The 115343-nt window shown below is 69.8% G+C and carries 100 protein-coding genes, 1 other RNA gene, 3 pseudogenes and 1 other annotated feature (2 of these 105 cut by a window edge); of the genes and pseudogenes, 60 read left to right on the top strand and 44 right to left on the bottom strand.

Features of this window, described 5'->3' with window-relative positions; genetic code table 11:
* Both OF380_RS13795 and OF380_RS13800 read left to right on the top strand, forming a co-directional pair.
* Positions 1-636, top strand: the end of a protein-coding gene (locus tag OF380_RS13795; protein ID WP_264044953.1) for a sensor histidine kinase. Its footprint begins 789 nt before the window's first position; only the last 636 of its 1425 coding nucleotides appear in the window; its start codon lies beyond the left edge, outside the window; its stop codon occupies positions 634-636.
* Between the two features lie 3 nt (positions 637-639).
* Positions 640-3555, top strand: coding sequence for a bifunctional [glutamine synthetase] adenylyltransferase/[glutamine synthetase]-adenylyl-L-tyrosine phosphorylase (locus tag OF380_RS13800; RefSeq protein WP_264044955.1), 2916 nt, complete (start codon positions 640-642; stop codon positions 3553-3555).
* Between the two features lie 120 nt (positions 3556-3675).
* On the opposite strand, the gene OF380_RS13805 is transcribed toward OF380_RS13800, so the two are convergent.
* Complete coding sequence (locus OF380_RS13805; RefSeq protein WP_264044957.1) at positions 3676-6060, bottom strand: PAS domain-containing sensor histidine kinase; 2385 nt, start codon at positions 6058-6060, stop codon at positions 3676-3678.
* 195 nt (positions 6061-6255) lie between these two features.
* Positions 6256-8889, bottom strand: a complete 2634-nt coding sequence (pepN, locus tag OF380_RS13810; RefSeq protein ID WP_264044959.1) for an aminopeptidase N — start codon at positions 8887-8889, stop codon at positions 6256-6258.
* Between the two features lie 132 nt (positions 8890-9021).
* Between pepN and gloA the strand changes: the two genes are divergently transcribed.
* Complete coding sequence (gene gloA / locus OF380_RS13815; protein WP_264044961.1) at positions 9022-9462, top strand: lactoylglutathione lyase; 441 nt, start codon at positions 9022-9024, stop codon at positions 9460-9462.
* Positions 9463-9514: 52 nt separating this feature from the next.
* Here gloA and OF380_RS13820 read toward each other — a convergent pair whose 3' ends face one another.
* Positions 9515-9688, bottom strand: coding sequence for a hypothetical protein (locus tag OF380_RS13820; protein ID WP_264044963.1), 174 nt, complete (start codon positions 9686-9688; stop codon positions 9515-9517).
* A gap of 199 nt (positions 9689-9887) precedes the next feature.
* Between OF380_RS13820 and rnpB the strand changes: the two genes are divergently transcribed.
* From rnpB to OF380_RS13865, 9 genes are all read left to right on the top strand, one after another.
* Positions 9888-10299: RNase P RNA component class A (gene rnpB, locus OF380_RS13825), an RNA gene on the top strand.
* 362 nt (positions 10300-10661) lie between these two features.
* Positions 10662-11720 carry a 16S rRNA (cytosine(1402)-N(4))-methyltransferase RsmH gene (gene rsmH / locus OF380_RS13830; RefSeq protein WP_264044965.1) on the top strand — a complete coding sequence of 353 codons (1059 nt, stop codon included), beginning with the start codon at positions 10662-10664 and terminating at the stop codon, positions 11718-11720.
* Positions 11717-12145: a cell division protein FtsL gene (gene ftsL / locus OF380_RS13835; RefSeq protein WP_264044967.1), complete on the top strand. Its 429-nt coding sequence runs from the start codon at positions 11717-11719 to the stop codon at positions 12143-12145. Before rsmH ends, ftsL begins: the two co-directional genes overlap by 4 nt.
* Before the next feature lie 89 nt (positions 12146-12234).
* Positions 12235-14064: a peptidoglycan D,D-transpeptidase FtsI family protein gene (locus OF380_RS13840; protein ID WP_264051325.1), complete on the top strand. Its 1830-nt coding sequence runs from the start codon at positions 12235-12237 to the stop codon at positions 14062-14064.
* Positions 14061-15539 carry a UDP-N-acetylmuramoyl-L-alanyl-D-glutamate--2,6-diaminopimelate ligase gene (locus tag OF380_RS13845; RefSeq protein ID WP_264044969.1) on the top strand — a complete coding sequence of 493 codons (1479 nt, stop codon included), beginning with the start codon at positions 14061-14063 and terminating at the stop codon, positions 15537-15539. Before OF380_RS13840 ends, OF380_RS13845 begins: the two co-directional genes overlap by 4 nt.
* A complete protein-coding gene (locus OF380_RS13850) occupies positions 15536-17023 on the top strand; it encodes a UDP-N-acetylmuramoylalanyl-D-glutamyl-2,6-diaminopimelate--D-alanyl-D-alanine ligase (protein ID WP_264044971.1) in 1488 nt (495 codons plus the stop codon). The genes OF380_RS13845 and OF380_RS13850 overlap by 4 nt, the downstream gene beginning before the upstream one ends.
* A gap of 85 nt (positions 17024-17108) precedes the next feature.
* Positions 17109-18194, top strand: coding sequence for a phospho-N-acetylmuramoyl-pentapeptide-transferase (gene mraY, locus OF380_RS13855; protein WP_264044973.1), 1086 nt, complete (start codon positions 17109-17111; stop codon positions 18192-18194).
* Positions 18195-18204: 10 nt separating this feature from the next.
* Entirely contained in the window at positions 18205-19566 is a 1362-nt protein-coding gene (gene murD, locus OF380_RS13860; RefSeq protein WP_264044975.1) for a UDP-N-acetylmuramoyl-L-alanine--D-glutamate ligase, read from the top strand.
* Positions 19567-19663: 97 nt separating this feature from the next.
* Positions 19664-20917, top strand: coding sequence for an O-antigen ligase family protein (locus OF380_RS13865; RefSeq protein ID WP_264044978.1), 1254 nt, complete (start codon positions 19664-19666; stop codon positions 20915-20917).
* 16 nt (positions 20918-20933) lie between these two features.
* Here OF380_RS13865 and OF380_RS13870 read toward each other — a convergent pair whose 3' ends face one another.
* The 3 genes from OF380_RS13870 to maiA all read right to left on the bottom strand — a co-directional run bounded on the left by OF380_RS13870 (position 20934) and on the right by maiA (position 23416).
* Positions 20934-21278 (bottom strand): hypothetical protein, encoded by a 345-nt coding sequence (locus OF380_RS13870; RefSeq protein ID WP_264051326.1) that lies wholly within the window; start codon positions 21276-21278, stop codon positions 20934-20936.
* A gap of 25 nt (positions 21279-21303) precedes the next feature.
* Positions 21304-22635 (bottom strand): NAD(P)/FAD-dependent oxidoreductase, encoded by a 1332-nt coding sequence (locus OF380_RS13875; RefSeq protein WP_264044980.1) that lies wholly within the window; start codon positions 22633-22635, stop codon positions 21304-21306.
* 136 nt (positions 22636-22771) lie between these two features.
* Complete coding sequence (gene maiA / locus OF380_RS13880; protein WP_264051327.1) at positions 22772-23416, bottom strand: maleylacetoacetate isomerase; 645 nt, start codon at positions 23414-23416, stop codon at positions 22772-22774.
* 195 nt (positions 23417-23611) lie between these two features.
* On the opposite strand from maiA, the gene dgcN reads away from it, so the two are divergent.
* On the top strand, positions 23612-24643 hold the full coding sequence (dgcN, locus tag OF380_RS13885) for an N-acetyltransferase DgcN (protein ID WP_264044982.1): 1032 nt from the start codon (positions 23612-23614) through the stop codon (positions 24641-24643).
* On the top strand, positions 24640-25626 hold the full coding sequence (gene dgcA, locus OF380_RS13890; protein ID WP_264044983.1) for an N-acetyl-D-Glu racemase DgcA: 987 nt from the start codon (positions 24640-24642) through the stop codon (positions 25624-25626). Before dgcN ends, dgcA begins: the two co-directional genes overlap by 4 nt.
* Before the next feature lie 123 nt (positions 25627-25749).
* Here the strand turns inward: dgcA and cydB are convergent, their stop codons facing one another.
* Positions 25750-26796, bottom strand: coding sequence for a cytochrome d ubiquinol oxidase subunit II (gene cydB, locus OF380_RS13895; RefSeq protein WP_264044985.1), 1047 nt, complete (start codon positions 26794-26796; stop codon positions 25750-25752).
* Between the two features lie 122 nt (positions 26797-26918).
* Positions 26919-27257 carry a hypothetical protein gene (locus OF380_RS13900; protein ID WP_264044987.1) on the bottom strand — a complete coding sequence of 113 codons (339 nt, stop codon included), beginning with the start codon at positions 27255-27257 and terminating at the stop codon, positions 26919-26921.
* Between the two features lie 335 nt (positions 27258-27592).
* Between OF380_RS13900 and OF380_RS13905 the strand changes: the two genes are divergently transcribed.
* The 3 genes from OF380_RS13905 to OF380_RS13915 all read left to right on the top strand — a co-directional run bounded on the left by OF380_RS13905 (position 27593) and on the right by OF380_RS13915 (position 30719).
* A complete protein-coding gene (locus tag OF380_RS13905) occupies positions 27593-29518 on the top strand; it encodes a sensor histidine kinase (RefSeq protein WP_264044989.1) in 1926 nt (641 codons plus the stop codon).
* A 66-nt stretch (positions 29519-29584) separates the two neighbouring features.
* A complete protein-coding gene (locus OF380_RS13910) occupies positions 29585-30319 on the top strand; it encodes a peptidoglycan-binding domain-containing protein (RefSeq protein ID WP_264044990.1) in 735 nt (244 codons plus the stop codon).
* Between the two features lie 58 nt (positions 30320-30377).
* The gene (locus OF380_RS13915; protein ID WP_264044992.1) at positions 30378-30719 is read left to right on the top strand and encodes a DUF1491 family protein; all 342 of its coding nucleotides are present in this window, start codon (positions 30378-30380) and stop codon (positions 30717-30719) included.
* Between the two features lie 7 nt (positions 30720-30726).
* Here OF380_RS13915 and OF380_RS13920 read toward each other — a convergent pair whose 3' ends face one another.
* The 4 genes from OF380_RS13920 to OF380_RS13935 all read right to left on the bottom strand — a co-directional run bounded on the left by OF380_RS13920 (position 30727) and on the right by OF380_RS13935 (position 36706).
* A complete protein-coding gene (locus OF380_RS13920) occupies positions 30727-31845 on the bottom strand; it encodes a DUF2336 domain-containing protein (protein ID WP_264044994.1) in 1119 nt (372 codons plus the stop codon).
* A 179-nt stretch (positions 31846-32024) separates the two neighbouring features.
* The gene (locus tag OF380_RS13925) at positions 32025-33653 is read right to left on the bottom strand and encodes a heme biosynthesis protein HemY (RefSeq protein ID WP_264044996.1); all 1629 of its coding nucleotides are present in this window, start codon (positions 33651-33653) and stop codon (positions 32025-32027) included.
* Between the two features lie 138 nt (positions 33654-33791).
* Positions 33792-35846: a COG4223 family protein gene (locus OF380_RS13930; protein ID WP_264044998.1), complete on the bottom strand. Its 2055-nt coding sequence runs from the start codon at positions 35844-35846 to the stop codon at positions 33792-33794.
* Positions 35847-35995: 149 nt separating this feature from the next.
* Positions 35996-36706 carry a uroporphyrinogen-III synthase gene (locus OF380_RS13935; RefSeq protein WP_264045001.1) on the bottom strand — a complete coding sequence of 237 codons (711 nt, stop codon included), beginning with the start codon at positions 36704-36706 and terminating at the stop codon, positions 35996-35998.
* Positions 36707-36867: 161 nt separating this feature from the next.
* Between OF380_RS13935 and tsaD the strand changes: the two genes are divergently transcribed.
* The 5 genes from tsaD to OF380_RS13960 are packed head-to-tail and all read left to right on the top strand — an operon-like array spanning position 36868 to position 40718.
* Positions 36868-37911, top strand: coding sequence for a tRNA (adenosine(37)-N6)-threonylcarbamoyltransferase complex transferase subunit TsaD (tsaD, locus tag OF380_RS13940; RefSeq protein ID WP_264045003.1), 1044 nt, complete (start codon positions 36868-36870; stop codon positions 37909-37911).
* Positions 37904-38791, top strand: coding sequence for a GNAT family N-acetyltransferase (locus OF380_RS13945; RefSeq protein ID WP_264045004.1), 888 nt, complete (start codon positions 37904-37906; stop codon positions 38789-38791). Before tsaD ends, OF380_RS13945 begins: the two co-directional genes overlap by 8 nt.
* Positions 38788-39789 carry an NAD(P)H-dependent glycerol-3-phosphate dehydrogenase gene (locus tag OF380_RS13950; RefSeq protein ID WP_264045005.1) on the top strand — a complete coding sequence of 334 codons (1002 nt, stop codon included), beginning with the start codon at positions 38788-38790 and terminating at the stop codon, positions 39787-39789. Before OF380_RS13945 ends, OF380_RS13950 begins: the two co-directional genes overlap by 4 nt.
* Complete coding sequence (locus OF380_RS13955; protein WP_264045006.1) at positions 39786-40250, top strand: opioid growth factor receptor-related protein; 465 nt, start codon at positions 39786-39788, stop codon at positions 40248-40250. Before OF380_RS13950 ends, OF380_RS13955 begins: the two co-directional genes overlap by 4 nt.
* A gap of 48 nt (positions 40251-40298) precedes the next feature.
* The gene (locus OF380_RS13960; RefSeq protein ID WP_264045008.1) at positions 40299-40718 is read left to right on the top strand and encodes an EVE domain-containing protein; all 420 of its coding nucleotides are present in this window, start codon (positions 40299-40301) and stop codon (positions 40716-40718) included.
* A 29-nt stretch (positions 40719-40747) separates the two neighbouring features.
* Here OF380_RS13960 and OF380_RS13965 read toward each other — a convergent pair whose 3' ends face one another.
* Both OF380_RS13965 and OF380_RS13970 read right to left on the bottom strand, forming a co-directional pair.
* Positions 40748-41407: a response regulator gene (locus tag OF380_RS13965; RefSeq protein WP_264045009.1), complete on the bottom strand. Its 660-nt coding sequence runs from the start codon at positions 41405-41407 to the stop codon at positions 40748-40750.
* A complete protein-coding gene (locus tag OF380_RS13970; protein ID WP_264045011.1) occupies positions 41404-42870 on the bottom strand; it encodes an ATP-binding protein in 1467 nt (488 codons plus the stop codon). Before OF380_RS13970 ends, OF380_RS13965 begins: the two co-directional genes overlap by 4 nt.
* Before the next feature lie 114 nt (positions 42871-42984).
* Between OF380_RS13970 and OF380_RS13975 the strand changes: the two genes are divergently transcribed.
* On the top strand, positions 42985-43890 hold the full coding sequence (locus tag OF380_RS13975; RefSeq protein WP_264045013.1) for a DUF6925 family protein: 906 nt from the start codon (positions 42985-42987) through the stop codon (positions 43888-43890).
* A gap of 242 nt (positions 43891-44132) precedes the next feature.
* Positions 44133-45065, top strand: a complete 933-nt coding sequence (locus OF380_RS13980; RefSeq protein ID WP_264045015.1) for a hypothetical protein — start codon at positions 44133-44135, stop codon at positions 45063-45065.
* Between the two features lie 33 nt (positions 45066-45098).
* On the opposite strand, the gene OF380_RS13985 is transcribed toward OF380_RS13980, so the two are convergent.
* On the bottom strand, positions 45099-46814 hold the full coding sequence (locus tag OF380_RS13985) for a DEAD/DEAH box helicase (protein ID WP_264045017.1): 1716 nt from the start codon (positions 46812-46814) through the stop codon (positions 45099-45101).
* Positions 46815-47119: 305 nt separating this feature from the next.
* Here OF380_RS13985 and OF380_RS13990 point away from each other — a divergent pair, with 305 nt between their 5' ends.
* The gene (locus tag OF380_RS13990; RefSeq protein ID WP_264045018.1) at positions 47120-48241 is read left to right on the top strand and encodes a calcium:proton antiporter; all 1122 of its coding nucleotides are present in this window, start codon (positions 47120-47122) and stop codon (positions 48239-48241) included.
* Complete coding sequence (locus OF380_RS13995) at positions 48241-49326, top strand: NAD(P)/FAD-dependent oxidoreductase (protein ID WP_264045020.1); 1086 nt, start codon at positions 48241-48243, stop codon at positions 49324-49326. The genes OF380_RS13990 and OF380_RS13995 overlap by 1 nt, the downstream gene beginning before the upstream one ends.
* Here OF380_RS13995 and OF380_RS14000 read toward each other — a convergent pair whose 3' ends face one another.
* From OF380_RS14000 to OF380_RS28790, 3 genes are all read right to left on the bottom strand, one after another.
* A complete protein-coding gene (locus OF380_RS14000) occupies positions 49327-50049 on the bottom strand; it encodes an FAD-binding oxidoreductase (protein ID WP_264045022.1) in 723 nt (240 codons plus the stop codon).
* On the bottom strand, positions 50042-50647 hold the full coding sequence (locus OF380_RS14005; protein ID WP_264045024.1) for a sulfite oxidase-like oxidoreductase: 606 nt from the start codon (positions 50645-50647) through the stop codon (positions 50042-50044). The genes OF380_RS14000 and OF380_RS14005 overlap by 8 nt, the downstream gene beginning before the upstream one ends.
* A 75-nt stretch (positions 50648-50722) precedes the next feature.
* Positions 50723-50998, bottom strand: coding sequence for a YqaE/Pmp3 family membrane protein (locus OF380_RS28790; RefSeq protein WP_404810455.1), 276 nt, complete (start codon positions 50996-50998; stop codon positions 50723-50725).
* Between OF380_RS28790 and OF380_RS14015 the strand changes: the two genes are divergently transcribed.
* A complete protein-coding gene (locus OF380_RS14015) occupies positions 50997-51740 on the top strand; it encodes a hypothetical protein (RefSeq protein WP_264045026.1) in 744 nt (247 codons plus the stop codon). The two genes, OF380_RS28790 and OF380_RS14015, sit on opposite strands and share 2 nt — an antisense overlap.
* A 50-nt stretch (positions 51741-51790) precedes the next feature.
* On the opposite strand, the gene OF380_RS14020 is transcribed toward OF380_RS14015, so the two are convergent.
* The 5 genes from OF380_RS14020 to OF380_RS14040 form a co-directional block, all read right to left on the bottom strand.
* Positions 51791-53149 carry a DUF4167 domain-containing protein gene (locus OF380_RS14020; protein WP_264045028.1) on the bottom strand — a complete coding sequence of 453 codons (1359 nt, stop codon included), beginning with the start codon at positions 53147-53149 and terminating at the stop codon, positions 51791-51793.
* A gap of 438 nt (positions 53150-53587) precedes the next feature.
* Entirely contained in the window at positions 53588-54481 is an 894-nt protein-coding gene (prmC, locus tag OF380_RS14025) for a peptide chain release factor N(5)-glutamine methyltransferase (protein ID WP_264045030.1), read from the bottom strand.
* A 29-nt stretch (positions 54482-54510) separates the two neighbouring features.
* Positions 54511-55596 carry a peptide chain release factor 1 gene (prfA, locus tag OF380_RS14030; RefSeq protein WP_264045032.1) on the bottom strand — a complete coding sequence of 362 codons (1086 nt, stop codon included), beginning with the start codon at positions 55594-55596 and terminating at the stop codon, positions 54511-54513.
* Positions 55597-55675: 79 nt separating this feature from the next.
* Positions 55676-57940 (bottom strand): phosphoenolpyruvate--protein phosphotransferase, encoded by a 2265-nt coding sequence (ptsP, locus tag OF380_RS14035; RefSeq protein WP_264045034.1) that lies wholly within the window; start codon positions 57938-57940, stop codon positions 55676-55678.
* A gap of 81 nt (positions 57941-58021) precedes the next feature.
* Positions 58022-59257: an aspartate kinase gene (locus tag OF380_RS14040; RefSeq protein ID WP_264045036.1), complete on the bottom strand. Its 1236-nt coding sequence runs from the start codon at positions 59255-59257 to the stop codon at positions 58022-58024.
* A gap of 201 nt (positions 59258-59458) precedes the next feature.
* Between OF380_RS14040 and ubiG the strand changes: the two genes are divergently transcribed.
* The 3 genes from ubiG to OF380_RS14055 all read left to right on the top strand — a co-directional run bounded on the left by ubiG (position 59459) and on the right by OF380_RS14055 (position 61860).
* Entirely contained in the window at positions 59459-60205 is a 747-nt protein-coding gene (gene ubiG / locus OF380_RS14045; RefSeq protein ID WP_264045038.1) for a bifunctional 2-polyprenyl-6-hydroxyphenol methylase/3-demethylubiquinol 3-O-methyltransferase UbiG, read from the top strand.
* A gap of 49 nt (positions 60206-60254) precedes the next feature.
* A complete protein-coding gene (locus tag OF380_RS14050; RefSeq protein ID WP_264045039.1) occupies positions 60255-60815 on the top strand; it encodes a YbhB/YbcL family Raf kinase inhibitor-like protein in 561 nt (186 codons plus the stop codon).
* Between the two features lie 70 nt (positions 60816-60885).
* Positions 60886-61860: an NADPH:quinone oxidoreductase family protein gene (locus tag OF380_RS14055; protein WP_264045040.1), complete on the top strand. Its 975-nt coding sequence runs from the start codon at positions 60886-60888 to the stop codon at positions 61858-61860.
* 203 nt (positions 61861-62063) lie between these two features.
* Here the strand turns inward: OF380_RS14055 and OF380_RS14060 are convergent, their stop codons facing one another.
* From OF380_RS14060 to OF380_RS14070, 3 genes are all read right to left on the bottom strand, one after another.
* On the bottom strand, positions 62064-63077 hold the full coding sequence (locus tag OF380_RS14060) for an adenosine kinase (RefSeq protein WP_264045042.1): 1014 nt from the start codon (positions 63075-63077) through the stop codon (positions 62064-62066).
* Between the two features lie 143 nt (positions 63078-63220).
* Positions 63221-63481 (bottom strand): hypothetical protein, encoded by a 261-nt coding sequence (locus OF380_RS14065; protein WP_264051329.1) that lies wholly within the window; start codon positions 63479-63481, stop codon positions 63221-63223.
* Positions 63482-63627: 146 nt separating this feature from the next.
* Positions 63628-64521: a protein-methionine-sulfoxide reductase heme-binding subunit MsrQ gene (locus OF380_RS14070; RefSeq protein ID WP_264045043.1), complete on the bottom strand. Its 894-nt coding sequence runs from the start codon at positions 64519-64521 to the stop codon at positions 63628-63630.
* A 228-nt stretch (positions 64522-64749) separates the two neighbouring features.
* Between OF380_RS14070 and ligA the strand changes: the two genes are divergently transcribed.
* Both ligA and OF380_RS14080 read left to right on the top strand, forming a co-directional pair.
* The gene (ligA, locus tag OF380_RS14075; RefSeq protein WP_264045044.1) at positions 64750-67215 is read left to right on the top strand and encodes an NAD-dependent DNA ligase LigA; all 2466 of its coding nucleotides are present in this window, start codon (positions 64750-64752) and stop codon (positions 67213-67215) included.
* A gap of 70 nt (positions 67216-67285) precedes the next feature.
* Complete coding sequence (locus tag OF380_RS14080) at positions 67286-68161, top strand: 3'-5' exonuclease (protein ID WP_264045045.1); 876 nt, start codon at positions 67286-67288, stop codon at positions 68159-68161.
* A gap of 37 nt (positions 68162-68198) precedes the next feature.
* Here OF380_RS14080 and bioB read toward each other — a convergent pair whose 3' ends face one another.
* A complete protein-coding gene (gene bioB, locus OF380_RS14085) occupies positions 68199-69224 on the bottom strand; it encodes a biotin synthase BioB (RefSeq protein WP_264045046.1) in 1026 nt (341 codons plus the stop codon).
* A gap of 46 nt (positions 69225-69270) precedes the next feature.
* Positions 69271-70155, bottom strand: coding sequence for a fumarylacetoacetate hydrolase family protein (locus OF380_RS14090; protein WP_264045048.1), 885 nt, complete (start codon positions 70153-70155; stop codon positions 69271-69273).
* A 463-nt stretch (positions 70156-70618) separates the two neighbouring features.
* Here OF380_RS14090 and OF380_RS14095 point away from each other — a divergent pair, with 463 nt between their 5' ends.
* Positions 70619-71956: an OmpP1/FadL family transporter gene (locus OF380_RS14095; RefSeq protein WP_404810456.1), complete on the top strand. Its 1338-nt coding sequence runs from the start codon at positions 70619-70621 to the stop codon at positions 71954-71956.
* Between the two features lie 12 nt (positions 71957-71968).
* Here the strand turns inward: OF380_RS14095 and OF380_RS14100 are convergent, their stop codons facing one another.
* From OF380_RS14100 to OF380_RS14110, 3 genes are read right to left on the bottom strand one after another with little or no spacing between them, the layout of a single operon-like run.
* Positions 71969-72172: an N-acetyltransferase gene (locus tag OF380_RS14100; RefSeq protein ID WP_264045050.1), complete on the bottom strand. Its 204-nt coding sequence runs from the start codon at positions 72170-72172 to the stop codon at positions 71969-71971.
* Between the two features lie 3 nt (positions 72173-72175).
* Positions 72176-72376 (bottom strand): hypothetical protein, encoded by a 201-nt coding sequence (locus OF380_RS14105; RefSeq protein ID WP_264045054.1) that lies wholly within the window; start codon positions 72374-72376, stop codon positions 72176-72178.
* Between the two features lie 46 nt (positions 72377-72422).
* Positions 72423-74228 carry a PHA/PHB synthase family protein gene (locus OF380_RS14110; protein ID WP_264045056.1) on the bottom strand — a complete coding sequence of 602 codons (1806 nt, stop codon included), beginning with the start codon at positions 74226-74228 and terminating at the stop codon, positions 72423-72425.
* Positions 74229-74372: 144 nt separating this feature from the next.
* Here OF380_RS14110 and OF380_RS14115 point away from each other — a divergent pair, with 144 nt between their 5' ends.
* The 4 genes from OF380_RS14115 to OF380_RS14130 all read left to right on the top strand — a co-directional run bounded on the left by OF380_RS14115 (position 74373) and on the right by OF380_RS14130 (position 77077).
* Positions 74373-74699, top strand: coding sequence for a hypothetical protein (locus OF380_RS14115; protein WP_264045058.1), 327 nt, complete (start codon positions 74373-74375; stop codon positions 74697-74699).
* Positions 74700-74959: 260 nt separating this feature from the next.
* On the top strand, positions 74960-76192 hold the full coding sequence (locus tag OF380_RS14120) for an LL-diaminopimelate aminotransferase (protein WP_264045060.1): 1233 nt from the start codon (positions 74960-74962) through the stop codon (positions 76190-76192).
* Positions 76193-76383: 191 nt separating this feature from the next.
* Positions 76384-76596 carry a hypothetical protein gene (locus OF380_RS14125; protein WP_264045062.1) on the top strand — a complete coding sequence of 71 codons (213 nt, stop codon included), beginning with the start codon at positions 76384-76386 and terminating at the stop codon, positions 76594-76596.
* A gap of 151 nt (positions 76597-76747) precedes the next feature.
* Positions 76748-77077, top strand: a complete 330-nt coding sequence (locus OF380_RS14130; RefSeq protein ID WP_264045063.1) for a hypothetical protein — start codon at positions 76748-76750, stop codon at positions 77075-77077.
* A gap of 53 nt (positions 77078-77130) precedes the next feature.
* Here the strand turns inward: OF380_RS14130 and OF380_RS14135 are convergent, their stop codons facing one another.
* Positions 77131-77517 carry a ribosomal maturation YjgA family protein gene (locus OF380_RS14135; protein WP_404810457.1) on the bottom strand — a complete coding sequence of 129 codons (387 nt, stop codon included), beginning with the start codon at positions 77515-77517 and terminating at the stop codon, positions 77131-77133.
* A gap of 108 nt (positions 77518-77625) precedes the next feature.
* On the opposite strand from OF380_RS14135, the gene prfB reads away from it, so the two are divergent.
* Positions 77626-78754 (top strand): peptide chain release factor 2 gene (prfB, locus tag OF380_RS14140; RefSeq protein ID WP_264045066.1). Its coding sequence is split into 2 segments (ribosomal slippage): positions 77626-77694 and positions 77696-78754, totalling 1128 coding nucleotides; the frame shifts between segments, so codons are not numbered across the junction.
* Positions 78755-78779: 25 nt separating this feature from the next.
* On the opposite strand, the gene OF380_RS14145 is transcribed toward prfB, so the two are convergent.
* Together OF380_RS14145 and OF380_RS14150 are read right to left on the bottom strand one after the other, a co-directional pair.
* Positions 78780-79994 (bottom strand): M23 family metallopeptidase, encoded by a 1215-nt coding sequence (locus OF380_RS14145; protein ID WP_264045069.1) that lies wholly within the window; start codon positions 79992-79994, stop codon positions 78780-78782.
* A gap of 95 nt (positions 79995-80089) precedes the next feature.
* Entirely contained in the window at positions 80090-80557 is a 468-nt protein-coding gene (locus OF380_RS14150) for a peroxiredoxin (protein WP_264051332.1), read from the bottom strand.
* Between the two features lie 157 nt (positions 80558-80714).
* Between OF380_RS14150 and OF380_RS14155 the strand changes: the two genes are divergently transcribed.
* A complete protein-coding gene (locus OF380_RS14155) occupies positions 80715-84161 on the top strand; it encodes a DUF3971 domain-containing protein (RefSeq protein WP_264045071.1) in 3447 nt (1148 codons plus the stop codon).
* A gap of 48 nt (positions 84162-84209) precedes the next feature.
* On the opposite strand, the gene OF380_RS14160 is transcribed toward OF380_RS14155, so the two are convergent.
* Entirely contained in the window at positions 84210-85091 is an 882-nt protein-coding gene (locus OF380_RS14160; protein WP_264045072.1) for an aldo/keto reductase family oxidoreductase, read from the bottom strand.
* A 96-nt stretch (positions 85092-85187) separates the two neighbouring features.
* On the opposite strand from OF380_RS14160, the gene OF380_RS14165 reads away from it, so the two are divergent.
* A complete protein-coding gene (locus OF380_RS14165; protein WP_264045073.1) occupies positions 85188-86093 on the top strand; it encodes a LysR family transcriptional regulator in 906 nt (301 codons plus the stop codon).
* A gap of 24 nt (positions 86094-86117) precedes the next feature.
* On the opposite strand, the gene tyrS is transcribed toward OF380_RS14165, so the two are convergent.
* Complete coding sequence (gene tyrS, locus OF380_RS14170) at positions 86118-87401, bottom strand: tyrosine--tRNA ligase (protein WP_264045075.1); 1284 nt, start codon at positions 87399-87401, stop codon at positions 86118-86120.
* Positions 87402-87535: 134 nt separating this feature from the next.
* Here tyrS and OF380_RS14175 point away from each other — a divergent pair, with 134 nt between their 5' ends.
* The 3 genes from OF380_RS14175 (at position 87536) to ribB (ending at position 90999) form a co-directional block, all read left to right on the top strand.
* Positions 87536-88675, top strand: coding sequence for an anhydro-N-acetylmuramic acid kinase (locus tag OF380_RS14175; RefSeq protein ID WP_264045077.1), 1140 nt, complete (start codon positions 87536-87538; stop codon positions 88673-88675).
* A 94-nt stretch (positions 88676-88769) separates the two neighbouring features.
* Entirely contained in the window at positions 88770-89873 is a 1104-nt protein-coding gene (aroC, locus tag OF380_RS14180; protein WP_264045078.1) for a chorismate synthase, read from the top strand.
* A 49-nt stretch (positions 89874-89922) separates the two neighbouring features.
* Positions 89923-90999, top strand: a complete 1077-nt coding sequence (gene ribB, locus OF380_RS14185) for a 3,4-dihydroxy-2-butanone-4-phosphate synthase (RefSeq protein ID WP_264045080.1) — start codon at positions 89923-89925, stop codon at positions 90997-90999.
* Between the two features lie 155 nt (positions 91000-91154).
* Here the strand turns inward: ribB and OF380_RS14190 are convergent, their stop codons facing one another.
* Entirely contained in the window at positions 91155-92084 is a 930-nt protein-coding gene (locus OF380_RS14190; RefSeq protein WP_264045082.1) for a histone deacetylase family protein, read from the bottom strand.
* Between the two features lie 322 nt (positions 92085-92406).
* On the opposite strand from OF380_RS14190, the gene panD reads away from it, so the two are divergent.
* The 7 genes from panD (at position 92407) to OF380_RS14225 (ending at position 97633) form a co-directional block, all read left to right on the top strand.
* Positions 92407-92829, top strand: coding sequence for an aspartate 1-decarboxylase (gene panD, locus OF380_RS14195; RefSeq protein WP_264045084.1), 423 nt, complete (start codon positions 92407-92409; stop codon positions 92827-92829).
* A 184-nt stretch (positions 92830-93013) separates the two neighbouring features.
* Positions 93014-93448, top strand: coding sequence for a hypothetical protein (locus tag OF380_RS14200; protein WP_264045086.1), 435 nt, complete (start codon positions 93014-93016; stop codon positions 93446-93448).
* A gap of 218 nt (positions 93449-93666) precedes the next feature.
* Positions 93667-95670, top strand: coding sequence for an acetyl-CoA carboxylase biotin carboxylase subunit (locus OF380_RS14205; protein WP_264045088.1), 2004 nt, complete (start codon positions 93667-93669; stop codon positions 95668-95670).
* Positions 95671-95676: 6 nt separating this feature from the next.
* Positions 95677-96138: a gamma-glutamylcyclotransferase family protein gene (locus OF380_RS14210; protein WP_264045090.1), complete on the top strand. Its 462-nt coding sequence runs from the start codon at positions 95677-95679 to the stop codon at positions 96136-96138.
* Positions 96135-96416 carry an acylphosphatase gene (locus OF380_RS14215; protein ID WP_264045092.1) on the top strand — a complete coding sequence of 94 codons (282 nt, stop codon included), beginning with the start codon at positions 96135-96137 and terminating at the stop codon, positions 96414-96416. Before OF380_RS14210 ends, OF380_RS14215 begins: the two co-directional genes overlap by 4 nt.
* A 93-nt stretch (positions 96417-96509) precedes the next feature.
* The gene (locus tag OF380_RS14220; RefSeq protein ID WP_264045094.1) at positions 96510-97232 is read left to right on the top strand and encodes a DUF599 domain-containing protein; all 723 of its coding nucleotides are present in this window, start codon (positions 96510-96512) and stop codon (positions 97230-97232) included.
* Between the two features lie 140 nt (positions 97233-97372).
* On the top strand, positions 97373-97633 hold the full coding sequence (locus OF380_RS14225) for a DUF3253 domain-containing protein (RefSeq protein ID WP_264051333.1): 261 nt from the start codon (positions 97373-97375) through the stop codon (positions 97631-97633).
* Here the strand turns inward: OF380_RS14225 and OF380_RS14230 are convergent.
* Positions 97591-98424, bottom strand: a complete 834-nt coding sequence (locus tag OF380_RS14230; RefSeq protein WP_264051334.1) for a YdcF family protein — start codon at positions 98422-98424, stop codon at positions 97591-97593. The two genes, OF380_RS14225 and OF380_RS14230, sit on opposite strands and share 43 nt — an antisense overlap.
* A 206-nt stretch (positions 98425-98630) precedes the next feature.
* On the opposite strand from OF380_RS14230, the gene OF380_RS14235 reads away from it, so the two are divergent.
* Positions 98631-98897 (top strand): DUF6894 family protein, encoded by a 267-nt coding sequence (locus OF380_RS14235; RefSeq protein WP_264045096.1) that lies wholly within the window; start codon positions 98631-98633, stop codon positions 98895-98897.
* A gap of 110 nt (positions 98898-99007) precedes the next feature.
* On the opposite strand, the gene OF380_RS14240 is transcribed toward OF380_RS14235, so the two are convergent.
* From OF380_RS14240 to OF380_RS14250, 3 genes are all read right to left on the bottom strand, one after another.
* Positions 99008-100126, bottom strand: coding sequence for a calcium-binding protein (locus OF380_RS14240; protein WP_264045098.1), 1119 nt, complete (start codon positions 100124-100126; stop codon positions 99008-99010).
* Between the two features lie 1501 nt (positions 100127-101627).
* Positions 101628-101810: a transposase gene (locus tag OF380_RS28795; RefSeq protein ID WP_404810458.1), complete on the bottom strand. Its 183-nt coding sequence runs from the start codon at positions 101808-101810 to the stop codon at positions 101628-101630.
* A gap of 456 nt (positions 101811-102266) precedes the next feature.
* Positions 102267-102425 (bottom strand): hypothetical protein, encoded by a 159-nt coding sequence (locus tag OF380_RS14250; RefSeq protein WP_264045100.1) that lies wholly within the window; start codon positions 102423-102425, stop codon positions 102267-102269.
* A gap of 131 nt (positions 102426-102556) precedes the next feature.
* Between OF380_RS14250 and OF380_RS14255 the strand changes: the two are divergent.
* The 4 genes and pseudogenes from OF380_RS14255 to OF380_RS14265 all read left to right on the top strand — a co-directional run bounded on the left by OF380_RS14255 (position 102557) and on the right by OF380_RS14265 (position 105990).
* A pseudogene (locus OF380_RS14255) lies at positions 102557-103660 on the top strand (IS3 family transposase).
* A gap of 369 nt (positions 103661-104029) precedes the next feature.
* Entirely contained in the window at positions 104030-104413 is a 384-nt protein-coding gene (locus tag OF380_RS14260; RefSeq protein ID WP_449817390.1) for an IS1/IS1595 family N-terminal zinc-binding domain-containing protein, read from the top strand.
* On the top strand, positions 104338-104649 hold the full coding sequence (locus OF380_RS28800) for an IS1 family transposase (protein WP_404810459.1): 312 nt from the start codon (positions 104338-104340) through the stop codon (positions 104647-104649). Before OF380_RS14260 ends, OF380_RS28800 begins: the two co-directional genes overlap by 76 nt.
* Positions 104650-104895: 246 nt before the next feature.
* Positions 104896-105990, top strand: a complete 1095-nt coding sequence (locus OF380_RS14265; RefSeq protein WP_404810460.1) for a PQQ-dependent sugar dehydrogenase — start codon at positions 104896-104898, stop codon at positions 105988-105990.
* Positions 105991-106107: 117 nt separating this feature from the next.
* Here the strand turns inward: OF380_RS14265 and OF380_RS14270 are convergent, their stop codons facing one another.
* Complete coding sequence (locus tag OF380_RS14270; RefSeq protein WP_264045104.1) at positions 106108-106473, bottom strand: hypothetical protein; 366 nt, start codon at positions 106471-106473, stop codon at positions 106108-106110.
* 186 nt (positions 106474-106659) lie between these two features.
* Here OF380_RS14270 and OF380_RS14275 point away from each other — a divergent pair, with 186 nt between their 5' ends.
* Positions 106660-107097 (top strand): hypothetical protein, encoded by a 438-nt coding sequence (locus OF380_RS14275; protein ID WP_264045106.1) that lies wholly within the window; start codon positions 106660-106662, stop codon positions 107095-107097.
* Between the two features lie 228 nt (positions 107098-107325).
* Positions 107326-108078, top strand: a complete 753-nt coding sequence (locus tag OF380_RS14280) for an IS6 family transposase (RefSeq protein WP_264045108.1) — start codon at positions 107326-107328, stop codon at positions 108076-108078.
* A 43-nt stretch (positions 108079-108121) separates the two neighbouring features.
* Here OF380_RS14280 and OF380_RS14285 read toward each other — a convergent pair.
* A pseudogene (locus OF380_RS14285) lies at positions 108122-109194 on the bottom strand (IS630 family transposase).
* A 299-nt stretch (positions 109195-109493) separates the two neighbouring features.
* Between OF380_RS14285 and OF380_RS14290 the strand changes: the two are divergent.
* On the top strand, positions 109494-111053 hold the full coding sequence (locus OF380_RS14290) for a lipopolysaccharide biosynthesis protein (protein WP_264045110.1): 1560 nt from the start codon (positions 109494-109496) through the stop codon (positions 111051-111053).
* Positions 111054-111374: 321 nt separating this feature from the next.
* Here the strand turns inward: OF380_RS14290 and OF380_RS14295 are convergent, their stop codons facing one another.
* The gene (locus OF380_RS14295; protein ID WP_264045112.1) at positions 111375-111719 is read right to left on the bottom strand and encodes a transposase; all 345 of its coding nucleotides are present in this window, start codon (positions 111717-111719) and stop codon (positions 111375-111377) included.
* A gap of 219 nt (positions 111720-111938) precedes the next feature.
* Here OF380_RS14295 and OF380_RS14300 point away from each other — a divergent pair.
* A pseudogene (locus OF380_RS14300) lies at positions 111939-113166 on the top strand (IS3 family transposase).
* Positions 112219-112335, top strand: a sequence feature (AL1L pseudoknot). Its footprint overlaps the pseudogene before it by 117 nt.
* A 986-nt stretch (positions 113167-114152) precedes the next feature.
* A protein-coding gene (locus tag OF380_RS14305) for an Ig-like domain-containing protein (protein ID WP_264045114.1) crosses the window boundary here: on the top strand, positions 114153-115343 show its 5' end (the start). It continues 1227 nt past the right edge of the window; only the first 1191 of its 2418 coding nucleotides appear in the window; it begins with the start codon at positions 114153-114155; its stop codon lies off the right edge, out of view.

The following is a 115343-nucleotide window of genomic DNA, read 5'->3' on the forward strand; positions in this document are numbered from 1 at the left end:
CTGCGCAACCGGGCCGAGGAGGCCCTGCGCAGCGCCGAATCGCCCGAGGCGCTGCGGGCGGCCCTGGAGGGCGTGATCGAGGAGAGCGACGGCCTGATCCGGGTGTTCAACGCGCTCCTGATGATCGCGCGCCTGGAGGGGGCCGAGGCGCGGGCGGATTTCCAGGTCTTCGATGCCGGGCCGGTGGTGCAGGCGGTGGCCGAGCTCTACGAGCCCCTCGCCTCCGAGCAGGGCTTGAGCCTGACGGTGGCCCTCGCGGGTGGCCCGCTGACGATGCGGGGCAACCGCGAACTGGTGGGGCAGGCCCTCGCGAACCTCCTCGACAACGCGGTGAAGTATGGGGGGGCGCGGGGCGTGATCGCGGTGGAGGCCGCGCGCGTCGGCGGGAGCCTCCGGCTGAGCGTCTCCGATCCTGGCCCCGGGATTCCCCCGGAGGCGCGGACGCGGGTGCTCGACCGGTTCGTCCGGCTGGAGGAGGCGCGCTCCCGGCCCGGTTTCGGCCTGGGGCTGAGCCTCGTCGACGCCGTGGTGCGCCTGCACCGGGGCACCCTGTCGCTCGAAGACCGGAGTTCGGACGCGTCTGCCTCCGGGCTCGCCGTCGTGATAACCCTGCCGGCAGAGGAATCGGGGGAGTAGGTCATGGCGCAGGGCGGTACGGGCACCGGCAGCCTTCGCGCGCGGCTGAGCGCGGCGCCGGTCCTGTCCGACCCGGAGGGAGCGCGGGCCCGGCTCGACGCGGTCGCGCCCCTCCTGGGCCCCGCCGGACTGGACCCGGCGGTGCAGACCCTGCTCCTCGGGATCGCGGATCATTCCGCCTTCCTCTGGCCGTTGATCGCGCGGGCGCCGGAGCGCCTGGCCGCCCTGCTCGAGGCGGAGCCGGAGGCGGCGCATGCGGACATCGTCGCCCGGCAGCGCGCGGCGGGCCGGGAGGCCGACCACGCGCAGGTGGCGACGGTCCTGCGCCGCAACCGCGACGCGCACGCGCTGCTGGTGGCGCTGGCCGATATCGGCGGGCTCTGGCCGCTGGAGACCGTGACGGCGGCGCTATCCGACTTCGCCGATGCCTCCGTGCGCGCCGCCACCGACGCCATGCTGCTGCAGGCGGCCGCGGCGGGGCGCTTCCTCCCGCGCGACCCGTCGGATCCGCAGGTGGAATCCGGCCTCGTGGTGCTGGCCCTCGGCAAGCACGGCGCGGGCGAACTGAATTACTCCAGCGACATCGACCTCGTGGTGTTCTTCGATCCCGAAACGGCGCCCCTGAAGGCGGACCTGCCCGCCACGCCGTTCTTCACCAAGCTGGCGCAGGGCATCGCCCGGCTCCTGCAGGAGCGCACCGCCGACGGCTACGTCCACCGGGTCGATTACCGCCTGCGGCCGGACCCGGGCTCGACCCCGGCCGCGCTGTCGCTGAACGCGGCCTACGTCTACTACGAGAACCTCGGCCAGAACTGGGAGCGCGCGGCCTACATCAAGGCGCGCGCCGTCGCGGGCGATATCCCGGCCGGGGAGCAGTTCCTCGCCAACCTGCGGCCCTTCATCTGGCGCAAGTACTTCGATTTCGCCTCCATCGCCGACGTGCATGCGATGAAGCGCCAGATCCACGCCGTGCGCGGGCACGACACCCTCGCGGTGGCCGGGCACGACATCAAGCTCGGGCGCGGCGGCATCCGCGAGATCGAGTTCTTCGTCCAGACCCAGCAGCTCGTCTTCGGCGGGCGCCGGCCGGAGCTGCGCGGGCGCCGCACCGTTGCGATGCTCGACGGCCTGACGCGCGACGGCTGGATCGACGCGACCGCCCGCGACGAGCTCACGGAGGCCTATGCGTTCCTGCGCACCGTCGAGCATCGCCTGCAGATGGTGCGCGACGAGCAGACCCAGCGCCTGCCGGTCGAATCCGAGGAGCTCGAACGCTTCGCGCACTTCGCCGGCTTCGAGACGCGCGCGGCCTTCGAGGCGGCCCTGCTCCACCATGCCCGGCGGGTGCAGGGCCATTACGCCCTGCTGTTCGAGGCCGAGCCCGACCTCTCCTCGGACGTGGGCGACCTCGTCTTCAGCGGCACCGGTGACGATCCGGCGACGCTCGCCACCCTGCGCACCCTCGGGTTCCGCGAGCCGGAGCGGGCGGTGGAGACCGTGCGCGGCTGGCATTTCGGGCGCCGCTCCGCCGTGCGCACGCCCCGCGCCCGGGAGGTGCTGACCGAGCTGGTTCCGGCGCTGATGCAGGCGCTCGGCGGCACCGCGCATCCCGACGCCGCCCTCGACACCCTCGACCGCGCCTTCGCGCGGATGCCCGCCGCCCTCGAACTCCTCACCATCCTGCGCTCGAACGAGCGGCTGCGCCTGCTCTTCGCCGACCTCCTCGGCACGGCGCCCCGCCTCGCCGAGACCGTGGCCTTCAGCCCGCACGTGCTCGACACGGTGATCGACCGCGATTTCGCCGATGCCAGCACCGACGCGGAGGCACTGGCGCGGCAGTTCCGGGCCCGCCTCGGGCAGCCGTCCGACCACGAGGATTTCCTCGACCGGTCCCGCGACGCCGCCCGGCAATTGCGCTTCCTCACCGGGGCGCGCCTCCTCTCCGGCATCCTGTCGCCGGCGGAGGCCGGACGCGCCTTCGCGGGCATCGCCGATGCGGTGGTGGCCGCGACGGTGGAGCGCGTCTCCGACGGCTTCTTCGCCGAGCACGGGGCGGTGCCGAAGGGCCGCTTCGCGGTGCTCGGCCTCGGCCGCCTCGGTTCGCGGCAGCTCACGGCGGATTCCGACCTCGACCTCGTGCTCCTCTACGACTTCGACCCCGACGACCGCACCAGCGCCGGCCCGAAACCCCTCGACGCGGCGGTGGCCTATAACCGCCTCGCGCAGCGCATCGTGGCGGCCCTCACGGTCCCGACCCGGCGTGGGCATCTCTACGAGGTCGATCTGCGCCTGCGCCCCGGCGGCGGGCAGGGGCCGGTGGCGGTGCAGTGGCGCGGGTTTCGCGCCTACCACGACGGCGATGCCGAGCTCTGGGAGCACATGGCCCTGACCCGGGCCCGGGTGATCGCCGGAGACCCGGGTCTCGCGGCCGAACTCGACGGCGAGATCCGCGCCGTCGTGCGCCGCGAGCGGGTGCCCGCCGAGGTGTACGCGGCGGTGCGGACGATGCGGCGGCTGGTGGAGGCCGAGAAGGGATCGCGCGGTTCGCTCGACCTCAAGCTCGCCCCCGGCGGCCTGCTCGACCTCGATTTCCTGGCCCAGGCCCTGGTGCTGGCGCATGCCCATCACCGGCCCGACCTCATCGGGCCCGGGGCGGCCGCGGTGTTCGGGTGCGCCGCCGGGCATGGTCTCCTCTCGGCGGCGGATGCCGACCGGCTCGCCGAGGCCTATCGCCAGTTCGACGACGTGCTGCACTGGCAGCGGCTGATGGTGGAGGGAGAGGCGGCCGAGGCATCGCCCGTGGCCCTGTCGCGCCTCGCCGTCGCCATAGGGGCACCGGATACGGGCCGGCTGGTCGAGCAGCTCGACGAGCAGCGCGAGGTCGTGCGGGCCGTGTTCGATCGCCTGCTCGGGGCGTAGCGGCGGTCGGAGTCGGGTGGCGAGCGAGCTTGCCACCTCCCGCCGAGGATGGCGGCGGCCGGCCTCCTACCGCCTCCGGCTGATCGGTTCTCAAGATCAATTCATCGACCGAGGCCCGTCTCAGACCAGTTCCGGCTTCGCCGCGCGCGCCGTGGCGCCGGCGGCGTCGCGCAGGAGCGCGACGGTTTCCTGGGCGGCCTCGGTGGACAGGGCCTGGAGATGGGCGGGTGTCGGCACGGGCAGGCGGACCATCACGATGGTGCCGAGGCCCTCCTGGGAGCGGATGCGCAGGGCGCCCCCGTGGAGTTCGGCCATCGAGCGCGCGATGGCGAGGCCGAGGCCGGAGCCCTTGTGGGTGCGGGTGAGGTTGGTCTCGACCTGCTGGAAGGGCGCGCCGAGGCGGCGCAGCGCCGATTTCGGGATTCCGATGCCGGTATCCTCCACGAAGATGTGGATGTTGTCGCCGGCGGGGCGCGCCTTGACGATGATCCGGCCGTCGCCCGAGGGCGTGAACTTCACCGCGTTCTGCAGCAGGTTGGTGAGGATCTGGTGCAGGGCACGCTCGTCCGCGAGCACGGTGAGGTCCGCGACCACGTCCACGTGGATGCTCAGGGACTTGGCGCGGGCCCCCTCGCCCACGAGCTTGAGGGAGCCCTCGATCGCGGTGGCGACCGCGATCTCGCGCGGGACGAGCCGGACCTTCTGGGCCTCGATGCGCGACATGTTCAGGATGTCGTCGATGACCGAGAGCAGGTAGTCGCCGCTGGAGCGGATGTCGCGGCAATAGTCGGTGTAGCGCGGTGATCCGAGATCGCCGTAGACCTCGCTCTCCATGAGTTCGGCAAAACCCATGATCGCGTTGAGCGGCGTGCGCAGCTCGTGGCTCATCGTGGCGAGGAATTCGGATTTCGCCTGGTTGGCGCCCTCGGCCTGGGCCTTCTGGTCGAGGTAGCGCTCGGCGAGGTCCGCCAGCTGCTGGGTCTGGAGTTCGAGGGTGCGGCGCGAGCGCTTGAGGTCGCGCACCGTCTCGATGAGTTCGCGCTCGGAGCGCACCAGCTGTTCCTGATGGCGCTTGAGGCTGGTGATGTCGGTGCCCACCGAGACGTAACCGCCATCCTTGGTGCGGCGTTCGCTGATCTGCAGCCAGCGGCCGTCGGTCAGCTCCGCCTCGAAGGTGCGGGCGGTGGCGCCGCTGGGTTCGAGGTCGCGCAACTCGCGCCGCACGGGGGGGAGCACGCCCCGGCCCATGATCTCGGCGTAGCGCTTGCCCGGCGTCGCATCTTCCGCGCTGAGGGCGTGGAGGTGGCGGAACTTCGAGTTGCACAGGACGAGGCGGTTGCCGGTATCCCAGAGCACGAAGGCCTCCGAGATCGCCTCCACCGCGTCGCGCAGGCGCATGTCGGCGGTGGCGTTGAGTTCCGCCAGGGTGCGCTGCTCGGTGACGTCGAGGGCGATGCCGACGAGGTGGCGGCCGCCATCCGCCGCGTCGGGCACGATCTCGGCGCGCACGCGCATCCAGATCCAGTTGCCGGCCGCGCCGCGAACCCGGAACTCGTGGTCGACGGTGGACTGGCTCGCCGCGAGGTGCCGGGCGAGGCTGTAGAGGTCGCCGTCATCCGGGTGGACGAGGGCGTTGACGTCCCCGAACGACAGGAACTCGCGCTCCCGGTCGTAACCCAGCAGGGCGTACATCGAATCCGACCAGTAGATGCGGCCGCGCGGGATGTCCCAGTCCCACAGGCCGCAGCGTCCGCGTCCCAGCGCGGTGTCGAGGCGCTGCTTGATCTGCTCGCAGACCCGGTCGACGGCGTAGGCCCGCCGCGTCTGGAGCGCGTAGGCGATGCCGGTGCCGATGATGACGAGGGCGGCGGCCCCGAGCAGGATCGCCTGGTTGCGCATCCGCGTGGACCAGCCGGCGGTGATCTCGGAGAGCGGCTGCAGCACGGCGACCCGCCCGCGCCCGTCCGGCAGGTTGCGCAGCGCGGCGACCACCATCGAACCGTCGGCCAGGGTGATCTGCATCACCCCGGCGCGCTCGCCGAGGGTGCTCAGCGCCTGCATCTCCCCGAGAAGCTCGGTCAGGGACCGCGTCGGGCTGGACAGGGGCGGGGTGGCGGCCACGATCGTGTCGTCGGGTGCGACCAGCAGGATGCGCCGGCCCCTGGGAAGCAGGCCCGGCGGCAGCACCGCGTCGAGGCTCCGCTGCACGGCCTCCGCCTTCGCCCCACCCTCGATCTCCAGTCCCCGGGACGCGGCGGCCGCGAGCCGTGTCACGACCTCCACGTCGATCGTTGCGGCGCGGACCACGTCCTCCCGCTGGCTCTCCATCAGCAGGGCCGCCACCGTCGCGAGGCAGATCAGGAAAGTCGCGAACAGGGCCGGCAGGGCGTAGCGCAGCCACGTCTCCGCCCGCACGAAACGGACATGCGCGGCATGCTGCGGCCGATGGATACCCAGAATGGTATCGGCGCGCGCGGAGAGGGAAGCGGAATCCGCCTCCAGCATGGTTCGACTCCGCAAATCGGATGGGTTCGTCAGGGAACGGGGCCCGTCGAGGCCACGCTTCGAATCGTATACGATTCAACAGGTCCACGGCCGTTTTGTCCACGCGTTTTTTCGAATGGCGCTTGACTCGCGAAGCGAATCGGAGGTCCGAAACATAGGTTGGTGCGCGGCAAAAAACCGATTCGCGACAGGGACTTACGAGCCCGCGAGGGTCCGCTCCAGGATGTCGCCGACATCCCGTGACAAGCCGGCCACAGAGCGGATTTCCGTGAGCGCCGCCTGCGCCTGTCCGCGCCGTTTCGGCTCCAGCATCCGCCACGATCCGAACGCCGTCAGCAGGCGCGCGGCGATCTGCGGGTTGGTGCGGTCGAGGGCCAGAATCGTCTCTACCACAAGGCGATAGCCGGCCCCGTCCGGGCGGTTGAACTGGGTCGGATTTCCCATGCTGAAGCTGCCGATCAGGGCGCGGACCCGGTTCGGATTGCTGGCCGAGAAAGTGGGATGGGCCTGGAGGCGGCGGATGCGCTCCGGGGTCTCGGGCTCCGGGATGCCGGCCTGGATCGCCAGCCACTTGTCGAGGACGAGGGGCTCGGACCGGAAGGATGCGGCGAAGCGCTCCAGGGCGGCCTCGCGGGCCTCGCCCGGCACCTGGGCCAGGACCGCCAGGGCCGCGAGGCGGTCGGTCATGGTGGTCGCGTCGGCCATCTGCGCGGTGGCCTCGGCGGAGGCCGCCTCCGGATCCGCCGCCGCGATCAGGTCGAGGGCGGCGTTGCGCAGGGCGCGGCGTCCGGCCGCCGCGGCATCGGGGCTGAAGGGCGTGCCCGGCGCATCCGCCAGGGCGTCGCGCAGGCCCCGCAGCCGCTCGGCGAGCCCGGCGCCGAGCTGGCGGCGCAGGGCGTGGCGCGCGTGGTGGATCGCGTCGGGGTCGATCTCGGCGCCGATCTCGTTGGCGACGTCCGCCTCGCTCGGCAGTGCCAGGACCAGGGCGGCGAAGGCCGGGTCGGCCAGCGCCTCGGCATCCAGGAAGGCGCCGAGGGCATCGCGGAACGCCGTCGCCGCCGTCTCCGGCACGGCGCCCGAGCGCGTACCCTGCACGAGCAGGCGCATGGCGACGGCCTGGGCCGCCTGCCAGCGGTTGAACGAGTCGCTGTCGTGGCGCAGGAGCGTGAGGCGGTCGGCGTCCGAGACGTCCATGTCGAGCCGGACGGGGGCGGAGAAGCCGCGCAGCAGCGAGGGCACCGGCGGCACCGGCACGTCCGTGAAGGTCACGGCGTCGCTCGCCCGGTCGAGGACGAACACCCCGTCCCGGACCCGCTCGGCGGTCGCCCCGGCGAGGGGACCGTCCGGGCCGACGAGGCCGAGGCTGATCGGGATCACCAGGGGCGGCCCGTCGGGTGCGCCGGCCAAGCTCTGCCGGAAATCGAGGCGGTAGCTGCGCGCCTGCGCATCGTAGTGGCCCTGCACCGCCACGCGCGGCGTCCCGGGGCGCTCGTACCAGCGCGCGAAGGCGTCGAGGTCCCGGCCCGAGGTCGCCGCGAGGGCGGCGAGGAAATCCTCCACCGTGGCGGCGGTGCCGTCGTTGTCCGTGAAGTAGCGGTCCATCCCGGCGCGGAAGGCCGTCTCCCCGAGGAGCGTGCGCAGCATCCGCACGATCTCGGCGCCCTTCTCGTAGACGGTGGCCGTGTAGAAGTTGTTGATCTCGGTGTAGGCGCGCGGCCGCACGGGATGGGCCAGCGGGCCGGCGTCCTCGGGGAACTGGCGGGCGCGCAGGGTACGGACCTCGCCGATGCGGTGGACGGCGCGCGAGCGCATGTCGGAGGAGAATTCCTGGTCGCGGAAGACGGTCAGGCCCTCCTTGAGGCAGAGCTGGAACCAGTCCCGGCAGGTGATGCGGTTGCCCGTCCAGTTGTGGAAGTACTCGTGCGCGATGATCGCCTCGATGGCCGCGTAATCGGAATCCGTCGCCGTCTCGGGCGAAGCGAGCACGTAGCGGTCGTTGAAGATGTTGAGGCCCTTGTTCTCCATGGCGCCCATGTTGAAGTCGGAGACCGCGACCACGTTGAACACGTCGAGGTCGTAGGCCCGGCCGAAGGCGGTCTCGTCCCAGGCCATCGAGCGGGCGATGGCCTCCAGGGCATAGCCCGCCCGGTCCGCCTTGCCGGACTCGACGTAGACGGCGAGCTCGACCGTCCGGCCCTCGCTCGTGGTGAAGTCGCGCCGGACGTGATCGAGGCGTCCGCCGACCAGGGCGAAGAGGTAGGCGGGCTTCGGGTGCGGATCGTGCCAGATCGCGTAGTGCCGGCCCGGCCCCGCCGCGCCGGCCTCCACCGGGTTGCCGTTGCCCAGCAGCACGGGGGCTTCGTCCCGGTCGGCCTCGATGCGGGTGGTGTAGACCGCCATCACGTCGGGGCGGTCGAGGAAGTAGGTGATGCGGCGGAAGCCGTCGGCCTCGCACTGGGTGCAGTAGACGCCGTTCGAGCGGTAGAGCCCCATCAGCTTGGTGTTCGCCGTCGGATCCACCACGGTCTCGATGGTGAGGGTGAAGGGGCCGGCCGGCGGGTTCGCCAGGGTCAGCCCGGTGGGCGTGGCGACGTAGGCCTCCGCCGGCAGCGGCACGCCGTCGAGGGCGAGGCCCGTCAGGGTGAGATCGTCGCCGTCGAGGACCAGGGGCGCGCCGGGCCGTCCGGCGGGGTTCGGCCGCAGGGTCAGCTCCGCCCGCACCCGCGTCGCGCTCGGGTGGAGCGAGACCGCCAGCGCCACGGTCCCGATCAGGTGGTCGCTGGGGCGGTAATCCTCCAGGCGGATCGTGATCGGGGTCTCTGTGCGCATGGGGCGTCCTCTGGCTATGCCGTCCCTTGTGCGGCGGGCGGGCGGCGCGCGCAACGCGGATGCGGGCCACCTCGTTGACGCGCAAGCGCGCCGGACCACATAGGCGCTCATCCTCGGAGAGCACGAAAACCCATGCGATTCCTCCACACCATGGTCCGCGTCGCGGACCTCGACCGCGCCCTCGACTTCTACGTGAACACCTTCGGGCTCCAGGAGGTGCGCCGCGTCGATAACGAGAAGGGCCGCTTCACCCTGGTCTTCCTCGCCGCCCCCGACGATGCCGGCACCGCCCGCGAGACGCAGGCGCCGGTGATCGAGCTGACCCACAACTGGGACCCGGAGACCTATTCGGGCGGGCGCAACTTCGGCCACCTCGCCTACGAGGTGGACGACATCTACGCGTTCTGCGCCAAGCTGCAGGCGGCGGGCATCACCATCAACCGACCGCCGCGCGACGGCAACATGGCCTTCGTGAAGTCGCCCGACGGGATCTCGATCGAGCTCCTGCAGAATGGACCGGCGAAGCCCCAGCAGGAGCCCTGGGCCTCCATGGAGAACACCGGCACCTGGTAGGTCCGGTCGCCCGATCCGCGACGCGCGTCGCGGATCGGTTCTGCCGGTGCCCTCAGGCGTCCGCCGCGGGGACGGGGGTGATGCCGAGCTGGCTGAGCTTGGCCGCCACCGCCTCGATGGGCCGGCGCAGCTTCAGGCTCATCACCGGGACCGGGATGCCGTCGCGGGCCATCGCGGTGAGCTGCTGGACGGATTCGAGCGTCCAGGCCGTGTCGTTCGTCGCCATCGCTTCCTCCTGATCCTGTGCGTGTCCGCGTGGTCAGGGCGCCGCGCGCCACACCAGGGCAGGTGGAGCGGGGAACCCGGCGGGCAAGCGCCTGACCCACAATCTCCGTGCGTCGTCCCCTCGCTCCGCACCTCTTACCCTTGCTCCGCACCTTGTGCCCTTGACCTGCCGCGTCCCCCCGGCGCACATCCGCGCCGGATCAGTCGGCCGGGCGGCCGCTCCGGACCTCAGGGTCCGGGGAGGAAAGTCCGGGCTCCATGGAGAGACGGTGCCGGATAACGTCCGGCGGGGGCGACCCCAGGGACAGTGCCACAGAGAGCAGACCGCCACGGATCGACGAAAGCCGATCCGCGGTAAGGGTGAAAGGGTGCGGTAAGAGCGCACCGCGGACGCGGCAACGCGGACGGCACGGCAAACCCCACCGGGAGCAAAACCGAATAGGGGCGACACGGCGGACCTTCGGGTCCGTTCAGGCCCTCTCTCCAGGCTCGTCGCCCGGGTTGGTTGCTCGAGGCGGTCGGCAACGACCGTCCCAGAGGAATGGCCGCCACGTCAGGGGGCCGCAAGGTTCCCGGGCCCTACAGAACCCGGCTTACAGGCCGACTGATCCACGCCCCGAACCGAAATCTCGCCGCGCAATCCGCCGCGAAAACTTACGCTCGGTTAACCTTGCTGAGGTCTGATCGCCGCTGGCCGCTCCCGCTCGGCCAGGTTCGTTGACGGCGCTCAGAGGCCCATGATACCCCGACTCATCCCGTCAACGGCGATTTTCGGATCGACGGACGCAGCCTGTCCCAGGCAGGCCGGTGTCCGCATGCGCGGTCGCGTCACGCGTCGACCCGGAGACGCCCCGTCTCTGCGCGCCGCGCCCGCGCGCTCCAGCCCCGTGAAAGGGACGCATGCGCCGCTTCGATCCGGTCACGTCGCCGACTCGTTTCCCCAATCCCTGCCGCGTCCCCGCCGGGGCCGCGCGATGACGCGCTCCCCGCGCGAGGCGCGCACGACGCGGTCCGTCGACGGCGCGCCGCACATCCCCGTCCTCCTCGCCGAGGTGCTGAGAGCCCTGGACCTGCCGGGCCGCGCGCTGGCGGTGGACGGCACCTTCGGCGCCGGCGGCTACACCCGCGCCATGCTCGAGGCCGATCCGGCCGTGCACGTCCTCGCCATCGACCGCGACCCCGGCGCGATCGCGGGCGGCGCGCCCCTGGTGGCGCAGGCGGGCGGCCGCCTGACCCTGGTGCCGGGCCGCTTCGGCAGCCTGGACGATTGCCTGCGCGATGCCGGGCACGGGCAGGCCGACGCCGTCGTCCTCGATATCGGCGTCTCCTCGATGCAGATCGACCAGCCCGAGCGCGGCTTCTCGTTCCGCAACGACGGCCCCCTCGACATGCGCATGGAGCGGGCCGGCCCGAGCGCCGCCGACCTCGTCAACGACTCCGAGGAGGCGGATCTCGCCGACATCATCTTCCATTACGGCGAGGAGCGCCGCTCCCGCGCGGTCGCTCGCGCGATCATCGAGGCGCGCCGCAAGGCCCGCATCGAGACCACGGGCCAACTCGCCGAGATCGTCGCCGGGGTGGTCTGGGCGGACCCGGCCAGCGGCATCCACCCGGCGACCCGCACCTTCCAGGGCCTGCGCATCGCGGTGAACGACGAACTCGGCGAACTGGTGCGGGCGCTGCACGCCGCCGAACGCGTCCTGAAACCGGGCGGCCGCCTCGGGGTGGTGACGTTCCACTCCCTGGAGGACCGGATCGTGAAGCAGTTCTTCTCGGCCCGCAGCGGCCGGGCGGCCCAGGCCTCGCGCCACGTGCCGAGCCTGGAGGCGCCGGCCCCCCGCAGCTTCGCGGCCGTGACCAAGGGCCCGGTCCTGCCCTCCGAGTCCGAGACCGCCGCCAACCCCCGCGCGCGTTCGGCCAAGCTGCGCGCGGTCGAGCGCACGGACGCCCCGGCGCCCGAGCCCCTGGCGGCCATCGAAGTGCTCGCGGCGCTGCCAGAGCGCACGGGCCGCAGCGGAGGAGCGCGCCGGTGATCCGTCTGCTGAACCTCGTCGCGGTGCTCGGCCTGATCGGATCGGCGATCTACGCCTACTCGATCAAGTACGACACCCTCTACCAGGCCGGCCAGGTCTCGAAGGCCCAGAGCCAGCTCAAGCGCGAGCGCCAGGCCATCGCGGTCCTGCGCGCCGAGTGGCAGCTGCTCACCCGGCCCGACCGCCTCCAGGCGGCGGTGGACCGCTACCTCGCGCTCGAGCCCATCGGCACCGCCCATCTCGGCCGCCTCGCCGACCTGCCGGCCCGGCCCGACCGGGGCGACGAGATCGGCCGCCTCCTCGCCGCCACCGCGACGCCCAAGGAGAAGCCGGCGGCGGGTCGCGGCGGCGACGAGCCGCGCACCACCGGCAGCGTCACGCCGCGCACCACCACAACCCGTACCCCGACCACGACTTCGAGGTAGTGTCCGTGTCCGAAGTCCAGCATCCGGAAACCCCGCCCCGCGACGCGCCGGAGCTCGACCGTCCGCTGGACGGGCCCGAGCCCGCCGCGATGCAGGGCGCTGAGGCCGTGCCCGAGGCGCCCGCCGAGCGGGTGCTCGAACCTGTGGCCGAGCCCCTGGCCGAACCGTCGGCGGTCTCGACCCTCGCCAAGCCGCACTGGTTCGTCGCCGGCGCCAAGGCGATGTTCCACCTCGCGATCGAGCGCTCCTATGCCCGCGTCGGCATCGTCGGCCTCGGCTTCGCGCTGGTCTTCGCCACGATCTCCGGACGCCTCGTCTACATGGCGGCCTTCCCCGAGGCCGATAACGGCGACCGCCGGATCGCGGCCGCCGCCACCACGGCGATCCGGCCCGACATCATCGACCGCAACGGCGAGATCCTGGCCACCGACATCCGCACGGTCTCGATCTTCGCCGAGCCCCGCAACATCTACGACAAGGACGAGGCGGTCGAACTCCTCACCGCCGTGCTTCCGCAGATCAACGCGACCGAATTGCGGGCCAAGCTCTCCACCAAGAAGGGCTTCGTCTGGGTCAAGCGCGAGATCACCCCGAAGCAGCAGGCGGAGGTCCACCGCCTCGGCATCCCGGGCATCGGCTTCCTGCCCGACCACAAGCGCGTCTATCCGAACGGAACGGCGGCCGCCCACATCCTCGGCATCACCAACCTCGACAATGTCGGCATCGCGGGCATCGAGAAGTACATCGACAACCAGGGCAACAAGGCCCTCAACGATTTCGGCCTCGTGGCCAAGCAGACCGACCTGAAGCCGGTGCAGCTCTCCATCGACCTGCGCGCGCAGTTCGCCGTGCGCGACGAGCTCGCCTGGGGCCTCGAGCACTTCAGGGCCAAGGCCGCCGCCGCCATGATCCTCGACGTGCAGACCGGCGAGGTGATCGCGCTCGCCTCGCTGCCGGACTTCGATCCGAACGACCCGGCCGACGCGCTGAACCCCGACCGCATCAACCGCATGAATGTCGGCGTCTACGAGATGGGCTCGACCTTCAAGGCGATGACGCTGGCGATGGCCCTCGATTCCGGCAAGTTCAACGTCAACTCGACCTTCGACACGCGCGGCGGCGTGCTGAACTGGGGCCGACAGAAGATTCACGAGTACCACGGCACCAACCGGGTCATCACCATGCCGGAGGTGTTCACGCACTCCTCCAACATCGGTTCGGCCAAGATGGCGCTGGGCATCGGCGTGCCCGGCCACAAGGCCTTCCTCAAGAAGATGGGCCTGACCGACCGCGTGCGCACGGAGCTCCCCGAGAGCGCCGAGCCCATCGTCCCGTCGCGCTGGACCGAGATCAACACCATCACCATCGCGTTCGGCCACGGCCTCGCGGTGGCGCCGATCCAGGCGACGGCGGCGGTGGCGGCCATCGCCAATGGCGGCTTCCTGATGACGCCGACCTTCCTCAAGACCAACGCCCAGGACGCGATGGCCAAGGCCGTGCGGGTGCTGAAGCCCGAGACCAGCGAGGCGATGCGCTTCATCATGCGCCTCAACGCCGTCGAGGGTTCGGCCAAGAAGGCGGCGATCCCGTACTATTACGTGGGCGGCAAGACCGGCACGGCCGAGAAGGTGATCCACGGCCGCTACGTGAAGAACCGCCTGTTCACCACCTTCATGGCGGCGGCGCCCATGAACAACCCGAAATACCTCTTCGTCACCATCATGGACGAGCCGCAGGGCCTGCCGGAATCGGGCGGCTACGCCACCGCCGCCTGGAATTCCGGCGTCGTCACCGGCCGGGTGATCGAGCGGGTCGCCCCCGTGCTCGGCCTGCCGCCGCAATTCGATCCGCCCGTGAAGCCCTTCCCGCTCATGGTGAAGCTCGGCGCCTATCACGCGACCCAGTTGGACGGGAAATGAGCGCACGGACCCTCGGAGCCCTGTTCCCGGAGGCCGAGGCGGCCTCCGCCGATCTCCCCGTCACCGGCCTGACGGCGGATTCGCGCAAGGCCGGCCCCGGCACCGTGTTCGTCGCGGTTCCGGGCACGACGGCCGATGGCCGCCGCTTCGCCGCGAAGGCGGCGGCGGCCGGCGCCGTGGCGGTGGTGGGCGAGGGGACCCGTCCGGCCGACCTCGACGGGGGCGTGCCCTACGTCGCCGTCGCGGACGTGCGCCGCAGCCTCGCGCTCGCCGCCCGCGCCTTCTCGGGGCGCCAGCCCGCGCATGTGATCGCCGTCACCGGCACCAGCGGGAAGAGTTCTGTCACAGACTTCGTGCGCCAGATCCTGTCGCGCCTCGCCGCGCCGGCCGCGAGCCTCGGCACGGTGGGCATCGTCACCGACAGGGGCGCCACCTACGGCTCCCTGACCACGCCCGACCCGGTGAGCCTGCAGGCCACCCTGGCGGACCTCGCCGATGACGGCATCGCCTACCTCGCCATGGAGGCCTCCTCGCACGGCATCGAGCAGCGCCGCCTCGACGGGGTCGATCTCGCGGCCGTGGGCTACACCAATCTCGGGCGCGACCACCTCGACTACCACGCGACCATGGACGAGTACCTCGCCGCCAAGCTGCGGCTGTTCACGACCCTGGCCCGGCCCGGCATCCCGGCGGTGATCAACCGCGACGGCGCCTACGCGGACATCGTGGTCGCCGCCGCCTCGGCGCGCGGCCTCGAGGTTCACACCACGGGCACCCGGGGCGACACGGTGCGCCTCGAGGGCGCGCGCACCGAGGGCTTCCACCAGCATCTCGCGCTCCAGGCGCCGGGTCCCTCCGGCCGCCTGCAGGACTATGCCGTCCGCCTGCCCCTCGTCGGCGGGTTCCAGGTCGAGAACGCGCTCCTCGCCGCCGGGCTCGTGCTGGCGACCCCCGCCGGCCGGGCCGACCCGGCGGGCGTCATCGCCGCCCTCGAACACCTCACCGGGGTGCCGGGCCGGATGGAGCGCATCGGGGAGGCGCGGGGCGGGCTCTGCCTCGTCGACTATGCCCACAAGCCGGAAGCCCTGGAGGGCGTGCTCACCGCCCTGCGGCCCTTCGCGACCGGACGCCTGCGCGTGGTCTTCGGCTGCGGCGGCGACCGCGACCGGGGCAAGCGCCCGATCATGGGGGCCATCGCGGCCCGGCTCGCCGACGCGGTCATCGTCACCGACGACAATCCGCGCAGCGAGGAGCCCTCGGCCATCCGGGCCGCGATCCTGGCGGCGGCGCCCGGGGCTGTCGAGATCGGCGACCGGGCCGAGGCGATCCGCGCCGCCGTGGCGGCCCTGGGGCCCGGCGACGTGCTCGTGGTCGCCGGCAAGGGCCATGAAACCGGCCAGATCGTGGGATCACAGGTCTTGCCCTTCTCGGACCACGACGTCCTCCGGGCTGCGATCGCGGAAGCCTCAGCATGACCGACACGACTTCGCTTGGCACGGACTCACTTGGTTCAACCCCGCTGTGGACGCCCCAGGCCCTGGAGGCCGCCACCGGCGGCAGCCTGCACGGCGAGGGCGGGGCCGTCACCGGCGCGTCGATCGACACGCGCACCCTGCAGCCCGGCGACCTGTTCTTCGCCATTCGCGGCGAGGCGCGGGACGGGCACGACTTCGTGCCCGCCGCCCTCGCGGGCGGGGCCGGCGCGGCCGTGGTCTCGGCGGCGCGGGCGGGCGAGTTCGCCGGGGCCGGCCCGGTCCTGGCAGTGTCGGGTGCGGGCGACGACCCCGTCCTCGACGCCATGCGGGCCCTCGGCCTCGCCGCGCGGGCGCGCACCGGGGCCGCCGTCGTCGCGGTGACGGGCTCGGTCGGCAAGACCGGCACCAAGGAGGCCCTGCGCCACGTCCTGGCCGCGCAGGGGGCGACGCACGCCTCCATCGCCTCCTACAACAACCACTGGGGCGTGCCGCTGACGCTGGCGCGGATGCCCGCCGACACCGCCTTCGGCGTGTTCGAGATCGGCATGAACCACCCCCGCGAGATCGTGCCGCTGACCGCCATGGTCCGCCCTGACATCGCCCTGGTGACCACCGTCGAGCCCGTGCATATCGAGCACTTCGCCTCGCTCTCGGCCATCGCCGACGCCAAGGGCGAGATCTTCTCCGGGCTGAAGCCCGGCGGCACCGCCATCCTCAACCGCGACAACCCGAGTTATGCGCGGCTGCTCGCCCATGCCCAGGCCTCGCCGGCCGGGCGGGTCGTCACCTTCGGCGAGCATCCGGAGGCCGATGTCCGGGCGCTGCGGATCGTGCTGCGCCCCGACCTCTCCGTGGTGGACGCGGTGGTGATGGGCATCCCCGTGACCTACCGGCTCGGCACGCCGGGCCGGCACACCGCGATGAACTCGCTCGGCGTCATGGCGGTGGTGCATGCGCTGGGGGCGGACCTCGCCCGCGCGGCCCTGTCGCTCGCCGCCCTGCGGCCCCCGGTGGGACGCGGCCAGCGCACCGCCCTGGCGGTCGACGGCGGCGAGGCCTTCCTCGTCGACGAGAGCTACAACGCCAACCCGGCCTCGGTCCGCGCCGCCCTCGCCACCCTCGCGGGGATCGAGACCGGCCCGCGCGGCCGCCGCATCGCCGTGCTCGGCGACATGCTGGAACTCGGGGGCGAGGCCGAGGCCCACCACCGCGACCTCGCCGGAGCCGTCGAGGCGGCGAAGGTCGATCTCGTCTTCACGGCCGGCGCTCTGATGCGCAACCTCTTCGAGGCCCTGCCGGTGAGCCGGCGCGGGGCCTTCGCCGCGACCTCCGCCGAATTGACCGATCCCGTCCTCTCCGTGCTGCGCCCCGGCGACGCCGTGATGGTCAAGGGATCGAACAGCATCCGCATGGGCCGGATTGTGGAAGCGCTCAAAGCCCGGTACGCGGACGCCGAAGCCGAGCCGCACGCCGTCGCGCGCTGAAGCGAGCGCTTTCGAACCGACCGGGGATGGGCGCGCGCGTCCAGCCCGCCGGCCGGACTTCCCACGACACACGGCCGGGTGCTGGATGCTGTATCTCCTGTCGGACCTGAGCGGCACCGTCTCCGCCCTCAACGTCTTCCGCTACATCACCTTCCGCACCGGCGGCGCGCTGTTCACGGCGGGCCTGTTCGTGTTCTGGTTCGGGCCGCTCATCATCTCCCTGCTGCGCCTGCGCCAGGGCAAGGGCCAGCCGATCCGCGAGGACGGCCCGCAATCGCACCTGCTGACGAAGCGCGGCACGCCCACCATGGGCGGGCTGATGATTCTCGCCGGCTGCATCGTGGCGATCCTGCTCTGGGCCAACCCGCGCAACCACTACGTCTGGGTGACGCTGGCGGTGACCCTGGGCTTCGGCGCCATCGGCTTCTACGACGACTACCTCAAGGTGACGAAGCAGTCGCACAAGGGCTTCTCGGGCAAGTTCCGCCTCGCGCTGGAGGCCTGCATCGCGATCGCCGCCTGCACGCTCATCGCGGTCTACTCGCCGCCCGCCCTGCAGAACCAGCTCGCCTTCCCGGTCTTCAAGGACGCGCTCCTGAACCTCGGCTGGTTCTACGTGCTGTTCGCCGCCTTCGTGATCGTCGGCGCGGGCAACTCGGTGAACATGACCGACGGCCTCGACGGCCTCGCCATCGTGCCGGTGATGATCGCCTGCGGCACCTTCGGGGTGATCGCCTACCTCGTCGGCAACGTCTTCACGGCGGGCTACCTGCAGGTGAACTACGTGCGCGACACCGGCGAACTCGCGGTGGTCTGCGGCGCGGTGATCGGGGCCGGACTCGGCTTCCTCTGGTTCAACGCGCCCCCCGCCCAGGTCTTCATGGGCGATACCGGCTCCCTGGCGCTCGGCGGCCTCCTCGGCACCATCGCGGTGGCGACGAAGCACGAGATCGTGCTCGCCATCGTCGGCGGCCTGTTCGTGCTCGAGATGATGTCGGTGATCATCCAGGTCGCCTCGTTCAAGCTCACCGGCAAGCGCGTCTTCCGCATGGCGCCGATCCACCACCACTTCGAGCAGAAGGGCTGGAAGGAGCCGCAGGTCGTGATCCGGTTCTGGATCATCGCGGTGATCCTGGCGCTCGCCGGCCTCGCCACGCTGAAGCTGCGCTGAGGGGGCGCCGATGACCCCCGTCACCTGCTTTGCCGGCCGCAAGGTCGCCCTGTTCGGGCTGGGCGGATCGGGCCTCGCCACCGTGCGCGCGCTCCTCGCCGGCGGCGCCGACGTGCTCGCCTGGGACGACAGCCCCGAGAGCACGGCCCGCGCCCGCGACCAGGGCGTCACGGTCTTCGACCTCACCGAGGCGGATTTCTCGGAATTCGCCGCGCTGGTCCTGGCCCCGGGCGTTCCCCTGACCCACCCGGTCCCGCACTGGACCGTCGAGCGGGCGCGGGTCGCCGGCATCCCGGTCATCGGCGACATCGAACTGTTCGTGCAGGAGCGCCGCGCCCTCGCGCCGGGCGCGCCCTTCGTCGCGATTACCGGCACCAACGGCAAGTCGACCACTACGGCGCTCATCGCCCACATCCTCGCCGCCGCCGGGCGCGACGTGCAGATGGGCGGCAACATCGGCACCGCGATCCTGTCCCTGGAGCCCCCGGCCCCGGACCGCATCCACGTGATCGAGCTGTCCTCGTTCCAGATCGACCTGACGCCGAGCCTCGACCCGAGCCTCGGCATCCTCCTCAACATCACGCCGGACCACCTCGACCGGCACGGGACGCTCGCCGACTACGCCGCCATCAAGGCCCGCCTGGTGGCGGGCGCGGACCGCGCCATCGTCGGCATCGACGACGCCCTCAGCCGCGCCATCGCCGACGCGCGGACGGGGCCTTGCGTGCGCATCCATGTCGGGACGCCGGAGCCCGGCTTCGACGGCCTCTCGGCCCGCGACGGCATGGTGTTCGACGTCGACGGCACGCGCATCGCCGATCTCACCGGCATCGGGTCGCTGCGCGGCGCCCATAACTGGCAGAACGCGGCCGTGGCCGCCGCCTGCGTCCGGGCGCTCGGCATCAGCGATGCCGACCTCGTCGCCGGGCTGCGCAGCTTTCCCGGCCTGCCCCACCGGATGGAGGAGGTCGGCCGGCGCGGCCGGGTGCTCTTCGTCAACGATTCGAAGGCCACCAACGCCGATTCCGCCGAGAAGGCGCTCACCGCCTTCCGGGACATCCACTGGATCCTCGGCGGCAAGGCCAAGGAGGGTGGAATCGAGCCCCTCGCGCCCCTCTTCGACCGCGTCTCCCATGCCTACCTGATCGGGGCCGCCAGCGACGCCTTCTCCGCCACCCTGGAGGGCCGCGTGCCCTATACCGCCTGCGGGACCCTGGCGGTCGCCACCGCGGCGGCGGCGCGCGCCGCCGCCGCCGCGGTGGCGGTCGAGCCCGTGGTGCTGCTCTCCCCGGCCTGCGCCTCCTACGATCAGTTCCGCAGCTTCGAGGATCGTGGGGATCAGTTCCGGAATCTGGTGCGCGGGCTGGCCTGAGCCCGGCCGCTTGGCGAATTCTCAATCATTGCCGCGCCTGATCGGAGGCGTGTAGCGCGCCTCAGCCCTGTCGGCGGCGCGGCGATGGGTTGAGTGCATGGCGTCCACGATGGCACCCGGCGCGGCGCGCTGGCAGGCGGGAGCCTGGGCTCACCTGACCGTCCTCGACGTCCTGCGGCACGTGGCGAAGGTGCTCCTCGTCGCCTTCGTGTTCTTCGCCTGCTTCGCCTTCTCCGACACCTCGCCCTACGACGTGGTGGCGATTCCCACCATCCTGCTCTGGCTCTGCCTCGGCCTGCGCCTGCACCGGGGCATGCTGCCGCTGCTGGGGCTCCTGGTCGTCTACGTCAGCGCGATCACGCTGGCACTGCTGCCGTTCATCGACCAGCCCCTGCCGGTCACCTGGACGATCCAGCTCGCCTACCTGTCGATCACCGGCGTGTTCTTCGCGATGCTGTTCTCCGAGGACACGCAGGCGCGCATGGAACTGGCGCTGAAGACCTTCGTGGCGAGCTGCCTCCTGTCGAGCGCCTTCGGCATCGTCGGCTATTTCGGCTACATCCCCACCGAGGACCTGTTCTACAAGTACGGCCGCGCCTCGGGCACCTTCCAGGACCCGAACGTGTTCGGCTCCTTCCTGACCCTCGGCGCGCTCTACCTCATGCACGGGCTGCTGCTCGGCACCACGCGCCGGCCCATCCTCTCCTGCGCGATCCTGATAATGATCGTGGCCGGCATCTTCCTGTCGTTCTCGCGCGGCTCCTGGGCCGGATCGCTCATCGCGGTCGGCGTGATGGTCGCCAGCGTCTATCGCACGACCCGCTCCACGGTCCTGCGCCGGCGCATCGTCACCCTGACGGTGCTGGCGCTCGCCGCCACCGCCCTCGCCATCGTGGGCCTGCTCTCGATCGGCGACACGGCGGAGATGTTCTCCAAGCGCGCCGCGGTCACGCAGGATTACGACACCGGCGAGACCGGGCGGTTCGGCAACCAGATGCGTGGCCTCGGCATGCTGGTGGACGAGCCCCTCGGGATGGGTCCCCTGCGCTGGCGCCTGATCTTCGCCCTGGAGCCGCACAACAGCTACATCGGCAGCTTCGCCAATGGCGGCTGGGTCGGCGGGGCCACCTTCATCGGCCTCGTCCTGATGACGAGCGTCGTCGGCTTCCGGCTGATGAACCGGGACACGCCCTTCCGGCGCCACGCGCAGATCGTCTGGCCGGCGCTGCTGATGTTCTTCCTGCAGGCGGTGCAGATCGACATCGAGAAGTGGCGCCACGTCTACATGATGCTCGGCATGATCTGGGGGCTGGAGGCGGCGCGCCTGCGCTGGCTCGCGGGCCGGGCCTGAGCGCGCCGACCGGCCGTCAGGTCGCGTCCGGTTCCGGCTTCTCCGCCTGCGCCTCTTCGGGCTCTTCCGGCTCAGGCTCCGCCGTCCAGGCCGTGGCGAAGGCGGCCAGATGCTGGGCGCTCGCGAAGGCCAGCACCGTCACGGCACGCTCGGCCGGCATCGCGCCGGGATAGGGCGCCAGCAGGACCTTCTCCTCAGACAGCCGGGCGCCCGGCGCGTGCGCGGCCAGCCAGGATTCGGCTTCCGCCGAGAGGCGGGTCGGGTCGCCGGCGTCGCGGGCGCGGGCATCCCCGCGCAGCACGAGGACGTAGGAGCCCAGCGCCGGATTGCGCTGCTGCACCGCCTGGACGATGTCGATCATCATGGTGTCGGTGTCCCGGATGCCGTCAGTGCAGCTTCACGCGCGATTCGGTGCGCCGGGTCAGGGCGCGCGCGACCGCGTCGAGGGTGGTCTTCACGGTGCCGTGCAGGGCCTGCTCGTGCATCTTGTAGAGCGAGCGGTACATCATCCGGGCGAACAGCCCGGCGATGAACAGGTTCTTGCCCTTGATGAACCCCATCAGGTTGCCCACGGTCGAGTACTCGCCCAGCGAGACCAGCGAGCCGAAATCGCGGTACTTGAAGGCTTTCAGCGGCTTGCCGGCCATCTTGTCGGGGATGATCTTGATGAGGTGCGTGGCCTGCTGGTGCGCCGCCTGGGCTCGGGGCGGGATCGGCGTGTCCGAGCCCTTCTCCACGAGGTAGGCGCAATCGCCCATGGCGAAGACGTCCGGGTCGCGGGTGGTCTGCAGGGTGGGGGTCACGACGAGCTGGTTGTTGCGGGTGGTCTCCAGCCCGCCGATCTCGTGCAGGAAGGGCGGCGCCTTCACGCCGGCCGCCCAGACCACGAGTTCGGAGGGGATGAAACCGCCATCGGCGAGTTGCACGCCGTCGGGCCGGACCTCCGTCACCCGCGCGCCGGTGCGGACCTCCACGCCGATCTTGTTGAGGAGCCCCATGACGTCCTGGGAGAGGCGCTCCGGCACGGCCGGCAGGATGCGGCTCGCCGCTTCCACCAGCGTGATCTTGAGGTCCTTGGCCGGGTCGATCCGGTCGAGGCCGGTCGCCGCCACGTGGCGGGTGGTGCGGTGGAGTTCGGCCGCGAGTTCGGTGCCGGTGGCGCCGGCCCCGATCACCGTGACGTGGAGCTGGCCGGGCCGCACGGGCCCGCTCTGGGTGTGGGCGCGCAGCATGCCGTTCACGAGGCGCTGGTGGAAGCGCACCGCCTGGCCCTGCGTGTCCAGGGCGATGGCGTTCTCCTTCACGCCGGGCGTGCCGAAATCGTTGGTGGTCGAACCCACCGCCATCACCAGCGTGTCGTAGGGAATCTCGCGCACGGGCGTGACCTCGCGGCCCTCCGTGTCGTGGCTGGCCGCGAGGTGGATGACGCGCCGGGCCCGGTCGAGGCCGGTCATCTCGCCGATGCGGTAGCGGAAATTGTGCCGGTGGGCGTGGTGCAGGTAATCGACCGCGTGATGGCCGACATCGAGGCTGCCGGCGGCGACCTCGTGCAGCAGCGGCTTCCAGATATGGGTCCGGGCGCGGTCCACCAGGGTCACGTGCGCCTTGCCGCCGCGACCGAGCTTCTCGCCGAGCTTGGTCGCGAGCTGGAGCCCCGCCGCGCCGCCCCCGACCACCACGATGCGGTGCAGGTTCTCTACCGATTCGCCCGGGACCATGAACGTCGCGTCCTCGCTGATGTGCAGGCCGGCCGATGCGGGCCCGCGACGGGAGCGACACGGGCGTGCCCGTGCCGTCAGTTTAGAAGGGTTGGAAAGACGTCTTAGAACGCCTCGGGGGACTTCGCCATTCCCGTCAAGCGGGGGCGCCCGGCTGCCGTGAGGGGTGTGCCCGGGCGAAAGCGTCCTGCGCGAGGCAATCCTCCGCGATCCGCCGCACGGTCGGGAACGGGCCGGTCTCGACCCCGAAGATGCCGGTGCCGACCCAGAGGCTGACGAGGCAGAGGTCGGCGTGGCTGATGGCGTCGCCCTGCGCGTAGCGGCCGGTGCCGGGTTCGCCGGTCAGGCGCGCCTCCAGGGTCTTCAGCCCCGTTTCCATCCAATGGCGCACGAAGCCCAGCATGCGCTCGCGCGGGAGGTCGTAGGTCTGCATGAGGAAGTTGCGTACGCGCGGCACGTAGAGCGGATGCGTGTCGCAGGCCACCACCTGGGCCAGGGAGCGCGCCCGCGCCCGCGCCCGGGGATCGGCGGGCAGCAGCGGCACGGCCGGGTGGACGTCCTCCAGGTAGTCGAGGATCGCCAGCGACTGGATCAGGGGTGGGCCGTCGCCGTCGAAGAAGGCCGGGACCGCGCCCTGCGGGTTGATCGCCAGGAACTCGGGCTTGAACTGCTCGCCGGCATCGAGGTCGAGGAAGGTCTCCTCGTAGGCGATGCCCTTGAGGTTCAGGGCGACCCGCACCCGGAAAGCAGCGGCCGAGCGCCAGTTGCCGTACATCTTCATGCGCGTCACGTGTCCTCCCGCGGAATCTGGTCCGTCTCTTGTCGCCGCCGACCACACCCGACATCGCGCCGTCCCGCAAGTCCGTTCTTGCGAGCCCGTTGTTGCACACCCGTGGACGGGGGCGCGATTTGGCAGCCTCGCATTCCTCGCGCATAGGAGGGGGACAGGGCGTGATCCCGGCCGGTGAGCGACGCGATGCAGATCGAAACACCCTACCTGATGTTCCTCGGCGACGTGCCGGACCGGCTGGCCGCCAAGACCGCCTACGGCATCAAGGACTGGCGTCCCGAATGGTGCGTCGGCCAGCTGCGGCTGCCCGGCTGCGCCGCCGATCTCGGCATTCCGGACCTCACCCTGACAGAGGCCGTGGCCCGGGGCTGCCGCACGCTGGTGATCGGCGTGGCCAATGCCGGCGGCGTCCTGCCCGAGCACTGGGTCGCCGAGGTGGTGGCGGCCCTGGAGGCGGGGCTCGACATCGCCAGCGGCCTGCATGCCCGCCTCGGCGCGGTGCCGGCCATCGCCGAGGCCGCCGAGCGCAACGGCCGCCAGCTCCACGACGTGCGTCACACCGACGAGACCTTCGCCACCGGCAAGGGGACCCGGCGTCCCGGCCGCCGCCTGCTCAGCGTCGGCACCGACTGCTCGGTGGGCAAGAAGTACACGGTGCTCGCCCTGGAGCGCGGCATGCGCGAGCGCGGCCTCGACGCGGATTTCCGCGCCACCGGCCAGACCGGCGTGTTCATCTCCGGCCGCGGCGTCGCCATCGACGCGGTGGTGGCCGACTTCATCTCCGGCGCCGTCGAGTGGATCGCGCCGGCCGCCGCGCCGGACCACTGGGACCTCCTCGAAGGCCAGGGCTCGCTGTTCCACCCGTCCTTCGCGGGCGTCAGCCTCGGGCTGCTGCACGGGGCGCAGGCCGACGCCTTCGTGGTCTGCCACGAGCCGACCCGCACCACCATGCGCGGCGTCCAGCACCCGCTGCCGACGATCCGGGAGGTCATCGACCTCACCGTGCAGCTCGGCCGCCTGACCAATCCGGAGATCCGCCCCGTGGGGATCGCGGTGAACACGCAGGACCTGGAGGAGGGGGCGGCCCGCGCGCTGCTCGCCGACCTCGCGGCCGAGCACGACCTGCCCGCCACCGACCCGGTGCGCTTCGGCGTCGAGGCGATCGTGGACCGGATCGTCTCCGAGTTTCCCCCCGCCGTGACGGGGGCGAGCGCATGAGCCGGCGCCTCGACGTCGCGGTCGAGCGCTTCCCCATCGCGGGGGCCTTCACCATCGCGCGCGGCAGCCGGACCGAGGCGGTGGTGGTCCTCGCCACCGTCACCGACGCGGAGGGCCGGGTCGGGCGCGGCGAATGCGTGCCCTATGCCCGCTACGGCGAGAGCGTCGAGAGCGTGGAGGGCCTGATCCGCGATCAGGCCGGGCCCATCGCCGAGGGCGCGACCCGCGCCGACCTGCAGCGCCTCCTGCCGGCGGGCGCCGCCCGCAACGCCCTCGACTGCGCCCTGTTCGACCTGGAGGCCAAGCAGCTCGGGCGGCCCGCCTTCGCGATCGCGGGCCTGCCGGCGCCGCAGGTCGCCACCACGGCCTACACCCTGAGCCTCGGCGACCCCGACGCGATGGAGGCCGCCGCCCGGACGGCGGCGCACCGGCCGCTGCTCAAGGTCAAGCTCGGCGGGGCCGGCGACCCGGAGCGGATCGCCGCGGTGCGTCGGGGCGCGCCCGATTCGCGCCTGATCGTCGATGCCAACGAGGCCTGGCGGCCCGAGACGATCGAGGCCAACCTCGCCGCCTGCGTCGCGGCCGGCGTCGGCCTCATCGAGCAGCCGCTGCCGGCCGACGCGGACGCGCTGCTCGCCGAGATCGCGCGTCCGATCCCCATCTGCGCCGACGAGAGCCTGCACGACCGGGCCGGCCTCGACGCCCTGAGCCGGCGCTACGACGCCATCAACATCAAGCTCGACAAGGCCGGTGGCCTCACCGAGGCGGTGATGCTCGCCCACGAGGCCCGCGCGCGCGGCTTCTCTCTGATGATCGGCTGCATGGTCGGCACCTCGCTCGCCATGGCGCCCGCGATGCTGCTCGCCCACCACGCCGATTACGTGGATCTCGACGGCCCCCTGCTGCTCGCCCGCGACCGCGAGCCCGGGCTGCGCTTCGAGGGCAGCCTGGTCCATCCGCCGGAACCGGCGCTCTGGGGCTGACGGATCAGCCCTTCACGACGGCGCGCAGGGCATAGACCAGCGCCGTGAAGGTCACGAGGCTGACGGCGTAGAAGGCGACGAACCAGAGCAGGCGCCGGCCCTTGCTCATGCGCGCGTCCCCGCTCAATGCCCGTAGCCTCCGGATTCGATGTCCTCCGCCACCTTCCCGCGGAACACCCAGTAGGCGTAGCCGGTGTAGGCGAGGGTGAGCGGCATCACCACCGCGTAGCCGACCAGCGCGAATTGCAGGGCGCTCACGGCGTTGGCGGCCTGCCAGATCGTCATGCGGGGCGGCACGATGTAGGGGAACAGGCTGATCGCCAGCCCGAGGAAGCCGAGCAGGAACAGCGCGATCGTGAGGAGGAAGGGCGCCACGTCGCGCCCGCCGCGCAGGCCGCGGAAGATGCCCCAGGCGACGAGGGCGGTGACGAGGGGCACCGGCGCCACGTAGAGGACGTTCGGCCAGGAGATCCAGCGCCACTGGATCTCGCGGCCGAGGAACGGCACCCAGGCGCTCACCAGGGCCATGGCCACCAGGGTGGCGGCGAGGAATTGCAGGCTCTTGCGCCGCGCCCAAATCTCGAGTTCGCCCGAGGTCTTCATCACGCACCAGGTCGCGCCGAGCAGGCCGTAGCCGCAGACGAGGCCGATGCCCGTGAGCACGCTGAAGGGCGTGAGCCAATCCAGGGTCCCGCCGGTGAAGGCCCGCCCCTCGGTCTGGAAGCCCTGCACGAAGGCGCCGAGCACCATGCCCTGCGCGAAGGTCGCGACCAGGGAGCCGTAGTGGAAGGCGTTGTCCCAGATGAACTGGGAGCGGGTGGCCTTGAACCGGAACTCGAAGGCGACGCCCCGGAAGATCAGGGCGATCAGCATCAGGATCAGCGGCAGGTAGAGGGCCGGCAGCAGGATCGCGTAGGCGACGCTGAACACCGCGAACAGGCCGCCGCCGCCGAGCACGAGCCAGGTCTCGTTGCCGTCCCAGATCGGCGCGACGGAGAGCATCATCCGGTCCCGCCAGTTGCCCTTGCGCGCCGCCGTGAACAGGATGCCGACCCCGAGGTCGAACCCGTCGATCACGACATACATCGCCACCGCCACCGCCAGCAGCGCGGCCCAGACCAGGGGCAGCCAGAACGCGGCCCCCTCGTATTCCATCCCGAAGCCGAACATCCGCCGCCTCTCCCCGCCTCGCCTGGGAACTACCCGCCCTGGGGGATGTGCGTTCCCCCGCAAGGAGAAGCTTCCGGCGACCTCCCTCGAAAGGGACACCGGGAGCCGGTCAGGATCTCGGGTCAGGATCTTGGGCGCGCGCCGGGCCCGGGCTCTCCGTGACCGGGGCTGCGGCCCGCCGGTTCGGCGCGGGGCGGCGTGCCGCGCCAGGCGGGTGTGCGGTCGTCCTCCGCCAGGGTGTCCTCGGATGCCGGAGCGCTGGCCGCCCGCCGGGCGATCTCCAGTCCGCCCGCGCGCAGGGCCGCCTCGCGGGCCGGGGCGGGGAGGGCATCCCAGCCCTTCGCGGCGGCCTCGGCGAGGGTGGGCCGAGCGTCCGGGGGGATGATCGTCGAACCCTGGCGCTGGAGGGCGAGCCAGGACAGGCCGGCGATCACCAGGGCGGCGCGGAGGAGAAACGACATGCCTTCGAGCCTCCATCCCCTGCGCACGCACAACGGTCGCGCCCACCCGGGCAATCGTCGGGAGCGGCCGTAAAGGTCTCCTGAAGGAACGCCCGCGATCGCCGCGCATGGTAAACGCAAGCTTAGCCCCACCGGTCAGGCCGATTTGCAGCCTATTGCACCGAAAAGGTTCGTGACGAAGACCGGTGACGGTTACACCCCAGAAAGCATGCGGGGACAATCGGACCCTCTTGCGCAAGACTCGCTTAAGCTGGGTCTGCGACCTTGATCTCGGTTGAGTGTCAGTCGAGCCAAGGGGCGTCGGAGGAGCTTGTCGAGCTGTCTCCGCGCTGTGCGTGTCGGTATTGCGTATTTACGGTGCCTTGGCTTCCCTCATCGATGTCCGCCTTGCGGGTCTCATCCATGAGTCGGTCATCGATGAGGCCGGCGTCCGGTTCCGGCACGAGCGGTTCCTCGTGTCGCGGCTCGCCACCGGCCTGATGATGATGCTGTGCCTGCCGCCCTACCTCGTCCTGCGCGGGGTGCCGAGCGGCATCGAGGCCCTCGGCATCGCGAGCCTGATGCTTCCGGTCTTCGCCGCCGTCCTGCTCTCGCGCACCGGCATCCTCTGGCTCGCCCATGCGATCTCGTCGGCCGGCCTCACCGGCCTCGTGGTCTGCCTCGCCATGATGACGGGGGGCGCGCAATCGGCCGCCGCGATCTGGCTGGTGGCGATCCCGCTGGAAGCCGTGGTCTCCGGCTCACGGCGCGCGACCCTGGCGGCGGCGATCATCGCCGGCCTCGGCGCCCTGGCGGTGGCCCTGCTGCCCCCGCTGGCCGAGGGCGCGCTGCTTCCCGAATGGTCCCGCGCCCTGGCGATGCCGGTCTTCGCGCTGACCGCCATCGGCCACATCGCGGCCCAGGCCTCGGAGCATTTCCGGCACGAGGGCCGCTGGCTCTCCCGCCTGCGGGACAACGAGCGCCGCGACCGGATGCTGCTCTCGGCCATCGACGACCTCGTCACCTGGCACGACCCGAACGGCCGCGTCCTCGAGGCCAGTGCCTCCGCCGTCCGCTTCGTCGGCGCCGAGGCGGCCGCCCTGCACGGCCACGGCCTGCTCGAGCGGGTGCATGTCGCCGACCGTCCCCTGCTGCTCCAGGCGCTGAGCGACGTCGCCGCTCATGGCCGCCCGGCCACGGTGCAATTCCGCCTTCACCTCGACCCGGCCGCGATCCGCGCGGAGGGCGTCCCCCGGGTGATCTTCGCCGAAATGCGGATGCACCGCATCGAGGAATCCGACCCGGAGGCGGCGGGCGGCGCCGCCACCAGCGTGGTGGCCGTGACCCGCGACGTCACCGAGCACCACCGCCACGCCGAGGAACTGGAGCAGGCGCGGGCCGAGGCGGAGCGGGCCGACGAGATCAAGAGCCGCTTCCTGGCCAATGTCAGCCACGAGCTGCGCACGCCGCTGAATGCCATCATCGGCTTCTCCGAGGTTCTGGCGGGGGAGGGCACCATGGCCATCGAGCCGGCCCGGACCCGCGAATATGCCGGCATCATCCGCGATTCGGGCCAGCACCTGCTGGAGGTCGTCAACACGCTCCTCGACATGTCGCGCATCCAGGGCGGGCATTTCGACTACGCCCCCGAGCCCCTCGACATGAGCGCCCTGCTGCGCACCTGCTGCGACCTGATGCAGCTGAAGTTCGACCAGGCCGGCATCACCCTGGTGCGCGACGCCGCCGCCAAGCCCGTGGAGATCACCGCGGACCTGCGCGCCTGCCGGCAGATGCTCATCAACCTCCTGTCGAACGCGCTGAAGTTCACGCCGCGCGGGGGACGGGTGGAGGTCGCCCTGCGCTGGTCGGGCGACCAGCTCGACCTCATCGTGGCCGACAGCGGCATCGGCATCGGCGAGGCGGACCTGCCGCGCGTGGGCAACCCGTTCTATCAGTGCGCCCACGGCTACGAGCGCTCCCACGAGGGCACCGGGCTGGGCCTCTCCGTGGTGCAGGGACTCGTCGGGCTGCATGGCGGTGCCCTGGCCATCGAGAGCACCCGGGGCGAGGGCACCACGGTGATCGTGACCCTGCCCCGCGCCTGCCGCGAGAGCGGCGGACCGGTGCCGGTCGTGCGGATCCGGACCCGCGCGCGTCCGCCGATGGTCGAGGGGCGCCTCGTGGCCCCCGCCGCCCTGGCGGCACGCCGGCCGATGGGTCTGTTCGAGGTCAGCCCGGAGCCCGTCCGAGAGAGCTACGTCCCCCTGCGCCGCGCCGGGTGACGGCGCGCCGCGATCCCACCCACGTCCCCGCGGGTCCCAGGCCGCGTCGGGTCAGAAGGAGAAGTGATGCGCGAGCCGCAAGCACGCCGCGACCAGCGAGAGATCATCGTTCCCACCCGGAGCGCCGAGGCGCGCCCCCGGGCGCGTCGGCGTCCGCAGGCGGGAGTTGCCGGCGGCGTCGCCTCCCTCGGGGCGACCGCCGGAACCCTCGGCCGAGCCTTCCTGCGCCATCCCGGCGAGATCCTCGGTGTGGCCGCCGTGCTCGGGGCCGTTTCGATGATCTGCCTGAACGCGCTGGGCTACCAGTCGGGCCGGCATCCCGCGCCGATCTTTCCGAAGCTCCCGGCGCGCACCGGCGTGACGGCCGCCGACAAGCCGCGACCCGTCGCACAGGCGCAGGAGGGCGCTCGGGTCGAGGGGGCGAAACCCGATGCCGCCAAACTGGAAGCCGCCAAAGCCGAACCCGCCAAGGTCGAGTCTGCCAAGGCGGATTCTACCAGGGCGGAAGCGCCGGCTCGGACGCCCCGGGACGGCATCGGCGAGATCATCCGGGCGGGCGATCCGAAGGGCGCCGAGACCACGGCCTCCGTGGCCAGCCAAGCCAGCCTCTCCATCGCGCAGGCGCAGCGTGCCCTGAACAAGCTCGGCTACGGCCCACTCAAGGCCGACGGCGTCATCGGGGCGGGGACCCGCGCGGCCATCGAGAAGTTCGAGCGGGACCGCAAGCTGCCGGTCAAGGGCGAGCCATCGGCCCGGACCCTGCGCGAACTCGCTGCCCGGGCCGGGGCGAGTCGGGGCTGACCGTCCCCGGCCCGCGCGAATTCGCGATCGGGCGGCGCGGATCTGCTATAGGCGGCGCATGGCACGCCTGCGATCGGATTTCTGGGTCTCCGCCCACCTGCGCCGCCTCGATATCGAGGGCATCGCCGCCGTTCAGCGTCGGCGCGGCTCGCCGGAAGCGGGCGCGATCTTCGTGAAGGTGGATCGCCTGGACGGGAGCGCCGACCTCTACGGTCCGGCCCCGCAATCCCTCGTGGATACCGAATCCGACGGGGACCGGCGCTTCGTCGCCCTGCTCAGCGAAGCCTCCCCGGCGGATGTGGAGACGCGTCTCGGCAAGGAACTGCGGTTCGACAACGACCTCTGGATCGTCGAGATCGACGACCGCGCGGGTCGCCATCGCCTCGACCTGGCGGAATAGGGGCCGCTCAGGAGGTCTGGCGCAGCCGCGTCGGCAGGGGCGTGCGCAGGGGCGCGCGCTCGACGGCGGCGGGCATGCGGGGACGCGGAGCCTCGGGGGCGTGGTAGGGCTGGTGGGTGCCGGCCGCGCGCTCCGGCGGAGCCCAGTCGAGGATGGCGGCAAGGAGGTCGCGCGCGCCCGCCCTCGGCACCGTCCGGAACAGCTTCACGAGATCGAACACCCGGTCGACGGAACGGGCCACGGCCTCGTTGAGGGTGAGGAAGATGTAGACCGCCTCCTCCTCGTGCAGGCCGGCGGCGCGCAGCGCCAGCGTCAGCAGTTCGTAGCGCAGCGACGGATCGGGCGTGGCGGCGAGGAAGCCCTTGGGCAACCCGAGCATCTCGGTCAGGGCGCCGACGAAGCCGGCCACGTCGCCCCGCGCCGAGAAGCCGGTGAGGATCGCTCCGGCCTCGCGGGGGGCCGGCGGGGTGGGCCGCAAGGCGGCGGTCGCCAGGATCGCGTGTCCGATCGCCTCGCGCCGGGCCTCCTCGGCCATCAGGAACAGGGGCGCCACATCGGCATGCGCGAGGTCGGTGCGGGCGAGGAGGATGCGGGCGAGGTCCGGGGCGCGGCGGGCGCGGGCGACGAGGCGGGCGAGCAACTCGCCCTGGATGTTCAGGGCCCGGTTACCGGCGAGCGCCCGGTCGGTGGCCGGGTCGTCGCGCCCGATCATTTCCAGGATCGTGGAACGGGAGAGGTCCGGCCGGCCGGCCAGCGCCGCGCCGATCTCCGCGCCATCCGCGAGAGCCGCGTCGATCACCGCCTGGCTCAGGAGGGGAGCCTGCGCCAGCACCGCATCGCGGGCGCCGCCGCCGCGTGCGGCCAGCGCGACGAGGAGGGCGGGCGGGGTGTCGGGGAAGGGCGCGAGCTTGCGGGCGACGATCTCGGCGGTCTCGTCATCCACGATCGGGATCAGTCCTCCGGCCAGGGAGGCGAAGGCCGCGACCGTCTTGCGGTCCCGGACATGCGCCGACAGGAAGAGGTCCGTCTGCACCCGGAGGATGACGGGTTTGAGATCGAGGTTGTCGAGGCGCGACAATTCGATCAGGCCGGAGAGGTCCGGCGCATCGTCGAGTGATGGGGACATGGCACTTCGGTTACGCAGAACTCGCTGACCGCAAGGTTTAGGCGAATTGCGTGAACCGACCTTTAAGGACGCGCGCCGCGCCGCGTCCCTTCCTGCGCCAGAACTGCTGGCGACCATCTTCGCTCAGGATGATGCCCGTCTCATCGCGCGGGCATCGTCCGGGAACCCCGCCGGGGCGGTCAGCCCGCCCGGCGGGGCTTGGCATCCTCTCCGGTGCGCGGCGGCGGGAACACCACCGGGCTCGGCGTTCCGGCGGCGAGGGGGGCCGCCGCGGCCTGGGCCATGGCGGCCGCGACCGGCGCGGTCCCGTCCGTCCGCGCCGCCTCGGCGGGACGCGCGGGCTCGGCCTTGGTCTCGGTCGGGAACAGCACCGTCGCGGGTTTGGGCTCGGCCGGCTTCGCATCGGAGGCGGGCGTCTCGGCCTTGGTCGAAGACAGAGGTGCCGGGGCCGGCGGAGCGTGGGGCGGCAGCGGCAGGCTGGGTTCCGTCTGTTCGGCGGAGTCCGCCCCATGGGCGCCGGGGAGGAGTTCGGTCGGCGTCTTCCACACGAAGGCGTCGAGGCGGCCGCTGATCGGCGAGACCGGAGCCCAGGTCTCGGAGGCGATCCCGTCCGCGATCCAGAGCGGGTCGCGCGGCGCATGGGCCGCACGGGCCAGCCACTCGCGGGCGCGGCCCGAGCCGGCGCCGTGCTCGGCCTCCTCGATGCGCGCCATGGCAAGGCAGGCCCGCACGGTCGGGCGGTCGGCCAGCAGGGGCGCCAGGGCCTCGCGGGCCTGGTCGAAGGCCCGGGCCTCGAAGGCCGCCTGCGCCATGGCGAGGCGCGCTTCCGGATGCCAGGAGGAGATCTTCGCCAGGGTCTCGGCCCGGGCCATGCGGTCTCGCACGGAATCACCCGTGCGCAGGTTCAGGTAGGTCTTGGCGACGTCCGGGTGCGGCCCGGCCCGCCAGGTCGCCTCGAGGATCTTGGCGGCTTTGCGCAGGTCGCCCCGGCGCACCATCAGGCGCGCGGCGAGCACGGCGGCCGGTACGAGGTCGGGGGCCAGCTTGACCGCCTTGAGCACCCGCTCCGTTGCCGCCTCGGGCTCGCCAGCCTCGCGCTCCTGCGCGGCGGCGGTGAGCAGCACGGCGCGCTGGCGCCGCGCGGTCGCCTTGTCGATGAGCCCGAGGGAGGCCCGGCGCTCCACGGTCTCGTTGGCGTCGCTCCAGTTGCCGTCGGCGCACTGCGCCTCCAGGACGGCCTCGTTGGCCCAGGTGACGCTCGGCGCGAGCCGGGCGGCCTCGGCGGCATAGGCGCGGGCGGAGGCGTCATCCTCCCGCCGGCGCGCCTCGACGAAGAGGCCGCGCAGGCCGAGCACCCGCGTCTCGGGGTCGTTGACCATGCGCTGGAACGCCTGCTCGGCGGCCTCCCGGTCGCCCGAGATCTGCGCGGCCTGGGCCTTGAGCAGCAGCGTGAGCGGCTCGGCGCCGAGCAGGCGCTCGGCATCGCTGGCGTGCCGGCGGGCGGCGAGGGGATCGCCCGAGCCCACCGCGACCATGCCGCGCGAGAGGGCGGAGAAGCCCTTGGCCCGGCGCCGGTCGCGCGAACCGCGCACCAACGTCTCGGGCAAGGTGATGAACCCGCGCACGATGGCCCAGAGGAAGCCGACCAGGATGGCGGCGATCAGCACGCCGATCAGCCCGATGGCGAGGCTGGTCGCCACCTCGTAGCCGTTCCACACGATGGTGACGGTTCCGGGATGGTCGGCGACCCAGGTCGCGCCGTAGGCGGCGACGGCGAGGAGGGCCAGGAAGGCGAGGGCGCGCCACATGGGATCAGAAACTCCTGGGAGTGGCGTCGGCCGGTCCGGCGACACCGAGATCGAGGGGCGGGAGCGCCGAACGCTCCCGCGCGAAATCCGCAAGGCCGCCCGCCCGCGCCGCGGGGGCGGGATGAGCGCGCGGCGGCGTCAACGGGATGTGCCGGTGGCCGGCAGGCCCTTGAACGCCTCGGCGAGGAGCCCCTGGGCCGCGTCGCCGGCCGCCGCCCGCGACCGCAGCTTGATGCCGAACTCGCCGGCCTCCGTCCGCGCGGCTTCCGGCAGCGCGGCGAAGGCCTCGGCCGCCTCCTTGATCGCGCCGCGATCGAGGGCCTCCTGCACCTTCGGGGTCGTGTCGGGGGCCGGCTGGGCGGCGCTGCCGCTGCCCTGCGACTCGACGCGGCGGACCTGCACGATCGACTCGGCCATGCTCATCAGCTTGGTGCCGATGTCGCCGGTCTCGGCCACGGCCCGGGTCTGTGCCGCGCGGCGGCTGGCGGCGATCTTCTCGGCGATCGGCCGGAACTCGGCCGCCAGGCTGCGGGCCGTCGGCGCGCCCTTGTCGGCGAAGGCCGCCACCGCCGTGAGGCGGGCGGGATCGCCGGGCTCGAGCCCGCGCAGGGCGGCCAGTGCGTCGGCATAAGGCGCGCCGGTGTTCAGGGCCGTGACGATCCGGTCGGCGGAGACCACCCGCAGGGCCGCCTGCAGGGTCGCGGTCTCGGCCCGCTCGGAGACGGCCTTGTCGAGGCCGGCGATCCGGTCGGCCTGGGCCTGGAGCTGCCGCTCCACCGCCTTGGCGGCCTCGGCCGCTTGGGCCTTTCCGGCATCCGCCACCTTCTCGCTGGCCTGCGTGGCGGCCTGGACCGATTCGGTGGCGGCCTGGATGCGCGCCTCCAGGGATTGCTGGAGCGCCGTCACCTTCTGGCTGAGGGCCTGGGCGGCCTCCGCGTTCGCCCTGGTGCGCGCCTCGACGTCGCCCTGCAGGGCGGCGAGCTTCGGCGTCAGGTCGGGGACGGGCGCGGATTTCGGCGCGCCGTCCACCTTGCCCTCCAGGGCCTTCAGTCGGTCTTCCAGGGCGCCGACCTGTGCCGTGCTCGGGCCGGATGGCGCCACCGCCAGACGGGTGTCCCCGCCCTGGTCGCGGCCCGGCTCCTCCTGCAGGGCGGAGACGCGCTGGTCGAGGGCGTCGAGGCGCGCCACGAGGTCGGCCGGCAGCGCGGCCGGGGGTGCCGATCCCTCGGCGGCGGCCGGGGCGGACCCCTGCGCGGCATTCGCCCTCTCAAGCGCCTGGCGGGCCGTCGCGACGGCATCCGGCACCGACTTCAGGGCCGCCTCGTTCGCGGCCACCCGCTTGTCGAGGCCCGCGACGGCGTCCTTCGGGGCGAGGGCGGCGATGCGCTGGTCGAGGGCTGCGAGGCGGCCGTCTTCGCCCGGGTGCAGCAGGCCGCTGCGCTCGACACCGAACAGCAGGCCCGCCCCGATCACGCCGCCGAGGAGGCCGGCGGTGGCGAGCGATCCGAAGCCGGGGCCGCGCGGCGCGGGCACCGGGGCGGCTGCGGCGGCCGGCGAGATCCGGGGCGTCGTCGAACCCGGCGGCTTCGCGGCGGCATCACCCGGGGATGTGGGCTTGGCGTCCAACGGCTTCGGTTCGGAGGACTTCGCGTCCGAAGGCTTGGGATCCTGCGCTTTGGGATCGGCCGTCTTGCCGGCCATGCCTGCGGCGACACCGGACGCCGCGCCCGGCGCGGTCGGCTTGGCCGGGGGAACCGGGTCGGGCAGGCGCTTGGCCTTCAGGTCGATGATCGGGCCATCCGTGACCGACGTGTTCGGCCGTGCGCCGCCCGGCGTGCCGCCGCCGAAGGCACCGGATTTCGGTGCATCCGCCTTGAAGGCCTCGGCCTTCGGCGCCTCGGGCTTCGCAGCATCAGGCTTTCCCGCGTCCGGCTTTCCCGCGTCCGACTTCGCGGCGTCAGGCTTGGCGGCGTCAGGCTTGCCGGTCTCCGCCTTCAGGATCTCGGCCTTGGCGGCTTCGGTCTTGAGCGCGTCGGTCTTCACGCCGTCCTGGCCGACCTTGGGCGCGGACGCCTCGACGTTACCGGGGGTGCCCGGCTTGCCGGCCGGGTCCGTGCCCGGGGTGGCGGGCTTGCCCGGTTGGCCGGCGGAGGGAGATCCGGGACGGTTGGCGTCGCTGTTGGGTGGTTTCACGGTTCAAGGCTCCCTTCCCGACCTGCCGTTCGGCTCGCGTCCCGTGCGGCGCGTCCGGCGCCCGGTGGGTCGAGGCCGACGGCGCAGCTTCTTGCGCTCGTCCTAGCATCAGGGCCCGCGCCGGAGCGAGACCCTTGTCCGAGTTCTCGTCAGCGCGATGCCGATAACCCGGCGAGAAGCGCATCCTCGTCCGGACGTTCGGGCACGAAATGGATCGCGATCCCGGCGGTGACCAGGGGCGCGGCCACGTCCGCCGACAAGCAGTAATGCGTCAGGGCCCGGAAGGCTCCGCTTCGCCCGAGCGCCGTGGTGAGATCCTGCGCCGCCGTCGCGCTCCGGCGCGAGTAATGCAGCACGGCGTCGATCGCCCCGGCCTCCAGGGCGTCGGCGACGGTGCGCGCCAGTTCTTGCACCGGACGCATGCTGTAGAGCTCGCAGCAGCGCACGCGAAACCCGGCCTGGGCGAGGGACGCGCCGGGCTCCGCCTTCCGCTCCGTCCCGGTGGCGTGGATCAGCGCCGCGTCGCGGGGCAAAGCGGCCGCGACGAGGCCAGCCAGGGCCCGGGCATCGCCCCCGGCGATCCGCACATCCGCGAACCCGGCCTCCCGCGCCAGGGCACCGGTCCGGGCGCCCACCGCGAAGACCGGATGCGCACGAAAGCGGTCGCGATCCCGCGCATCCAGGGTGCGCACCGCGTTGGCGCTCGTCAGGATCAGGCCGGACCAGGGCCCGTCCGGCAGCGCCGCACCGGTCGGGACCAGCGCGAGCACCGGGGCGACGAGGGGCTGGTGCCCGAGGGCCGCGAGGCGGGCCGCCGTCCGCGCCGCCCCGGGTTCGGGACGCGCCACCCAGATCCGCATCGCTCCCCCATCGTTCCCCGTGAAACCGGACCCGTTCCCGTATACCAGCTTCATTCATGCCGTTCCGGCCGCGCGAGACAAGCCATCGTTGCGGCGACCGGGGACGGGCGGCTAGATTGCGCCACCTGTTCCAGACCCAAACGCGAAATGACCCGCCGTCCATGAACGTCCTCGGCATCGAAACGACCTGCGACGAGACCGCCGCCGCCATCGTCACGCCCGGCGAGGGCGGGCGCGGGCGCATCCTGTCCAACGAGGTCCTGAGCCAGATCGCCGAGCACGCGGCCTATGGCGGCGTCGTGCCCGAGATCGCCGCCCGCGCGCATGTGGAGGTGCTCGACCGCCTGATCGACCGCGCGCTCGGCAGCGCCGGGTTGACCCTGGCTCAGGTCGACGGGATCGCGGTGGCGGCGGGGCCCGGGCTGATCGGCGGCGTGCTCATCGGCCTCGTCACGGCGAAGACGCTCTCGCTGGTGGCGCGCAAGCCCCTCATCGCGGTCAATCACCTGGAGGCGCACGCGCTCACCGCCCGCCTCACCGACGGCATCGGCTTTCCCTACCTGCTCCTCCTCGCCTCCGGGGGGCATACCCAGCTCGTGGCGGTGAAGGGGGTCGGCGATTACGTCCGCCTCGGCACCACCATCGACGATGCCATCGGCGAGGCCTTCGACAAGGTCGCCAAGCTCCTCGGCCTCGGCTATCCGGGCGGCCCCGAGGTGGAACGCCTGGCCGAGACCGGCGATCCGGAGCGGTTCGCCCTGCCGCGCCCGATGCTCGGGCGGCGCGAGGCCAACTTCTCCCTCTCCGGCCTCAAGACCGCCCTGCGGATCGAGGCGGAGAAGCTGGCCCCGCTCTCCTCCGTCGATGTCGCCGACCTCTGCGCCAGCTTCCAGGCGGCGGTGGTCGACGTGATCGTGGACCGCCTGCGGGTGGCGATGCGCGACTTCGCCGGCGTCGCCGGCCATCCCACCGCCCTGGTGGCGGCGGGAGGCGTCGCCGCCAACGGCGCGATCCGGCGCGCGCTGACCACGCAGGCCGGTGAGGCGGGCCTCGCCTTCGTGGCCCCGCCCCTGGCCCTCTGCGGCGACAACGGCGCCATGATCGCCTGGGCGGGGATCGAGCGCCTGCGCCTCGGGCTCGTGGACGACCTCACTGCGCCGGCCCGCGCCAGGTGGCCCTTCGCGGAGCCGCAGGCGGTTGCCTGAGGCCGAACGGGGGCGCTGGCGCGACCTCGTGGAGCAACGCCTGCCGCGGGCCGCGCGCGCGGACTGGCCGGTCCGCCTCGACCATTGCTTCGCCCGCATCCTCCTCGACAACACCTGCGGCGCCCCGTGGCGCGAGCAGGTGGCGGCTCCCGCCTGGGCGAACCTGCCCCTCGACCGGCTCGCCACGGCCATCGAGCTCGGCGAGGCCGTGCTGGACGGGCGGGTCGACTTGGCCCGGCTGAACCGGCGCTCGCTCGCCCTGCGCGGAAAGCTGCGGGGCGCGACCCCCTTTGCCCCGATCGCCCCGCCCCCGGACGGCCTGCGCGACGGCGATCTCGTCCTGCGGCCCTGGCGCCCGGAGGACGCGGCCGCGCTCGCAGCCCTGAATGCCGATCCGGAGGTGATGCGATTCTATGAGGGAACGCTCGATGCCGCCGCCAGCCGCTCGGAGATGCGCGCTTTCACCCGGCGCTTTGCGGTGGATGGGTTCGGCCCCTGGGTCGTCGAGACCGGGGATGCGGGGTTCGTCGGTTTCGTCGGCGGTGCGCGCGTCATGCGAGTGATGCCCTTCGCGGGCGGTGAGCGACCCGGCGAGATCGTGGAACTCGCGTGGCGCCTCGCCCGCCCGGTCTGGGGGCGGGGGCTCGCCACGCGGGCGGCGCGCCTCGCCCTGGCCGATCTGTTCGGCCGCAGTGGCCTGCGGAGCGTTGTCGCCTTCACGGCCGAGGCGAACCGGGCCTCGTGCCGCGTGATGGAGCGGCTCGGCATGGACGCGGTGGGGCGCTTCGCGCATCCGGCCCTGCCGCCGGGACATCCCCTGCAGGCTCATCTGCTGTATCGTCTGGCGGCTACGTTCGAATCCGAAAGGTCTGGCGCATGAGCGGATCGGGCACGCGAATCGGTGTCGTCGGCGGCGGTGCCTGGGGCACGGCGCTCGCCAATGCGGCGGCGGCGGCGGGGCACGACGTCACCCTGTGGCTGCGCGATCCGGAGGCGGCTGCGCGCCTGGAGGCGACCCGCGAGAACGCCCACTACCTGCCCGGCGTGCCGCTGCACCGGCGCATCGCCGCGACGGCGCGCGCCGAGGATCTGGGGCGCGGCGATGTCGTCCTGATGGTGGTGCCGGCCCAGACCCTGCGCGGGGTTCTCACCGACCTCGCCCCCGCCTTCGCGCCCGGGGCGGCCATCGTGCTCTGCGCCAAGGGGATCGAGCGCGGCAGCGACGCCTTCATGAGCGAGGTCGCGGCCGGGCGGCTCGGCGCGGGGGCTCCGGTGGCGGTCCTGTCCGGCCCGAGCTTCGCGGCGGATGTCGCCCGCAACCTGCCCACGGCCGTGACCCTCGCGGCCCACGATTCCGGCCTCGCCGCGCGCCTGTCCGGTACCCTCTCGGGGCCGACGCTCCGGGTCTATCACACCGACGACGTGCGCGGCGTCGAGATCGGTGGCGCGGGCAAGAACGTGCTCGCCATCGCCTCGGGCATCGTGGCCGGGCGCGGCCTCGGCGAGAGCGCGCGCGCCGCCCTGATCGCCCGGGCGTTCGCCGAACTCATGCGATTCGCCCGCGCCTTCGGCGGGCGGCCCGAGACCCTGATGGGATTGTCGGGCCTCGGCGACCTCGTGCTCACCGCCTCCTCGCCGCAATCGCGCAACTTCGCCTTCGGCGAGCGCCTCGGGGCCGGGGCCTCGCCCGAGGAGGCCGCCGGCGGCAAGCTCGCGGAGGGCGCCTTCACGGCGGCCGCGCTGGTGGACCTTGCCCGCGCCCGGAACGTTGAGATGCCGGTGGCGGAGGCGGTGGCCGCCATCGTCTCCGGCGGCGCGAGCGTCGACGCCGTCATCGCCGCGCTCCTCGCGCGGCCGCTGCGTGGGGAAGCCGAGTGAGCCTTCATCCTGTCCAGGCCTTCCTCGCCGGCACCGGCCCCGATGGCGCCGGGCGCTTCCTGCGGGAGGTCCTCGCTTTCGACGACGCCCATATCGAGGGCGTGCACGACTTCATCCAGTGGTGCTTTCCCCTGCACGAGGCGAGCCTCGCCGTGCCCGGCGCTCCCGTGCTCGCCCGCGCCGAGGCGGAGGCGATCCGCCAGGACCCCGCCGCGCTGTCGGGCCTGCGCGCCGCGCTCGGCCGGATGACCCGGTTCTATGCCGAGACCGGGGGCTGGCTGCGCAGCCACGACCACAACCACCTGCGCATCACCCGCATCCTCTCGGCGGTGGCCGACCTCCTCGGCGCGGAGGCGGCGGGCGAGTTCCACGCCTTCGTCACCGCGCGCAACGCCGCGGCCGGCGCCCCGATCAACGACGCGAGCCTGCGCTACTGGGACGCCGCGCTGAACCGGGCCTGACGGCCACGCTTCCACGATGCTAGAGACCCGGCGTCTCTGGAGAAGCGCATGGCCCACTGGCTCTACAAATCCGAGCCCTCGACCTGGTCCTGGGAACAGCAGGTGGCGGCGGGAGCCGCCGGCACGCACTGGAACGGTGTGCGCAACCACGTCGCCAAGAAGCACCTCATGGCGATGGAGGTGGGAGAGCAGGGGTTCTTCTACCACTCGAACGAGGGCAAGGCGGTGGTGGGCATCGTCGAGGTCATCCGGCCCTACTATCCGGACGATTCCGATCCCACCGGCCGCTTCGGCATGGTGGACCTGCGCGCCGTCGCGGCCCTGGCCCGCCCCGTCACCCTGGAGGCGATCAAGGCCGAGCCTCGCCTCGCCACGATGGTGCTCGCCAACAATTCCCGGCTCTCGGTCCAGCCCGTGACGGAGGCGGAATGGGCGATCGTCCGGGCGATGGGCGGTCTCGACGCGTAAGAGCGGGTCGCGCGGCGCGGCGACTCGCCTCAGCCCTGCCGCTGGGCCTGCGTCACCGCCACGTGGATGAGTTCGGCGAGCGTGCGCACGCCGAGCTTCTGGCGCATCAGCGAGCAGGCGTTGGTGACGGTCTTGTAGCTCACCGACAGGTCGCTCGCGATCGTGCTGTAGGACTTGCCCTGGGCGAGCCGCTGCAGGATCTGCAACTCGCGCGGGGTCAGCTGCGTCTCGGGCGTGCGCTTCGGGTCGGTGCGCAGCATCGCGACCTCGGTGGCCAGGCGCCGGTCGAGATAGGGCTGGCCGGCGCGCACGCGCTCGAACGCCTCGAACAGCTCGCCCGAGGCATGGTCCTTGAGCACGTAGCCGAGCGCCCCCGCCTCCAGCGCCCGCGACACGATCACCGGGTCGTTGTGCATGCTGAACACGAGGATCCGCGCGGCCGGGTTCACGCCGCGCATGCGCCGGATCAGGTTCAGGCCGGCGAGCCCGCTGCCCTGGAAGGTGAGGTCGCAGATCACCGTCGCGGGCTTGAGGCGCAGGAAGCTGCGATACCCCGCCACCACGCTGGTGGCCTCCGCGATCCGGTCGATCCCCGCATCCTCGAGCACCCGGCGGCACCCTTGGAGCACGATGGGATGGTCGTCGATGACGAGGGCAGGCGCCTGGGTGGTCGGGGCGATCGCGTTCATGCCGTTGGGATCGAGCTCGTGTCCACGTCCTGCTCGCGGTCGAGCGGGATCCTGATCCGGACAACCGCGCCGGGCTGCCCGTTGTCAAGCCCGAAGCTTCCGCCCAGCGCCTCCACGCGCTCGCGCATCCCCGATAGGCCAAGGCCGAGCCCGTGCTCCGCCGGTACGCCGGCCCCGTCGTCCCGGATGGCGATTCGCAGCGCCCGCCCATGCGGCGCGGCCGGATCAGCCACGTCCTCGGCCCGCACCGTGACGTTCGCGGCGCGGCCGTGCCGCACCGCGTTGGTCATGCTCTCTTGGATGCAGCGGAACACCGTAAGGTCGGTGACGTCGCCGTAGCCCCGGGCCAGACCCTCGAAGCTTCCGGCGAAGCGCGTCCCCGCGTGCCGCCGGCGAAAATCGCGCAGCAGGAGGTCGAGGCATTCGCTCAACGGCACCTGGCCAAGGGCGTGCGGGCGCAGGCGGTTCAGGAGGTCGCGGTTCTGGACCTGAACCTGCCCGACGATGTCGGTGATCTCCTGGGCACGCAGCTTCAGGCGCGCCCGGTCCGGGGGCGCCTCGGCCTCGGCCATGCGGATCACCGAGGCCGCGTTGGCCTCGAGGGCGAAGAGGCAGGGGCCGAATTCGTCGTGAAGTTCCAGCGCCGTGCGGCGGCGCTCGTCGTCCTGGGCGCTGAGGAGCTGGCGATTGAGGCGCCCGTTCGCGGCCCGCGTCTCGGCGAGCGCCTGCGCCAGGCTGTTGAAGCGTTCGGCGATGGCCGCGAGTTCCCGCGAGGCCGGCGGGTCGAGGCGTGCGGTGTAATCCGCCCGCTCCAGCTGCGTGAGCCCGTCGGCGAGGCGGGTCAGCGGCGCCAGGACCCGGCCGAAGGCGACGCTGAGGGCGGCCAGCAAGCCGAGGCCGAGGCAGAGGTTGGTCAGCGAGAGCGAGACCGCGTAGCCCCAGACCTCGTCGATCTCGTCCCGGGGCTGGGTGGTGATGCGGGCGGTGCCGATCCGCTGTCCCTGCGCGACGATCGCCAGGTCGTGCTCGCGGATCGGCGGCGCGATCAGGGCCGCGAACCAGTCCGGCGAGGCGTGCTGGTCGCGCCGGACCCGGCCGAGGCCGCCCGCCACGACCGCGCCGGTGGCATCCAGCACCGTGACGCGGACGTGCCGGAGGTCGTGGATGCGCAGGTTCACGGTCTGGAGGATGCCGGCGGGCGAGCCGCTCTGCGCGAGGTCGATGGTGTCGGTGACCAGGAGCTCGACATTCGTCATCGCCGCCTGCATCTCGACCTGGACGGCGGTGCGGGCATTCAGCACCACCACGGCACAGGACAGCAGGGCGGCCAGGGCTTCGATGGCGAGGACGAGGGCGATCATCCGCGTGCGGGTGGACCAGGCGGACCCATCCAGCCAGGGCGCGCGGCGCGTCGATTCCCGTCGGTCGGGGCGCGGGGCCGGGGAGGCGTCGGTCTGCGGCATCGGGCCTGAGGGGGCTGGCGGGGCGGCGACGTGCCGCCTGCGGGCCGCTTCTACGCGAACCGATGGCCGAAGCCATCGGGCGGCTCCGGCCGGCGGCGCGGTCGGATCCGGGCGGTGACGGAGGCCGTCCGGTCCCTGATCGCGCAGGGGCTCGCCGACCCGGAGGCGACCTGGAGCCTCGGTGGCTTCGGCGCCCTGGCCACGTTCGCCCGGACCCCCGATGAGCCCGTGACGTGGTTGGGGACCGAGGGGACGGGCCTCGTCACGCCGCGCGGCGGGATCGCGCTTCGCGCGGCGCAGGCGATTCCCGTCGCCTACGAAACCGCTTTCTCGGGCGGCTGGAGCCACGCCGTGGCCCTGTGCCTGCGGCTCCAGCATGGCCCGCGCCCGGGCCACGGCGTCGTGACCGAGGCCGGTCCGGATACGGACGCCCTGCGCCCTGCGAATGTTGGGGATAACCTGTTCGATCTCGGTCTCGACCTGCCCCAGGGCCGCATTGCCCTGCGCACCGGCGATCCACATCCGTTGGAGATCCTGCGGTCTTGGCTGGGCCGCGATGCCCTCGGTTCCGGCAGCCCGATCGCAGGTCTCGTCGCGAGATCGGCCGTCGACCTCGTCGTAACGAGCCCGCTCGGGCGTATCGAGGTGTTCGCGGGGGCGGGGGGACCGGGCCCGCGCGGGTTCCTCGTGCCGCGCCTGCTCGCCCTCGGGCGAACCCATGCGGCGACCGCACCGATCCCCGAGGGCCTCGTACCCGTGGCGAGCTTGAACCCGGCCCATCCCTGCCGGGACGGCGTCCTGCTTCCGCCCGCCTTCGACGGGGCCCGCCATGCCGCGTTCCAGGCTCTGCTCACCCGGTGGGGGCCCCCGGACCTCGTCGCCCTCAAGGCGCGCCTGGTCGCGGGGACGGCGCAGGAGGGTGATTCGGCGACGCGGCGCATGCGGAACGTCGCGCGGGTGGTGCGGGCGCAGGCCGAGGCGATGGCGACTGGCCCGAATCACGACGCTGGTAAGTCGTGACCGGATACGCGCCGTTAAACCTGTGGCGTTTATTCAGATTCGTCCACCGCTACTGCCTGCCGTGATCAACAGGGGCGTTAAGGACATCTTCATGCCCCATTGCGGGGCCTTTCTCGTTACACGCAGGCGCCGACCGGACGGTGGCGTCGCACGGCCCGGGTCCGGGCTTTGCAGCGTGATCGGCCGGCAACGGTCAATCCAAGCGGTTTCAAGCGTTCGAGATGTCTCAACCGATGATGCCCGTGACGATCGACCCCTCCGAGACCCGGCGCCCGGCGCCGCCGGTGGCACGCCCGCCCCGCGCCGGCCTGCGCCCCGTCCTCCTCTCAGGCCTCGGCGTGCTGGGGCTCGCGGGCTTCACCGCCCTGGCCTCCTCCGTGCTCGGCGGCCTCGCCGGCCCGCAATTCGTGCGACCGACGCTCAAGAGCGCGGCGTCGACGCAATCGGCGTCCGACTGGCCCGACCTCCGGGACGGCGTCCCGGCCCTGGCCCCGGTCAAGCCCGTGACCGACAGGGCTCTCGCCAAACCCATTTCCGAAACCGTCTCCGCCACGGCCGAGCCCGACAGGACGGTGGCCGCGACGGCTTCGACCGCGCGACCCTCCCCTGCGATGCCTCTCGCCGCGATGCCCGTACCTCCGGCGCCCCCGGCTCCCGTGGTCGCCTCGTCGCCGGCCGCCACCCCGGCCGCTCTGACGCAAGCCGCGAAGCCGGCCGAGGCCGCGGCTGCGCCGAAGCCCGCGCGTCTTCCGCCGATCGAGAACGCCACGGTCCTGCCGCCGGCCCGCCCCGCTTCGCTGGTGCCGGCCACCCGCACGGCCACCCTGGTCGCCCCGTCACCCGCCGAGACGACCCGCTCGCGCGCCACGCCCGGCACCTTCACCGCCCTGCCGCCGGAGCCGGAGGCTTCCAAGCGGAAAACCGTCGTGACGGCGCCGCAGCCCACGATCAAGCCCCCGGCGGCGCAGGCTGCCAAGCCCGCGCACGCCGCCAAGCCCCCCGTGCCGAAGGTCGCTTCCGCCACCGCGCCGGAGCCGCCGGCCGCGGAGGCCGAGCCCGAGCATACGGAGGTGTTCGGCCTCAAGGTGCCGTCGCTGGCGCCCGCCGGGCGCAAGCTCGCCGAAGGGGTCGAAGCCCTCGGCAACGCCGTGAAGAGTTTCCCCGACCGCTTCTGAGAGCGGGCGCCCCTGGGGCGCCCGGCTCCCGCCTCACTTCGCCCGGGTGGTCCGGGGCTTCTTCGTGATCTCGCGCTCGTGGCGCGCGCCGCGCGGGCTCTTGAAGCCCTTCGGCCCCTTCTCCTCGCGGCCCGGCTCGTCATCGAGCAGCGGCTCCACCTGGATTTCCGGCGAGCCGTTCTTGGCGAAGGTCTGGGCGAAGCGCGAAGCCGCGCCGCCGCGCACCTCGAACTTGGTCTCCCGATCGAAGATGCGGATCGCGCCGATCTCCTGACGGCCGATATTGCCGCGCCGGGTCAGCATGGGCAGCAGACGCCGGGGATCGGCGTTGTCGCGCCGGCCGAGGTTGAGCCGGAACCACACGGCCGGACCCTGGGCGTCGATCCGGTCCGCGTCGGCCGGGTCGTAGACCGGGCGCGTCTTGCGCTCGGGGCCGGCACCCGGATCGGTGACGTCCTCGGGGGCGGGCAGACGCGAGCGATAGATGCGGGCGAGCGCGGCGGCGAGTTCCTGGGGCGTACGCTGCGCCATCAGGGTCTCGGCCATGGCGACGTCTTCCTCGGCGGGTTCCTCGGTGAAGATCGGGTCCTGCCACATGCGTTCGCCGTCGAGGCGGCGGATCTCGTCGGCGGTGGGCGGTCCGGCCCACTCGAACGAGACCTTGGCGATCATCAGCATCTGCTCGGCCCGGCGCCGCTTGGAGGCCGGAATCAGCAGGAGGCTGGTGCCCTTGCGCCCCGCGCGGCCGGTCCGGCCGGAGCGGTGCTGCAGCACCTCCGCGTCGTGCGGCAGGTCGGCGTGGATGACGAGGCTCACGGTCGGCAGGTCGATGCCGCGTGCGGCGACGTCGGTGGCGACGCAGACCTTCGCCCGCCCGTCGCGGAGCGCCTGGAGGGCGGCGTTGCGCTCGCCCTGGCCGAGTTCGCCCGAGAGCGCCACGGCCGAGAAGCCGCGCTCGGTCAGCACGGCCTGGAGGTGGCGCACGGCGTTGCGGGTGTTGCAGAAGATGATCGCGGTCGGCGCGTCCATGAAGCGCAGGGTGTTGACCACCACGTGCTCCAGTTCGCGGGGCACCACGCGGATCGCCTTGTAGGTGATGTCCGAGTGGCCGCGCTCCTGGCCCTTCACGGCGATGCGCAGGGCATCGTTCTGGTAGCGCTCGGCGAGCGTCGCGATGGCCTTAGGCAGAGTGGCCGAGAACAGCAGCGTGCGCCGCTCCTTCGGGGTCACCGACAGGATGAACTCGAGGTCTTCGCGAAAGCCGAGATCCAGCATCTCGTCGGCCTCGTCGAGGACGACGGCGCGAAGATCCTGCGTCGCGAGGTTGCGGCGTTCCAGGTGGTCGCGCAGGCGTCCCGGCGTGCCGACGACGATGTGGGCGCCGTCGTTGAGCTGGCGGCTCTCGCGGCGCGGGTCCATGCCGCCGACGCACGAGATCACGCGGGCGCCGGTCTCGGCATAGAGCCAGGCGAGTTCGCGCTCGACCTGGAGCGCGAGTTCGCGCGTCGGCGCGATCACGAGGGCGAGCGGCGCGCCGGCCGGGCCGAAGCGCTCGGCTCCGTCGAGCAGGGTCTCGGCGAAGGCGAGGCCGTACGCCACCGTCTTGCCGGAGCCGGTCTGGGCCGAGACGAGGAGGTCGCGCCCCTGCGCGGCCGCCTCGATGACGGCGCTCTGGACGGGTGTCGGATCTTCATAGTCGCGCGCGGTCAGCGCTCGGGCGAGCGGGGCCGGCAGGGTCGGGAAGGGCACGGTGACGGAAGCCTTAGCGGGCCAGCAGGCCAGGAACCCGCCGGAGAGGGGCGCATGGGCGCGAACCCTCCGATTCGACGGAATTCCGGCCTCGAACGGTTACGGATGCGTCCGCTTGTAGCCGGAACGGCGGCGCAGCGCCATGACCGTCCGTGCATGCGCGCCCCTCGTGGAATGGGCGCGCCCACAGGGAAGTGGGGCGCACGGGCTGTGCTGACGGCAAAGCTGCGCCACTTAGGGATGCGGCGCCGCCTCACCCCTCGCGGGGACGGTTGTGCGCGATCCCGCGAAACGCAAGGTGAATGATGGCGGCACTTCTCCGTCTGGTCGTGGCCTGGGGCAGCGTCGCCGCCTTCTCGGTCTACGGGTCCGCATGGCTGGCCAGCCTCGATTCGCCCCTCTGGGCCATCGGCCTGTTCCTCTGGCTCTTCGCCGTCATCATGTGGGCGGCGTTCGGCGTCGTGCACGAGGCGGAGGAACTGGCGCACATGCTCGGCGAGCCGCTGGGCACCCTGGTGCTGACGCTGGCCATCGTCGTCATCGAGGTCGCCCTGGTCTCGGCCGTGATGCTGTCGTCGAAGGCCGTGCCGACACTGGGACGCGACACGATGTTCGCGGTCCTGATGATCGTGCTCAACGGCATCGTCGGGCTCGGCCTCGTCATCGGCGGGCTGCGCCATCACCAGCAATCCTACAACCTCCAGGGCACCTCGGCCTTCCTGTCTGTCATCATCCCGCTGGCGACCATCGCGCTCATCATCCCGAACTTCACCACCTCGACCACGGGCGGCACCCTCTCGACCCTGCAGGCCGTGGCCTTCTCGGTGTTCACGGTGTCGCTCTACGGCATCTTCCTGATGATTCAGACCGGGCGGCACCGGAGCTTCTTCATCCATGACGGCGGCCAGATGGTGCGCTCCAACGCCGACGTTCCCGCCGACGTGGAGACCGGCGGCGCCGGGGGCGTGAAGGCCCGCGAGGTCCTCAAGCACACCGTCCTGCTCATCGCCAACATCCTGCCCATCGTGCTCCTCTCGAAGAGCCTCGCGGCGATCCTCGACCACGGCATCGAGGCGCTCGGCGCCCCGACCGCCCTGGGCGGCGTCCTCATCGCCGCCATCGTGTTCACGCCGGAAGGCATCAGCGCCCTGAAGGCGGTGGCCCGCAACGAATTGCAGCGGGCGATCAACCTGTGCCTGGGGGCGGCGACCTCCACCATCGGCCTCACCGTGCCGGCGATCCTGGCGGTGGGCCTGATCTCGGGGCAGACCGTGGTGCTCGGCCTCGCGCCGACCGAGATGACGCTCCTCGTAGTGACGTTGATCCTGAGTACCCTGACGTTCTCGGGGCTTCGGACCACGGTCTTGGAAGGCGCGGTGCACCTCGTTGTGTTTTTCGTCTATCTCGTGCTCATCTTCAGCCCGTGATGGATATCCTCGTCGTCGGTGCCGGAATCGTCGGTCTTGCTGTTGCCCGTGCCCTCGCGCGGCGCGGTCACGCCGTGGTGGTCGCCGAATCCGAGGGATCGATCGGTACCGGCATCTCCGCCCGGAACTCCGAGGTGATCCACGGAGGGATGTATTACCCCGCCGGGTCGCTGCGGGCGCGGCACTGCGTTGCCGGCGCGGCGCTGCTCTATGAATTCTGCGAGAGCCACGGCGTGCCCCACCGGCGCTGCGGCAAGCTCATCGTCGCCACCGACGAAGCCGAGCGTGCCGCCATCGTGGCCATCGCGGCACGGGGCGAAACCAACGGTGTCCCCGGCCTCGTACTCCTGGAGGCGGCCGAGGCGAAGGCCCTGGAGCCGAACCTCGCCTGCGTCGCCGCCCTGCACGCCCCGGGGACCGGCATCGTGGACAGCCACGCCCTCATGCTCGCGCTGCAGGGGGATCTGGAGGATGCGGGGGGCGCCATCGCCTTCGACACGCCGGTCGCGGGCCTCGCCTGGGCCGGCGGGCGCTGGGAGGTCACGGTGCAGGGTGAGGCCCTGCCCTTCGACGCGGTCGTCAACGCCGCCGGCCTCGGCGCGCAGGCGCTCGCCGCCACCGTGGAGGGCTATCCCGCCGCGCGCATCCCGCGCCAGGTCCTGGCCAAGGGCAGCTACTTCGGTTGCGTCGGGCGCCCCGCCTTCTCGCGCCTGATCTACCCGGCCCCGGTCGAGGGCGGCCTGGGCATCCACCTCACCCTCGATCTCGCGGGCCGCATGCGCTTCGGGCCGGATGTCGAATGGCTGGACGCGATCGACTACCGGGTGGATCCGGGCCGCGCGCACGCCTTCGCGCAGGCGATCCGCCGCTACTGGCCGGGCCTGCCGGACGGCGCGCTCACGCCGGACTACGCCGGCATCCGCCCCAAGCTCACGGGCCCCGGCGAGCCGGCGGCGGATTTCCGCATCGAAGGTCCGGCCGAGCACGGTTTGAGCGGCCTCGTCCACCTCTACGGGATCGAGAGCCCGGGCCTGACGTCCAGCCTGTCGCTCGCCGAAGAGGTCGCGGACCGGCTCCTCGCCTGATCAGCCGCCGAAGCGTTCGGTGTGGATGAGGCTGGGATCGAGCCCGGCCTCGACGAGCCGCTCCGCGACGGCGCTGACGAACGCATTCGACCCGCAGAGATAGGCGTGGCGCGGAGAGCCGAGGCGCTCCAGCGCCTCCGCGATCAGCCCGGCATCGATGCGCCGCCCGCCGGCCCGGGTCAGGGTCAGCATGAGGTCGAAATGCGGCTCGTCGCGCGCGCGGGTGGCGAGTTCGCCGGCCGCGATCGCCTCGCCGGCCTCGCGCGCCGAGTACAGGAGCAGGGCGGGGATTTCCGGCGCGGCGGCCGCCCGGTGGCGCAGCATCGACAGCAGGGGCACGACGCCCGATCCGCCCCCGATCAGCAGCAGCGGCCCGCCATCCTCCGGGCCCCAGACGAAGGCCCCGCCGATCGGCCCGCGCATTTCGATGGTGTCGCCGACCGCGGCGACGGCGTCGAAGAAGCCCGAGACCTCTCCCTCCGGCAAGCCCTCGATCAGGAGTTCGATGGTGCCGTCGCCGCCGGGAGGGGAGGCGATGGAGTAGCTGCGCTGGGCCTGATAGCCGTCCGGCGCGGTGAGGCGCACGTCCACGTGCTGACCGGCCCGCATCGGCCGGTCGAAGGCGACGCGGAAGCGATAGCTCTTCACGCGGGCGCTCGCCGGGGCGATGCCCACGAGGGTCGCGTTCAGCCAGGGGAGGGGCCGTGGGTCCGGTTCAATCACCGGTGAAGCGCTGCTCGCGCCAGGGATCGCCGTACATGTGGTAGCCGCGCAGCTCCCAGAACCCGCCCTCGTCGCGCTTCGTGAAGCGCAGGCCCTTCACCCATTTGGCGCTCTTCCAGAAATACAGGTGCGGCACGAGGAGCCGGGCAGGGCCGCCATGGTCGGGCGGGATCGGCGCGCCGTCGTAATGCGTCGCGACCATGCCCTTGCCGCCCGCGAGGTCGGCCACGGGCACGTTGGTGGTGTAGTCGTCGTAGCCTTCGGCGAGCAGGAAGTCGGTCGGCGCCGCGATTCCCGCATCCGCCAGCAGGGCGTCGAAGCTCACGCCCTCCCAGGCGGTGTCGAACTTCGACCACTTCGTCACGCAGTGGATGTCCCCGCCCCAGCGAGTGCGGGGGAGGGCGTTGAAGGCGTCCCAGGTCCAGGATTTCAGCGGCTTCGAGCCCTCGCTCAGGGTGAACGACCACGTCGCGAGGTCGATCCGCGGGTTCGGGCCGATCTGCAGCACGGGAAAGTCCTCCGTCAGGTACTGGCCCGGAGGCAGGCGCTCGCGCGTCGCCTCGGGAGGCCTTCGTCCCGTGAAGCCTCGTGTGCTCATCCGATCCTCGCACCTTGCACCGCCGCCGCCCGAACGCCGGTCGGCGATCGGATCGCCCGGCAGGGTAGCATCGCCTCAGCGATCGCGCAGCACCAGCCAGAGCGCGTGAATGGTGCCGGGCAGCACGAAGAAGATCGTCAGCAGGATGTTCAGAAGGAATTGCAGACCGATGCCGTTGTTCATCAGAACCGCGACCGGGGGCAGGAAGATCGCGAGGAGGATTTTAACGAGGTTCGACACGGTGGCTCCAGAGCGATTGCGGGCGCGGGTTCCCGCGCGCAAAGACCCAAGCGCAACGGTATCGGTGACTTCGGGTTCCCGGCCGCGCCGCTTTTGATCGGACGTCGCCATGCTGATCGAACTCCTGCACTGGCTGACGACGCCGGCGCCCCTGGCCCACCGGCGACGCGGCTACGTGCGCGAAAGCGTCCTGCTGCTGTCGCGGTCGCGGCGCTGCCGCTCCGCCTGGGCCGGGCATCTCGAGCGCTCGCGGGCGGCGGTGATCGCGGCCTGCGCCAACCTGCCCCGGCGCCGGATCGCGGTCGTGCTCGGCTCGGGCCTCCTGCAGGACGTGCCGCTGGCGCACCTCGCCGAGCGGTTCGAGGCCGTCCACCTCGTGGACGCGGTGCATCTCTGGCCGGCGCGACGGGCGGTGCGCGCCTATCCCAACGTCCGCCTCGTCACGGCTGACCTGACGGGCCTATCCGGGGGCAGCGCCTCCCTGCACGACCTCTGCGCCGGTGCGGATGTGGATTTCGTGGTCTCGGCGAACGTTCTCTCGCAACTGCCGATCCTGCCCCTCGACCGGCCCGGCCCCCAGCCTCCCGACCTCGGCCGGCGGATCGTCGCCGCGCATCTCGATGGTCTGGCGGCTCTGGCGGCCCGGGTCTGCCTTCTCACCGACGTGGAGCAAGTGGAAGAGGACCGCGCGGGTCGGGTCACCGACCGCCTCGACCTCCTGCATGGGGTGCGCCTCGGCGAACCCGACCGGCGCTGGACCTGGGACCTCGCCCCCTTCGGCGAGGCGGCCCGCGACATGCGTCAGCGCCACCAGGTCCAAGCCTTCCTCGATTGGCGCGGCCCCGAAACGTGAAAGGCCGCCCCGGGGAGGGGCGGCCTTTCAGCATGCGATGGTGCCGGACCTTACTCGGTCACCGGCGGAGCGTCGTTCGTGGCGCCTTCGCCACCCTCGCCACCTTCGGAACCCTCGAACCGGGCCCGCCGACGACGGCGGGGCTTGGGCGCGGGGGCCTCGTCGGAGGCCGGGGCCGGAGCGGCCCGTGCCGTTTCGACGTCGGGCGCCGTCTCGGGGGTACGATCGGGCGCCGCCACCGGACGGGGCGGCGTCATCAGGAAGGCCGGCAGGCCGGCGACCTCCTCGGCTGGGACGCGCGCTTCCTGCTCGTCGCGGCGACGGCTGCGCCGCGGCGCGGCCTCACCGGTCCGGGCCGGGCGCTGCTCCGTCCGCGGCAGCTCCTGGCGCGGCGCGTCGGGACCGGCCGAGTCCGGGCGGACCGGCTCGGAGACCTGTCCCTCGACACGGCCGTTGCCGTAACGCGGGGACTCGCTCCGAACCGGGTTCGGCCGGTTGAAGTCCTGGCGCGGCTGCTCCTGGCGCGGTTGGTCTTGGCGTGGCTGGTCCTGGCGGGCCTGATCCGGGCGCTGGTTGTCACCGCGCCCGGTCTCGGGCCGGCTGTAATCCTGACGGCCGAAATCCTGGCGCGGGGCGTCGTTTCGGTTGGACTCCGGCCGGTTGAAATCCTGCCGGTTCGAGTCGGTCCTGTTCGAGTCCTGCCGGTTCGAATCTTGCCGGTTCGAGTCCTGCCGATTGAACTCCTGGCGGTTGCCGTCCGGCCGCTGGAAATCCTGCCGGCCGGCTTCGTCGCGGCGACCGTAATCCGGACGGTTTCCGTCGCGCTGACCTTCGAAACGCTGCTGGCGATCGTTGCGGTTGTTGAAGCGGTCGCGGCGGTTGGGGCGGTTGCCTTCCGGCCCGGCGTCGGGACGCGAGTCCTGACGGTTCTCGTACCGGGGCTCCTGCCGGTTTTCCTGCCGGTTCTCTTGCCTGTTTTCCTGGCGGTTCTCTTGCCGGTTTTCTTGCCGGTTCTCTTGCCGACCCTCGTAGGGCTGCGGCTGCTGGCCCGCATCGGCGTAATCGTCCGCGTAGCCGTTCGCGCCGTAGCTGGAGGCGGCATAGCCCTGGGGGGCGCCCTGGCCGTCATCCTCGCCGTCGTCATCCGCGTCGTCGAAGCCACGGGCATAGCCGCCGACCTGCTGCCGGGTCTGCTCCTGGGCGCCGGAGATGATCCGGAAATAGTGCTCGCCGTGCTGGAAGTAGTTCTCGGCCGCCACCGGGTCGCCGCTGGCCTGCGCGTCGCGGGCGAGCTGGGCGTACTTGTCGGCGATGTGCTGGGCGGTACCGCGAATCTTGACGTCGGGGCCGTTGGATTCGTAGGAGCGCGTGAGCGGATTGGGACCCTTGGGGCGGTTGCGGCCGCGCATCCGTCTATTCTGGTTTGGTCTCATCGGTCTCGATTGACCCTCGTTCGTCTCGGAGCGTCTGAAGATGCGGCGGGTCCAGGCGATGACGGCGCCCTGTTCTGGCCCGTCGGTGCGCCGCGTGATCCGGGTCCGATGTATCCGTGATCGCTTTCGCCGTGCTTGCCGTCTATCCCTCGACCGAGGCGCGCGCTGTGCGTCCAGGCGTCCTTCGGCTATCGGGCTTGCGGGTGACCAAGCTCATGCGCTTCGTGCCGCGCGTACCAGCCTGATCGTGGGGAGATCGTCTAAGAGCGTCGCGGACCAGAGCCGCAACCCGTCCTACCGCGATCCATCGTAATGGACCGTTCGCGATCTGGAACAGAGCCTAGCGACTCGCGGATACCGCAACAAGCTTTTTTTGCACGACTCCCGGTTGAGATGGCCGGTATTTCGTCTCATTCACGGGTTTTCCACGCCTGATCGTGCGTGATCGGGCTGGAATGCGACGACCCGGGCGTGCCCCGCGAGGTCTTCCACAATGCGCTCGGGCGCGAGCCCGGCTCCGCGGCCGAGCCGCCCCACCGCATCGGCCTGATCGTACCCGACCTCGAACACCAGGGCTCCCCCCGGCGCGAGCCGGACCGGTCCCGACGCCAGACCCTGCAGGATGGCGCGGTAGGCGTCGAGGCCGTCCGCCCCGCCATCGAGGGCGGCGGCGGGATCGTGGTCGCGGACCTCGGTGGCGAGATCCGCGATCGTCGCGCTGGCGATATAGGGCGGGTTCGAGACGACGAGGTCGAAGGCGCCGGTGAGGCCGGCCGTCCAGTCCGCCGCCACGAAGGCGGCGCGTTCGGCGACGCCATTGCGCACGGCGTTGCGCCGGGCCTGGGCGAGCGCGGCCTGCGAACGGTCGATTCCGATCCCGTGCGCCTTCGGACGCTCGCCGAGCAGCGCCACCAGGATGCAGCCCGAGCCGGTGCCGAGGTCGAGGATCCGTAACGGCCGCTCCCGACCGGGCTGCAGGGCGAGGGCGGTTTCCACCAGGGTCTCGGTGTCGGGGCGTGGCACCAGGGTCTCGGGCGACAGGTCGAAGGCGCGGCCCCAGAATTCCCAGGTGCCGACGATCCGGGCGACCGGCTCGCCCGCGAGGCGCCGGTGCAGGGCCTCGGATAGGCGTTCCGCGCCGGCGGGCCCGAGGAGCGCGGCGCCGTGCAGGATCAGGTCGGTGGGGGTGAGCCCGAGCAGGTCGAGCACGAGGAAGCGGGCATCGTTGCCGGTGATGCCCCCGGCGGCCAGCGCCTCGCTCATGCGCCGGACGGCCTCGCTGCGGCTCTGCGCGGGGTCGAAGGTCATCTCGGGCGTCCGACCCCCTGCCACGGCCGTCAGGCCATGCCCTCGGCCGCGAGCAGCTCGGCCTGATGCTCCGTCACCAGTGCGTCCACGAGCTCGTCGAGGGCCTCGCCCGCCAGCACCTCCGTCAGCTTGTAGAGGGTCAGGTTGATGCGGTGGTCGGTGACCCGCGCCTGCGGGAAGTTGTAGGTGCGGATGCGCTCCGAGCGGTCGCCGGAGCCGACCTGGGACTTGCGGTCGGCGGCCCGGGCCGCGTCCTTGGCGGTGCGCTCGGCGTCGTAGAGCTTGGAGCGCAGAAGCGACATCGCGCGGGCACGGTTCTTGTGCTGCGATCGCTCCTCCTGGACGAAGATGACGATGCCGCTCGGCATGTGGGTGATGCGGATGGCCGACTCCGTCTTGTTGACGTGCTGTCCGCCCGCCCCCTGCGAACGCATGGTGTCGATCTTCAGGTCGGCATCGTTGATGACGATGTCGACTTCCTCGGCCTCGGGCAGGACCGCGACGGTGGCGGCCGAGGTGTGGATGCGCCCCTGCGCCTCGGTGTCGGGGACGCGCTGGACCCGGTGGGCGCCGCTCTCGAACTTCAGGCGCGCGAACACGCCCTTGCCCTTCACCTCGGCGATGACCTCGCGATAGCCGCCGGCCGTTCCCTCGCTCTCGGAGATCACCTCCACCTTCCAGCCCTTGGCGTCCGCGTAGCGGCCGTACATCCGGAAGAGGTCGCCGGCGAAGAGGGCGGCCTCGTCGCCGCCCGTGCCGGCGCGGATCTCGAGGATCGCGCTCTTCTCGTCCGCCGAATCCTTCGGCAGCAGGATGAGCTGCAGGGCGCGGTGCGCGGCCTCCAGCCCCGCCTCGGCGTCGGGCTTCTCCTCGGCGGCCAGGGCCCGCATCTCGGAATCGCTGCCCGGCTCGTCGATCAGGGCCTGGATCTCGGCGAGGTTGCGCGCGGCGGCACGATAGGCGTGGATGGCCGCGACCACGCCCTCGAGCTCCGAGAGTTCGCGCGAGAGCTGCACGAAGGTGTCGGAATCCGCCGATCCCGCACTCAGCGTGGCGGTGACGATGTCGTGGCGCGTCAGGATCGCGTCGAGACGCTCTGCAGGAATAGGGGTCATCGCCCGTCGAAAACTCTCATCAGTGCAGGGGCTCGCCGGCCCGCGTTAGGACCGGCGACGGGGTCGCGGCACGACCCGTCTAGATAGGAACGCCCTGGGCCTTCGCGAAGGCCGCGAGCGCGGGACGCAGGGAGGCACTGTCACCCGCCCGCTCCATCTCGGCGTGGATCATCGCCGCCACGGCACCGACATCGAGGCCGAGCACCATCGCCTTCACCGGACCGATGGCGGCCGGCGACATCGAGAGGTGACGGAAGCCGAGGCCGATCAGGGCCATGGCCTCCAGCGGACGCCCGCCGATCTCGCCGCAGACGGTGGCGGGGCAACCCGCGGCGGCCGCCCGCTCGGCGATGACGCGGAACGCGCGCAGGGCCGGAACGCTCAGGGTGTCGAAGCGGTCGGCCACCCGGCGGTTCTCGCGGTCGATCGCGAACAGGAACTGCATGAGGTCGTTCGAGCCCACCGACAGGAAGTCGGCGGCCTCGGCGATCTCGTCGATCTGGAACAGCAGCGAGGGCACCTCGACCATGACGCCGAGCTTGCAATCGCTCGGCAGGGCGTGGCCGTGCCGGCGCAGGTGCGCCTTCTCGCGCTCCACGATGGCCTTGGCGCGGATGAACTCGTCGACCGTCGCCACCATGGGGAACATGATCTTGAGGGGCCGCCCGCCGGCGGCCTTCAGGAGCGACCGCAGCTGCACCCGCAGGAGGGCGGGCCGGTCGAGGCCGATGCGGATCGCGCGCCAGCCCAGGGCCGGGTTCTCCTCCTCCAGCGCGGGCATGTAGGGCAGGATCTTGTCGCCGCCGATGTCGAGGGTGCGGATCGTCACCGGCAGGTCGCCGGTCGCCGCGAACACGGCCTCGTAGAGCGTCTGCTGCTCGGCGGCCGAGGGCATGCGCTGGGCGACCATGAACTGCAGTTCGGTGCGGAACAGGCCGATGCCGTCGGCGCCCGTCTCGTGCAGGTGCGTGAGGTCGATGAGCAGCCCCGCGTTCAGCTGGAGGCCGATCGCGGTGCCGTCGCGGGTCACGGCCGGCACGTCGCGCAGCGCCCGGTACTGCTCCTGCCGGCGGGCGCGCAGGCGCACCATCTCGGCATAGGCCGCCTCGATCTCCGGGCCGGGCCGGACCTGGATCTCGCCGGTGACGCCGTCCACGATGATCGCGTCGCCCGCGTCGCAGAGCGCGGTGGCGTTGGCGATCTCGCCCACCGCCGGGATGCCGAGCGCCCGCGCCACGATGGCGATGTGGCTCGTCGGGCCGCCTTCCTCCAGCACCACGCCGCGTAGCGCCGTGCGGTCGTAGTCGAGCAGGGCGGCCGGCCCCATCGAGCGCGCCACCAGGATCGCGTTCTCGGGCAGCACGCGCTGGGCGCCGTTGCCCTCGGCGCCGAGGAGGGTGCGCAGGAGCCGGTTGGCGAGGTCGTCGAGGTCGTGCAGCCGATCGCGCAGGTAGGGATCGCTCTGGCGCATCATCCGGGCACGGTTGTCCGACTGGACGCGCTCGACGGCGGCCTCGGCGGTCAGTCCCGAATGCACGGCCTCGTGCATCCGGCGCAGCCAGCCCTTGTCGTGCGCGAACATGCGCACGGTCTCCAGCACCTCGCGGGACTCGCCCGTGCCGATGCTGTCGCCCCGCTCCACGAGGTCGTCGATGGCCGAGCGCACCTCGCCGATGGCGAGTTCCAGGCGCTCGACCTCCCGGTCGACGTTCTCGGCGATGAGCTTCTTCACCACGATGCGGGGCTCGTGCAGCACCACGTGGCCCAGTCCGATGCCATCCGCGAGGGCGACCCCGCGCTGGCTCACGGCCCGGCGCGCCGCCGAGCCGGCCCCCGGAGCCAGCGCCTGCAGCTCGCCCGAGGCGATCATCTCCGAGAGCACCATGGCGGTGGTCTGGAGCGCCTCGATCTCCTCCTCGGAATAGACCCGGTAGGTCTTGTTCTGGACGACGAGCACGCCGAGCGTGTTGCCCGCCCGCAGGAGCGGCACGCCGAGGAAGGCATGATAGGCCTCCTCGCCCGTCTCCGGACGGTAGGAGAAGGCGGGGTGCGACTGGGCGTCGGAGAGCGAGAGCGGCTCGGCGGTCTTGGCGATGAGGCCGACGAGGCCCTCGTCCGCCCGCATCCGCGTCAGGTGGACGGCCTCGCGGTTCAGGCCCTCGGTCGCAAACAATTCGAGGATGTTGTCATCGCTGAGCACATAGACCGAGCACACCTCCGCGATCACGTTCGCGGCGATCAGCGTGACGATGCGGTCGAGGCGTGCCTGTGGGCTGACCGGCTCCGCCATCGCTTCGCGGAGGCGGCGCAGTAGCAGGCGCGGGCCTCCGGGCGCAGCGGGCATGGTCTCCTCGATCCGGCTTCGGCCTCGGGTCCGGTTGGCGCGCGGGCGTTCGCGCGCTCCGGGTCTTCAGGCCTGCGCTCGTCAGGCCTTATCGAGGCCGTATAGCGAGTGGAGCGTGCGAACGGCAAGCTCCGTATAGGCGGCATCGATCAGGACGGAGAACTTGATCTCCGACGTGGTGATGGCGCGGATGTTGATGCCCTTCTCCGCCAGCGCCCGGAAGGCCTTGGCGGCGACGCCCGCGTGGCTGCGCATGCCGACGCCGATGGCCGAGACCTTCACGACGTCGGTGGCGCCCTCGATCTGGCCGAACTCGATGGCGGCGCCCTGCGCGTCGAGGATCTTGCGGGCGCGATCGTAATCGGCCGACGGGACCGTGAAGGTCATGTCGGTGGTGGACTGGTCGCCAGACACGGTCTGGATGATCATGTCCACGTTGATGTTGGCATCCGCCAGCGGGCCGAAGATGGCGGCGGCGATGCCGGGGCTGTCCTTCACGCGACGGAGCGTGATCTGCGCCTCGTCCTTCGAGAAGGCGATCCCGGTGATGATCTGCTGTTCCACGCTGTCGTCCTCGTCGCAGATGAGGGTGCCGGGCCGGGCATTGTCCGGCGGATCGAAGGAGGAGCGCACCGTGGTCGGCACGCGATGGACCATGGCGAGCTCGACGGAGCGGACCTGCAGGACCTTGGCCCCGAGCGAGGCCATCTCGAGCATCTCCTCGAAGGTCACGCGCTCCATGCGCTTGGCCTTCGGGACCACGCGCGGGTCCGTCGTGTAGACGCCGTCGACGTCGGTGTAGATGTCGCAGCGCTCGGCACCGATGGCGGCGGCGATGGCCACCGCGCTGGTGTCGGAGCCGCCGCGCCCGAGGGTCGTCACCCGGCCCGTGGCCTCGTGCATGCCCTGGAAGCCGGCGATGACCGCGACCTCGCCGCGCTGGAAGCCGGCATCGAGGCGGGCGCCGTCGATGCCCTCGATGCGGGCGGAGCCGTGGGCGTCCGAGGTCAGGATCGGGATCTGCCAGCCCTGCCAGGAGCGGGCCTTGATGCCGTTCTTCTGGAGCGCGATGGCGAGCAGGCCGGCGGTGACGAGCTCGCCCGAGGCGACGACGGCGTCGTACTCGGCCTCGTCGTAGATCGGGTTGGCGTCCTTGACCCAGGCCACGAGCTCGTTGGTCTTGCCGGACATCGCCGAGACCACGACCGCGACCTCGTAGCCGGCCGCGACCTCGCGCGCCACGTGGGCCGCCACGTTGCGAATGCGCTCGACATTGGCGACGGACGTACCGCCGAACTTCATCACCAGACGGGGCATGTTCTCACCAGACGGGGCCTGTCGCGTCCGCGTCGAATCGCGTCGCCATGCGATCCGGCGGGCCTCGGGTGGGATCGTCCCACCGGCAGGGCCTGCCGCGTCGCTTGGCTGCTGTACCGGACAGGGCTTCGGCGGGTACAAGGGCCGCCCTGGCGTGTCAACAATCCGGCGCGCCACCAGCGCGAGAGAGACGCCGAGATCATGACCGGACCCACAGGCGCCTCCATCGACCGTGACGAGGTCGCCCGCTTCGAGGCCATCGCGGCGACGTGGTGGGACGAGGCCGGGCCGATGCGGGTTCTGCACCGCTTCAACCCCGTGCGGCTCGCCTATGTGCGCGACACCGCCTGCCGGCATTTCGGGCGCGACCCCCGCCGACCCCTGGCCCTGGAGGGCCTGACCCTGGTGGATATCGGCTGCGGCGGCGGTGTGCTGTCGGAGCCCCTGGCGCGCCTCGGGGCACGGGTCACGGGGCTCGATCCGGCTCCCACCAACGTGAAGGTGGCGCAGGCGCATGCCGACGCGGAGGGCGTCCCGGTCGATTACCGGGCGCGGACGATCGAGGACGTGGTGGCGGGCGGCGAACGCTTCGACATCGTGCTCGCCATGGAGGTGGTGGAGCACGTGGTCGACATGCCGGCCTTCGTGGCGCAGGCGGCCCGCGCGGTGAAGCCGGGCGGCCTCCTCTTCGCCGCCACCATCAACCGGACCCTGCGCTCCTACGCCCTGGCCATCGTGGGCGCCGAATACGTCCTCGGCTGGCTCCCGAAGGGCACGCATGACTGGGACAAGTTCGTGCGGCCGAACGAACTGTCGGAGGCCGTCACCGCCGGCGGCCTCACCGTGACGGACACCACCGGCGTGGTCTTCAACCCCCTCGACGGATCCTGGCGGGCGAGCCGCGATACGGGCGTGAACTACATGATCTCGGCCGTCCGCCCCGCCTGAACCATCGGCCGGCCGCGCCGTTGAACGGCGTATCCCTGAGGAGAGGCCGTTGCTCGAGAAGATCCCCCACGCCGTGGGTGCCGCCCTGTCCGGCCTGAAGGCTGGGCTCGACCGGACCGCGTACCGCACCGACTTCGCGCAGGTCCCGGAGGGCATCGGCCTCACGAGCCTCGCCTTCGCGGATGGCGGACCGATCCCGGCCCGCTTCACGGCCGACGGGGACGGCGCCTCCCCGCCGCTGGCCTGGACCGGGTTGCCGCCCGGCACCGTGCGGGTGGCCCTCCTGGTGGAGGATGCGGGCAGTCCGACCCCGAACCCGCTGGTCCACCTCATCGCCTGGAACCTCGACCCGGAGGCACCGCTTTCCGAGGGCGCCGCGAGCCAGGCGGGATCCCGCCTCGATCTCGGCAAGAACAGCTTCCTCAAGGCCGGGTGGCTGCCGCCGGATCCACCGACCGGCCATGGACCGCACGCCTACCTGTTCCAGGCCTATGCCCTCGACACGGCGCTGTTCCTCGACGCGCATCCCGGTCGCGGCGCCCTGCTGGAGGCCCTGCGCGGTCACGTCCTGGCCAAGGGCTGCCTCACGGGCACCTACGAGCGTACCTGAACGCACGCCCGCTTGCGTGGGCGGCCGTGCCGGTGCAAGCGGCCCGGGACGATCAGGCGGAGGTTTGGGCATGAAGGCGCTGCTGTGTACCCGGCTCGGGGGACCGGACGATCTCACGATCGCGGAATTGCCCGATCCGGTCGCGGGGCCGGGCGAGGCCATGGTGCGGGTCACCCTCGCGGCGCTGAACTTCTTCGACACGCTGATTATCGCCGGGCGCTACCAGGTGAAGCCGGAGCTGCCGTTCTCCCCCGGGGGCGAGGCCTGCGGGGTGATCGAGGCGCTGGGCGACGGCGTCACCGGCTTCGCGATCGGCGACCGGGTCATCGTCCATCAGACATTCGGGACCTGTCGGGAGCGGATCGCGGTCGGGACCCGGCATCTGACGCCGGTGCCGGAGGGGGTCTCCGACGAACAGGCCGCCGGCCTGACCATCACCTACGGCACGTCCCTGCATGCCCTGCGCGACCGTGCCCGGCTGCAGCCCGGGGAGACCCTGGCGGTGCTGGGAGCGTCCGGCGGGGTCGGTCTCGCGGCGGTGGAACTCGGCGCGATCATGGGAGCCCGCGTCATCGCCTGCGCGTCGTCCGAGGCCAAGCTCGCCGTGGCGCGGGCGCACGGCGCCACGATGGCGGTGGATTACGGCGCCGAGAACCTGCGCGAGGCCCTGCGCCGGCTCACGGAGGGGCAGGGCGTCGACGTGATCTACGATCCGATCGGCGGCGAACATGCCGAACAGGCTCTGCGTTCGCTCGGCTGGAAGGGCCGCTACCTCGTCATCGGCTTCGCGGCGGGCGACATCCCCCGCATCCCGCTCAACCTCGCCCTTCTCAAGGGCATCGACATCCAGGGTGTCCACTGGGGTGTCTTCGTGGAGCGCGAGCCGGACGCGCACCGGGCCAACCAGGAGCAGCTTCTCGCCTGGGTGGCGGAGGGGCGCCTCACGGCGAAGGTCCACGGGGTCCATCCGCTGACCGATTACGCGGAGGCGCTCGGCATCCTCAAGCGGCGCGAGGCGGTCGGCAAGGTCCTGCTGCGGCCGTGAGCGCGTGCCCTGCTCCCATGCGGGGAGGGGGCAGAGTGCGGGTTTCGTCTCCTTCGGGAGACGATGGACTGTGCAGATGTTCCGGAGATGGACCACACCTCACTACGCTCCCTCTCCTTCCGGGAGAGGGAGCGTAGTGAGGTGCGTGATCTCTCCGGAGAGAGACACCACCCCGCCCGAGAGGTGATCGACCGAACGCCGGATCAGAGCAGGCCCTGCGCCTTGGCGAGCGCCACGAGGTCGTGCTGCGGCCGGGCGCCGATATGCTGGATGACCTCCGCCGCCGCCAGGGCGCCGAGACGGGCGCTGGCGAGGGGGTCGAGCCCGCGGGCGTGCCCGGCGAGGAAGCCCGCCGCGAAGAGGTCGCCCGCGCCGGTCGTGTCGACCACCTCGTGCACGGGCGAGGCCGGCACCGACTGCACCGCGCCGCCCTGGATCACCAGCGCGCCCTCGGCCGAGCGCGTCACCAGGCCGAGCAGGTCCTTGCGGAGCGCCGCGCCCTCGTCGCGCAGGGCCTTGATCGCGGCCTCGGCATCGTCGGTCTCGTAGAGGCTCTGCAACTCGGCCATGTTGGCGAACAGGATGTCGATGCTGCCGTCGCGAATCAGGCCCAGGAACTCGTCGCGGTAGCGGCCGACGCAGAAGGCATCCGAGAGGGTCAGGGCGGCCGCGTTGCCGGCCTCGTGCGCGAGGGTCACGGCCTTGCGGAAGGCGTCCTTGGCGGCCGGCGGATCCCAGAGGTAGCCCTCGAGGTAGACCACGCGGGCGGAGGCCACGGTGGCCGCGTCGACATCGGCCGGGGACAGGCCCTGGCAGGCCCCGAGATAGGTGTTCATGGTGCGCTCGCCGTCCGGCGTCACCAGGATGAAGCAGCGAGCGGTGGCCGGCCCGTCGCTGGCGGACGCCACGGGGAAGCGCACGCCGGTGGCTTTGAGATCGTGGGCGAAGAGGCCGCCGAGCTCGTCGTCGCGGACCTTGCCGACGAAGCCGGTCCGGGCGCCGAGCATCGCCGCCCCCACCGCCGTGTTGGCCCCCGAGCCGCCCGACACGATGGTGGCCGGACCCATGGCGGAGAACAGCGACTCGGCCCGTGCCTCGTCGATCAGCTGCATCGCGCCCTTCGGCACGCCCTGCGCGGCGAGGAAATCCTCCTCGGTGCGGGCAATGAGATCCACGATGGCATTGCCGAGGACGAGCAGGTCGAGGGATTCGGGCATCGGGCCATCCAGTCCGGAGTTGTCGTAACGACTCCGGCCTGTGGCACCGCGCCCGGGACGGGTCAAGCTGACGGGGAGGGGGCGTTCAGGCGTTCGGGAAACGGGCCGAGGGGTCGAGGCGCAGGCCGGGCGGGTCGACGCCGCTACTGCAGCGCCTTGACCTCGCATTGCGCATAGTCGCCGCTCGCCTTCACGTAAGCGTTCAGCGCCTTGATATAGGCCTCGGCCAGGGGACGGAACGCGGCCACCTCGGCGTTGTAGGCCTTGATGGCGTCGTTGTAGCTGTAGGCTTCCCAGCCCGGACAGCCGCCCTTCGCATCGAGGCAGGCGGGCTTGGCCGGGAGCGGCGGCTTCGCCGGCCGCGCCGTCGCGGGCGGCGGCTCCGGCCGGGTGCAGGCGGCCATGGCGGCGCCGATCGTCAGCAGGGCGCCGAGGGCCGCGAGCGCGCCCCGCACGATCCATAATCTCACGCGGGACTCCTCCTCGCTGCTCATGCCGCCGGTGTCATGCGCGCGGGCGGCCCCGGGTGGCAATGGGGTCGCGTGGCGAATCAGGGCGTCGCGACCGGGGCAGCCACCGGATTACGGCGCGGCGCAGGCTTGGCCCCGCCCCCATCCATCCCCGTCCGAACCGCGTTCAGCACGGGCACGCACAGGCCGAGCGCCAGGACCCACCAGGCCGGGCGGATCGTGTCCGGGACGTCGAGGTTGGCCGCCAGCACGAGGCTGGCCGGCACGCCGCTGGCGACGCCGTACCAGGCCGCTTCCAGCAGGGCGGTGAGGAGGGCCGCGAGCACGGCCAGAGCGAGGAGGGTCCAGGGATTGGTGGGCCAACGCAGGCGCTGCAGGCCGCGATGGCCCATCAGCAGCAGGAACGCGCCGGTCCAGAAGACCGGGTCGGACACGTCGATCTTGGCCTGGAGATAATAGTGGATCAGCCCGAGCACGGCGATGGCGTAGACCGTCTTGTGCAAGCGGGGCCAGGCCTTGCCGAGGCGCCGGATCATGCCGTCGGTCGAGGTCGCGCCGAGCACGACGAGGCCGAAGAGCGCCACGAATCCGATGGTGAGATAGAAGCGCGTCGCGATCTCGGAAACGACCTTCGTCAGCACGAAGTTCTGATCGACCACGTAGAGCATCAGGTGGATCAGCGCGTAGGCGAGCACGGTGAGCCCGAGCATGCGCCGCACCAGGATGAGCTTGGGCGCGTTCGCGATCCGGCGCAGCGGCGTCACCGCCAGGGACAGCAGGAGGAAGCGCACCGCCCATTCCCCCGTGCCGTGCAGGAGCGCCGTGATCGGCTTGGCCCCCAGCGCATCGGCCGCATAGGCGCCCGCGAGCCAGAGGCCCGGCGCCAGGGCGAACAGGAAGGTGGCGAGCTTCAGGCCCGAGACGCGACCGGCGCGGTCGCGCCAGGGTGCGGAGAAGGCGGGTTGGGTGGGCATGGCGATCCGGTGGTGCTGACCTGTCCGCTAACAGATGGGGATGACGGGCAGCCGGTAGGGTGGCGCGGCGTCGCAGGCGATGCGCTACGGGATACACGATTCCGCGAGGACGTCGCCGGTCACTCGCCGTGCACAGGCGCGACGCTGTCCGGAACGTCGGCCGATGCGGCAGGGGTCGCGGATTGCTATAGACGGGCGCCACCCATGCCCCCACCGCGAAGCATCCCGATGGCCCGACCCATATCCGACGACAGCCTCGACGCCCTGACTCCGGACCTGGCCCGGGTCGAGCACGAGGACCTTTCCGCACGGATCGCGGAGGCCGACCGGCTCTATCACCAGGAGGACGCGCCCGAGATCACCGACGCCGAGTACGACGCCCTGCGCCGGCGCCTGGAGACCATCGAGGCGCGCTTTCCCGATCTCGCGGGGACGGGGGCGGCCAGCGCGTCGGTGGGTGCCAAGCCGTCCGAGAAATTCGCCAAGGTTCGGCATCCCGTGCCGATGCTCTCCCTCGGCAACGCCTTCGCGGACGAGGAGGTCGCCGAGTTCGTCGCCCGCGTGCGGCGCTTCCTGAACTGGCCCGAGGCGGAGGCCCTGGCCTTCACCGCCGAGCCGAAGATCGACGGTCTCTCCCTGGCCCTGCGCTACGAGGACGGGCGCCTCGTCACCGCCGCGACCCGGGGCGACGGCGAGGTCGGCGAGGACGTGACCGCCAATGCCCGCACGGTCTCCGACATCCCGCAGGTGCTCGCCGGGGACGACGTGCCGCCGATCTGCGAGGTGCGCGGCGAGGTCTATCTCTCGCACGCGGATTTCGCCGCGATCAACGCGCGCCAGGAGGCCGCCGGCAAACCGCTCTTTGCCAATCCGCGCAACGCGGCGGCGGGGTCGCTGCGTCAGCTCGACCCCGAGATCACGCGTTCGCGCCCGCTGAAGTTCTTCGCCTATGCCTGGGGAGAGGTGGTGCCCGCCTTCGAGGGCACCCAGCACGGGGTGCTGGCGCGCTTCGCGTCCTGGGGCCTGCCGGTCAACGACCGGACGCGGCTCTGCGCCGATGCGGCGGCCATGGTCGCGCATTACCGCAGCATCGAGGCCGAGCGCGCCGACCTCGGCTACGACATCGACGGCGTGGTCTACAAGGTGGACGACCTCGCGCTCCAGCGCCGCCTCGGCTTCGTCTCGCGCTCGCCGCGCTGGGCGCTGGCCCACAAGTTCGCCGCGCAGAAGGCGCTGACGGTGGTGGAGGACATCGAGATCAATGTCGGGCGCACGGGCTCGCTGAACCCCCTGGCCAAGCTCCGGCCGGTGACGGTGGGCGGCGTCGTGGTCTCGAACGCCACCCTGCACAACGAGGGCTACGTCCAGGGCGTGGGCGCCGACGGCGAGCCCATCCGCGACGGGCGCGACATCCGGATCGGCGATACCGTCGTGGTCCAGCGGGCCGGCGACGTGATCCCGAAGGTGATGGACGTGGTGCTCGACAAGCGCCCGGCGGACTCGAAGCCCTTCGCCTTCCCGACCGAATGCCCCGCCTGCAACAGCCGGGCGGTCCGCGAGATCAACCCGCGCACGGGCAAGCCCGACGCCGTGCGCCGCTGCACCGGCGGCCTGATCTGCCCCGCCCAGGGGGTGGAGCGGCTGAAGCACTTCGTCTCGCGCAACGGCTTCGACCTGGAGGGCTTCGGCCAGACCTACATCGAGGTGCTGTTCGAGGCCGGGCTGGTGCGCCAGCCCGCCGACCTGTTCCGCCTCGACTTCGAACCCCTGAAGGCCGCCATCGTGGCCCGCCGCGAGGCGCTCTCCGCCGAGCGCCGGGCCGAGGGCGCGCCCGCGCCGAAGAAGCCGGCCAAGAAGAAGGGCGACGACGAGGACAAGGCGATCAAGAACCTCCTCGCCTCCGTGGAGGAGCGCCGGACCCTGCCGCTCAACCGTTTCCTCTTCGCCCTCGGCATCCCGGATATCGGCGAATCGACGGCCAAGGCCCTGGCCAAGCGCTTCCCCGACATGGCCGCCCTGATGGAGGGCGTCGACGCCGCGCGCCGCGATCAGGCCGGGCCGGACTGGCTCGCCTTCTCCTCCCTGCCGCGCATCGGCCCCACCACCCGCGACCGCCTGCTGGAGTTCGGCTACCCGCGCGAGGCGGGGGAGGCGGATGCCGGCGAGGGCGAGGGCGAGGACGCGGAGGCGCAGCCGCAAGGGCGGGTCCGGCTCTCGGCGCCGCAGCGCGCGAGCCTGCTCGCCCATTTCGGGGATGCGGAGGCCGTCGCGGCGGGCATCGCGCGGGCGGCGGCGGAGCGCCCCGGCGATGCCTACCGGCACTTCGCCGATGACGGCGAGATCGGCCCGGTGGCGACGGATTCGCTGATCGCCTTCTTCTCCGAGCCGCACAACGACGCGGCCGTACGCGCCCTCCTGGCGGAGGTGCGCACCGAGCCCATGGCCGCGCCCGCCCGCGCGACGGCCTTCGCGGGCAAGACGGTGGTGTTCACCGGCACCCTCGAGCGTATGACCCGTTCCGAGGCCAAGGCCACGGCCGAGCGTCTGGGCGCGAAGGTCTCGGGCTCGGTCTCCGCCAAGACCGACCTCGTGGTGGCCGGACCCGGCGCGGGCTCCAAGCTGAAGGATGCCGAGAAGCACGGGGTCGAGGTGATCAGCGAGGAGGCATGGCTCGCGCGCGTCGCCGACGCTTGAGCGCGGATTCGGCCGGGACTAGACTCGGGGCGGCCGTCGTCCGGCCAGGGCAGGGCCGCTCCCGAACACCATGACCGTCATCGCCATCGATTTCGAGACCGCCAACGAGCGGCGCGACAGCGCCTGCGCCGTGGGCCTCGCCTGGATCGCCGACGGGGCCGTGGTCCGGCGGGAATCGCGCCTGATCCGGCCGCCGGAGCTGCGCTTCTCGCCCGGCAACATCCGGGTCCACGGCATCGTGCCGGCCGACGTGCGCAATAGGCCCACCTTCCCGGAGGTGATGGCCGAGTTCCTGCCCGACCTCGCGACAAGTCTGATCCTGGCCCACAATGCGGGCTTCGACATGGGGGTGCTGCGCGCCTCCCTCGGCGCCCACGGCGTGATCCCGCCGGCCTTCTCGTACCTCTGCACCCTCCAGATCGCCCGGCGGGTGTTCCCGGCGGAGGAAGGCTGCGGCCTGAACAAGGTCGCGGCACGCCTCGGCATCCGCTTCGAACACCACGACGCGGGCGAGGACGCCTATGCCTGCGCGGAGATCGCCCTGGCCGCCGCCCGGCAGACGGGCGCGCCGAGCATCCCGGCCCTGTCGCGGGCGATCCGCCTGCCGATCACCACGCTTCCGGCCGGACCGGACGTCGCGGCGCGTCTGCAGAGCCGGCCCGGTTCGCTCACCGAGCGCGCCCGACGGGCGGCGGGGGACTTCCCGGCAACGCCGCCCGGCCTGCATTTCGCCGTGCGGGGCAGCAGCGGCAACCGCTACGCCGTGACCTTGGAGGATCGCAGCCAGGGGCCGCACCTGCGCTGCACCTGCATGGCGGGGCGCTACGGCACCCTGTGCCGGCACGTGAAGTCACTGCTGGCCGGGGACATCACCGACCTGCTGTCCGGCAACCACGCCGACGTCGAGGTGCTGCGGGTTCGCATGACGCCGACCCGGGTGGGGTGAGGCCCAAACCTCAACCCCAACCTCTGGTGCGAAAGCCTTACTCCGCCGCTGCCAGCGTCAGGCCCGGCACCGTGATGCCGATGTCGCGCAGGAGTTCGGCGTCCGCATCGGTCTCGTTGTTGGCCGTGGTCAGCAGGCGCTCCCCGTAGAAGATCGAGTTGGCGCCGGCGAGGAAGCAGAGGATCTGCGCCTCGCGGGTCAGGCCCGAACGGCCGGCGCTCAGGCGCACGCGGGCGCGGGGCATCACGATGCGGGCCGTGGCGCACATGCGCACGAGGTCCAGGGGATCGACCGCCGGGCGGTCTTCCAGGGGCGTGCCCTCGACGGCGACGAGGGCGTTGATCGGCACGCTCTCCGGGTGCGGCGCGTGGTTGGCGAGCACCTGGAGCATCCCGGCCCGGTCCTTCACGCCCTCGCCCATCCCGACGATGCCGCCGCAGCAGACGCCGATGCCGGCGTCGCGCACGTTCTGCAAGGTGTTCAGACGGTCGTCGTAGGTCCGGGTCGAGATGATGTCCCCGTAGAAGTCCGGCCCGGTGTCGAGATTGTGATTGTAGGAGGTGAGCCCGGCCTCCGCGAGGCGGCCGGCCTGGCTCGGCGTCAGCATGCCGAGCGTCACGCAGGCCTCCATCCCCAGGCCGCGCACCCCGCGCACCATCGCCAGCACGGCGTCGAATTCGGGGCCGTCCTTCGGCTGTCGCCAGGCCGCGCCCATGCAGAAGCGGTGGGCCCCGTTGGCCTTGGCGGCCGCCGCCTCGCGCAGCACCGCATCCACCGGCATCAGGCGCTCACGGGCCATGCCGGTGCCCTTGTGGTGGGCCGATTGCGGACAATAGGCGCAATCCTCGGGGCATCCGCCGGTCTTGATCGACAGCAGGCTGGCGCGCTGGATGTCGGCCGGGTCGTTGTGGGCGCGATGCACCTGCGCGGCCCGGAACACGAGGTCGAGGAGCGGCAGGTCGTGGATCGCCTGGATCTCCGCCACCGACCAGTCATGCCGGATGGCGGAGGTTCCGAGTGCGGAGGTTCCAGGTACGGTGACGGGGGCGAGGGTCTCGATCATGGCTCCATGAGGCGAATCCCGGCCGGAAAATCAAGCCGGACGCGCTTCAGTTCGTCGGCTCGCCCGCCGCGACCTTGGCGGTCCAGTCGTCGAAGGCGACGATCTCCTGGCGTTGTTCCCCCAGGCCGGTGATGCCCAGGGTGACGACATCGCCGCTCCGCAGGAAGCGCGGCGGCTTCTTCGCCATGCCGACGCCGGGTGGCGTGCCGGTGATGATGACGTCGCCGGGCTCCAGCATCATGAAGTGCGAGACGTAGGCCACGAGCTGCGCGGCATCGAAGATCATGGTGGACGTCGACCCGGTCTGCATGCGGGTGCCGTTCACGTCGAGCCAGAGGTCGAGGGCCTTGAGGTCGCCGACCTCGTCGAGGGTGACGAGCCAGGGACCGAGCGGTCCGAAGGTCGGGCAGCCCTTGCCCTTGGTCCAGGTGCCGCCGCGCTCCATCTGGAATTCGCGCTCGGAGACGTCGTTGCAGATGCAGGCGCCCGCCACGTAGGACAGGGCCTCGTTGGCATGGACGTAGGAGGCGCGGGCGCCGATCACCAGCGCCAGTTCGACCTCCCAATCGGTCTTGGCCGAACCCTTGGGCAGAATCACGCGGTCGTTCGCGCCCCCGAGGCAGGACGGCGCCTTGTTGAAGACGATGGGTTCCGCCGGGATGTCGGCGCCGATCTCGGCGGCGTGGTCCGTGTAGTTCAGGCCGATCGCCACGACGTTGCGGGTGCCGCCGACGCAGGGGCCGAGGCGTGTCCCGGCGGGCAGCAGCGGCAGGCTCGCGGGATCGATCAGGCGCAGGCGGTCCAGGGTCTCGCGCGACAGCGCCGGGCCCGCGATGTCGCGGACATGGGCCGAAAGATCGCGCAGGCCGCCGTCAGCGTCGATGAGGCCGGGCTTCTCGTCCCCGCTCGTACCGTGCCGGACCAGTTTCATCGCTCATGCCTCCCGTCGCGTCGCGCCGCGTGACATCTTGCGGCTTGCATCCTGCTGCCTGAGATCGAGCGTACGCCCCCGCGCGGCAAGGGTCGAAACGCGACGGAAAAACGCCTCGCGGCGCGCGTCACCGGCGATTCCGGCCCTTCCAACGCCAGGATTGTCACCCGAAGGTCACACTGCTGCCCGGAAACGCCTGAGGCGCGATTTTCCGGTCCGACCGCTTACTCACGCCAGCGAGAGTTTAGATGTGAACCATTCTGCTGAAACCCTCGGCAGCACCGGCGGGTTCGCGCAATATTTCGCGTTCTCAAGATAAAATGCCGGTTTTTACTAAGACGTTAACTGTCTAGGTCCGTATTGCACAGTTGCCGGAGGCGCGTCATTGTCATTGGCAAGGTGCGGGTCCGACCTGGTCGGGGCGAGACAAGCGAGCACCAGCTATAGCGGGGGGTTTCAGGTCATGACGGGTACGATTCGCAGCCGGTCTCTGCGCCGCTGGATGCTCTCGGGCGTCTCCGTCGCGCTCTTGGCCGCCAGCGTGGCGGATGCGGGCGCCGGTGCCTTCGGCATCCGCGAGCAGAGCGTGGAGGCGCAGGGGCTCTCCTTCGCCGGCGCGGCCTCGGGCTCCGGCGGAGTGTCCTCGATGTTCTGGAACCCGGCGACGGTGACCATGCGTCCGGGCTGGGTCACCGAGCAGAACCTCAGCGTGATCAACCTGTCGGCCCGGATCACGCCCGAGGCCGGTACCAACGCGGCCTTCTCGCGGCTGGGGGAGAGCGGCGAGCTCGGCCAGACGGCGATCGTGCCGGCGGGCGCCACCTCCTACCAGCTCAGCGACCGGGTCTGGATCGGCATTTCGACGGGCGCCCCCTTCGGCCTCGTGACCAAACCCCGCGCGACCTGGTCGGGCGAGCTCTACGGACGCTCCAGCCGCATCTTCTCCCTGGCGTTCAACCCGGTCATCGGCTTCAAGGTCAACGAGTGGCTCTCGGTCGCTGCCGGCCCGAACATCGAGTACTTCAAGCTCGTCCTGCGTCAGGCGTTCCTCTCGCCGCTCACCCTGAACCCGGCGGCCCTGCCGAGCTCCGGCCTCAAGGGTGATTCCTGGGGTGTCGGCTTCACCGCCGGCGCGCTGATCACCCCGTTCGCCGGCACGTCGGTCGGCGTCGGCTTCCGCTCGTCGGTGCATCACGACATCGGCGGCCAGCTCATCCTCCCGGCGCCCTACGACACGCTGGGCGGGAACATCAAGGCCAAGCTCAACACGCCCGAGAAGCTCAGTGTCGGCATCACCCAGGCGATCACGCCCGAGGCCCGCGTCAATTTCGGGTTCGAGTGGGACAACTGGAGCCGCCTCGGGACGATCGCCATCGTCTCGAACGGAGCCCGTGCCACTGCACCGGCCCTGACCCTGAACTACATGGACGGCTACACCTACTCGATCGGCGGCGAGTACGACTGGTCGCAGGCCCTGACGGTGCGGGTGGGCGTGGCCTACGAGGTCTCGCCGATCGACTTCTCGAACCGGTCGGTGCGCCTGCCCGACGGCAACCGGGTGAACCTCTCCGTCGGTGCGAGCTACCGCTGGAGCGAAAAGCTGACCCTGAACTTCGCCTACTCGCACTTCTTCGTGGAACGGGGCCGCATCCTGGCCGGGGTGGGGCGCGACTACAACGTCCAGAACGTGGCCTTCGCCGGCGTGGCCGACAGCAGCGCCGACATCGTCTCGGTCGGCTTCCGCTACGTCTTCGGCGAGCCGGCCGTGGCGGCCCCGGCGCCCCTGGTGCGGAAGTTCTGAGGCATCCAGCCCTCAGGGCGGTGGAGCCGGTTCGGCTCCGCCGCCCTGGAAGCGTTTCACGTAGAAGATCCGGTCATGGCCGGGCGGATCGTCGGTGATCCGCCCGCACTCGGTTAAGCCAAGGCGTTCGTAGAAGGCCGGCGCCTGGAAGGTCCAGGTATCGAGCCAGATGCCGCCGAGCCCGAGCCGCCGGGCCTCTGCCTCCGCCAGGGCCATGACTTAGCGCCCGAGACCGTTCCCACGGGCGGGCCCGAGGGCGAGCAGCTCGACGAACAGCATGCCATAGCCGGTGCGTCCCCAGAGGCCGCCGACGATGGCGCCGCCTGCGTCGCGCACGGTGAGGGCGAGCAGCCCCCAATTCCCGTTCGGAACCTGCGCCTCGTTATGGGCGACGAGGGGCGCGAGGATCTCGGCCCGCATCGCAGCGTCGGGTTCCGCCTCCAGCCCTGAACCTCCGGCTCGGCGTTCACGCCTTCATGCGGACGTAGGTGCCGGGCGCCGGGCCGAGGGAGGCGAGGCCGCCCTCGCCGGGCACCCGGGCGGGCACGCGGGCCGGGGCCTGGTGCTCCAGCCACTGGAACCAGTAGGGCCACCAGGATCCCTTGGTCTCCGTGGCGGCCGCCACCCAATCCTCGAAGCGGCCCTCGGCCGGGCCGCCGGTCCAGAAGCCGTATTTCGGCTTGGCGGGCGGGTTCACGACCCCGGCGATGTGCCCGGACCCGGCCAGCACGTAATCCACCGGCCCGCCGAACTTGGACGATCCCTCGAAGACCGACAGGGCCGGGGCGATGTGATCCTCCTTGGTGGCGAGGTTGAAGATCGGCACCTTCACCTTCTTCAGGTCGAGGCGCACGTTGCCGAGGATCATCTTGCCCTGCGCCAGGGTGTTGTTGAGGTAGCAGTTGCGCAGGTAGAACGAGTGGTTGGCCGCCGGCATGCGGGTCGCGTCGGCGTTCCAGTAGAGCAGGTCGAAGGGCATCGGCTTCTGACCCTTGACGTAGTTGTTCACCACGTAGGACCAGATCAGGTCGTTGGGCCGCAGCATGTTGAAGGCGGTGGCCATGCCCGTGCCCTCGAGGTAGCCGCGCTTCTGCATCCGCGACTCGATCAGGCGGATCTGCTCCTCGTCGGCGAACACCTTGAGGTCGCCCGCATGGGTGAAATCCACCTGGGTGGTGAGGAAGGTGGCGCTCTTGATGCGCTTGTTGCCCGTGGCGGCCTGCATCGCCAGGGTCACGGCGAGCAGCGTGCCGCCGACGCAGTAGCCCGCCGCCGCGACCTCGCTCTCGCCGGTCGCGACCCCGATGGCATCGATCGCGGTCTCGATGCCCTCGCGCATGTAGCTCTCGAAATCCTTGTCGGCGTGCCGGATGTCCGGGTTGACCCAGGAGATGCAGAACACCGTCAGGCCCTGGCTCACCATCCAGGCGATCAGGCTTTTGGCCGGGTTCAGGTCGAGGATGTAGAACTTGTTGATCCAGGGCGGGACAATCAGGAACGGGCGCTTGAGCACGGTCTCGGTGGTCGGCGCGTACTGGATCAGCTCCATCAGGTCGTTGCGGAACACCACCTCGCCGGGGGTCACCGCCACGTTGACGCCGACCTCGAAGCCGGCCGCCGGATCGGTCTGGCGCACGCGCAGCTGGCCGTTGCCGGCCTCGATGTCCTCGGCGAGCATCTTCATGCCGCGCACGAGGTTCGCGCCGTTCTCCTTCAGGGTGTGCCGAATCAGCTCCGGGTTCGTCATCACGAAGTTCGACGGCGAGAGCGCCCCGCTGATCTGGCGCAGGTAGAACTGCGCCTTGTGCCGGGTGTGCTCGTCGATGCCCTCGGCCTCGTCGACGAGGGTCTCGGCCCAGCGCGAGGTGATGAGATAGCTCTGCTTGATGAAGTCGAAGACCGGGTTCGTGGACCACTCGGCATGGGCGAAGCGGTTGTCCTTCGGCTCCGGGACGGCCACCGGACTCGACGCCTCGCCCTGCAGGCGGTGCCAGGTCGAGCCCCAGAGGGTGATGAAGGCTTCGCTGAGCTTGGCCTGGGCCTCCACGGACTTCTTCGGGTCGGCGAACCAGGTTTCGGCCACGCTGCCGAGGGTGCGGACCACGTCCTTGACCTCCTCCGGCGGCTCGGCGGGGGGCGCCGTCAGCGCGTCCGGCGTCGTCACCGGCTTCATGTAGCGGCCGGCGGCACGCCCGAACTCCTCGATCAGGAGGCTCGCGTTGCGGGACAGGGCCTCGATGTCGGGTAGCGGCGTCGTCCGTTCGGTCGTCACGCGTGCATCTCTCCCCGGCTCTCGGCCCGTCCGTTCGCCGTGCGACGCTTGCCGCGCGGCCGCGTGGGCCTCGTTTCCGACAAATTAACGCGGCATCGGCCAGTTCCGCCAGAGCGCCCGCCATCGAAACGGCCGACTTCCCCCATGTCCCGGCTTCACAACCCTCAGTTTGTCGCCGCCCTCGCCGTGATCGGCCTGCTCGGCGGCTGTTCCAGCGACCTGAACCCGATGCGCGCGGCCTACGGCACCGGCGAGGCCGGCCCGCCGGCCCAGGCGCCGGACTTCGTCGCCCAGTCGCGCCGCAGCGGGGACGACTTCATGCCCGTCGGCGTCTCCGCCCCGGCCCGGCCCATCCGGGCGAAATCCGCCGAGGGCACGAAGGCCCTGGAGGACGAGCTCCTGGCGGCGCGGGGCCGCAACGAGGCGCGCGGCCGCTCCGCCGAGGGCGCCGCGAAGGGCGCCAAACCCTGACGGGAATCCCCGACAGGCCGCCGTCGCGGCGGACCCTGAAATATCGTTCGGCGGCACGGCACAAAACTGCTAGACGTTGCCGAAGCGTGCGAATTCCCCGACGGCCCCGCCCGTCGCCGGAGTGACGGACCCCGCCCGAGGGTCATCCGATCTAGACCACGCCCGCGTTTCGGGTTGATGACAGCTTCGCGCGGGACGTGCCCCGGACGCCCGCGCCTCGAATTCGTGCCTCATTCCTGCCCCTGGACACCGTGAAGGCCATGACCGACTTCCACCGCATCAAGCGCCTGCCCCCCTACGTGTTCGAGCAGGTGAACCGGATCAAGGCCCAGGCCCGCGCCAACGGCGCCGACATCATCGATCTCGGCATGGGCAATCCGGACCTCGATGCCCCCAAGCACGTCATCGCCAAGCTGGTGGAGACCGCCGGCCGCCCGCGCACGGACCGCTACTCCGCCTCGAAAGGCATCGCCGGCCTGCGCCGCGCCCAGGCGAACTACTACAAGCGCCGCTTCGGCGTGAGCCTGAACCCCGACACCCAGGTGGTGGCGACGCTGGGGTCCAAGGAGGGCTTCGCCAACATGGCCCAGGCGATCACGGCGCCGGGCGACGTGGTGCTGGTGCCCAACCCGAGCTACCCGATCCACGCCTTCGGCTTCCTGATGGCCGGCGGGGTCATCCGCTCCGTGCCGGCCGAGCCGACCCCGGCCTTCTTCCCCGCCGTCGAGAAGGCGATGCAGCACTCGATCCCGAAGCCGGTGGCGATCGTGGTCTGCTATCCCTCGAACCCCACGGCCTACGTGGCGAGCCTCGATTTCTACCGGGACCTCGTCGCCTTCGCCAAGCGCCACGAGATCATCATCCTGTCGGATCTGGCCTACGCGGAGGTCTATTTCGACGGTGAGCCGCCGCCCTCCGTGCTGGAGGTGCCGGGCGCCATCGACTGCACGGTGGAGTTCTCGTCCTTGTCGAAGACCTTCTCCATGGCCGGCTGGCGCATGGGCTTCGCGGTCGGCAACGAGCGCCTGCTCGCGGCGCTGACGCGGGTGAAGTCCTACCTCGATTACGGCGCCTTCACGCCGATCCAGGTGGCGGCCACCGCCGCCCTGAACGGGCCGGAGGACTGCATCGTCGAGATGCGCTCGATCTACAAGAAGCGTCGCGACGCCCTGATCGAATCCTTCGGCAAGAACGGCTGGAAGATCCCGACCCCCTCCGCCTCGATGTTCGCCTGGGTGCCGATTCCGGAGAAGTACCAGGCGCTGGGAAGCCTCGAGTTCTCGAAGCTCCTCCTCGAGAAGTCGGACGTGGCGGTGGCACCCGGCATCGGCTTCGGCGAGCACGGCGACAACTATGTCCGCATCGCGCTGGTCGAGAACGAGCAGCGCATCCGGCAGGCCGCCCGCAACATCCGGCGGTTCTTCGACAGCGCGGACAAGACGCTGCACAACGTCGTCCCGCTGCCCGAGGCCTCCCTATCCAAGGCTGGCTGATCCAAGGCCGGCCGACGCGGGAAGCCGCGCGAATGGAAGACCCCCGGCCGGTTGTTGCGGCCGGGAGACAGGCCCGCGCAAAGCGGCCCGACCCGAACCCATGTCGCTTGTCACGGCGCCACGCGATCCGCAGGGTCGCACGGCGCCGTGCCGTTCGAGTCCAGCGGCGGTTCGTTAGGCCCGAGGATCGTATGCGTCGTCTGACCCTTGCCGTCGCTCTAGTGCTGACCGGAGCCGCCGGCGCCTGTGCCCCGAAGCCCATCGTCGCCCGCGACCCGGTGCCCGCGCCCGCGCCGGGCCTCGGCTATGTCTGCGATTCCCGTCCGCTGGTGCTGAACGCCTACGAAACTCAGTGCGAGCCGGTGGTGCGCGAGCCCTCGGCCGTCCTGAGTGCCAAGGGCTGACACTGCCTCGCGCAAGGCTGCGGGTTCCGGGGATAGCGGGCGATTCCTCGCGGATCGCGGCGTCCCGGACACGGACACCGCGACCGCGTTCGGCCAGAGTGGCGCTGTGGGCGCGTCACCATCGGTCCAGGCTGCCCGCCGGAGTTCCTTCGTGCTGCTGATCATGCGAACCGTCCTCGCCACCGGCCTGATCGGGCTCGGTCTCACCTGCGCAGCCAGCGCGCAGACGGTCTATCTGGGCGCCAACGGGCCCGTGGTGCTGCCGACGAGCCCCAGCAGCGGCCGTCCGATTCCGGATGACCCGCGCGCCGTACCCGTCCCCCACGTGATGAACGGCGGCGGCTTCGGCCTGACCGGAACCGACTATTACAGCGACGGGATCAGCGAGGGGCCCCTGAACAAGCGTCACCGCTCCCGCGAGTTCGTTCTCGCCCCCGCCCGGATCGGGCCTCAGGACTACGTGCGCCCCGCGATTCGATAGGACGGGACCTCTCCGGCCCCGGACATGGTGCCGTGCGATTGGGTCAGGCCGGATCAGGCGGGTCCACGGCGCCGGTCGAGCAGCCCGGCCGATCCGATCCCGGCCGCGTAGGCGACGAGGTTCCAGAGCGAGAACACCCGCCCGAGCAGGAGCTTGCCGGCCAGCGTCAGCCGGAATGCGTCGAGGGCGGGCATGTGCACCAGCCGGAAGAACTCCACCGCGACGGCAATGGCCGCCGCGAGCGCGAGGATGCGTCGGCGCGGCACCGGCAGAACCAGCCCGACGAGGCCGTAGACCATCGCCCCCCACAGGACCGAGCCGCCCCACTTCGTCACGGCCCCCGGCAGTCCGAGGGGGAGCAGGCGCAGGGACAGGCCCGCGGCGATGACGAGGACGGTCATCGCGGCGAGCCTCGCCCGTGGCGATGGGAGAGCGGTCACGGCGTGGGCATCCTCGCGGGGCGATACGGCCCCCGGGCGTTTACACCACCCCGGCGCCCCGGTATCACCCCGTCCCACACACCCCCGCACACGAGCCCGAAACACCAGATGCGCGCCGAGATCGAACAACTCTCGGATGCCGCCAAGCAGTCGATCGGACTGCTGAGGAGGCATCTTTGACTGGGATACCGTCGAGAAACGCCTCGCGGAGCTGAACGCGGCTTCCGAGAACCCCGAACTCTGGAACGACGCCGAGGCGGCCCAGAAGGTCATGCGCGAGCGCACGCAGCTCGATGACGCGGTGAGCGCGATCAAGAAGCTGTCCCAGGACCTTGAGGACGCCCACACGCTGATTGAACTCGGTGAGATGGAGGGCGACGAGGCCACCATCCAGGAGGGCGAGGCCGGCGTGCGCGCCGTCGAGAAGGAGGCCGCGCGCCGTCAGATCGAGACCCTGCTGTCCGGAGAGGCCGACGGCTTCGACACCTATCTCGAAGTGCATTCGGGCGCCGGCGGCACCGAGAGCCAGGACTGGGCCAACATGCTCCAGCGCATGTACGGCCGCTGGGCCGAGCGCCGGAAGTACAAGGTCGAGATCGTCGAGTGGTCGGACGGCGACGAGGCCGGGATCAAGGGCGCCACGCTCCTGATCAAGGGCCACAACGCCTATGGCTGGCTCAAGACCGAGTCGGGCGTGCACCGGCTCGTGCGCATCTCGCCCTACGATTCGAGCGCGCGCCGGCACACCAGCTTCGCCAGCGTCTGGGTCTACCCGGTCATCGACGACCGGATCGAGATCGAGATCAAGGAATCCGACTGCCGGATCGACACCTACCGCTCGTCGGGCGCCGGCGGCCAGCACGTGAACACCACCGATTCGGCGGTGCGCATCACGCACATCCCGACGGGCATCGTCGTGGCCTGCCAGCAGGAGCGTTCGCAGCACAAGAACCGGGCGACCGCCTGGAACATGCTGCGGGCCCGCATGTACGAGGCCGAGCTGAAGAAGCGGGAGGAGAAGGCGAGCGCCGAGGCCGCCGCGAAGACCGATATCGGCTGGGGCCACCAGATCCGCAGCTACGTGCTGCAGCCCTACCAGCTGGTGAAGGACCTGCGCACCGGGACCCAGTCCACCGATCCGGATGCAGTGCTCGACGGCTCTCTCGACCCGTTCATGGAAGCCTCGCTCGCCCAGCGCGTCTATGGCGGCGCCGACGTGGTCGAGGACATCGAGTAGCCGGACCGGCGAGGGGCCGGCGCGCTCAGAGCGCGTCGGCGACCCGCAGGAAGCGCTGCGGATCGACGGGCTCGCCGTCGATCCGGGTCTCGTAATGCAGGTGGCTGCCCGTGGAGCGGCCCGTCGATCCGACGCGGCCGACGATGGCGCCCGCTTCGAGCCACTGGCCCGGGCCGACCTCGAGGGCCGAGAGATGGGCGTAGCGGGTGGTGAGCCCGTGGCCATGATCGACCTCGACCATGTTGCCGTAGCCGCCGCTGTATTCCGCCATGGTGACTCGGCCGGCGGCGGTGGCGCGGGCGGGTTCGCCCGTCTCCGCCCGCATGTCCAGGCCGGTATGCAGGGCATAGCCCCGCGTGAACGGATCGAGGCGGGCACCGAATTGGCTCGACAGGCTGAGCTCTCCGGTGAGTGGACGCCGCACCGGCAGCCGCTCGGCGATCCGGCGCAGGCGTGCCTCATCGGCGAGCGAGCGCTGCGTCTGCAGCAGGGACACGCCGAAGGCGTCGGTGCTCAGGGGAACGAGGGGGCCGCCGATACCGGGGGCCGGCCCGCGTTCGAAGCGGGCCGTGTCGAGGCCGAGGCGGCCGACGAGGTCGCGCAGGCGCTGTGCGCCCCGGCCCGCCCGCGCGCCGATGCCGTCGAGGAGGCGGGTCTGGGCCTGCGCGAAGCCATCGAGCCGTCGGTCAAGCGTCGCCATCCGGAGCTCCACGAGGCGGGACGATTGCCGTCCGGGTAGCGCCTCGTCGCGGGTGCGCAACTCCAGGGCGTCCGGCGTCGGGAACGGCTTGGCCCCGGGGGGGCGAGGCAGCGGCTCAGTTGCGGCGGGCTCGTCCGGGGGAGGGGCCTGCGGTGCCGCGCCGGCCTCGCCGGTCAGCGTCGCGAGGAGCGCCTGGCGGGTCTCCATCCCGGCCTGGCGCCGGGCGAGGTCGGCCAGGCGCTGGGCGATGCCGTCCCGGGCCACGGCCTGTTCCATCGTGACGCGGTCGAGCTGGAGCCGCAGGGCACCGATCCGCTCCTCGTAGCCGTACTGGAGCGCGCTCTGCTGCGAGACGAACCGGGCGAGCATCTCGTCGTGGAAGACGAGGTAGTAGGTCGCCCCGCCGGCCCAGACCGTGCTCACGGCAAGCGCCCCCGCCAGCAGGCGCAGGCGCAGGCCCGACACGGCGGTGACGGAGGCACGAACCGCCTTGGCTTGCGGCCGGGGAGCCTTGGGCTGGGGACGTGGGGCTGATGGCATGGGACGCGTGACCTGATCCACCACGTCCGCTTACCCGAAACACGGTTAACGATCCGCGAAGCCCGGCGTTTCGGATCCGTCCCCGAGGGGCGCCCTCAGGCGAGGGCGCGGGCGGCGGCCAGGACCTCCTCCGCATGTCCGGGTACCTTGACCTTCGGCCAGGCCCGGGCGACGCGTCCCTCCCGATCGAGGAGAAGCGTGGTCCGCTCCACGCCCATGTACTTGCGGCCGTACATGCTCTTCTCGACCCAGACGCCGTAGGCCTCCAGCATCGCCTTGCCCTCGTCGGAGGCGAGCGGGAAGGTCAGGCCGTATTTCGCGCGGAACTTGTCGTGGCTCTTCACGGAATCGGGGGAGACCCCGATCACGATGGTGTCAGCCGCCGCGAAGTCCTGTCCTATGGCGTTGAAGCCCTGGGCCTCCAGGGTACAACCGCTCGTGTCGTCCTTGGGATAGAAGTAGAGCACGGCCTTGCGCCCCTTGAGGTCGCCGAGGCTGATCGTTTCCCCGCCGGCGCCCGCCAGGGCGAAGTCGGGCGCCAGATCTCCGGTATCGAGGGGCATCATGCCTTCCTTTCGGCCGATTGATGGTGTGTCACCAGGGTTGCGCCGAGGCGAGGCCGACGATTCCGCACGAAGGGAACGGTCTTGAAAGCTGAAACCCGTAGGACAGCCGCTCGATAGCCCGAGGGGACGTTCCGATCCAGCGGCACAAGGATTGATGGACCAGGATTCGGCCACAGGCTCCCGATCCGTGCGGCCGGCCCGCCGGCGGCGATCGCTCTGGCTCGCCGCGACCGTCGTGCTCGTCCTCATCCTGGCCGTCGGCGGTGTCATCGCGCGCCTCTGCGCCGGTCCGATGCGGATCGAGGGCATGTCCGAGCGGGTGGCCTCGGCCATCGCCGGCAGCATCGGGCCGGGCTGGCTCGTCGCCCTGAGCGACAGCGCCCTCGAGATCGATGCGGAGTACGCCCTGTCGCTGCGGGTCGCCGGGCTCGACATCCACAATCCGGAGGGGGCGCTCGTGTTGCGCGCGCCGCAGGCCGTGGTCAGCCTCGATACCTGGAGCCTGCTCCGGCTCTCCGTCCTGCCCCGGGCCATCGAGTTCCGCGACCTGCAGATGACCGCCCTGGTCCATCGGGACGGCAGCATCGCGTTCGCCGCCTCCGACGGGAACCAGGCGGGCGCCGTCGAGCCCCAGACCCTTCCGAGCGTGGACGCCGCCCTGGGGCGGGTCTCGCCGATCTCCGCCACCGTCGCGTCGATCTTCGGCGTCGTGCTCGATTCCGCCGGCGTCGTCGGGGCCCTGGACCGGGCCCGCATCACCAACGGACGCCTCACCCTGATCGACGACGATGCCCGCCAGCGCGCGGTGTTCGAACACGTCAACGGCCTGTTCCGGCGCGATGCCGTCCGGGATGCCCGGGTGTTCGAACTGCGGATCGCCGGGCCGCACGGCGAGTGGCGCTTCGGCGGCGACCTGCACGAGGCCGGGGGAACCCGGCGCACGGGAACGATCACCCTCGACGACCTGCCGATCAGCGACCTGCTCCTGCTCTCCGGACAGTCCAAGCTGCCGATCGAGACCGACCTGAAGCTTTCGGCCAAGGCGGATGTGGCCATCGATGCCGGCCGCATCGAGACGATGACGTCTGAGATCCGCACCGGCGGCGGCAACGTCCTGGTGGAGGAGAAGGACTTCAACCCCGTCACCATCGACAGCCTCAGCGCCCAGGTGAGTTGGGACGAGGGCGCGCGCGCCATGAAGCTCGACGCCCTCGATTATCGCGGCGCCGGTAACGCGGTCCACCTCACCGGAGCCTGGACCGCCGCCCCGCCGGGGGCCGACACCGCCTGGACCCTCGCGCTCGCGGGACGGGACGCGGTGCTGCGCGGCGCCAATCCCGCCGACAAGCCCGTCGCCATCGATTCGATCGCGACCCACCTCACCGGCAAGGCCGGGGGCGTCGTGATCGACGACTTCACCGTCAAGGCGGGCACCGCCAATGGACGGATTACCGGGACGATCGGGACGGCGGCCGACGACGACGGCCTGACCCTGCGCATCGTCGCGTCCGACACCGAGGGGCGCATGGCCCTGCGCCTGTGGCCGGAACACGTGGCGCCGCCGGCCCGCAACTACCTCGTGGACAACCTGCGCGGCGGCCGGGTAAATACCGTCGACATCACCGTGGACATGAGCGGCGCGGAACTGGCCGCCGCCACGCGCGGCGAGCCGATGCCCGACAACGCGGTCCATATCGACTTCACGATCTCGGACGCGACCCTGACCGTCACCCCGGACGCGCCGCCGCTGACGCGGGGGCGGCTGATCGGCACGATCACGGGGCAGACGACCAACATCCGCAACGTCACCGCCGACCTGCGCATGCCGGACAACCGGACCCTGGGGATCTCGGACGGGGCCTTCGTCATCTCGAAGATCACCCCCGATTCCGTGACGGCGCAGATCGGGCTGCGCCTCGGCGGCGGCGCCGATGCCCTGGTCTCCTTGCTCCAGACCAAGATGTTCAAGGGCCTGACCGGGATCGACACCGATCCGGCCACCGTGAAGGGCAATGCCGACCTGCGGATCGATTTCCCCCTGGACCTGAAGCACATCCCGGATCTGCCCGACCTGCCGGTGACGATCTCCGGATCGCTGTCGGACATCGCGGTGGACAAGGCCTTCGGCAAGGAGCGCCTCGAGGCCGGCCGCTTCAGCGTCCAGTGCGACCGGGGCGGCACGCTCATCCTGAAGGGCGACGGCCGGGTGATGGGTTCCGCCCTGACCCTGGACCTGCGCCAGCCGCGGGCCGGCGGGGCGGGCGAGGTCAATATCGGTCTCGCCCTCGACGAAACCCTGCGGGCGCGCAAGGGCCTGCCGGTGGCGCCCCAGCTGTCCGGCACGATCCCGGTGAAGATCAACGTGCCGATCGGGCGGTCGGGCGGCGGCAAGCCCCCGATCCGGGTGGAGGCGGATCTCGCCCGCGCGGCGTCCGACGGCCTGATCCCGGGCGTGACGAAGTCTGTCGGGAAGCCCGGGCGCCTGAGCTTCACCCTGATTGAGGGCGCGAATGGCAGCCTGGACCTGCGCGACCTCGCCCTCGATGCCGCCCCCGTGACCGTGCGGGGCAGCGCCAGCCTCAACGGGGACGGAGGCTTCGAGCGGGCGGATCTCAGCACGGTCAAGCTCTCGGCCGGGGACGACATGCGCGTGCAGGTCGACCGCAACGGCAACAGCTACCGCCTGTCGGTGAAGGGGGCGGTCGCCGATGCACGGCCGTTCCTGCGCAACCTCACCGGGCCGGAGCCGAAGGGCGGCCGCGACGCGAGCCCCAAGGACGTCGAGGCCGATGTCAGCCTCGGCATCCTCACGGGCTTCAACGGCGAGGCCCTGACGAATGCGAGCGTGAAGGTCTCGCTGCGCGGGCGCGACATCCGCAGCGGCCGCATCCTCGGCAAGTTCACGGGCGTGCCCTTCAACGCCCAGATCACCCACGGCGAACGCGGGGGGACGAGCATCGCCATCGAGACCCTCGATGCGGGCTCCGCCCTGCGTTTCGCCGACATCTACAAGCGCATGTACGGCGGTAAGCTGATCATGAGCAGCACCCTCAACGATGGCCCGCAGCCGGGCTCCGTCCAGATCCGCAACTTCACCCTGCGCAACGAGCCCGCCCTGTCGAGCATCGTCGCGCAAGGCCCGGCCACCAGCGAGGTTGTGGATGCCCGTGGCCGGAAATACGTGGTGCAGAATGCCGCGACCGACGTGGAGTTCGACCGGCTGCGCGCCATCTTCACCCGGACCGGCAGCCGCATCGACATCAGCGACGCGTCTATCTCGAACCCCGCCATGGGCTTCACGATGACCGGCTTCCTCGATACCGCCAAGGAACGCGCCGACATCAACGGCACCTTCGTGCCCCTCTACGGCCTGAACAACGTGGTCTCGCAACTGCCCATCCTCGGGCAGCTCCTCGGCGGCGGCCGCAACGAGGGCCTGTTCGCCCTGAACTTCCGGGTCGCCGGGCGGCTCTCGAAGCCGGATGTCAGCGTGAACCCGCTCTCGGCCCTCGCCCCGGGCATCCTGCGCAAGCTCTTCAGCGCGGGGGGCGGCAATGACGGCCTGTCGGCCGGTACGCAGCTGAACGAGACCGAGCGCTGAGGGACGCGTCCACCGGGGCGTGCCCGCCCCGGCGGACAATGCGCCGATTCAGCCGGCTGCGGCTGGGCCCCCGATCCGGTCGAGCTCCGCCATCACCGAATCCGACAGGGTCAGGTCGGCGGCGGCGAGATTCTCACGCAGGTGCTCGGGCGAGGACGTGCCGGGGATCAGCAGGATGTTGGGCGACCGGGCGAGCAGCCAGGCGAGCGCCACCTGCATCGGGGTCGCGCCGAGGCGCTCGGCGACTCCGGACAGCGTCGTCGACTGGAGCGGACTGAAGCCCCCGAGGGGGAAGAACGGCACGTAGGCGATGCCGTCCGAGGAGAGGTCGTCGACCAGCGCGTCATCCGCCCGGTGCGCAAGGTTGTAGGCGTTCTGCACGCAGACGATGGGGACGATGGACCGGCCCTCGGCGACCTGCCGGGGCGTGACGTTGCTCAGCCCGATATGCCGCACGAGGCCCTGGCGCTGCAGGTCGGCCAGGACGTGAAGCGGCTCCGCGATGGAGCCTTCGGCGGGGCCGTGCACGTCGAGCATGATGCGCAGGTTGACGACGTCGAGGGCGTCCAGCCCGAGATTCCGCAGGTTGTCGTGCACCGCCCGGGTGAGGTCGTCGGCCGAGAAGGCCGGGTTCCAGGAGGCGTCCGGGCCCCGCCGCGCACCGATCTTGGTGACGATGACGAGATCCTCCGGATAGGGATGCAGCGCCTCCCGGATGATCTGGTTGGTGACGTGCGGCCCGTAGAAGTCACTGGTGTCGATGTGGTTCACGCCGGCGGCGACCGCGTCGCGCAGCACAGTCACGGCCCGGTTCCGATCCTTCGGGGGGCCGAACACCTGCGGCCCGGCGAGTTGCATGGCGCCGTAGCCCAGCCGTTTCACGGTCCGGTCACCGAGCTTGTAGGTACCGGCTTTGTCGAGGTCGATCATCGGGTTTCTCCTCTGCGATGACCACCCTCTAGACTGCTCAGGCCTGCGCGATAATATAGTCTAATCCGCACGGGCTATGCGTGGGAGCGCACAGCGATGACGGAACTCGGGGATCTCGCGGCCTTCGTCGCCGTCGCGGAGGCGGGTGGTTTTCGCGATGGCGCCCGCGCCAGCGGCCTCAGCGCGTCGGGTCTGAGCGAGTCCGTCCGAAGGCTCGAAGCGCGCCTCGGCGTCCGGTTGCTCAACCGAACGACGCGCAGCGTCGTGCCGACCGAAGCCGGGATGCGTCTCCTGGAAAATCTGAAGCCTGCGCTCGGCGCGGTGGAGGCGGCCGTCGACGTGGTCAACGGCTTCCGGGACCGGCCGGCCGGCACCCTCAAGCTCAACGTACCCGTCAGCGCGGCCCGGCTGGTGCTGCCCCGGATCGTGCCGCCGTTCCTGGCGGCCTACCCGGATATCCGGCTCGAAGTGGTGGCCGAGGACAGCTTCGTCGACGTGCTGGCCGCCGGCTGCGATGCCGGCATCCGCTACGACGAGCGCCTCGAACAGGACATGGTGGCGGTCCCGATCGGTCCGCGCGCGCAGCGCTTCGCCACGGTCGCGGCGCGGGCCTATCTCGAAAGGCGCGGTCGCCCGCAGCACCCGCGCGATCTGCTCGCCCACGCCTGCATCGGCGGGCGCTTCGCCAGCGGCGCGACGATGGCGTGGGAATTCGAGCGGGACGGCGAGGTCGTCCGGGTCGACCCCACCGGGCCGCTGATCGTGCGGGTCGGAGCCGCCACCGACCTCGCCGTCGACGCGGCGGTGGCGGGCGTCGGCATCTTCACCCTGTTCGAGGACTGGCTCCAGCCTCACCTCGACAGCGGTGCCCTCGAGCCGGTGCTGGAACCCTGGTGGCCGCGGTTCTCCGGACCGTTCCTGTACTATCCCGGCCGCCGCTACCTGCCGGCCCCGCTGCGCGCCTTCGTCGATTTCGTCGGTCGACAGCGGCGCGCGGGCTGAGGCTGGAAACGCGCCGGGTCCGCCTCAGCCGACCCGGACCAGCACGTGCTTCTTGCGGCCGAAGGAGAGCTTGATGACGCCATCCGCCGTCAGGTCGGCGGTGCGCAGCACCGCGCGCTCGTCCGTCACCGGCACGTCGTTGACGCGCAGGCCGCCACTCTTGACCTGGCGCCGCCCCTCGCTGGTGGAGGGCAGGAGCTTCGAATATTCCGGGCCGAAGGCCGAGAGCACGCCGAGGCCGGCCTCGAGGAGGTCGGCCGAGACCGTGATGCTCGGCAGGTCCTGCGCCACCGTGCCCTCCACGAAGGTCTTTCGCGCGGTCTCGGCGGCAGCGTCCGCCGCCTCGCGGCCGTGCATCAGCGCGGTCGCCTCCGTCGCCAGCACCTTCTTGGCCTCGTTGATCCCGGCGCCCGGCAGCGATTCGAGGCGCGCGATCTCGTCCATCGGCAGCAGGGTGAACAGCTTGAGGAAGCGCCCGACATCGGCGTCCTCGGTGTTGCGCCAGAACTGCCAGTAATCGTACGGGCTCAGCATCCCGGCATCGAGCCAGACCGCGCCGGCGGCGGTCTTGCCCATCTTGGCGCCCGACGCCGTGGTCAGGAGCGGGCAGGTCAGCCCGTAGAGCTGCGGTGTGCCCATACGGCGGCCGAGATCGATGCCGTTGACGATGTTGCCCCACTGGTCCGAGCCGCCCATCTGCAGCACGCAGCCGTACCGGCGGTTCAGCTCGACGAAGTCGTAGGATTGCAGGATCATGTAGTTGAATTCCAGGAACGAGAGTTCCTGGTCGCGCTCGAGGCGCATGCGCACGCTGTCCATCGACATCATGCGGTTGACCGAGAAGTGACGCCCGATGTCGCGCAGCATCTCGATGTAGTTCAGCTTCGTCAGCCACTCGGCGTTGTCGACCATGGTCGCCGCGTTGCCCCCGTCGCCGAACGTCAGGAAGCGCGAAAAGGTCTTCTGGATGCCGGCCTTGTTCTCCTCGATCTGCTCGAGGGTGAGGATTTTTCGGGATTCGTCGCGGCCGGACGGATCGCCGACGCGGGTGGTGCCGCCGCCCATCAGGGTGATCGGGGTGCCGCCGGTGGCCTGGAGCCAGTGCAGCATCATGATCGACAGGAGGTGGCCCACATGCAGCGAAGCGGCGGTGCAGTCGTAGCCGACATAGGCGGTCAGCCGGCCTTCGAGCGCAGCCGCATCGATCCCGGCGAGATCCGAGCCCTGGTGGATGTAGCCGCGCTCGCTCAGCACCTTCAGGAAATCGGATCGCGGCACGAAGGTGGGAGCGGCGGAATCGGTGGACATGCGGGGTTCCGGTCTGATGGGCTCGCCGCGCGGGACGGAGTTGACGCCACGTGATAGCACCGCGCGGGTTTGGCGACGGCTCTTAGCAGGGCTGGCTCAGGAAGGCACGGGCATCAAGGCCCGGGGAGGGCACCATGACGATGATGCGCGCGATCGGGCTGATGAGCGGCACCTCCCTCGACGGTGTCGACGTCGCCCTCATCGAGACGGACGGCGAAACCGTGCGCGTGGTCCAGAGCCATAACGGCTACCTCGAACCCCTCGGGCCGACGGGCTATCGCGGCTATTCCGACGAGGACCGCGCTCTCCTGCGCCAGGCGCTGATCGATTCCGAAGGGGTTACCGCGCGCGAGGACCGGCCGGGCTGCCTCGCCGAGGCGGAGGCCTTCGTCACCGCCGCCCATGCCGAGGCGGTGGAGAGTTTCCTTGCCGATAACGGCCTCACCCCCGCAGACATCGACGTGGTCGGCTTTCACGGCCAGACCGTGGTGCACCGGCCGGACCAGCGCATGAGCGTGCAGATCGGCGACGGGGCCGCCCTGAGTCGCCGCCTCGGCATCGCCGTGGTCTCGGACCTGCGCCACGCCGACGTGCTGGCGGGCGGGCAGGGGGCGCCCCTGGTGCCGGTGTTCCACCAGGCGCTCGCCCGCGCCTCGGGGTTCGAGGGGGCGCTCGGCATCCTCAACATCGGCGGGGTGGCCAATGCCACGATCCTGTCCGCGAACGGCGACGTCATCGCGTTCGATACGGGCCCCGGCAACGCGCTGATCGACGACTGGATGCGCGAGCGCACCGGCCGCCCCCTCGACGATGGCGGGCGCACCGCCGCGCGCGGGCGCCCCGACGAGCCGCTGCTGGCCTGGCTGCTGATCCATCCGTTCTTCGCCCGGCGCCCGCCGAAGTCGCTGGACCGGAACTGGTTCTCGCACAAGCTCGCGGGGCAGCTCTCCACCGAGGACGGCGCCGCGACGCTGACCGCCTTCACCGCCCGCGCGGTGGCGCGCGCCCTGGACCATGCTCCCGAGATCCCGGCCCGCTGGATCGTGGCCGGGGGCGGGGCCCGCAACGGCGAACTCGTGCGCCTCCTGAACTACCACCTGCGCGCCGAGATCACGACGGCGGACGCCATCGGCTGGTCGTCCGCCTACCTGGAGGCCCAGGCTTTCGCGCATCTCGCGGTGCGCTCGCTCAAGGGTCTGCCGATCACCTTCCCGTCGACCACGGGCGTGCGCGCGCCGACGACGGGCGGCGTGCTGGCGCGCCCGGACGCCTGAGGCCCGGCGCGTGTTCTGGCACACGGTCGTCCCCCGACCGGTGCATGGCCCCGCGCTGGCCCTCCGGCCAAACCCGCGCTAGAGCGGGAGCGCCATGTCGCATAATACGTTCGGACACCTGTTTCGCGTCACCACCTTCGGCGAGAGCCACGGGGTCGCCCTCGGCTGCGTGGTCGATGGCTGTCCGCCCGGACTGGCCCTGTCGGCGGAGGACATCCAGGCGGAGCTCGACCGGCGCAAGCCCGGACAGTCGCGCTTCACCACCCAGCGGCGCGAACCGGATCAGGTCCGGATCCTGTCCGGCGTCTTCGCCGACGATCGCACGGGTGGTGTCCAACTCACCACCGGCACGCCGATCGCCCTGGAGATCGAGAACACCGACCAGCGCTCGAAGGATTACTCCGAGATCCGCGACAGCTACCGGCCGGGCCATGCCGATTACGCCTACGACGCCAAGTACGGCATCCGCGATTATCGCGGCGGCGGACGGTCCTCGGCCCGCGAGACCGCCGCGCGAGTCGCCGCCGGTGCCGTCGCCCGCAAGGTGCTGCCGGAAGGCGTCACCATCCGCGCCGCCCTGGTGCAGATGGGACCCCACGCCATCGACCGGTCGCGCTGGGACTGGGAAGCGGTGAACGCCAACCCGTTCTTCTGCCCCGATCCGGAGACCGCGACCTTCTACGAGCAGTACCTCGACGGCATCCGCAAGGACGGTTCGTCGGTGGGTGCGGTGATCGAGGTGGTGGCCGAGGGCGTGCCCCCCGGTCTCGGTGCGCCGATCTACGGCAAGCTCGACGCGGATCTCGCCGCCGCGATGATGTCGATCAACGCCGTCAAGGGCGTCGAGATCGGCGACGGCTTCGCCTCGGCCGCCCTGCGCGGCGAGGAGAACGCCGACGAGATGCGCTCGGGCAACGCCGATGCGCCCACCTTCCTCGCCAACCATGCGGGCGGCGTCCTCGGGGGCATCTCCACGGGCCAGCCGATCATCTGCCGCTTCGCCGTGAAGCCGACCTCGTCGATCCTGACCCCGCGCATGAGCGTGACGCGGGACAACCGCGACGTCGACCTCATCACCAAGGGCCGCCACGACCCCTGCGTCGGCATCCGCGCCGTGCCGGTGGCCGAGGCCATGATGGCGTGCGTGCTGGCCGATCACTATCTGCGCCATCGGGGGCAGGTCGGCGTGCGGGTCTGACCCCCCGACGCCCGCCGCCGTCGATCCGCGAAACGTCAAGAGACAGCCTTTGCCCCACACCCATGTCACGCAGGCCATCGAGGCCTATGCCCGCGGCGAGATCGTCGTCGTCACCGATGACGACGACCGCGAGAACGAGGGCGACCTCGTCGTCGCCGCGTCGCTCTGCACGCCGGAGAAGATGGCCTTCATCATCCGCAACACCTGCGGCATCGTTTGCGCGCCCCTGACCCGCGCCGAGGCGCGGCGCCTGCGCCTCGACCCGATGGTGGCTTCGAACGACGCGCCGCTGGGGACCGCCTTCACCGTGACGGTGGACACCAAGCACGGGCTGACCACCGGCATCTCGGCCGAGCAGCGCTGCAACACGGTTCGCGCGCTCGCCAACGGCAATATGGGCGAGAACGACTTCGTGCGTCCCGGGCACGTCTTCCCGCTCATCGCCAAGGATGGCGGCGTGCTCATGCGCTCGGGCCATACCGAGGCGGCGGTGGATCTCTGCAAGCTCGCGGGCCTGCCCCCGGTGGGCGTGATCTGCGAGCTCGCCAACGACGACGGCACGGTGATGAAGGGGCCGCAGATCACGGCGTTTGCCGAGACCCACAATCTGCGCCGCGTCTCGGTGGCCGACCTCATCGCCTACCGTCAGTCCCGCGAGACCCTGGTGGAGCGGGTCGGCACCTTCCCGGTCAAGACCGAGTTCGGCGAGATGACGGGCTACGCCTACTCGACGCCGTTCGAGACCGTGCAGCAATTCGCCTTCGTCCACGGGCAGATCGGCGACGGCAAGGACGTGCTGGTGCGCCTGCACCGCTCCAACGTGGTCGCCGACGTCATCGAGGGCGGGCGCCAGATCGAAGCGGTGATGCGCCGCTTCGCCAAGGAGGGACGCGGCATCCTCGTCTACCTGCGCGACGGCACCGCCGGCGTGCCCCTCAAGCCCTTCCCGGAGGAGGGCTCGGAGGCCCAGCGCGTCGCGCAGTGGCGCGAGGTGGGGCTCGGCGCCCAGATCCTGCGCGACCTCGGCGTCGCCTCGATCCGCAACCTCGCGACCTCGTCGCGGGCCTATGTGGGCCTGTCGGGATTCGGGATCGAATTTTTGGGCGACGAGCGGCTGGAAGGCTGAGGCGTCACCGTCGCTTCCGGGATCTGCCGGGTTGGCCATCCCGAAGGCACGGAGCGGAAACGACGATGCGCCGCACCGACGAGCGGCGGAGTGCTCGCCCTCACGGTGCCTCCTTACCGTGAGCTTCGTCTGGCTGTGGCAGAGGCGAGGCCTCCTCACCGCCCCATCAGCGCGTCCACATGGGCGGATACGGACAGCCCGAGCCCCTTGAGGCTGTAGCCGCCCTCCAGCACCGAGACGACGCGCCCGCCCGCGTGGCGGTGGGCGAGCTCCATCAGGCGGCGGGTGGCCCAGCCGAAATCGGCCTCGGTGAGGGCGACGTGGCCCAGCGGATCGAGGTGGTGGGCATCGAAGCCCGCCGAGATGATGACGAGGTCTGGCGCGAAAGCGTCGAGCCGCCGCAGGATGCCGGCCTCGAACACCTCGCGAAACGTCGCGCCGTCGTCGCCGGCTCGCAGGGGCACGTTGACGATGGTGTCGTGGTTGCCGCGCTCCGAGGCAGCGCCCGTGCCGGGAAACAGCGGCATCTCGTGGGTCGAGGCGTACATCACGGACTTGTCGTCCCAGAAGATGTCCTGCGTGCCGTTGCCGTGATGGACGTCCCAATCCACGATCGCCACCCGGGTGGCGCCATGGGCCTCGCGGGCGTGGCGGGCTGCGATCGCGGCGTTGTTGAAGACGCAGAACCCCATCGCGGTCATGCGCTCGGCGTGGTGTCCGGGCGGGCGCATGGCCACGAAGGCGTTGGCGCACTCGCCCGCCATCACCGCGTCGACCGCGTGCACCGCCCCGCCGACGCCGCGGAACGCCGCCTCCAGAGTGCCGGGCGACATCAGCGTGTCGCCGTCGATCTGCACGTAGCCCTCGCTCGGCGCCGCCTCGATCAGGGCCTGCACGTAGGGCACGGGGTGGACCAGGGTCGGCACCTCCGGCCCGGCCTTCGGGGCGAGCCCCCGCACGAGGCCGGCGAAGCGCTCGTCCTCCAGGGCCCGCTCGACCGCGCGGATCCGGTCCGCCCGCTCCGGGTGCCCCTCGGGCATCGCGTGATCGAGGGCGGCGGGATGGCTCACGTACAGCGTCGTCACGGTCGTCCCTCCGGCGGTATCGCGATCTGCCCCCGTCGGAAGAACGCGGAGCAGATGTGCCACGTCTGCGCGCGGTCCGCGACGCCGGGATGCCCGCCCGACGCAGGTTGTGCAAGGTTCAGGTCACCAAGCCCTCTTCGGCCCACCCCGTTCCCGCGCCGCTCCGCTTGGCGCGCGGAAGGTGGCGCCCCCGCCACGTCGGCTTGCCTTGCGGATCGTTTGCCCGTGTAGAAGCCGGTTCGACGGCGCGAATCTCTTCGGCCGGCGCAACGGATATCGACGGCCGGCGGAGACGCACCGGCGCAGCCGCACGAGGGATAAGATGCAGAGTTTCGTCCGCGCCAAATTGCATGGCCTCCGGGTGACCGGTGCCGACTTGAACTATCACGGCTCGATCACCCTCGATGCCGACTTCTGCCGGGAGGTCGGGCTCGACCCGCTCGAATTCGTCGAGATCTGGAACAAGATGTCGGGCGCGCGGATCAGCACCTACGTGCTCTACGGCGAGGCCGGCTCGCGCTGCTGCATCCTGAACGGGGCCGCCGCGCGGACCTGTCAGGTCGGCGACGAAGTCATCATCGCCTCCACGACCTACGGCGACATCGCGGACGTCATGGCCCGCAAGCCGAAGGTGCTCATCCTCGGCGCGGACAACACGATCGCCGACCGGGTGACCTACGACGTCTTCCACGACGCGCAGGGGCGTATCGACATGCGAATCCTCGGCCCCGGAACCGAGGACTGAGCGCGCCGCGGTGCCACGGCGACGGTCCCGGGTCATTCTTTCGAAAGGCTCCTTCGTGAGCAGGCTTTAACCTGAACGCGGATTCAGATTTGGCTGTTAACCGCTTGAGCGATGCCGTCCTGCATAGTCAATCTATCGACGGACACATGGACCGGCCAAGACAAAGCCGGGGAGGTATCAAGCAATGATCAACCTTTCGCTTCAGGTTTTCTGTGACCGCATCGTCGCCGCCGGCCGCATCACCGCCGACGATGTCCAGGCGCTCACCCGCCACGTCCTCCCCGAGGGACTGACCAACCGCGACGAAGCCGACATGCTCATCGCCCTCGACCGGGTCGTGGCCGCGACCGATACGGCCTTCGGCGATTACCTCGTCACCGCGGTGGTGGACTTCGCGGTCTGGGGCGAGCGGCCGACCGGCTATATCGATGCCGAGATCGCCCGCTGGCTCGTTGCCTCCCTGCGCAACGGCAGCGGCCCGAGCCGGCTCGCCGTCCGGATCGCCCGCGAGGTCGTCCGCGAGGCCCAGGCCAGCGACGAGGCCCTGATCGCCTTCGCGCTCGACGCCAACCGCCGCATCGAGGTGGTCACTGTGCGGCCGATGCGGCTCGCCGCCTGAGCGCGGGTGTCGCCCGGACCACGGCGACCCTATCGTCCCATCAGGTATACAAAATTCGTTTGTGCAACGCACGCAGTGATCATCGCACTGCACCGGTGAAAACTCCGGAGAGCCTCTGATCCATCAGCTTCCCGTAGCCGCGTAACTGCTTTAACGGGGACGAGCTTAGGCGTTTTCAGGCGCCGGACCCTCCCTGATCGACCAGAGTGCGCGGAAAGATGTTCGAGAAGATCCTGATCGCGAATCGTGGCGAGATCGCCTGTCGCATCATCAAGACCGCCCGCCGCATGGGTATCAAGACGGTGGCGGTCTACTCGGACGCGGACCGCGATGCGGTGCACGTCGCCATGGCCGACGAGGCCGTGCATATCGGTCCGGCCCCGGCGGCGCAGTCCTATCTGCTCGCCGAGAAGATCATCGAGGCCTGCCGGCAGACCGGCGCGCAGGCGGTGCATCCCGGCTACGGCTTCCTGTCCGAGCGCGAATCGTTCCCCCGCGCCCTGGAGGCCGCCGGCATCGTCTTCATCGGCCCGAACCCCGGCGCCATCGCGGCGATGGGCGACAAGATCGAATCGAAGAAGGCGGCCTCGGCCGCCAACGTCTCCACCGTGCCGGGCTTCCTCGGCGTCATCGAGAGCCCCGAGCACGCGGTCACCATCGCGGACGAGATCGGCTATCCGGTGATGATCAAGGCGTCCGCCGGCGGCGGCGGCAAGGGCATGCGCATCGCGCATTCGGCCGGCGAGGTGGCGGAGGGCTTCGCCCGCGCCAAGTCCGAGGCCGCCTCGTCCTTCGGCGACGACCGCGTCTTCGTGGAAAAGTTCATCACCGACCCGCGCCACATCGAGATCCAGGTCATCGGCGACAAGCACGGCAACGTGATCTACCTCGGTGAGCGCGAGTGCTCCATCCAGCGCCGCAACCAGAAGGTCATCGAGGAGGCTCCCTCGCCGCTCCTCGACGAGGCCACCCGCCGGAAGATGGGCGAGCAGGCCGTCGCGCTGGCACGCGCCGTGGCTTACGATTCCGCCGGCACGGTGGAGTTCGTCGCCGGCCAGGACAAGTCGTTCTACTTCCTCGAGATGAACACCCGCCTCCAGGTGGAGCACCCGGTCACCGAGATGATCACGGGGCTCGACCTCGTGGAGCTGATGATCCGGGTCGCGGCCGGCGAAAAGCTGCCGCTGGCCCAGGACGACGTGAAGCTGAACGGCTGGGCCGTCGAGAGCCGCGTCTATGCCGAGGACCCCACCCGCAACTTCCTGCCCTCCATCGGGCGCCTGACCACCTACCGGCCGCCGGCCGAGGGGCAGTTCGGCGGCGCCACCGTGCGCAACGACACCGGCGTGGAGGAGGGCGGCGAGATCGCGATCCACTACGATCCGATGATCGCCAAGCTCGTCACCTGGGCGCCGACCCGGGCCGAGGCCATCGAATCGCAGGGCGAGGCGCTGGACGCCTTCGCCATCGAGGGCATCCGCCACAACATCCCGTTCCTGTCGGCCCTGATGGCGCATCCGCGCTGGCGCTCGGGCAACATCTCCACCGGCTTCATCGCCGAGGAGTTCCCGGATGGGTTCGTGGCCCCGCAGCCGAAGGGCGAGATCGCCCGGCGCATGGCAGCGGCGGCGGCGGCGATCGACCATCAGTTGAACCAGCGCAAGCGCGGCATTTCCGGCCAGATGCGCGACCCTGCCCTGCTGCATTTCGAGCGCGACCGGGTCGTGGTGCTGGCGGGCGAGTCCTATCCGGTCACCGTGGAGGCCGTCGGCGGCACCCTCATCGTGCGGTCCGAGGACGGGAACAGCTGGACGGTCTCTAGCGACTGGCGACCCGGCGAGCCGGTCTGGCAGGGCGAGATCGCCGGCACCCGCGTCGCCATGCAGGTGCGCGGCCTGCTCAACGGCGTCGCCCTCCAGCATGCGGGCGCGGCGGCGGAGGCGCGGGTCTACACGAAGCGCGAGGCGGAACTCGCCGCCCTGATGCCGGTCAAGGAGGATGCCGGCTCCGGCAAGCAGGTGCTCTGCCCGATGCCGGGCCTCGTCAAGGCGATCCTGGTGAAGGAAGGCCAGGAGGTGAAGAACGGCGAGGCGCTGGCCATCGTCGAGGCCATGAAGATGGAGAACGTGCTGCGGGCGGAGCGCGACGCCACGGTCGCCAAGATCGCCGCCAAGGAGGGCGACAGCCTTGCGGTCGACGCGGTGATTCTGGAATTCGCCTGACGCATCGTGCCCCTCTACTTCGCCTACGGCGCCAACATGGACGCCGCCGCCATGGCGACGCGCTGCCCCCGCTCGACGCTGATCGGGCAGGGACGGCTGAACCGGCACCGCTTCATCGTCATGCGCGAGGGCTACGCCTCGGTGGTGCGCGATCCCCGCGCCTGTGTCTGGGGCGTGCTTTGGGACCTGTCCCTGAGCGATGTCCCGGCCCTCGACCGCTACGAGGGCGTGGCGTCGGGCCTCTACAGCAAGGCGACCCAGCCGGTCTCGGTGCAGGGTGGCTCGAAGCGGGCGCTGATCTATCTCGGACGGACCAGCGCTGCGGGAGCACCGCGCCCGGGCTACCTCGAATCGGTGCTGGCGGCAGCCGAGGCCGCGCAACTGCCGCTCGCGTATCGGGCCGAGTTGCGCACCTGGCTGCGCGGGCCGCAGGGTGAGGGGCGGGGAGCCCGGGAGACGCGGCCATGACCGATTCGATCCGTACCGTGTCGGTGGTGATCCGGGGGCGCGTCCAGGGCGTCGGCTATCGCCTGTGGACGCAGGGCGAGGCGCGGCGCCTCGGCCTGTCCGGCCACGTGCGCAACTGGGCGGACGGCTCCGTGGAGGCCCTGTTCTCGGGGCCAGCGGACGCCGTCGCGACGGTGCTGGAGGCGTGCCGGCAGGGACCTTCGTCGGCGCGAGTGACGGAGGTCGCGGTGACGGAGTGCGCGGGCGATGCCCCGGACGGCGCATTCGCGATCCGCTGAAACGAACCGTCCGGTGCCGTGCCTGGACAGCGCGTCGGCATCCGCGTAGCGCCCGGCGCAGGCGGCCGACCCCACGCCGCGAGACCGGATGCGATGCTCTATCCCGACTTCTCCTTCCTCGACCTCGCGGCGTTGAGCTACTTCATCGCCGCCTGGGCCGGATACGGTATCGCGGTGGCGCGGATGCGCGGGCGGCGTACCAGCCTCAGCCAGATCATGAACGCGCAGCGCGTGGAATGGACGCGCCAGCTCATCGGACGCGACAACCGGGTGGTGGACACCACCATCAACGCCTCGCTCCAGAACGGCACCGCCTTCTTCGCCTCCACCTCCCTCATCGCCCTCGGCGGCGTGCTCACCCTGTCGCGCTCCGGGGACGACGTGCTGACCCTGTTCGGGGCGCTGCCCTTCGGCAGCATCGCCACGCGGGCCACCTGGGAGATCAAGGTCGCGGGACTGGCGGTCGTGTTCGTCTACGCGTTCTTCAAGTTCTCCTGGGCCTACCGGCTGTTCAATTACGGCGCGATCCTCCTCGGCGCGGTGCCGCCGAAGGGTTCCGGGGCGTCGAAGGAGGAGATGGAACGCGCCGCCCGCAAGGCCGCCGCGATGAACCTCGCCGCCGGCAGCCACTTCGCGCGGGGGCAGCGCGCCTTCTTCTTCGCGCTCGCTTATCTCGGCTGGTTCGTCAGCCCCTGGCTGCTCATGCTCACCACCACGGCAGTGGTACTGGTGATGTGGCGCCGACAATTCGCCTCACGAATTCGCGCCGCCCTCCTGGCGGAAGACGACGGGACAGGGCAGGGGTGGAAGCCATGACGATTCCCAAGAAGCCGACGCGCCAGCGCACCTCCTCCCCGAAGAAGCCGGCCCCCGAGCCGAGGCCGGCCCCGAAGCCCGCGCCCCCGGCGGCGAAGGCCACGGGCCGGCCCGAGCGGAAGGGCCCATCCGAGGAGGTCATCGCCGAGACGATCCTCCGCTTCGTCGCCGAGCGCGGCGCCGGCAAGACCGTGTGTCCCTCCGAAGTGGCGCGCGAACTCGGCGGTCCACACCCGGAGAACTGGAGCCCGCTCATGCAGCCGGTCCGGCGCGTGGCCGTGCGCATGACGAAGGCGGGCGAGGTCGCGATCCTGCGCAAGGGCAAGCCCGTCGAGGATCCGGACGATTTCCGCGGGATCTACCGGCTCGGCCCGGTCGCGACCGACAGCGACGAGGCCTGAGGCGCCGGCAGCCAGGCGTCGGTGTAGCCCGCGACCCGATACGCGATCAGGCCGATCCATTCCTTGGTCATGAGGTCGAGGGTCATCAGCCCATCGGACGTGAAGCTGTTCAGGCGCCACGCATCGCCCCAGCCCCCGGTGCGATAATCCACCGGGTAGGCGGTGACGTCGAATCCGGCCTGGCGGAAGCAGCCGATCGACCTCGGCATGTGCCAGGCCGACGTCACGAGAAGCCAGCGCTCGCCCGGCTTCGGCTTGACCATGTCGGCCGTGAAGGCCGCGTTCTCGTGGGTGTTGCGGGAACGATCTTCGAGGATCAGGCGGGTGCGCGGCAGGCCCATCTCGTCGGCGTAGCGCCCGACGATCTCCGATTCGGAGGCGAGGCTGCCCCCGAGGCTCCCGCTTCCGCCTGTGAAGACGAGGCGGCTCTGCGGATAACGCCGGGCCAGCGCCACCATCGCGATCTGGCGCTCGCCGGCATCGTTGAGGACCAGTTGGCGCCGGTTGGCCGAGGTTCGCGTGTCGATGGCCCCCCCGAGCACGATGATCCCGGTCACCGGCTCTCCGTCGTCGGTAAAGGACGGAAAGCGCTCCTCCAGGGGGAGCGCGGCCAGATTGGCGAGCGGCGAGAGCCCGGCGAGGAGGATCAGGATCGCTCCGAAAGCACCGAGGCCGAGCCCGAGCCGTAGCCACCCAGCCGCCGCGAGGCCGATCCCCACCAGGACCAGAAGGGTGAGGGCGTTCGACGGCGTGATGAGGAAGTAGAGCAGCTTCGACAGCGGAAAGAACATCAAGGCGGCCAGGATTCGCAGGAGGAAGGCCGTGTTACCGCATGCGGCTGCGTCCTGTCCCGTTCCCCGTCAAGCCGCAGGGGTTCATGCTGCGTGACAGAAATGCACGGGTGGGCCGGAAGTCATGGCCGGCGATTGCGCTGCGGCCGTGAACCGCTTAGGTTAATCAGAGTGGTGGGATGAATTCCCACAGGTGCCCGATTTTCATGCCCCGCTATTTCATCGATCTTCACGACGGAGCCCACTTCGTCAAGGACAAGGTCGGCTTCGAACTGGCCGACGAATCGGCCGTGCGCGGAAAACTCGTACGGATCATGGCCAAGATCGCCCAGGAATTCAGCGCCGATACCGAACGGCAGGATTACCTGGCGATCGTGCGCAGCGACACGGCGGCGGTGCTCTATCGCGCTCACCTCTCCCTGGATATCGAGAAGGTCGCTGCGCCCGTCGACGGATCGCGCGACGAGCCCTGACGCTCACCACCGCATCGGCGCGCGGCCGGCCGACATGCGGCCGGCCCCGCGCATACGGGATGCGCGGGGCCGTTTGCTGCGTTCTGGTGAAGCCGACGATCGCTGCCAGCTCAGACGTAGATGCCGATACCCGTCGCCTGGGCGAAGACACCGTCGCCTGCCACTGCCTGGCGGCCCTCGCCGGCACCGTATTCGAGGAAGTGCTGGAGCGGGTTGAGCCCAGCGGCAGCGACGTCCCCGTTCTGCGCCAGATACGCCTTGGTATCGAAGTTCGCGGAGGGATCGCGTCCTTCCTTCCAGCCGTAGGTCAGATAGTGCTCGAGAGGATCGACGCCCGCTGCGGCGACGTCGCCATACGCAGCGAGGTAACCCTTGGTGTCGAAGAAGGCGTTCGGGTCGCGGCCCTCCCGCCATCCGTATTCGGCGAAGTGCGTATCGGCGTCGAGGCCCGCCGAGAAGACGTCCCCATTCCGGCTGAGGTAGAAGAGATCGTCCACACCGGCGTGACCGTCCGCCTGGACGATGGTCCTGTCCTGGAACTCGAATACCTCGGTGTTCTTCACCGTATCAAGGCTGTCCGCGCCCGCAATCACCGCGAGAGAGCCCGCTGAGGTAATCGCTCCAGCGGAGCCGAACTGGAACTGGAAGCTCGCGGTGTCGTATCCGATCGCGCCATCGAGCGTGTTGACGCCGGAACCGCCCGACATCCGGTCATCGCCGTAGTCGCCGAAGACCAGATCGGTGCCGGCGCCGCCGAGCAGGGTGTCGTGGCCGAGATCGCCGTCGACGAGGTCGTCGCCGTCGCCACCCTCGATGCGGTCGTCATCGTCGCCGCCGGCGAGGAAGTCGTTGCCTGCCTCACCGTAGACCGCATCCCGGCCTGCTTCGCCGACGAGGAAATCGTTGCCGTTGCCGCCGTAGAGGATGTCGTCGCCGGGATTCCCCGCCGCGTAATCGTCGCCGTCCTCGGTATAGATGATGTCGTTAGCCGCCTCGCCGATCACCTGATCGGATCCGGCACCACTGCGGATGACGTCGTCCCCGGGGCCACCGGCGATGAAGTCCAAGTCCACCCCGCCCGTGATCGTATCGTTGCCGTCCTGGCCATCGATCCGGTTGAAGCCGGCGGGATCCGAGATGGTGTCGTTGCCGAGAAGCCCAATGATGATGTCATCGGCATTCGTGCCGATGAGCTGGTCGTTGCTGTTCGTGCCGGAAATCGTCGTCAAGGCGAGCCTCCAAACGTTGCAACCCGTGAGCAGGTATGGCGAGAGATTAGGCACTCAGGGAATTCGATCATTAACATAAGGCGAACAAACCGAATTTATTCAAGACTATGCTTGGTTGCATAAGTATTAACATGGGTTGCGACAGCGTATACTTAAGTTTGAGCTTCAAATTTATGGTCCTCACAAGGGAACTTTTTGCGATTCATGATTTCGGAAGAGGCATGATGCCTGAGACCGTACGGATGGATCGCACCGCATGCTTGGCGCTGTCCACGGCACCTGGGGCGGAGAGGGCCCGGCCCTTGTCGTGGACACCGATCTACCGTCATGTCGCGGAGGCGCCCGGTCAGGACCGTTCTGGTCGTCACGTCCGCCGTAAGCCTGGGGTGATCGCCCTGGCCCCCATGTGAGGTTTCAAGCCCGTGCGTCTGACCAAAGTTCGCGTCGGATGCGCAGCGGTATTTGTTCTCCTCGCTTGTGTGACGCAGGCGTATGCAGAGGGAGCGGAGGACCTGCCATCGGGGGCTCGCGAGAAGCCCGTATGCAAGGGACGCGAAACCGCTTGACCCGGCGTCCAGGTGAGTCAATTACCGGACGGGTTGTGTCGCCTCGACCAACGGCTATGTATACGAATCGTTGAACTACGATCAGTCGGTCATTCGATAGAGTCGCGCTCGGCCGACGCGGTGGTGAGTCTTGTCGGAGTCGGACAATGATTCGTGGTGCGCCCGCGCTGGAATTGACCTAAGCAGTATCTTGGACCGTGCCCTTTGCGAGGGTATAGCACGGTAGCAGCTATGGGTTGCCGGAAGGCTAGATCCGGAAAGCTTACTGGCGCAGGCGGTCGATAGCCGAAGGACGAAAGCGGTTGGATGCGGTTGCAGGAGTTTTTTTGCCAGAGATCCATTGCGATTTGCTTCCCTATCAGCGACTAGAAGATCTCCAGCGTAAGCACTTGTCGTGAAGCCAGGCGTTGAGGCCATCGAAATTGCCATTCTTTTTGATCAACATGCGCGTGTCAACGGATTATGGGATCCCCCGGTGATCAAATGAACCTCTTCGAGGTCGAGCCGATATCGCCTCAGGATGGGGTGCTGAAGGGCGGCGGGACCAATCTCCCTAACGCGACCTTGGCATCTAATGATGCCGGGCACAGGAGCAGCTCTATAATCGCCTAACCTTCGTCCCCACGGGGACACCATTCCGCGTCGTGCGCGGAACTCGATTGTGGTCGGCTCAGATCGTGGTCAGCCGGCCCTGCGGTTGGATCACGCTTTCATCACGCCTCATCTAATGCAATACGACAGCAAGGCGACGCGCGGGGGCGACGCGCGCTTTCTGCAGCACACGACGCATGGTGACAGCCAGGGTCCAGTTCCACAGGGCGCAGTGCTTCGTCGGCGTTCACCGGCATGCTGGTGGCGGCCTCGTACGGCGCGTGGCGCCATAAGTGCGTCGCCGGTCTTGGTGATCGGACTAGAGCGAGCCGTCCCCCATACTGTTAGCGACGCGGCGTCAGGCCGAAGTGGGCGCAAACGTCGCGGCAGTGAGCGAAGCGCCCGGCCTCATCGATTGTCGCACGGGAGTCCAGTGCGGTGATCCGGCCTACACCGGGTTCCTCCACGTCCCGCCGTCTAGAGTAGTAATCAAACAGGATCTCATCTTGCTTGAAATGGAACAGCACAAGCTCGAACGGCGTTTGATACTAAATGGCCAGCGCGTACGACCGCGGGACACATCGCACTTTAACTTTGCGCGGGTTGGAGACAATCAGTATGCGGGACGGCGGCGCTTCATTAACTCCAATCAGCCATCAGTTCAAACTGAAGATCGGGGACGTAGTGTTACTGAAGTCTGATACCAACCAACCGCCTATAGACCCCAAGGGTCCAGAAGGTAGGTCATCTATGCAGCCCTAAAACCCTCCCGAAAAGACCGTCTCCAGTGCTAAAACTCGATATGAAAGGAAAACAATCGTTTTATTTACAGCTTTCACGATGACGTTTGGAACATTCCGCCGGGGATAGCGCCTTAAAACAGCTGCGGATTATCAGTCTCATGCTGAACGAAGAACGCCCCAGCTCATAAGCCAGGGCGCTGTGTTGTGGTTCGGGGCTGGAGGCGTCGAGCGCGCGAGCGCCTACAGCACGAAGTCGCCCGCATCAAACTGGCTGACACTCGTCTTGAGGAAGCTAACGTAGCTGCCGTCCTGAAGCTTCAGCTGCACATTCTCATCCGCTTGCACCAGGGCTGCTTGGATTTGAGCGAATGACGAGTAGCCGAAGCCGAGGAGCTTCACGATGTCATGCCCGGTGCTGCCGGCGGCAAAGTCCGTGATGACGTCGTGCCCGGTGACCCTAACCCAGCAAACTGGTCCGCGCTGAGCGCAAGTTTTTCGGGCATCCTGAACCCTGAAGGAGGGTGGATGCCATGCCTCGCAAACGCTTCACGAATGAACAAATCGCCTTCGCCCTGCGGCAGGCGGAGAACGGCGCCTCGGTGGACGAAGTTTGCCGGAAGATGGGCGTATCTGAGCCGACCTTCTACCGCTGGAAGAAGCAGTTCGTCGGCATGGGCGTGCCGGAGATCCGACGGCTCAAGCAGCTGGAGGACGAGAATGGTAAGCTCAAGCGGCTGGTCGCTGACCTGACGCTGGACCGCTCGATGCTGCAGGACGTGCTCAAACGAAAGTGGTGAGGCCCGCCGTTCGCCGTGAAGTCGCCGGTCACTTGCAGGTGACCTACGACATCAGTGAGCGTCGGGCCTGCCAGGCCACCGGCTTCGGCCGTTCGTCCCAGCGTTACAGGAAGCGAGCCGACCCGCAAGTCGCTCTGCGGATGCGGTTGAAGGAGCTGGCCGCCGCACGGGTCCGTTACGGCTATCGACGGCTGCACATCTTGCTGCGACGGGAGGGCTGGGAGGTGAACCACAAGCGCACCTACCGGAACAACCCGCGACGAGGGGCTATCGATCCGGTCAAAGCTGCCTAAGCGCAAGCGGGCTTGGCGGTATCGTCAGGGTAGGCCAGGGATCGGTGGGCCCAACGAGGTCTGGGCGATGGACTTCGTATCCGACCGCATCTTCGACGGACGTCCATTCCGGATCTTGACCATCGTCGATTGCCACACGCGAGAGGCGCTCTCGCTCACACCGAGAGCCAACTTCCGCGCCTACCAAGTGACCGAGGCGCTCGACGCCTTGGTCAAGCTGAGGGGACGGCCCAAGAGCTTGCGGGTCGACAATGGGCCGCAGTTCGCCGGTCGCATGCTCGACCAGTGGGCCTACCTGAACGGGGTCGAGATCGACTTCTCCCGACCGGGCAAGCCCACCGACAACGCCTACGTCGAGTCGTTCAACGGCCGCCTACGAGAGGAATGCCTGAACGCCTCTTGGTTCCTGTCTCTGGCTGATGCCCGCGACCGCATCGAGGAATGGAGGTGCCACTACAACGAAGATCGACCCCACACGGCCCTGGGCGGCTTGACGCCCCGAGCCTTCGCCAACCAAGCTGTCACAGCCCGAGAACTTGCATAGGCCGTGGACCACAAACGGGGTCAACTCCAGGCCTACCGCGCACTAACTTTACCCTTGGACCACCGCGTGGGGGCCGATCAGTCCATTCCCTCGCGATCCAGATCTAACGCTGCCCCAATCCATCTTGAGAGCAGACAACGCATCAGAATCCGTTGAAGTGCCCAGGTAATGCTATAAACGAGTAGAGCGCTCGACGTACGTTCGCCGTCTCTTCATACGTCAGACGCTACTGGCTTTTGCGCGACAACTATTAGCATATCATCATGAAAATTTGCTGCGCGAGGATTTCCGGATTTGTCGCGCCATTGAGCGACGACTTGGCCTTTCGTCTGCCCTGCCAACGAGCCTACGTCTGTCAGGAGGTCGACCATGGGGCTGCGGTGCAAGCGGTGCGGGAGCGAGGACCAGGTCAAGAACGGGCTGATGCGCTCCAAGCAGCGGTATCGGTGCAAAGCCTGCAGCCTGAACTTCACCGACACGCCCGCCCGCGGCAAGCCGCTGGTCATGAAAGCCACTGCGGTTCTGCTCTATGTCAGCGGCTTGTCGATGAACCGCACCGCCAAGTTGCTTGGTGTTTCGACACCCACGATCCAAGCCTGGCTGGAGCAGTTCGCGGCCGCCTACGCGCAGAAGCCCGAGCCGGAAGGCCGGGCGGTGGTGATCGAGCTTGATGAGATGTGGCACTATCTCAAAAAAAGTCCGAACCGCTCTGGATTTGGAAAGTTTGGGATCGTGCTTCAGGGCAGCTCGTAGACTGGGAGTGTGGCGGTCGTGACAAGGCCACCTGCGAGCGCCTGATCGAGCGGCTCACGCGCTGGCGCACCCGGCTCTACTGCACAGACGATTACGCCGTCTATGACGTGCTCCTGCCCGTCGGGCAGCGCTATGCCGGCACGGACGAAACTCACGGCGTCGAGCGGGACAACGCGCGTCCCGCGGCACTGGCTGGCCCGCTTCCGACGTCGCTCCATCGTGGTCTCGAAAACTAAGCGGATGGTGGACGTCAGCCTCGAACTATTCGCCCGCTTCGCCGGGAACAGCAGGATCAGCGACCTCCTATCTATGCTCGCCTAAAACCCTCCTTTTCGGACAAGCCACATGAATTGCCAGAGTGTCGAACACCTCGCGGCCAAAACCTCGTTCGGCGTGATTGATCCTTCAGCAGAGTTCCGTGGTTGCAGAGTGAAGTAGGGCTCGGAGGGATTGTGATACGATCGACTTTGCTCACTGGCAGCTTGCTCGCTCTGATCTCGGTGGCTGCCACCGGGAAGCCGCAGCAGTGCCTCAAGACAGAAAAGACCGACATCATTGTCGAGACCCTCGCAGGCGGACTCGATCATCCCTGGGGCTTAGCCTTCTTACCGGACGGACGTCTGCTGGTCAGCGAGAGGGCCGGCCACTTGCGCGTCGTTTCCGCGGAGGGCGAGGTCTCGCGCCCGCTCGATGGCACACCATCAGTCCATATCGCAGAGGGCGGTCTCCTAGACGTGGCACTCGATCCCGGCTTTGCCGAGAACCGCCTCGTCTATCTGACCTACGGCGAACCGCGTGAGGACGGCGCGGCTACGGCCGCCGGACGCGGACGGCTCAACCCGGCTAGTACTGCCTTGGAGAATTTCCAGGTCATCTTTCGACAGCAGCCTGTAGGCACTAGTGATTACCACCATTTTGGCTCACGCCTTGTTTTCACGTCTGACGGCAAGCTGTTCATATCGACTGGCGACCGCTTCAATAGTGACCTCTCCCAAGACCTCTCCGCCGACATGGGAAAGATCATCCGCATCAACCCGGATGGATTAGTGCCGTTCGACAATCCATTCGCAAACCGCCAGGGTGCTCGGCCTGAGATTTGGTCCTACGGTCACCGCAATATCCAAGGTCTCGCGATCCACCCAGATACAGGCGCACTCTGGGAGGGTGAGTTTGGTCCGACCGGCGGGGACGAGATCAACATCATCGAACCAGGCCACAACTACGGCTGGCCCCTGGTGAGTTGGGGCGAGCACGTGGACGGTCGCTCAATCCCGAAACCACCGACACGGCCAGACCTAGCTGACGCCATTCAACACTGGACCCCCTCAATCTCGTTTTCGGGCATGACCTTCTACACGGGCAAGGCTATCCCTGCCTGGCGTGGGAACCTTCTGCTGGCCGGGCTCGCCTCTCAGGCGCTGATCCGCCTCACGCTCAACGGATCGCGAGTGTCGGGAGAGGAACGCATTCCAATGGGTGAGCGTATCCGGCATGTTGTCCAAGGGCCAGACGACTCTGTCTACCTACTGACCGACGAGGATCATGGCCGGATCCTGCGTCTCACATCAGAACGCTGAGCTTGATCCAGAAGGGGCGTGCACGCTGCCGGCAGCTGCGTACCACTCCTTAGTCGAAGGTGAACTTGGGATAGGCTTTCCTGACGGGTTTAGACGTCAGGCTTACGAACGTTTCGCCTACGCCAGCGGTGCGTTCGTTAAATCGGCCGCCGGCTGGTATCTGGCGCGGCGAAGCGCCACCCGAGCTTTGCCGCTGTTTAAGATATGAGGCCCTTCTTTCCAGCAGTCGACAATCTTTTCGGAAAGAGGCGCGGCCATCTGCTCGACGGTTTCGCAGGTAACAGCGAACCTCTGATAGTATCGACCGCCCCCTTTCGTTGCGTAGTGTTCGCCGCCCTCATCAATTTGCTTGCGGGTGTACTTTCCCGCCCATGCGCGGGGGTAGGCGTAACCTGAGTCGTTGGGGCGCCACAGCGTTATGCAGGGGTTCACGGTCCATTCCGGGCGAAGGTCTATGACGTAGAAAAGCTCTTCCGCCTGCATTGCCTGTCTCTCTTGTAGGGAAAACGACCGTTATTCAGACTCAATCGTTGAAGTTGCAATTCCGCTCTAGAAGCTGTGACTGTCAAACGTACGAGTCTCTTGGCGATCTGTATCGCGTTCGTGAAGCGTCAAAATCGTTTTGAACACAAACCCGAATGCGCAGTTGGGTCTCAAAAGGACTTAACCATGCGTTTGCTCTCCGCCGCCACTGTGTTGATATTTGTTACGGGCCCGTCGCTTGCTCAAGAATCTGATGGTGCGAGAGTGAATGAACTTGAAGCTTCTACGAAGCTTACTCAACAGTTAGATCTCGATACTTTCAAGATCGCCTCTGTGCACCGCGAGAGAGCGGAGTCTATGCGCGAGAAAACTAACGGTCTCTGGCAGTCCTGGCTCGTATCCATCTGCGAGGGATGCGGGCCGGAACGGCAACCCTATTTCAAGCGTAGTCCTACGCAGGTTAGTGAAAAAGCGGCGCCTAAGCCTGCTGTGGTTCAGAGCAAATCAAACGACATGCCGAAGATCGCAGCGATCCAGCTTCAAAAGCGGTCGCGCGTAATCACCGTAGCTTCCGATTTGTCAGACAGTAGCATCGATCAAATTCGGCGAGCGCCTAGTCAGTAAGGTAAACGTTGTCGGATAAACGACCGTTTTAGTGACATGGTGCCTACCTTGTTTGGTGACGGTTGCCGAAGCATAAAACTCGCCGAAATGACGAACGCCCCGGCTTATAAGCCGGGGCGTTGTGCCGTGGGTCAGGGCTGAAGGGCCTGTCGCAAACGCGGTCGCGCGGGCGTTTACCCCGCGTTGACCATACAGCCTGCATGGCGCCTTCCGTTCCGGAGGCTGTTCATGATCCTGTCCGCCATCGCCGCCAAGCTCAAACAGCGCGCCAAGGCCGACTTCAGGGGCCGGCACTACGAGGCGGCGCTCATCGTGCAGGCCGTTTCCTGGTACCTGCGTTATCCGCTGAGCTACCGTGACATCGAGGAGCTCTTCCTGGAGCGCGGCCTGGAGGTGGACCACAGCACCCTGAACCGCTGGGTGCTCGCCTATGCACCACTGATCGAGAAGCGGCTACGCCAGCTCCGCAAACCGCATTGCGGCTCGGTTCGTATCGACGAAACCTACATCAAGGTGCGCGGTAAGTGGCGCTACCTGTACCGGGCCATCGACAAGCACGGCACATCCATCGACTTCCTCCTGACCGCCCGGCGCGACCTCGACGCGGCCAAGCGCTTTTTGCGCAAGGTGCTTTCGGCCGAACCCCTCTTTGCCCCGGATCGTGTTGGTACCGATGGCGCCGGGACCTACCCGCCGGCTATCGCTGAGAGCCGCAAGGAGGGCCTACTGCCCCGCGCGCCCGCCCACTACGTCACCAAGCATCTGCAGCAGGGTATCGAGAGCGATCACTTCCGGGTGAAGAAGAACATGCCCCGGATCGGCGGCTTCCGGTCATTCCACACGGCCCGGCGCACGATCCAAGGCTTCGAGGCCATGCTCTGGCTGCGCAAGGGTTTTGGGTTGGCCGGTGCGTGGACGGTCCGCGAGCAGAACCAACTGCTCGGGGTCTGCTTCGGACTTCAGGCGGTTAATAAAATCTGAAAACGTGGCGGATCTGGCCTCTGCCGCGGCCTAGTGCACTGACTCAGACGGATGGTTCAGGGGATCGGCTGACGGCGGCGAGGATGTGGGTGGCTGGCTTGGTCCAGACGAAGGGTTTGGCGTTCCGGTTGTGCTCGGCGATGTAGCGTTTGATCGCTGCCTGCAGGTCGACGACGCCGGTGAAGGAGCCGCGTCGCAGCCGACGACGGGTCAGCGCTGAGAAGAAGCCCTCGACGGCGTTGAGCCACGAGGCCGAGGTCGGAGTGAAGTGGAAGGTGAAGCCGCGGGTGCCGGGCGAGCCAGGCGCGTACCTTCAAATGTTTGTGGGTGGCGACGTTGTCGAGGATCGCGTGGATCGCCTTGCCGGGCGGGACGGCACCCTCGACGGCGTCCCGGCAACCGGATGAACTCACCGTTCCGGTGGCGCTGCATGCAGCGGCCGAGCACGGTGCCCGCCAGGACGTCGAGGGCGGCAAACAGCGTCGTGGTGCCGTGACGGGTATAGTCGTGGGTCTGGGCGGCGGGATGGCCTGGGGCGAGCGGACGGTCAGGGCGGGTCCGCTCCAGTGCCTGGATCTGGCTCTTCTCATCGAGGGACAGCACCACCGCGTGGGCGGGTGGAGCCATGTAGAGGCCGACGACATCCTCGACCTTGGCGGCGAAGGCCGGGTCGCGCGAGCGCTTGAACGTGCGCAGTCGATGCGGTTGGAGGCGGTGAGCGTCCCAGATCCGTTGCACGGCGCGCAACGAGTTCCCGACAGCGCGGGCCACGGCACGGCCGGTCCAGTGCGTGACCTCGCCCGGCGGCTCCGAGCAGGTCAGCGCCAGCACCTCGGCCACCGTCTCGGTCGAATGGGGTGGTGTCCCGGGCGGACGCGTCTTGTCGCGCAGCAGACCTTCGACGCCCGCCTCGGCGTAGCGCCGCTGCCAGCGCCATACGGCCGGGCGGCTGACGCCCGCCCGCCGAGCGACGTCTTGGACACTCAAGCGCTCCGCCGAGCGCAGGACGATGCGGGCGCGCTGGGTGTGTTTGAGCGGGCGGGAGCGGTCGCTGGCAATCGCAGCCAGCCGTGCCGCGTCGGTCGCATCGAGGAGCACGCATACCGTCTGAGCCATTGCCCAGACTCACACGTCTCATCGTCCGCGTGAATCCTCCGTCCGCGTCACTGCACTAGGCAGTGGATCATCGAACGCAGCCTCAGCTGAATCTCCCTCTAACGCAGGCTGGCCCGCGATCACGAGGCCACCTCGTCCTCTGCGCTCGCCGTCTTCGTCCTCGCCGCAACGCTGATCCTCGTCAAGCGGATGACTCGAGCCCCATGGAACGGCGCCTAAATCGGCACTTATCAATGGAGCAGAGCAAAAATTAGCCTTAGCGTGGCCACGTAACCATTCATCACAATGATGCGATCTAATTGACTTCAGGCCTGCAGGCGTTCTACGGAAGCTTGCTAATTGAAACACAGATTTTCAGATTTTCTCGTGGTGCCCAAGTGCAACGACATAAGGTCGCAAGAGCCATACCTTGGGCAGCGCTCGACTCAGTTGGGTCGGCCGCGATCAGCATCATCTCCCTTGTGGTGTTGTCTCGGCTACTCAGCCCAACAGAATTTGGCCTTATTGCCTACGCACAGTCGGCCGTTCTCTTGATCCAAGCCGTTTGCGGAGCAGGTTTAGGCGAAGCCCTTGTTCAAAAAAGGCCCATTCAAGTCCTCCATTACGACAGCGCATTCTGGGGCAGCCTCCTCCTGGGTTTCACAGGTTTCACAAGCTGTGTCATCGCTGGCACGTACCTTGAACTGCTTGGTCGTGAGCATTCGCTTGGTTTAATCCTCGGGATTGAGGGGACGGCCTGCCTGTTTGCTGGTCTCAATCTCGTCCCCATGGCGATGCTGGAGCGCAAGCTGCGCTCACGAACGATCGCAAAACGAGTGTTGTTGAGCAAAATCACCTACGTTTTGTCAGCTGTTGGTCTTGCTTTGTGGGGAGCGGGCGTTTGGAGTGTCGTTGCTGCGGGAGTGCTTCAAAACCTCGTCGCAACGGTCGTACTGTGGAGTACAACTTCTCGGTGGCCGCGCCGAAAGATGTCCTGGGCGCATCTGAGAGACCTATTGCGATTCGGTTTGCCGGTGATGCTCGAGGGTACCCTGTGGGCCGCGATGAGCCGCGTATTCCTCATCCTGGTCGGCGTCATCCACGGGGTAGAAACGCTCGGGTTCGTAAGTCTTGCCACGCGTGCCACGGAGATGATCGGCAACATCCTCGGCATCCTGGTGGCGCGCTTAGGACTGCCGACCTTCTCGGCCCTGCGCGACAACCCAGAGCGGATGAAGAGTGCCTTTCTTCAGGCTAGCGAAGGGATGAGCCTTCTGGCGTCGGCGGCCTTTCTTGGCCTCTTTGCAACTGCTCCGGATTGGGTGCCCCTGCTACACGGGGAACAGTGGATTGGTGCCATCCCCTTGATCCAAGTCCTATGCCTGTCGGGCGTGTTTACCTATGCGACGGCGTTTACCGGAGCGTTTCTAAGGGCGGCCGGTCATCCATACGTGATGGTACCACTCACCGCACTCGCCGGCTTCGTCACCCTTACGGCGGTGGGGCTGACGAAGGGGCTCGACGCCATAGCCATTACGTATGCGTGGGGCTCTCGCATCGTCGTCATCGCCCCATTGAGCCTCTACCTCATGCAACGGTTCGGTAGAATCTCGGTCGGACGGCAGCTTCGTGCGATCTTAGTCCCGATCTTGCTCTCTGCGATCATGCTCACCAGTGTCATGATTTATCGAAACACCTCGCTGGAGCCACAGCAGCATATTCCCAGCCTCCTCGCCTCGGCTGCAGTTGGCGTTATCTCCCTGCTGATGATGGCTTTGTTCGTATATCGCATGCAGCTCATCAACCTATTGAGTAGCATGAGGTGCCGGGCTCTTTTTCCTACTCCTTGCGGGCCAATCAAACCCGGTCCCGGTCAGTGATTTTGACGCAAAATTTCTTTTACCCGAACAATTGCCGCAGCCTGAGCTCGACTCGTATGGGGCGTTTCTGCAAGATGGGCGGCAATCGCTGTTTCGAACGAGCGGGGGGCCGGGTTTGTCGCGCGAGCTCTGGGCTCGCTGATCCACTCGTATCCGGCGGAACAAGGTGTTCCTCACCAAGATACCTCATGTGAGGCGAACCGGCTCTGGGCGGTGGGGCCCATCTTTGGCAACGGCAGCAAACCCCGTCGAACTCCGACCACACACCGACCCCGCTCCACTGACGTGCCGTCGACCGGCTGGCGGACGAACCTTGATCTCTCAGACGGCTTTCAGGCGCGCGCCCTCCGGAACCAACCCGGTGGTAAGATGGCGCCACAGAGCGACCAGCAACTTGCGCGCCAGGACAACCGCCGTGATCTTGCGGATGCGCCCGGTTCCAACTCGCTCGACGAACCAGCGTACAAGCCCGGTACCGGGCTGATAGCCCAGCCACAGCCAGGCCAGTTCGATCATAGACTTGCGCGAGAGCGAGTTGCCGGCCTTGGAGATACCTTGGTTGCGCTGCCGGTCCCCGCTGGCATACGGACTCGGCGTGAGGCCGGCATAGGCGGCCACCTGTTTGCGCGTGGCGAAGGATCGGTACAGCGCCTCGCGGACCAGCACCGTGGCGAGTTCGGTGCCAATATCACCAAGCCGAGCCAGACGTGTCTGGTTGTGAGACCTCCTTGGCGTCCACGACGATGCGAAGGGCTTTCCGGAGGATGCCGGGCTTGAGCGGTCTGTAAGATGGAGTGGCCAGCGCGGGATCGGCTTCAATGCGCTGGCGCAGGACTGAACCGCCCCGGGATTTTCGGAGGCTCCAACACTTGAGAGACTGGAGCCATGACGAAGCATATCCCACCCTTCTTCCCTGAGGTCCGCGAGCGGGCGGTCAGGATGGTCCAGGAGCATCAGGGCGAGTACGGCTCGCCCTGGGCCGCGATGCAATCGATCGCTGCCAAGATCGGCTGCTCGGGCGAGACGCTGAGGAACTGGGTTCGGCAAGCCGAGCGGGACCAAGGTCAGCGGGCGGCCCGACGACGGACGAGCGCGAGCGGATCAAGGCGCTGGAGCGGGAGGTTCGCGAACTCCGGCAGGCGAACGAGATCCTGAGGAAGGCGAGCGCGTATTTTGCGATGGCGGAGCTCGACCGCCCGTTCAAACGATGAAGGCGTTCATCGACGAGTACCGCGATGCCTACGGGGTCGAGCCGATCTGCAAGGTGCTGCCGATCGCCCCGTCGACATACCATGCTCATGCCGCACGGCGCGCCGATCCCAGCAGGCTCCCGGCACGGGCCCGGAGCGACGCGGCGCTGATGGTCGAGATCCAGCGCGTGTTCGAGGCGAACTTCCACGTCTACGGCGTACGCAAGGTCTGGCGGCAACTCGGCCGGGATGGGATCAGGGTGGCCCGGTGCACCGTCGCCCGACTGATGCGGGCGATGGGCCTGAAGGGTGTCGTGCGGGGCAAGACGGTGCGGACGACGATCCCCGATCCGGCAGCGAAGTGCCCGCTCGACCGGGTCAACCGCCAATTCAAGGCCCCGCGCCCGAACGCCCTGTGGGTCGCGGATTTTACCTACGTCGCGACCTGGTCCGGCTTCGTCTATGTGGCCTTCGTGATCGACGTCTTCGCCCGCCGCATCGTCGGCTGGCGGGTCTCTCGAACCGCCCGCGCCGCCTTCGTGCTCGATGCCCTGGAGCAGGCCCTGCACGAGCGTCGCCCCCTCCAGGGCGGCGGGCTCGTGCATCATAGCGACAGGGGCTCGCAGTACCTGGCGCTGCGCTACACCGAGCGGCTCGTCGAGGCTGGGGTCGAGCCCTCCGTCGGCAGCGTCGGCGACTCCTACGACAATGCCCTTGCCGAGACGATCAACGGCCTATTCAAAGCCGAAGTCATCCTTCGGTGCGGCCCATGGCGGAGCTTCGAGGCCGTCGAGTACGCCACCCTCGAATGGGTCGACTGGTTCAATCACCGCCGGCTGCTCGAACCCATCGGGAATATCCCTCCCGCCGAAGCCGAAGCGCACTACTATGCCCAGACCGAGGTGCAAGCCTTGGCCGCTTGATCCAAACCAGACAGCCTCCGGGAAACCCGGGGCGGTTCAGCCTGACCGCGACCGCGCTCTTCGACGGCCCCATGACCGTGCCTGCGACCGATCGAGACGTGCGTCTTGTACCCGAACACTGGGATGGCGATTTCGACCTTGGCCTTCGCACCGTTCGCCTTGGCGGGCCGCGCCTTGCCCCGCTTCAATCGGGCTCGCCAACCTCGCCTACAACCTTAAGCGCTTCCTCTGGATCGAAGCCCGGCCAGTGGCGGCCTGAGGCAACCGCGGGATGGAGCCCTGAGCCCTTCACGACTACCGCCGGACTGCCAGAAACCCAAACCGAGCCCACCAAAGTTGCGACCGCCGTCAAACCGACAGCCAAAATCCGCAATGACGCGGTTCTTCGTGGTGTCCGGTCGGCAAGCCTGAAAAGATGCGTCAGCTGATATCTAAAATACAGATGAAAATCGGCTACACTGAAAACTTGATATCAGTAGAGCGAATCATCCGTTTGTCCGCTCGAAGCATGCTCCTCTCAGAGATGCTCGGCTGGAAAATAGTCTGAGCCTGATCTCAGCACATCACGCCTTTGTTGATGTAAACATAATTTTCACAAAAACGCGAGTTGTTCGCTGAACGAATGGAATCTATGTTTGTCAACCCTACTGCGGTATATCCGCAACTCTATGCCCCGGGTTGCTGCGTTGCGGCATGCAACGGGTGGACTATCCTAGTTTTTACGTTAACCTTTGATTAGTCGCGTTGCCGTATCAATCTCTGATCCTACGCTTGGCCTTGCAAGATGCATGTTCCCGTGCGTAACGACAAATCTAAGCATTCGATTTGCTCGAAATGGCACCTGTTCTGCATGGCTTGCTAGATAGAGCTTGGTTTCATTCAAGTAGTGACATGCTTTTGCGCTGCTTGGGTTGTGCGCATTGTGCATAAGCATGCGACTGCGACATGAAGCTAGAGCATAGACAGTAAAATTGAGGACGAGTGCATTGACGAAGCTTGGAGCCTATATCGGTAATTCCGCTAAGAGCGTGCTGCAGTTCGAGGATTGGCTGGGCCGGAACGTCGACTATCTCCAGGTCCATACCGGACGGGCGAACTGGTCGGACTATGAGACCAGCATTAGCTGGGCGGGGAGCCAAGTCAGCCAGCTGAACAAACCAATCTACTGGACTATCCCAATGTTCGCCAATGGCGGCAGCCTCAGCGCCGCAGCTGCCGGTAGCTACAAGGAGTACTGGGTCGAGGCCGCCAAGAACATCCTCGCCACCCGCTCCAGCGACAGCCAGATCGTGGTGCGCTTTGGTGAGGAGTTCAACGGCGGATGGATGCCCTGGGCAGCCAAGGGCAACGAGCAGGCCTACATCCAGGCTTATCGCGGCATGGTCGATGCCTTCCGCTCCGTCTCCGACAAGTTCGCCTTCGACTGGAACGTCAACGTCGGCAACCAGGGTATGAACCCGGCCAAGGCCTATCCCGGCGATGCCTATGTCGATTACATTACCATGGACATCTACTACAACACCGCCTGGGATCCCAAGGACCCCAACGCCGCCTTCGACTCCATGCTCAAGCGCGACTACGGCCTGAACTGGCTCGACAGCTTCGCCAAGGCTCACGGCAAGCTCATCGCCATCCCCGAATGGGGCGTCATGTCGGACAAGGCCGGCCCCTACATCGCCAAGTTCGCCACCTGGATGGAGACCCACAACGTCGCCTACCAGTCCTACTGGAACTCGAATGCTGACTTTGCCGGCGCGCTCAGCACCGGCACCAAGCCCAATGCGGCTGCAGCTTATATCGACGCGTTCGGCGATACGCACGACACCGGCAATATCGCTCCAGTCGGCAAGACCGATGCCTATTCTGTGCAGGAGAACGCCACATTGACCCTCACAAAGCTACTGGGGGTGCTCGCCAACGACACGGACGCCAACGGTGATGCTTTGACAGCGATGTTGGTGGATGGTCCGGCGCACGGCAAGCTCACGCTGAACACGAACGGTTCGCTCATCTACACGCCCGACACGAACTACAGCGGGACCGACAGCTTCACTTACGTTCCACGCGACGGCAAGGGTGCCGGCAACGTGACCAAGGTGTCGCTGACGGTCACCGAGAGCCACGATGCGCCGGCCTCGGCTGCGCCTGTGAACTGGGTGGTGGGCACGAACGGCAGC

Source organism: Methylobacterium sp. FF17 (genome assembly GCF_025813715.1).
GTDB classification, from domain to species: domain Bacteria; phylum Pseudomonadota; class Alphaproteobacteria; order Rhizobiales; family Beijerinckiaceae; genus Methylobacterium; species Methylobacterium flocculans.

Coding starts and splice junctions, on each gene's coding strand:
- tyrS (WP_264045075.1), bottom strand. CDS start 87,401: ATGTCCACCGATTCCGCCGCTCCCACCTTCGTGCCGCGATCCGATTTC.
- OF380_RS13970 (WP_264045011.1), bottom strand. CDS start 42,870: ATGCCGCAGACCGACGCCTCCCCGGCCCCGCGCCCCGACCGACGGGAA.
- dgcN (WP_264044982.1), top strand. CDS start 23,612: ATGCAGATCGAAACACCCTACCTGATGTTCCTCGGCGACGTGCCGGAC.
- OF380_RS14155 (WP_264045071.1), top strand. CDS start 80,715: ATGGACCAGGATTCGGCCACAGGCTCCCGATCCGTGCGGCCGGCCCGC.
- OF380_RS13820 (WP_264044963.1), bottom strand. CDS start 9,688: ATGGCGACGAACGACACGGCCTGGACGCTCGAATCCGTCCAGCAGCTC.
- OF380_RS14270 (WP_264045104.1), bottom strand. CDS start 106,473: ATGCAGGCGGAAGAGCTTTTCTACGTCATAGACCTTCGCCCGGAATGG.
- OF380_RS14070 (WP_264045043.1), bottom strand. CDS start 64,521: ATGCCCACCCAACCCGCCTTCTCCGCACCCTGGCGCGACCGCGCCGGT.
- ubiG (WP_264045038.1), top strand. CDS start 59,459: ATGACCGGACCCACAGGCGCCTCCATCGACCGTGACGAGGTCGCCCGC.
- OF380_RS14065 (WP_264051329.1), bottom strand. CDS start 63,481: ATGGCCGCCTGCACCCGGCCGGAGCCGCCGCCCGCGACGGCGCGGCCG.
- OF380_RS14165 (WP_264045073.1), top strand. CDS start 85,188: ATGACGGAACTCGGGGATCTCGCGGCCTTCGTCGCCGTCGCGGAGGCG.
- OF380_RS14090 (WP_264045048.1), bottom strand. CDS start 70,155: ATGAAACTGGTCCGGCACGGTACGAGCGGGGACGAGAAGCCCGGCCTC.
- OF380_RS13850 (WP_264044971.1), top strand. CDS start 15,536: ATGACCGACACGACTTCGCTTGGCACGGACTCACTTGGTTCAACCCCG.
- dgcA (WP_264044983.1), top strand. CDS start 24,640: ATGAGCCGGCGCCTCGACGTCGCGGTCGAGCGCTTCCCCATCGCGGGG.
- OF380_RS14040 (WP_264045036.1), bottom strand. CDS start 59,257: ATGCCCCGTCTGGTGATGAAGTTCGGCGGTACGTCCGTCGCCAATGTC.
- OF380_RS13845 (WP_264044969.1), top strand. CDS start 14,061: ATGAGCGCACGGACCCTCGGAGCCCTGTTCCCGGAGGCCGAGGCGGCC.
- maiA (WP_264051327.1), bottom strand. CDS start 23,416: ATGAAGATGTACGGCAACTGGCGCTCGGCCGCTGCTTTCCGGGTGCGG.
- OF380_RS13900 (WP_264044987.1), bottom strand. CDS start 27,257: ATGTCGTTTCTCCTCCGCGCCGCCCTGGTGATCGCCGGCCTGTCCTGG.
- OF380_RS14205 (WP_264045088.1), top strand. CDS start 93,667: ATGTTCGAGAAGATCCTGATCGCGAATCGTGGCGAGATCGCCTGTCGC.
- rsmH (WP_264044965.1), top strand. CDS start 10,662: ATGACGCGCTCCCCGCGCGAGGCGCGCACGACGCGGTCCGTCGACGGC.
- OF380_RS14160 (WP_264045072.1), bottom strand. CDS start 85,091: ATGATCGACCTCGACAAAGCCGGTACCTACAAGCTCGGTGACCGGACC.
- OF380_RS14120 (WP_264045060.1), top strand. CDS start 74,960: ATGACCGACTTCCACCGCATCAAGCGCCTGCCCCCCTACGTGTTCGAG.
- bioB (WP_264045046.1), bottom strand. CDS start 69,224: ATGATCGAGACCCTCGCCCCCGTCACCGTACCTGGAACCTCCGCACTC.
- OF380_RS14175 (WP_264045077.1), top strand. CDS start 87,536: ATGACGATGATGCGCGCGATCGGGCTGATGAGCGGCACCTCCCTCGAC.
- OF380_RS13950 (WP_264045005.1), top strand. CDS start 38,788: ATGAGCGGATCGGGCACGCGAATCGGTGTCGTCGGCGGCGGTGCCTGG.
- OF380_RS13840 (WP_264051325.1), top strand. CDS start 12,235: ATGCAGGGCGCTGAGGCCGTGCCCGAGGCGCCCGCCGAGCGGGTGCTC.
- OF380_RS14100 (WP_264045050.1), bottom strand. CDS start 72,172: ATGGCCCTGGCGGAGGCAGAGGCCCGGCGGCTCGGGCTCGGCGGCATC.
- OF380_RS13910 (WP_264044990.1), top strand. CDS start 29,585: ATGCGCGAGCCGCAAGCACGCCGCGACCAGCGAGAGATCATCGTTCCC.
- OF380_RS13865 (WP_264044978.1), top strand. CDS start 19,664: ATGGCGTCCACGATGGCACCCGGCGCGGCGCGCTGGCAGGCGGGAGCC.
- OF380_RS13960 (WP_264045008.1), top strand. CDS start 40,299: ATGGCCCACTGGCTCTACAAATCCGAGCCCTCGACCTGGTCCTGGGAA.
- OF380_RS14145 (WP_264045069.1), bottom strand. CDS start 79,994: ATGCCATCAGCCCCACGTCCCCAGCCCAAGGCTCCCCGGCCGCAAGCC.
- gloA (WP_264044961.1), top strand. CDS start 9,022: ATGCGATTCCTCCACACCATGGTCCGCGTCGCGGACCTCGACCGCGCC.
- OF380_RS13805 (WP_264044957.1), bottom strand. CDS start 6,060: ATGCTGGAGGCGGATTCCGCTTCCCTCTCCGCGCGCGCCGATACCATT.
- panD (WP_264045084.1), top strand. CDS start 92,407: ATGCAGAGTTTCGTCCGCGCCAAATTGCATGGCCTCCGGGTGACCGGT.
- OF380_RS14220 (WP_264045094.1), top strand. CDS start 96,510: ATGCTCTATCCCGACTTCTCCTTCCTCGACCTCGCGGCGTTGAGCTAC.
- OF380_RS14280 (WP_264045108.1), top strand. CDS start 107,326: ATGATCCTGTCCGCCATCGCCGCCAAGCTCAAACAGCGCGCCAAGGCC.
- OF380_RS13935 (WP_264045001.1), bottom strand. CDS start 36,706: ATGCGGATCTGGGTGGCGCGTCCCGAACCCGGGGCGGCGCGGACGGCG.
- OF380_RS13915 (WP_264044992.1), top strand. CDS start 30,378: ATGGCACGCCTGCGATCGGATTTCTGGGTCTCCGCCCACCTGCGCCGC.
- OF380_RS13995 (WP_264045020.1), top strand. CDS start 48,241: ATGGATATCCTCGTCGTCGGTGCCGGAATCGTCGGTCTTGCTGTTGCC.
- OF380_RS13870 (WP_264051326.1), bottom strand. CDS start 21,278: ATGATCGACATCGTCCAGGCGGTGCAGCAGCGCAATCCGGCGCTGGGC.
- OF380_RS14125 (WP_264045062.1), top strand. CDS start 76,384: ATGCGTCGTCTGACCCTTGCCGTCGCTCTAGTGCTGACCGGAGCCGCC.
- OF380_RS14015 (WP_264045026.1), top strand. CDS start 50,997: ATGCTGATCGAACTCCTGCACTGGCTGACGACGCCGGCGCCCCTGGCC.
- prmC (WP_264045030.1), bottom strand. CDS start 54,481: ATGACCTTCGACCCCGCGCAGAGCCGCAGCGAGGCCGTCCGGCGCATG.
- OF380_RS14235 (WP_264045096.1), top strand. CDS start 98,631: ATGCCCCGCTATTTCATCGATCTTCACGACGGAGCCCACTTCGTCAAG.
- OF380_RS14260 (WP_449817390.1), top strand. CDS start 104,030: ATGGGGCTGCGGTGCAAGCGGTGCGGGAGCGAGGACCAGGTCAAGAAC.
- prfA (WP_264045032.1), bottom strand. CDS start 55,596: ATGACCCCTATTCCTGCAGAGCGTCTCGACGCGATCCTGACGCGCCAC.
- pepN (WP_264044959.1), bottom strand. CDS start 8,889: ATGCGCACAGAGACCCCGATCACGATCCGCCTGGAGGATTACCGCCCC.
- mraY (WP_264044973.1), top strand. CDS start 17,109: ATGCTGTATCTCCTGTCGGACCTGAGCGGCACCGTCTCCGCCCTCAAC.
- OF380_RS13925 (WP_264044996.1), bottom strand. CDS start 33,653: ATGTGGCGCGCCCTCGCCTTCCTGGCCCTCCTCGCCGTCGCCGCCTAC.
- ptsP (WP_264045034.1), bottom strand. CDS start 57,940: ATGCCCGCTGCGCCCGGAGGCCCGCGCCTGCTACTGCGCCGCCTCCGC.
- OF380_RS13800 (WP_264044955.1), top strand. CDS start 640: ATGGCGCAGGGCGGTACGGGCACCGGCAGCCTTCGCGCGCGGCTGAGC.
- tsaD (WP_264045003.1), top strand. CDS start 36,868: ATGAACGTCCTCGGCATCGAAACGACCTGCGACGAGACCGCCGCCGCC.
- OF380_RS14115 (WP_264045058.1), top strand. CDS start 74,373: ATGTCCCGGCTTCACAACCCTCAGTTTGTCGCCGCCCTCGCCGTGATC.
- OF380_RS14230 (WP_264051334.1), bottom strand. CDS start 98,424: ATGTTCTTTCCGCTGTCGAAGCTGCTCTACTTCCTCATCACGCCGTCG.
- OF380_RS13875 (WP_264044980.1), bottom strand. CDS start 22,635: ATGGTCCCGGGCGAATCGGTAGAGAACCTGCACCGCATCGTGGTGGTC.
- OF380_RS13920 (WP_264044994.1), bottom strand. CDS start 31,845: ATGTCCCCATCACTCGACGATGCGCCGGACCTCTCCGGCCTGATCGAA.
- OF380_RS14150 (WP_264051332.1), bottom strand. CDS start 80,557: ATGCCCCTCGATACCGGAGATCTGGCGCCCGACTTCGCCCTGGCGGGC.
- OF380_RS14005 (WP_264045024.1), bottom strand. CDS start 50,647: ATGAGCACACGAGGCTTCACGGGACGAAGGCCTCCCGAGGCGACGCGC.
- ligA (WP_264045044.1), top strand. CDS start 64,750: ATGGCCCGACCCATATCCGACGACAGCCTCGACGCCCTGACTCCGGAC.
- OF380_RS14105 (WP_264045054.1), bottom strand. CDS start 72,376: ATGCGGGCCGAGATCCTCGCGCCCCTCGTCGCCCATAACGAGGCGCAG.
- OF380_RS14020 (WP_264045028.1), bottom strand. CDS start 53,149: ATGCGCGGCCGCAACCGCCCCAAGGGTCCCAATCCGCTCACGCGCTCC.
- OF380_RS28790 (WP_404810455.1), bottom strand. CDS start 50,998: ATGGCGACGTCCGATCAAAAGCGGCGCGGCCGGGAACCCGAAGTCACC.
- OF380_RS14060 (WP_264045042.1), bottom strand. CDS start 63,077: ATGCCCGAATCCCTCGACCTGCTCGTCCTCGGCAATGCCATCGTGGAT.
- aroC (WP_264045078.1), top strand. CDS start 88,770: ATGTCGCATAATACGTTCGGACACCTGTTTCGCGTCACCACCTTCGGC.
- OF380_RS14200 (WP_264045086.1), top strand. CDS start 93,014: ATGATCAACCTTTCGCTTCAGGTTTTCTGTGACCGCATCGTCGCCGCC.
- OF380_RS14275 (WP_264045106.1), top strand. CDS start 106,660: ATGCGTTTGCTCTCCGCCGCCACTGTGTTGATATTTGTTACGGGCCCG.
- OF380_RS14080 (WP_264045045.1), top strand. CDS start 67,286: ATGACCGTCATCGCCATCGATTTCGAGACCGCCAACGAGCGGCGCGAC.
- OF380_RS13965 (WP_264045009.1), bottom strand. CDS start 41,407: ATGAACGCGATCGCCCCGACCACCCAGGCGCCTGCCCTCGTCATCGAC.
- OF380_RS14215 (WP_264045092.1), top strand. CDS start 96,135: ATGACCGATTCGATCCGTACCGTGTCGGTGGTGATCCGGGGGCGCGTC.
- murD (WP_264044975.1), top strand. CDS start 18,205: ATGACCCCCGTCACCTGCTTTGCCGGCCGCAAGGTCGCCCTGTTCGGG.
- cydB (WP_264044985.1), bottom strand. CDS start 26,796: ATGTTCGGCTTCGGGATGGAATACGAGGGGGCCGCGTTCTGGCTGCCC.
- OF380_RS14055 (WP_264045040.1), top strand. CDS start 60,886: ATGAAGGCGCTGCTGTGTACCCGGCTCGGGGGACCGGACGATCTCACG.
- OF380_RS14095 (WP_404810456.1), top strand. CDS start 70,619: ATGACGGGTACGATTCGCAGCCGGTCTCTGCGCCGCTGGATGCTCTCG.
- OF380_RS13990 (WP_264045018.1), top strand. CDS start 47,120: ATGGCGGCACTTCTCCGTCTGGTCGTGGCCTGGGGCAGCGTCGCCGCC.